The organism is Streptomyces sp. NPDC014676 (assembly GCF_043084105.1).
GTDB lineage: Bacteria > Actinomycetota > Actinomycetes > Streptomycetales > Streptomycetaceae > Streptomyces.
On the sequence record NZ_JBIBZI010000006.1, the window covers coordinates 1 to 115,343 of the forward strand.

The 115,343-nt window shown below is 71.8% G+C and carries 93 protein-coding genes, 1 tRNA gene and 1 riboswitch (1 of these 95 running past the window's edge); of the genes, 35 read left to right on the plus strand and 59 right to left on the minus strand.

The window, feature by feature from the left end; genetic code table 11:
• Positions 1–322 precede the first annotated feature (322 nt).
• Positions 323–1,330 carry a stage II sporulation protein M gene (locus ACF1DX_RS18080; protein WP_391792150.1) on the minus strand — a complete coding sequence of 336 codons (1,008 nt, stop codon included), beginning with the start codon at positions 1,328–1,330 and terminating at the stop codon, positions 323–325.
• 149 nt (positions 1,331–1,479) lie between these two features.
• Here ACF1DX_RS18080 and ACF1DX_RS18085 point away from each other — a divergent pair, with 149 nt between their 5' ends.
• Positions 1,480–2,442 (plus strand): RDD family protein, encoded by a 963-nt coding sequence (locus tag ACF1DX_RS18085; RefSeq protein WP_391792581.1) that lies wholly within the window; start codon positions 1,480–1,482, stop codon positions 2,440–2,442.
• Between the two features lie 20 nt (positions 2,443–2,462).
• Here the strand turns inward: ACF1DX_RS18085 and ACF1DX_RS18090 are convergent, their stop codons facing one another.
• Complete coding sequence (locus ACF1DX_RS18090) at positions 2,463–3,077, minus strand: hypothetical protein (protein ID WP_391792151.1); 615 nt, start codon at positions 3,075–3,077, stop codon at positions 2,463–2,465.
• A gap of 151 nt (positions 3,078–3,228) precedes the next feature.
• Positions 3,229–4,686: an adenosylhomocysteinase gene (gene ahcY / locus ACF1DX_RS18095; protein WP_391792152.1), complete on the minus strand. Its 1,458-nt coding sequence runs from the start codon at positions 4,684–4,686 to the stop codon at positions 3,229–3,231.
• 347 nt (positions 4,687–5,033) lie between these two features.
• Between ahcY and lepB the strand changes: the two genes are divergently transcribed.
• Complete coding sequence (lepB, locus tag ACF1DX_RS18100) at positions 5,034–5,708, plus strand: signal peptidase I (RefSeq protein ID WP_391792153.1); 675 nt, start codon at positions 5,034–5,036, stop codon at positions 5,706–5,708.
• A 94-nt stretch (positions 5,709–5,802) separates the two neighbouring features.
• Here the strand turns inward: lepB and ACF1DX_RS18105 are convergent, their stop codons facing one another.
• From ACF1DX_RS18105 to ACF1DX_RS18135, 7 genes are all read right to left on the minus strand, one after another.
• Positions 5,803–6,783, minus strand: coding sequence for a cation diffusion facilitator family transporter (locus ACF1DX_RS18105; RefSeq protein ID WP_391792154.1), 981 nt, complete (start codon positions 6,781–6,783; stop codon positions 5,803–5,805).
• 145 nt (positions 6,784–6,928) lie between these two features.
• Entirely contained in the window at positions 6,929–8,080 is a 1,152-nt protein-coding gene (gene manA / locus ACF1DX_RS18110) for a mannose-6-phosphate isomerase, class I (protein ID WP_391792155.1), read from the minus strand.
• A 111-nt stretch (positions 8,081–8,191) separates the two neighbouring features.
• Entirely contained in the window at positions 8,192–9,319 is a 1,128-nt protein-coding gene (locus ACF1DX_RS18115; protein ID WP_391792156.1) for an SIS domain-containing protein, read from the minus strand.
• A 117-nt stretch (positions 9,320–9,436) separates the two neighbouring features.
• On the minus strand, positions 9,437–9,607 hold the full coding sequence (locus tag ACF1DX_RS18120; RefSeq protein WP_078914225.1) for a Trm112 family protein: 171 nt from the start codon (positions 9,605–9,607) through the stop codon (positions 9,437–9,439).
• A gap of 315 nt (positions 9,608–9,922) precedes the next feature.
• Positions 9,923–11,290, minus strand: coding sequence for a phosphomannomutase/phosphoglucomutase (locus ACF1DX_RS18125; protein ID WP_391792157.1), 1,368 nt, complete (start codon positions 11,288–11,290; stop codon positions 9,923–9,925).
• Positions 11,291–11,362: 72 nt separating this feature from the next.
• Positions 11,363–12,979 carry an L-lactate permease gene (locus tag ACF1DX_RS18130; protein ID WP_391792158.1) on the minus strand — a complete coding sequence of 539 codons (1,617 nt, stop codon included), beginning with the start codon at positions 12,977–12,979 and terminating at the stop codon, positions 11,363–11,365.
• Positions 12,980–13,119: 140 nt separating this feature from the next.
• Positions 13,120–13,542 carry a DUF3499 domain-containing protein gene (locus ACF1DX_RS18135; RefSeq protein WP_040907000.1) on the minus strand — a complete coding sequence of 141 codons (423 nt, stop codon included), beginning with the start codon at positions 13,540–13,542 and terminating at the stop codon, positions 13,120–13,122.
• A gap of 283 nt (positions 13,543–13,825) precedes the next feature.
• On the opposite strand from ACF1DX_RS18135, the gene ACF1DX_RS18140 reads away from it, so the two are divergent.
• Entirely contained in the window at positions 13,826–14,281 is a 456-nt protein-coding gene (locus ACF1DX_RS18140) for a metallopeptidase family protein (RefSeq protein WP_391792159.1), read from the plus strand.
• 486 nt (positions 14,282–14,767) lie between these two features.
• On the opposite strand, the gene ACF1DX_RS18145 is transcribed toward ACF1DX_RS18140, so the two are convergent.
• The 3 genes from ACF1DX_RS18145 to ACF1DX_RS18155 form a co-directional block, all read right to left on the minus strand.
• Complete coding sequence (locus ACF1DX_RS18145; RefSeq protein WP_391792160.1) at positions 14,768–16,294, minus strand: DUF5719 family protein; 1,527 nt, start codon at positions 16,292–16,294, stop codon at positions 14,768–14,770.
• The gene (locus ACF1DX_RS18150; protein ID WP_391792161.1) at positions 16,291–19,929 is read right to left on the minus strand and encodes a glycosyltransferase; all 3,639 of its coding nucleotides are present in this window, start codon (positions 19,927–19,929) and stop codon (positions 16,291–16,293) included. Before ACF1DX_RS18150 ends, ACF1DX_RS18145 begins: the two co-directional genes overlap by 4 nt.
• Before the next feature lie 312 nt (positions 19,930–20,241).
• The gene (locus tag ACF1DX_RS18155) at positions 20,242–20,505 is read right to left on the minus strand and encodes a WhiB family transcriptional regulator (RefSeq protein WP_003975777.1); all 264 of its coding nucleotides are present in this window, start codon (positions 20,503–20,505) and stop codon (positions 20,242–20,244) included.
• A 716-nt stretch (positions 20,506–21,221) separates the two neighbouring features.
• Here ACF1DX_RS18155 and ACF1DX_RS18160 point away from each other — a divergent pair.
• Genes ACF1DX_RS18160 through ACF1DX_RS18175 form a run of 4 tightly spaced genes read left to right on the plus strand, consistent with a single transcriptional unit; the run spans position 21,222 to position 25,111 of the window.
• Positions 21,222–21,764 carry a cysteine dioxygenase gene (locus ACF1DX_RS18160; protein WP_391792162.1) on the plus strand — a complete coding sequence of 181 codons (543 nt, stop codon included), beginning with the start codon at positions 21,222–21,224 and terminating at the stop codon, positions 21,762–21,764.
• 33 nt (positions 21,765–21,797) lie between these two features.
• The gene (cofD, locus tag ACF1DX_RS18165; protein ID WP_391792163.1) at positions 21,798–22,757 is read left to right on the plus strand and encodes a 2-phospho-L-lactate transferase; all 960 of its coding nucleotides are present in this window, start codon (positions 21,798–21,800) and stop codon (positions 22,755–22,757) included.
• Positions 22,754–24,055, plus strand: coding sequence for a coenzyme F420-0:L-glutamate ligase (locus ACF1DX_RS18170; RefSeq protein WP_391792164.1), 1,302 nt, complete (start codon positions 22,754–22,756; stop codon positions 24,053–24,055). The genes cofD and ACF1DX_RS18170 overlap by 4 nt, the downstream gene beginning before the upstream one ends.
• Positions 24,056–24,109: 54 nt before the next feature.
• Complete coding sequence (locus tag ACF1DX_RS18175) at positions 24,110–25,111, plus strand: DNA-3-methyladenine glycosylase family protein (RefSeq protein ID WP_391792165.1); 1,002 nt, start codon at positions 24,110–24,112, stop codon at positions 25,109–25,111.
• A gap of 715 nt (positions 25,112–25,826) precedes the next feature.
• Here the strand turns inward: ACF1DX_RS18175 and ACF1DX_RS18180 are convergent.
• Together ACF1DX_RS18180 and ACF1DX_RS18185 are read right to left on the minus strand one after the other, a co-directional pair.
• Positions 25,827–26,909, minus strand: a complete 1,083-nt coding sequence (locus tag ACF1DX_RS18180; protein ID WP_391792166.1) for a sugar phosphate nucleotidyltransferase — start codon at positions 26,907–26,909, stop codon at positions 25,827–25,829.
• A gap of 96 nt (positions 26,910–27,005) precedes the next feature.
• On the minus strand, positions 27,006–28,403 hold the full coding sequence (locus tag ACF1DX_RS18185) for a peptidoglycan recognition protein (RefSeq protein WP_391792167.1): 1,398 nt from the start codon (positions 28,401–28,403) through the stop codon (positions 27,006–27,008).
• A gap of 129 nt (positions 28,404–28,532) precedes the next feature.
• Between ACF1DX_RS18185 and ACF1DX_RS18190 the strand changes: the two genes are divergently transcribed.
• The 6 genes from ACF1DX_RS18190 (at position 28,533) to ACF1DX_RS18215 (ending at position 38,143) form a co-directional block, all read left to right on the plus strand.
• Entirely contained in the window at positions 28,533–29,294 is a 762-nt protein-coding gene (locus ACF1DX_RS18190) for a TIGR03089 family protein (RefSeq protein WP_391792168.1), read from the plus strand.
• A gap of 264 nt (positions 29,295–29,558) precedes the next feature.
• Positions 29,559–30,752, plus strand: a complete 1,194-nt coding sequence (locus ACF1DX_RS18195; RefSeq protein ID WP_391792169.1) for an LCP family protein — start codon at positions 29,559–29,561, stop codon at positions 30,750–30,752.
• 260 nt (positions 30,753–31,012) lie between these two features.
• Complete coding sequence (locus tag ACF1DX_RS18200) at positions 31,013–32,746, plus strand: LCP family protein (RefSeq protein ID WP_391792170.1); 1,734 nt, start codon at positions 31,013–31,015, stop codon at positions 32,744–32,746.
• A gap of 165 nt (positions 32,747–32,911) precedes the next feature.
• The gene (locus ACF1DX_RS18205; RefSeq protein ID WP_391792171.1) at positions 32,912–34,543 is read left to right on the plus strand and encodes an LCP family protein; all 1,632 of its coding nucleotides are present in this window, start codon (positions 32,912–32,914) and stop codon (positions 34,541–34,543) included.
• 202 nt (positions 34,544–34,745) lie between these two features.
• Positions 34,746–36,464 (plus strand): LCP family protein, encoded by a 1,719-nt coding sequence (locus ACF1DX_RS18210; protein ID WP_391792172.1) that lies wholly within the window; start codon positions 34,746–34,748, stop codon positions 36,462–36,464.
• 80 nt (positions 36,465–36,544) lie between these two features.
• Positions 36,545–38,143, plus strand: coding sequence for an LCP family protein (locus tag ACF1DX_RS18215; protein ID WP_391792173.1), 1,599 nt, complete (start codon positions 36,545–36,547; stop codon positions 38,141–38,143).
• Positions 38,144–38,198: 55 nt separating this feature from the next.
• Here the strand turns inward: ACF1DX_RS18215 and ACF1DX_RS18220 are convergent, their stop codons facing one another.
• On the minus strand, positions 38,199–39,236 hold the full coding sequence (locus ACF1DX_RS18220) for a glycosyltransferase family 2 protein (RefSeq protein ID WP_391792174.1): 1,038 nt from the start codon (positions 39,234–39,236) through the stop codon (positions 38,199–38,201).
• Between the two features lie 260 nt (positions 39,237–39,496).
• Here ACF1DX_RS18220 and ACF1DX_RS18225 point away from each other — a divergent pair, with 260 nt between their 5' ends.
• A complete protein-coding gene (locus ACF1DX_RS18225) occupies positions 39,497–40,858 on the plus strand; it encodes an LCP family protein (protein ID WP_391792175.1) in 1,362 nt (453 codons plus the stop codon).
• A 205-nt stretch (positions 40,859–41,063) separates the two neighbouring features.
• On the opposite strand, the gene ACF1DX_RS18230 is transcribed toward ACF1DX_RS18225, so the two are convergent.
• Positions 41,064–41,621, minus strand: coding sequence for an acyl-CoA thioesterase (locus tag ACF1DX_RS18230; protein ID WP_391792176.1), 558 nt, complete (start codon positions 41,619–41,621; stop codon positions 41,064–41,066).
• A gap of 119 nt (positions 41,622–41,740) precedes the next feature.
• Here ACF1DX_RS18230 and ACF1DX_RS18235 point away from each other — a divergent pair, with 119 nt between their 5' ends.
• Positions 41,741–43,015 carry an LCP family protein gene (locus ACF1DX_RS18235; protein ID WP_391792177.1) on the plus strand — a complete coding sequence of 425 codons (1,275 nt, stop codon included), beginning with the start codon at positions 41,741–41,743 and terminating at the stop codon, positions 43,013–43,015.
• A 65-nt stretch (positions 43,016–43,080) separates the two neighbouring features.
• On the opposite strand, the gene ACF1DX_RS18240 is transcribed toward ACF1DX_RS18235, so the two are convergent.
• On the minus strand, positions 43,081–43,449 hold the full coding sequence (locus tag ACF1DX_RS18240; RefSeq protein ID WP_391792178.1) for a four-helix bundle copper-binding protein: 369 nt from the start codon (positions 43,447–43,449) through the stop codon (positions 43,081–43,083).
• 170 nt (positions 43,450–43,619) lie between these two features.
• Here ACF1DX_RS18240 and ACF1DX_RS18245 point away from each other — a divergent pair, with 170 nt between their 5' ends.
• Complete coding sequence (locus ACF1DX_RS18245; protein WP_391792179.1) at positions 43,620–44,783, plus strand: phosphatidylserine/phosphatidylglycerophosphate/cardiolipin synthase family protein; 1,164 nt, start codon at positions 43,620–43,622, stop codon at positions 44,781–44,783.
• A 72-nt stretch (positions 44,784–44,855) separates the two neighbouring features.
• On the opposite strand, the gene ACF1DX_RS18250 is transcribed toward ACF1DX_RS18245, so the two are convergent.
• Complete coding sequence (locus tag ACF1DX_RS18250; RefSeq protein ID WP_391792180.1) at positions 44,856–46,013, minus strand: acyl-CoA dehydrogenase; 1,158 nt, start codon at positions 46,011–46,013, stop codon at positions 44,856–44,858.
• Positions 46,014–46,194: 181 nt separating this feature from the next.
• Between ACF1DX_RS18250 and ACF1DX_RS18255 the strand changes: the two genes are divergently transcribed.
• Positions 46,195–47,538: a UDP-glucose dehydrogenase family protein gene (locus ACF1DX_RS18255; RefSeq protein ID WP_391792181.1), complete on the plus strand. Its 1,344-nt coding sequence runs from the start codon at positions 46,195–46,197 to the stop codon at positions 47,536–47,538.
• Positions 47,539–47,848: 310 nt separating this feature from the next.
• On the opposite strand, the gene ACF1DX_RS18260 is transcribed toward ACF1DX_RS18255, so the two are convergent.
• Positions 47,849–48,355 (minus strand): CGNR zinc finger domain-containing protein, encoded by a 507-nt coding sequence (locus ACF1DX_RS18260; protein WP_391792182.1) that lies wholly within the window; start codon positions 48,353–48,355, stop codon positions 47,849–47,851.
• A gap of 114 nt (positions 48,356–48,469) precedes the next feature.
• On the opposite strand from ACF1DX_RS18260, the gene ACF1DX_RS18265 reads away from it, so the two are divergent.
• Both ACF1DX_RS18265 and ACF1DX_RS18270 read left to right on the plus strand, forming a co-directional pair.
• Positions 48,470–48,829, plus strand: a complete 360-nt coding sequence (locus tag ACF1DX_RS18265) for a VOC family protein (protein WP_391792183.1) — start codon at positions 48,470–48,472, stop codon at positions 48,827–48,829.
• 22 nt (positions 48,830–48,851) lie between these two features.
• Positions 48,852–49,244: a VOC family protein gene (locus ACF1DX_RS18270; RefSeq protein ID WP_391792184.1), complete on the plus strand. Its 393-nt coding sequence runs from the start codon at positions 48,852–48,854 to the stop codon at positions 49,242–49,244.
• An 18-nt stretch (positions 49,245–49,262) separates the two neighbouring features.
• On the opposite strand, the gene ACF1DX_RS18275 is transcribed toward ACF1DX_RS18270, so the two are convergent.
• The 3 genes from ACF1DX_RS18275 to ACF1DX_RS18285 are packed head-to-tail and all read right to left on the minus strand — an operon-like array spanning position 49,263 to position 52,107.
• Entirely contained in the window at positions 49,263–50,441 is a 1,179-nt protein-coding gene (locus ACF1DX_RS18275; protein WP_391792185.1) for a dipeptidase, read from the minus strand.
• A gap of 5 nt (positions 50,442–50,446) precedes the next feature.
• A complete protein-coding gene (gene purE, locus ACF1DX_RS18280; protein WP_391792186.1) occupies positions 50,447–50,971 on the minus strand; it encodes a 5-(carboxyamino)imidazole ribonucleotide mutase in 525 nt (174 codons plus the stop codon).
• Positions 50,968–52,107, minus strand: coding sequence for a 5-(carboxyamino)imidazole ribonucleotide synthase (locus tag ACF1DX_RS18285; protein ID WP_391792187.1), 1,140 nt, complete (start codon positions 52,105–52,107; stop codon positions 50,968–50,970). The genes purE and ACF1DX_RS18285 overlap by 4 nt, the downstream gene beginning before the upstream one ends.
• A gap of 186 nt (positions 52,108–52,293) precedes the next feature.
• Here ACF1DX_RS18285 and ACF1DX_RS18290 point away from each other — a divergent pair, with 186 nt between their 5' ends.
• Positions 52,294–52,833 (plus strand): GtrA family protein, encoded by a 540-nt coding sequence (locus ACF1DX_RS18290; protein ID WP_391792188.1) that lies wholly within the window; start codon positions 52,294–52,296, stop codon positions 52,831–52,833.
• Positions 52,834–52,836: 3 nt separating this feature from the next.
• Here ACF1DX_RS18290 and ACF1DX_RS18295 read toward each other — a convergent pair whose 3' ends face one another.
• Positions 52,837–54,111: an ATP-binding protein gene (locus tag ACF1DX_RS18295; RefSeq protein WP_391792189.1), complete on the minus strand. Its 1,275-nt coding sequence runs from the start codon at positions 54,109–54,111 to the stop codon at positions 52,837–52,839.
• A gap of 54 nt (positions 54,112–54,165) precedes the next feature.
• The gene (locus tag ACF1DX_RS18300; RefSeq protein ID WP_030821646.1) at positions 54,166–54,843 is read right to left on the minus strand and encodes a response regulator transcription factor; all 678 of its coding nucleotides are present in this window, start codon (positions 54,841–54,843) and stop codon (positions 54,166–54,168) included.
• 515 nt (positions 54,844–55,358) lie between these two features.
• On the opposite strand from ACF1DX_RS18300, the gene ACF1DX_RS18305 reads away from it, so the two are divergent.
• The gene (locus ACF1DX_RS18305; protein ID WP_391792190.1) at positions 55,359–56,855 is read left to right on the plus strand and encodes an MFS transporter; all 1,497 of its coding nucleotides are present in this window, start codon (positions 55,359–55,361) and stop codon (positions 56,853–56,855) included.
• Positions 56,856–57,209: 354 nt separating this feature from the next.
• Here ACF1DX_RS18305 and ACF1DX_RS18310 read toward each other — a convergent pair whose 3' ends face one another.
• Together ACF1DX_RS18310 and ACF1DX_RS18315 are read right to left on the minus strand one after the other, a co-directional pair.
• Complete coding sequence (locus ACF1DX_RS18310) at positions 57,210–57,773, minus strand: ATP-binding protein (RefSeq protein WP_391792191.1); 564 nt, start codon at positions 57,771–57,773, stop codon at positions 57,210–57,212.
• A gap of 242 nt (positions 57,774–58,015) precedes the next feature.
• On the minus strand, positions 58,016–58,393 hold the full coding sequence (locus ACF1DX_RS18315) for an STAS domain-containing protein (RefSeq protein ID WP_391792192.1): 378 nt from the start codon (positions 58,391–58,393) through the stop codon (positions 58,016–58,018).
• Positions 58,394–58,662: 269 nt separating this feature from the next.
• On the opposite strand from ACF1DX_RS18315, the gene ACF1DX_RS18320 reads away from it, so the two are divergent.
• Positions 58,663–59,577 (plus strand): RNA polymerase sigma factor SigF, encoded by a 915-nt coding sequence (locus tag ACF1DX_RS18320; protein WP_391792193.1) that lies wholly within the window; start codon positions 58,663–58,665, stop codon positions 59,575–59,577.
• An 84-nt stretch (positions 59,578–59,661) separates the two neighbouring features.
• On the opposite strand, the gene hutI is transcribed toward ACF1DX_RS18320, so the two are convergent.
• The 4 genes from hutI to hutU form a co-directional block, all read right to left on the minus strand.
• Positions 59,662–60,834 carry an imidazolonepropionase gene (gene hutI, locus ACF1DX_RS18325; protein WP_391792194.1) on the minus strand — a complete coding sequence of 391 codons (1,173 nt, stop codon included), beginning with the start codon at positions 60,832–60,834 and terminating at the stop codon, positions 59,662–59,664.
• 23 nt (positions 60,835–60,857) lie between these two features.
• Complete coding sequence (locus tag ACF1DX_RS18330) at positions 60,858–62,240, minus strand: formimidoylglutamate deiminase (protein ID WP_391792195.1); 1,383 nt, start codon at positions 62,238–62,240, stop codon at positions 60,858–60,860.
• A complete protein-coding gene (locus tag ACF1DX_RS18335) occupies positions 62,237–63,439 on the minus strand; it encodes an allantoate amidohydrolase (protein WP_391792582.1) in 1,203 nt (400 codons plus the stop codon). Before ACF1DX_RS18335 ends, ACF1DX_RS18330 begins: the two co-directional genes overlap by 4 nt.
• Before the next feature lie 224 nt (positions 63,440–63,663).
• Positions 63,664–65,382 (minus strand): urocanate hydratase, encoded by a 1,719-nt coding sequence (gene hutU / locus ACF1DX_RS18340; RefSeq protein ID WP_391792196.1) that lies wholly within the window; start codon positions 65,380–65,382, stop codon positions 63,664–63,666.
• A gap of 103 nt (positions 65,383–65,485) precedes the next feature.
• Here hutU and ACF1DX_RS18345 point away from each other — a divergent pair, with 103 nt between their 5' ends.
• On the plus strand, positions 65,486–66,913 hold the full coding sequence (locus ACF1DX_RS18345; protein ID WP_391792197.1) for a diaminopimelate decarboxylase: 1,428 nt from the start codon (positions 65,486–65,488) through the stop codon (positions 66,911–66,913).
• 161 nt (positions 66,914–67,074) lie between these two features.
• Here the strand turns inward: ACF1DX_RS18345 and ACF1DX_RS18350 are convergent, their stop codons facing one another.
• Together ACF1DX_RS18350 and ACF1DX_RS18355 are read right to left on the minus strand one after the other, a co-directional pair.
• A complete protein-coding gene (locus ACF1DX_RS18350; RefSeq protein WP_391792198.1) occupies positions 67,075–67,659 on the minus strand; it encodes a hypothetical protein in 585 nt (194 codons plus the stop codon).
• Positions 67,660–67,774: 115 nt separating this feature from the next.
• Entirely contained in the window at positions 67,775–68,620 is an 846-nt protein-coding gene (locus ACF1DX_RS18355) for a MurR/RpiR family transcriptional regulator (protein WP_391792199.1), read from the minus strand.
• Positions 68,621–68,897: 277 nt separating this feature from the next.
• Here ACF1DX_RS18355 and ACF1DX_RS18360 point away from each other — a divergent pair, with 277 nt between their 5' ends.
• Both ACF1DX_RS18360 and ACF1DX_RS18365 read left to right on the plus strand, forming a co-directional pair.
• On the plus strand, positions 68,898–70,601 hold the full coding sequence (locus ACF1DX_RS18360) for an LCP family protein (RefSeq protein ID WP_391792200.1): 1,704 nt from the start codon (positions 68,898–68,900) through the stop codon (positions 70,599–70,601).
• Between the two features lie 85 nt (positions 70,602–70,686).
• On the plus strand, positions 70,687–71,109 hold the full coding sequence (locus ACF1DX_RS18365) for a hypothetical protein (RefSeq protein ID WP_391792583.1): 423 nt from the start codon (positions 70,687–70,689) through the stop codon (positions 71,107–71,109).
• A gap of 443 nt (positions 71,110–71,552) precedes the next feature.
• Here ACF1DX_RS18365 and ACF1DX_RS18370 read toward each other — a convergent pair whose 3' ends face one another.
• Positions 71,553–72,941 carry a cystathionine beta-synthase gene (locus tag ACF1DX_RS18370; RefSeq protein WP_030870016.1) on the minus strand — a complete coding sequence of 463 codons (1,389 nt, stop codon included), beginning with the start codon at positions 72,939–72,941 and terminating at the stop codon, positions 71,553–71,555.
• Between the two features lie 164 nt (positions 72,942–73,105).
• Between ACF1DX_RS18370 and ACF1DX_RS18375 the strand changes: the two genes are divergently transcribed.
• The 3 genes from ACF1DX_RS18375 (at position 73,106) to ACF1DX_RS18385 (ending at position 76,928) form a co-directional block, all read left to right on the plus strand.
• Complete coding sequence (locus ACF1DX_RS18375; protein ID WP_391792201.1) at positions 73,106–74,131, plus strand: SGNH/GDSL hydrolase family protein; 1,026 nt, start codon at positions 73,106–73,108, stop codon at positions 74,129–74,131.
• Positions 74,132–74,628: 497 nt separating this feature from the next.
• The gene (locus ACF1DX_RS18380; RefSeq protein ID WP_391792202.1) at positions 74,629–75,849 is read left to right on the plus strand and encodes an acetyl-CoA C-acetyltransferase; all 1,221 of its coding nucleotides are present in this window, start codon (positions 74,629–74,631) and stop codon (positions 75,847–75,849) included.
• Positions 75,850–76,148: 299 nt separating this feature from the next.
• Positions 76,149–76,928, plus strand: a complete 780-nt coding sequence (locus ACF1DX_RS18385; RefSeq protein WP_391792203.1) for a hypothetical protein — start codon at positions 76,149–76,151, stop codon at positions 76,926–76,928.
• Between the two features lie 34 nt (positions 76,929–76,962).
• Here ACF1DX_RS18385 and ACF1DX_RS18390 read toward each other — a convergent pair whose 3' ends face one another.
• Positions 76,963–77,274: a hypothetical protein gene (locus ACF1DX_RS18390; RefSeq protein ID WP_391792204.1), complete on the minus strand. Its 312-nt coding sequence runs from the start codon at positions 77,272–77,274 to the stop codon at positions 76,963–76,965.
• A 102-nt stretch (positions 77,275–77,376) separates the two neighbouring features.
• Between ACF1DX_RS18390 and ACF1DX_RS18395 the strand changes: the two genes are divergently transcribed.
• Entirely contained in the window at positions 77,377–77,607 is a 231-nt protein-coding gene (locus ACF1DX_RS18395; RefSeq protein WP_030870003.1) for a DUF4287 domain-containing protein, read from the plus strand.
• Positions 77,608–77,675: 68 nt separating this feature from the next.
• Here the strand turns inward: ACF1DX_RS18395 and ACF1DX_RS18400 are convergent, their stop codons facing one another.
• Together ACF1DX_RS18400 and ACF1DX_RS18405 are read right to left on the minus strand one after the other, a co-directional pair.
• Positions 77,676–78,569 (minus strand): Bax inhibitor-1/YccA family protein, encoded by an 894-nt coding sequence (locus ACF1DX_RS18400; RefSeq protein ID WP_391792205.1) that lies wholly within the window; start codon positions 78,567–78,569, stop codon positions 77,676–77,678.
• A gap of 551 nt (positions 78,570–79,120) precedes the next feature.
• A tRNA-Leu gene (locus ACF1DX_RS18405) sits at positions 79,121–79,207 on the minus strand.
• A 389-nt stretch (positions 79,208–79,596) separates the two neighbouring features.
• Between ACF1DX_RS18405 and ACF1DX_RS18410 the strand changes: the two genes are divergently transcribed.
• Both ACF1DX_RS18410 and ACF1DX_RS18415 read left to right on the plus strand, forming a co-directional pair.
• A complete protein-coding gene (locus tag ACF1DX_RS18410; RefSeq protein ID WP_391792206.1) occupies positions 79,597–80,367 on the plus strand; it encodes an ABC transporter ATP-binding protein in 771 nt (256 codons plus the stop codon).
• Positions 80,368–80,422: 55 nt separating this feature from the next.
• Complete coding sequence (locus ACF1DX_RS18415; protein ID WP_391792207.1) at positions 80,423–82,954, plus strand: ABC transporter permease; 2,532 nt, start codon at positions 80,423–80,425, stop codon at positions 82,952–82,954.
• Between the two features lie 79 nt (positions 82,955–83,033).
• Here ACF1DX_RS18415 and ACF1DX_RS18420 read toward each other — a convergent pair whose 3' ends face one another.
• The 16 genes from ACF1DX_RS18420 to ACF1DX_RS18495 form a co-directional block, all read right to left on the minus strand.
• Positions 83,034–84,341, minus strand: coding sequence for a class I SAM-dependent methyltransferase (locus tag ACF1DX_RS18420; RefSeq protein ID WP_391792208.1), 1,308 nt, complete (start codon positions 84,339–84,341; stop codon positions 83,034–83,036).
• Between the two features lie 588 nt (positions 84,342–84,929).
• Positions 84,930–86,315: an NAD(P)/FAD-dependent oxidoreductase gene (locus ACF1DX_RS18425; protein ID WP_391792209.1), complete on the minus strand. Its 1,386-nt coding sequence runs from the start codon at positions 86,313–86,315 to the stop codon at positions 84,930–84,932.
• Between the two features lie 441 nt (positions 86,316–86,756).
• On the minus strand, positions 86,757–87,698 hold the full coding sequence (locus ACF1DX_RS18430) for an exopolyphosphatase (RefSeq protein WP_391792210.1): 942 nt from the start codon (positions 87,696–87,698) through the stop codon (positions 86,757–86,759).
• Positions 87,695–88,228 (minus strand): DUF501 domain-containing protein, encoded by a 534-nt coding sequence (locus tag ACF1DX_RS18435; protein WP_391792211.1) that lies wholly within the window; start codon positions 88,226–88,228, stop codon positions 87,695–87,697. The genes ACF1DX_RS18430 and ACF1DX_RS18435 overlap by 4 nt, the downstream gene beginning before the upstream one ends.
• A gap of 30 nt (positions 88,229–88,258) precedes the next feature.
• Positions 88,259–88,735 carry a septum formation initiator family protein gene (locus tag ACF1DX_RS18440; protein WP_391792212.1) on the minus strand — a complete coding sequence of 159 codons (477 nt, stop codon included), beginning with the start codon at positions 88,733–88,735 and terminating at the stop codon, positions 88,259–88,261.
• Positions 88,736–88,828: 93 nt separating this feature from the next.
• Positions 88,829–90,109 (minus strand): phosphopyruvate hydratase, encoded by a 1,281-nt coding sequence (gene eno, locus ACF1DX_RS18445; RefSeq protein WP_391792213.1) that lies wholly within the window; start codon positions 90,107–90,109, stop codon positions 88,829–88,831.
• A 234-nt stretch (positions 90,110–90,343) separates the two neighbouring features.
• Positions 90,344–91,051 carry a transglycosylase family protein gene (locus tag ACF1DX_RS18450; protein ID WP_391792214.1) on the minus strand — a complete coding sequence of 236 codons (708 nt, stop codon included), beginning with the start codon at positions 91,049–91,051 and terminating at the stop codon, positions 90,344–90,346.
• Between the two features lie 3 nt (positions 91,052–91,054).
• Positions 91,055–91,223, minus strand: a riboswitch (cyclic di-AMP (ydaO/yuaA leader).
• Positions 91,224–91,428: 205 nt separating this feature from the next.
• Positions 91,429–92,448, minus strand: a complete 1,020-nt coding sequence (locus tag ACF1DX_RS18455) for a transglycosylase family protein (RefSeq protein ID WP_391792215.1) — start codon at positions 92,446–92,448, stop codon at positions 91,429–91,431.
• A gap of 197 nt (positions 92,449–92,645) precedes the next feature.
• Positions 92,646–93,932, minus strand: a complete 1,287-nt coding sequence (locus ACF1DX_RS18460) for a cytochrome P450 (protein WP_391792216.1) — start codon at positions 93,930–93,932, stop codon at positions 92,646–92,648.
• A 43-nt stretch (positions 93,933–93,975) separates the two neighbouring features.
• Complete coding sequence (locus ACF1DX_RS18465; protein WP_391792217.1) at positions 93,976–94,380, minus strand: type II toxin-antitoxin system VapC family toxin; 405 nt, start codon at positions 94,378–94,380, stop codon at positions 93,976–93,978.
• The gene (locus ACF1DX_RS18470; RefSeq protein ID WP_391792218.1) at positions 94,377–94,658 is read right to left on the minus strand and encodes a type II toxin-antitoxin system Phd/YefM family antitoxin; all 282 of its coding nucleotides are present in this window, start codon (positions 94,656–94,658) and stop codon (positions 94,377–94,379) included. The genes ACF1DX_RS18465 and ACF1DX_RS18470 overlap by 4 nt, the downstream gene beginning before the upstream one ends.
• A gap of 54 nt (positions 94,659–94,712) precedes the next feature.
• Entirely contained in the window at positions 94,713–95,702 is a 990-nt protein-coding gene (locus tag ACF1DX_RS18475; protein ID WP_391792219.1) for a nucleoside triphosphate pyrophosphohydrolase, read from the minus strand.
• A gap of 55 nt (positions 95,703–95,757) precedes the next feature.
• Positions 95,758–96,405 (minus strand): SurA N-terminal domain-containing protein, encoded by a 648-nt coding sequence (locus ACF1DX_RS18480; RefSeq protein ID WP_391792220.1) that lies wholly within the window; start codon positions 96,403–96,405, stop codon positions 95,758–95,760.
• A 158-nt stretch (positions 96,406–96,563) separates the two neighbouring features.
• A complete protein-coding gene (locus ACF1DX_RS18485) occupies positions 96,564–98,060 on the minus strand; it encodes a protein kinase (protein ID WP_391792584.1) in 1,497 nt (498 codons plus the stop codon).
• Between the two features lie 38 nt (positions 98,061–98,098).
• Entirely contained in the window at positions 98,099–98,734 is a 636-nt protein-coding gene (locus ACF1DX_RS18490; protein WP_391792221.1) for a hypothetical protein, read from the minus strand.
• 173 nt (positions 98,735–98,907) lie between these two features.
• Complete coding sequence (locus tag ACF1DX_RS18495; RefSeq protein WP_391792222.1) at positions 98,908–101,016, minus strand: N-6 DNA methylase; 2,109 nt, start codon at positions 101,014–101,016, stop codon at positions 98,908–98,910.
• Positions 101,017–101,218: 202 nt separating this feature from the next.
• Here ACF1DX_RS18495 and ACF1DX_RS18500 point away from each other — a divergent pair, with 202 nt between their 5' ends.
• Positions 101,219–101,698, plus strand: coding sequence for a hypothetical protein (locus ACF1DX_RS18500; RefSeq protein WP_391792223.1), 480 nt, complete (start codon positions 101,219–101,221; stop codon positions 101,696–101,698).
• 20 nt (positions 101,699–101,718) lie between these two features.
• Positions 101,719–102,519 (plus strand): hypothetical protein, encoded by an 801-nt coding sequence (locus ACF1DX_RS18505; RefSeq protein ID WP_391792224.1) that lies wholly within the window; start codon positions 101,719–101,721, stop codon positions 102,517–102,519.
• Between the two features lie 13 nt (positions 102,520–102,532).
• Here ACF1DX_RS18505 and ACF1DX_RS18510 read toward each other — a convergent pair whose 3' ends face one another.
• The gene (locus ACF1DX_RS18510; RefSeq protein ID WP_391792225.1) at positions 102,533–103,294 is read right to left on the minus strand and encodes an HNH endonuclease family protein; all 762 of its coding nucleotides are present in this window, start codon (positions 103,292–103,294) and stop codon (positions 102,533–102,535) included.
• 163 nt (positions 103,295–103,457) lie between these two features.
• Here ACF1DX_RS18510 and ACF1DX_RS18515 point away from each other — a divergent pair, with 163 nt between their 5' ends.
• Positions 103,458–103,643 carry an antitoxin gene (locus tag ACF1DX_RS18515; RefSeq protein WP_391792226.1) on the plus strand — a complete coding sequence of 62 codons (186 nt, stop codon included), beginning with the start codon at positions 103,458–103,460 and terminating at the stop codon, positions 103,641–103,643.
• A gap of 66 nt (positions 103,644–103,709) precedes the next feature.
• Here ACF1DX_RS18515 and mfd read toward each other — a convergent pair whose 3' ends face one another.
• From mfd to ACF1DX_RS18530, 3 genes are all read right to left on the minus strand, one after another.
• The gene (gene mfd / locus ACF1DX_RS18520; protein WP_391792227.1) at positions 103,710–107,267 is read right to left on the minus strand and encodes a transcription-repair coupling factor; all 3,558 of its coding nucleotides are present in this window, start codon (positions 107,265–107,267) and stop codon (positions 103,710–103,712) included.
• A gap of 300 nt (positions 107,268–107,567) precedes the next feature.
• On the minus strand, positions 107,568–110,147 hold the full coding sequence (locus ACF1DX_RS18525) for an ABC transporter permease (protein ID WP_391792228.1): 2,580 nt from the start codon (positions 110,145–110,147) through the stop codon (positions 107,568–107,570).
• A complete protein-coding gene (locus ACF1DX_RS18530; RefSeq protein WP_391792229.1) occupies positions 110,144–110,932 on the minus strand; it encodes an ABC transporter ATP-binding protein in 789 nt (262 codons plus the stop codon). The genes ACF1DX_RS18525 and ACF1DX_RS18530 overlap by 4 nt, the downstream gene beginning before the upstream one ends.
• A 441-nt stretch (positions 110,933–111,373) precedes the next feature.
• Here ACF1DX_RS18530 and ACF1DX_RS18535 point away from each other — a divergent pair, with 441 nt between their 5' ends.
• A complete protein-coding gene (locus tag ACF1DX_RS18535; RefSeq protein ID WP_391792230.1) occupies positions 111,374–112,867 on the plus strand; it encodes an MFS transporter in 1,494 nt (497 codons plus the stop codon).
• 46 nt (positions 112,868–112,913) lie between these two features.
• Here ACF1DX_RS18535 and ACF1DX_RS18540 read toward each other — a convergent pair whose 3' ends face one another.
• Together ACF1DX_RS18540 and ACF1DX_RS18545 are read right to left on the minus strand one after the other, a co-directional pair.
• A complete protein-coding gene (locus ACF1DX_RS18540; protein WP_391792231.1) occupies positions 112,914–113,798 on the minus strand; it encodes a cellulose-binding protein in 885 nt (294 codons plus the stop codon).
• A gap of 203 nt (positions 113,799–114,001) precedes the next feature.
• A protein-coding gene (locus tag ACF1DX_RS18545) for an SUKH-4 family immunity protein (RefSeq protein ID WP_391792232.1) crosses the window boundary here: on the minus strand, positions 114,002–115,343 show its 3' portion. 1,379 nt of this gene lie beyond the right edge of the window; 1,342 of the gene's 2,721 nt are visible here — the last part of the coding sequence; its start codon lies off the right edge, out of view — the gene reads right to left on this strand; it ends in the stop codon at positions 114,002–114,004.

Genomic DNA, 115,343 nt, shown 5'->3' on the forward strand with positions numbered 1-115,343 from the left:
CTTGCGTTTCCGACTCTATCAGACCTTTCCGATCCGATTTCCTCGGTGCTTTCCGGGGTTCCGCTTCCGCGTTTCCCTTTCCGGCGGTTCCGACTTTATCAGAAGTTTCGGGGCGGACTTACCGGCCCTTGTTTTCCGATTCATCGGGAAGTGCTTCTTCGAAATCAACGTTTCGATGAGAAGCTGATAGATGCTCACTGTCGCCCTCGGGGTCAGACCCCATCTCCAGGCAACTGTTTGAATCTACCTCCCCGCCTGCTCCGTGTCAACGGTTCCTGCGGGGCGAAGAGGAGACTAGCAGCTCAGCGGGGGCTCGCGCACATCAGGCGGCCGTGGGCACGTCGGCGCTGCGTTCGAATGCCTCCAGGTCGCCGGTCTCGCCGGCGCGCGCCGCGCGTCCGCCCAGGACATAGACGTAGGCCAGGAAGGCCAGCTCGGCGATGACCCCGATGGTGATGCGCGCCCAGGTGGGCAGGCCCGATGGGGTGACGAAGCCTTCGATGGCACCGGAGACGAAGAGGACCAGGGCGAGGCCGATCGCCATGGCCAGGGCCGCCCGGCCTTCCGCCGCCAAGGCGGCACGTCGGGTGCGGGGACCCGGATCGATGACGGTCCAGCCGAGGCGGAGGCCGGTTCCGGCCGCGACGAAGACCGCGGTGAGTTCCAGGAGGCCGTGCGGCAGGACCAGGCCGAGGAAGGTGTCGAGACGGCCGGCGGAGGACATCAGACCGAAGCCGACGCCCAGGTTGAGCATGTTCTGGAAGAGGATCCAGAGGACCGGCAGGCCCAGGAAGACACCCAGGATCAGGCAGAGGGCCGCGGCCCACGCGTTGTTCGTCCAGACCTGGGCGGCGAAGGAGGCCGCGGGGTGGCTCGAGTAGTACGTCTCGTACTGGCCACCGGGGCGGGTGAGCTCGCGCAGCTCGTCGGGGGCCGCTATGGACGCCTGTACTTCGGGATGGGTGCCTATCCACCAGCCGAGGAGTGCCGCGACGGCTGTGGAGAGGAGTGCTGTGGGCACCCACCAGTGGCGTGACGTGTAGACGGCCGCCGGGAAGCTGTGGGACAGGAAGCGCGTGACGTCCCGCCAGGAAGCACGGCGGGCGCCGGTCACCGCACTGCGCGCGCGTGCCACCAGTTGGCTGAGCCGGCCGGTCAGCTGCGGGTCGGGGGCGGCCGACTGGATCAGGGAGAGATGAGTGGCCGTGCGCTGGTAGAGGACGACGAGTTCGTCGGCCTCCGCGCCGGTGAGGCGGCGCTGGCGCCGGAGCAGGGCGTCGAGGCGGTCCCACTCCGCGCGGTGGGCGGAGACGAAGACGTCGAGGTCCATCGGTGTGCCTGCTCCTCGGCTGTTCGTCGGCGGTCGGCCGGACCGGTGGAACGGTGATCGGCTCGGTCTGCTGGTCGTACTGCGGTGCGATGTGCCATCAGCTTGGCAGACTGGCGGTGTTCGGGGCAGGCCAGGGAAGGGCGGCGGGCGTGAGTGAGCTGGTGACGGGTGAGGCGGTGGCGTTGGAGCTGCGCCCCGCGAGACTGCCCAGCAGGGCGCTGGCCGTGCTGCTCGATCTGATGGCGGCCGTGGCCGTCTATGTCGTGGTGACGATCGCTCTGGTGGCTGCCACGGCCTCGTTGGACGAGGCGGCGCAGACCGCGATCTCGATCGCCTTGTTCGTCCTCGTGCTGGTCGGCGGGCCGATCCTGGTCGAGACGCTCAGCCACGGGCGGTCGCTCGGGAAGCTGGCCTGCGGACTGCGGGTGGTGCGGGACGACGGGGGACCGATCCGGTTCCGGCACTCGTTGGTGCGGGGTCTGATCGGTGTGATCGAGATTCTGATGACGCTCGGGGTCGTGGCCTGTGTCGCATCCCTGGTTTCGGCGCGGGGGCGGCGGCTCGGGGATGTGTTCGCGGGGACTCTGGTCGTGCGGGAGCGGGTGCCGGTGGGGCGGGCGGGATTCGTGCCGCCGCCTCCGCCGTGGCTGGCCGGGCGTTTCTCGGGGCTCGATCTGTCGGCGGTGCCCGATGGCCTGTGGCTTGCCGTCCGGCAGTACCTGACGCGGATGGGGCAGCTCGATCCACAGGTCGGCTGGTCGATGGCGGAGCGGCTGGCCTCGGACCTGGCCGGGCGCACGGGGGCGCCGGTGCCGCCGGGGGTGCCGCCCGCGGCGTATCTCGCGGCGGTGGTGCAGGAGCGGCAGGCCCGGGAGGCCCGGCGGGCGTTCGGACAGGGACCGGCCGGGGGCGGCGGGCCTGTGGGTACGGCCGGTTCCGCGGGTGCCTATGCCCCGCCGGTGTACCCCGCTGCGGCCGTCGCGCCGGATGTGCGGCCGACTGTGCATCCGTCGGCGGATCCGGGAGCCGCGGTGCGTGGGGAGCGGGTCGCCCCGCCGCGGGAGGGATCGTCGGCCGACCGGCCCTCGACGGGGTTCGCCCCGCCGGCGTAGGTGCCTTCGGGAAGCGCTGGTCAGTCGAGGACCGACGGTGGTGATTCGAGGTCCTCCAGTTCGATGCCGGGGGCCGCGAGGACCACGTCCCCGGCAAGGTGCACGGAGTGCTGCTCCCCTGTGTCCAGGGCTGTGACCTGGTATTCGTCCACGGTCAGGGGGCCGTTGTCAGTGGCGTGTGTTTCTCTTTCCACCAGCGCCCAGGACTGGTCCAGGGTGCGTGGGGCGAGGACCGGGTCCGTGAAGGCGACGAGGCGTACGCGGGTGGCTGATGCCGAGGGGGTGAGGCGCAGGAGGCGGGCGGTGGCGACGAGGAAGGCGGGGGACGAGCCGGTGAAGGCGTGGGCGCGCACATTGCCTTCGGTGGCGTGGGCCCCGGTGGGGTCGGTGCGGACCCAGGTGACGCCGTCGAGGGCGGCGCCGCGGACCTGCCAGCTCGCGGCGTGGAGTTCGAGGCGGATGGGGCGGCCGAGTTCGTCGAGGGCGAGGTCGACCGAGCCCAGGTGACCGCCTGCTGGGGCGGTGAGCTGGGAGACGTAGCGCCAGCCGGAGGGGCCGGGGGCGCAGTGGAAGTGTTCTTCCGCGAGGGGGGTGTGATCGTGCGGATCGTGGAGCGAATAGCGGCCGCGGGGCATGGGGGTCCTGGGTCGTGACGAGCTGGGCCGGTCGCCGGTCCGCCAAAGGGGCAGGCCCCCGGCACGGGGGTGCGGGGGCCTGCCTCGGAGGACCTGCCGCCGGTGAGCGCGTCCGGTGCGCGGACGCGCTCACCGCGGCGGGAGCGTGGGCTCAGTAGCGGTAGTGGTCCGACTTGAACGGGCCCTCGACCTGCACGCCGATGTATTCGGCCTGCTCCGGGCGGAGCGTGGTCAGCTTGACGCCGAGTGCGTCGAGGTGGAGGCGGGCGACCTTCTCGTCGAGGTGCTTGGGCAGCACGTAGACGCCGGTCGGGTACTCGTCGGGCTTGGTGAACAGCTCGATCTGGGCCAGCGTCTGGTCCGCGAAGGAGTTGGACATCACGAACGACGGGTGGCCGGTGGCGTTGCCCAGGTTCAGCAGGCGGCCCTCGGAGAGAACGATGATCTTCTTGCCGTCGGGGAAGGTCCAGGTGTGGACCTGCGGCTTGATCTCGTCCTTGACGATGCCGGGGACCTTGGCGAGGCCGGCCATGTCGATCTCGTTGTCGAAGTGGCCGATGTTGCCGACGATGGCCTGGTGCTTCATCTTGGCCATGTCCGAGGCCATGATGATGTCCTTGTTGCCGGTCGTGGTGACGAAGATGTCGGCCTTGTCGACGACCTCGTCGAGCGTCGTGACCTGGTAACCGTCCATCGCGGCCTGCAGGGCGCAGATCGGGTCGATCTCGGTGACGATCACGCGGGCACCCTGGCCGCGCAGGGACTCCGCGCAGCCCTTGCCCACGTCGCCGTAGCCGAACACGACCGCGGTCTTGCCGCCGATCAGGGTGTCGGTGGCGCGGTTGATGCCGTCGACCAGGGAGTGGCGGCAGCCGTACTTGTTGTCGAACTTCGACTTGGTGACAGCGTCGTTGACGTTGATCGCCGGGAACAGGAGGGTGCCGTCGCGCTGCATCTCGTACAGGCGGTGGACGCCGGTCGTGGTCTCCTCGGTGACACCGCGGATCTCGGAGGCGAGCTGGGTCCACTTCTGCGGGCTCTCGCTCAGGGTGCGGTTGAGCAGTTCGAGGATGACGCGGTGCTCGTCGGACTCGGCGGTGTCGGGCGAGGGGGCCTTGCCGTCCTTCTCGTACTCGACGCCCTTGTGGACGAGGAGGGTGGCGTCACCGCCGTCGTCGAGGATCATGTTGGGGCCGCCGGTGGGGCTGTCCGGCCAGGTCAGCGCCTGCTCCGTGCACCACCAGTACTCCTCCAGGGTCTCGCCCTTCCAGGCGAAGACGGGGACGCCCCGCGGGTTGTCGGGCGTGCCGTCCGGGCCGACGGCGATGGCGGCCGCGGCGTGGTCCTGGGTGGAGAAGATGTTGCAGGACGCCCAGCGGACCCGGGCGCCGAGGGCGACCAGGGTCTCGATGAGGACGGCGGTCTGCACGGTCATGTGCAGGGAGCCGGTGACGCGGGCGCCGGCCAGGGGCTGGGCGTCGGCGTACTCCTTGCGGATCGCCATCAGGCCGGGCATCTCGTGCTCGGCGAGGGTGATCTCCTTGCGGCCGAACTCGGCCAGGGAGAGATCGGCGACCTTGAAGTCCTGTCGGTTGTCGACAGTCGTCATTGCGAGCTGCTCCTCGGGGTGTGGGTCGAGGTGGGTACGGCTGGTCTGCGCGGCGGCGGACACAGGGGTGCCCTGAGGAGGACACAGGCATGCCCGCGTGCGCGCAGCGCAGTCCGTCGGAGGCCCTCTCTCCCTCGGCCGGTCCCCTGTGGGACCGCCCGACCGCCATCAGCAGCGACGTCTGGCTCCGTCCCAAGCTACACCGCCGGGCCCGGCCGACCCCAGTCCGACCGCGTACACATCAGGCCGATCTGGCGGGTGCCCCGTCCCGGTCCCCCGGCGGCCGTCGCCGGGCGGGCCGCTAGCCTCACCCCTCGCGGATGGTCCGCGCGGGGAGGGGTTCGGGCGTGGACACGGGACGGGGAATGCTGGTCACGGGGTGGGTGATGCTCGCGGCGGGACTGCTGTCGGTGGTGGCGTCCCTGGGGGCGTTGCGGCTGAACTACGGGACGGCCGATGTGCGGGGCGGGAGCATGGCGCCGACGTACCGGATCGGTGACGACGTCTTCTACGCGCGCGTGGACGGGGACGAGGTGCGGCGCGGTGACGTGGTGCTGTTCTCGGCGCCCGACCGTTATCCGGGAGGCGGGCTCGTCGTGCAGCGGGTCATCGGGGTGGGCGGTGACCGGATCGCGTGCTGCGAGGGCGAGGGGTCCGCGCGGCGGCTCACGGTGAACGGCAGGGCGTTCGAGGAACCGTACGTCAAGGACGGGAACGCCAACGGCCCCTTTCCGCAACGGTACGACGTCCGGGTGCCGCAGGGGCGGCTGTTCCTGCTGGGCGACCACCGTCTGAACTCGCGGGACTCCCGCTTCTTCGCCGACGACCACGGCGGCACGGTGCCCGTGGAGGCGGTGCGGGGCCGGGTGACGGAGGACCGCCTGGGTGTGGTGCTGCTCGCCGGGGCCACGCTGCTCGGGCTGCTGCTGGCGATCGCGGGCCTGATCTGTGTGCTCGCGGGGCGGACCAGGAGGCACCGGCCGGCGGAGTTCGACACGGAGCTGTGGCCCGCGCACTTCTGAGGCGCGGGGCCGCCCCGGACGACGGAGGGGCCCGCCGTCGTGATGCGGCGGGCCCCTCCGTCATGAGGTCCTGCGGGTTCCGGTGGGGCCGGGCTCAGTGACCGGTGTCGTGGGGGGTGGGGCCGCCGGGGGTCGCCTCGGGGTCGGCGCCCTTGGCGGCTTCGGTCTCGCTGTAGATGTCGGGCTCCAGGTAGATCACGCGGGCGATCGGGACGGCGTCGCGGATGCGGGACTCGGCGGCGTCGATGGCGGAGGCGATCTCGGTGGCCGTGCCGTCGTGCCGGACGCCGATCTTCGCGGCGACCAGCAGCTCCTCGGGACCGATGTGGAGGGTGCGCATGTGGATGATGCGGGTGACGGTGTCGCCGTCGACGACGGCGGCCTCGATCTTCCGGGTCTCCTCGGCGCCCGCGGCCTCACCGAGCAGCAGCGACTTCGTCTCGGCGGCGAGGACCAGGGCGATCAGGATGAGCAGGACGCCGATGCAGAGGGTGCCGATGCCGTCCCAGACGCTGTCGCCGGTGGCCAGGGCCATGCCGACACCGCCGAGGGCGAGGATCAGGCCGACGAGCGCGCCGAGGTCCTCCAGGAGGACGACCGGCAGCTCGGGCGCCTTGGCGTGGCGGACGAACTCCTTCCAGGAGCGCTGGCCGCGCAGGACGTTGGACTCCTTGATGGCGGTGCGGAAGGAGAAGGACTCGGCGATGATCGCGAAGACGAGGACGCCGACCGGCCAGTACCAGTGCGACAGCTCGTGCGGATGCTTGATCTTCTCGTAGCCCTCGTAGAGGGCGAACATGCCACCGACCGAGAACAGCACGATGGAGACGAGGAAGGCGTAGATGTAGCGCTCGCGGCCGTAGCCGAAGGGGTGCTGCGGGGTGGCCTTGCGTTGCGCCTTCTTGCCGCCGACCAGCAGCAGGGCCTGGTTGCCGGAGTCGGCGAGCGAGTGGACGGACTCAGCGAGCATCGATGACGAGCCGCTGAAGAGGAACGCCACGAACTTCGCTACCGCGATCGCGAGATTGGCGGCGAGTGCCGCCACGATCGCCTTGGTGCCGCCTGACGCGCTCATGTGTTCGCGTTGTCCCTTCGTACTCCGTGTGGGGCCCGGGCGGGCGTGGGTGCACGCCTGCCCGGAACTTTGCCCGTCCTTTGACGGTGGGCCATTGTTGCAGCCCGGTTCGGCGACGGCCTGTCAGGTCGCCGTCACGGGGTGATCAGGCGACGACGGTGGCCCTGAACAGGGTTCCGGTACCCGACACTTCGGCCTTTTCACCCGAAGGGACGAACACGGAGGTGCCGGGCGTCAGTTCGTGCTCGCCCGCTCGTACGGAGCCGGCGGTGCAGAGCAGGATCTGCGGGGTGGTCAGCGTGAGGTCGTGGGTGGCGCCGCCCGCGGGGAGGACGTAGCGGGAGAGGCGGAACTCGTCGATGGGGGTCTCGTAGACCTCCTCGCCGTCCGGGCCTGCCTCCGGGCGCAGCACGCCGGGGTCGCCGGCCTCGAAGCGGACGATGCGCAGGAGTTCGGGGACGTCGACGTGCTTGGGGGTCAGGCCGCAGCGCAGGACGTTGTCCGAGTTGGCCATGATCTCGACGCCGAGGCCGTCGAGGTAGGCGTGCGGGACGCCGGCGCCGAGGAAGAGCGCCTCGCCGGGCTGGAGCCGGACGTGGTTGAGGAGCATCGCGGCGATGACGCCGGGGTCGCCCGGGTAGTGGTGGGCGATGTCGGCGTACGGGGCGTAGGCGCCGCCGAGGCGGTCGCAGGCGGCGGCGGTCTCGGCGACCGTGCGGGCCATCGCCTCGGGGTCGGCGGTGAGGATCGCGGTGAGGACCTCGCGCAGGGCCGCTTCTTCGGGGTGGGCGTGCAGCAGGTCGACGTACGGCTTGAGGGAGTCGACGCCGAGGCCGTCGAGGAGCTCGGCGGCGCGCCGCGGGTCGCGGAAGCCGCACAGGCCGTCGAACTCGGTGAGGGCGCAGATCAGTTCGGGCTTGTGGTTGGCGTCCTTGTAGTTGCGGTGCGGGGCGGTCACGGGGACGCCGCGGCGCTCCTCGTCCGCGTGGCCCTCCTTCGCCTGGGTCAGGTCGGGGTGGACCTGGAGGGAGAGCGGGGCCCCGGCGGCGAGGAGTTTGAGCAGGAAGGGCAGGCGGGGGCCGAACTTGGCGACCGATTCCGGGCCGAGTTCCCGCTCCGGGTCGGCGTCGATGACCTCGACGAGCGTGCCCCGGCCGGTGCGCGAGGGTGCGCCGGGGTGGGCGCCCATCCACATCTCCGCCTGCGGCTCGCCGGTCGGTTCGGTGCCGAGCAGTCGCGGGAGGGCGGTGGTGGAACCCCAGGCGTAGGGGCGGATGGTGTTGTCGAGGCGGTCCATGGGGTTCTCTGCGTTCCTTCTGCCGGTTCTCGTGCGGGCGCGCGGTGTCGTGCGGGTCGTACGTGTCGTGCGTCCGCGCGGTGAGAGGGTCTCAGGGGGTCCCGGGCATGATCAGGCTCCCGAGGCGAGCGCCAGGTAAACGGCGGCGAAATCCGTGACGGCGATCAGTTCCGCGAGGGTCTCCAGTTCGCCGCCCGCCTCCGGTTCCAGCTCGCTGATCGGCGTGTCGTGGGTGAGCGCCAGGTCACGGGCGGCGGGGGCGGCGGTGAGGCCGCCGATGGGGCGGTCGCGGAGCAGCACCACGCGCGCGTGCAGGGCGGGTGCTTCCTCCACGCGGTCGCGGAAGAAGTCGTCCGGATCCGCGCCGGCGGCGAGCCGGCCGGCCAGCAGGGCACTGTGCGCGGCGAGCGCCTCGGGCAGTTCGGCTACGACGGCGGGGGTGCCGGACAGTTCGGCGAGCGCGGCGGCGAACCGGCGGCCGGCCGGGCCCGCCGAGACGCCCTCGGTCCATACGACGGGCAGCGCTTCGGCGAGTTCGGCGGCCAGGGTCTTGGCGGGGTTGCTGTACGTCGCGATGGCCGGACCGCAGCGTTCGGCGATGCCGTCGAGGCGGTCGGCGATCTTCTCCAGGGCCTCGGGCGGGGCGGTGAGCAGGCCGGTGCGGTCCAGGAGCGCGAGCAGCGGGGTGAGCAGCGCCCACAGGACGCCGGGGGCGGAGGCGGCGAGGGGCTCGTCCTGGTCGTAGGGCGCGGTGGCCATGGGGACGAACAGGCCGACGGAGCCGTTCACCGTCTCGGCGAGCGGGGTACGGGCGGGAGCCACGGCGACGACGGTGCAGCCTCGGCGGTACGCCTGCTCGGCGAGCAGGGCCAGACCCGGTTCGGTGCCGTCGGGGGTGGCGATGAGGAGCAGGTCCACGGAGCCGGCCCAGCCGGGCAGTTCCCAGCGCAGGGCGCCTGCTGCGGGGGCGACGCCGGTGGGTGCGAGACGGGTGACGGGGCTGCCGGCGCCGGCCAGGGTACCGAGGAGGTCGGCGGTCTGGGTGGCGGCGGCGCCGGGGCCCGCGATGAGGACGGCGCGGGGGCGGCCGTCGGGTTTGAGGCCGTTGATGCCGGCCTCGGCGGCGTGCCGTGCGGCGGTGCGGACGCGGGCGCCGGCTTCGGCGGCACCGCGGAGCAGGCCGCGGCGGTCGGCCTCGGCGAGGCCTTCCGGTGAGTCGAGCAGCGATTCGTCGAGCATGGGCGGCGGGCTCCGATCTCCGATCGGCGGGGCGTCGTCGGTGCGTCGTCGGTGCGGTGCGGTGGGTGTTGTGCCTTGTGGTTGCGCCTTGTGGTTGCGCCTTGTGCCTTGTACCGGTTACGCGGGGCGGCGGGCCTCGTCCACGAGGAGTACGGGGATGCCGTCGCGGACGGGGTAGGCCAGGCCGCAGCTCTGGCCCGTGCAGATCAGTTCCGTGTCCTGCTCTTTGAGGGGGGAGTGGCAGGCGGGGCAGGCGAGGATTTCCAGGAGGCCGGCTTCGAGTGGCATGGGCGTTTCCTTCGGTGGGTGGATGTGCTGGTCAGGGTACCGCTGGTAGGGGTGCGGGGCGTTGGGGCCGGGCGGGCGGGGGTGGGGTTGCGCGGCCCGGCGCTCGCGGGGTGCCTCCCCCACTCTCGGCTGCGCTCGAGCGGGAGGTACCCCCACCGCCCACCCGTGCCGCCCCGGGGGTACCTCCCAGGCCCTTGAGGCACTGGGGGAGGCACGACTGCCCGCGGTAGACGCGGCACGCGACCGCCCGCGGGAGCGGTGGAGGCGGCGGTATAGCCGTCCGCGGGGCTCGGGCAGTTGTTTTTGTGGTGGGGGTTATGACCTGATGATGGCCAGGGCCTCGTCGCGGATTTTGGTCATCGTCGTCTCGTCCCGGGCCTCCGCGTTCAGGCGGAGGAGGGGCTCGGTGTTGGAGGGGCGGACGTTGAACCACCAGTCGGCAGCGGTGACGGTGAGGCCGTCCAGGTCGTCGAGGGTGATGCCGTCGCGGCCCTCGTACGCGGCCCTGATCGCGGCGAGGCGGGCGGTCTGGTCGTCGACCGTGGAGTTGATCTCGCCGGAGCCGGCGTAGCGGTCGTACTGGGCGACCAGGGCCGACAGAGTGCCCTGCTGGCCGCCGAGGGCGGCGAGGACGTGCAGGGCGGCCAGCATGCCCGTGTCGGCGTTCCAGAAGTCGCGGAAGTAGTAGTGCGCGGAGTGCTCGCCGCCGAAGATCGCGCCGGTCCTGGCCATCTCGGCCTTGATGAAGGAGTGGCCCACGCGGGTGCGCTCGGGGGTGCCGCCGTTCTCCCGTACGACCTCGGGGACCGACCAGGACGTGATCAGGTTGTGGATGACCTTGCCCTTGCCGCCGTTGCGGGCCAGCTCGCGGGAGGCGACCAGGGCGGTGATCGCGGACGGGGAGACCGGCTCGCCCCGCTCGTCGACGACGAAGCAACGGTCGGCGTCGCCGTCGAAGGCGAGGCCGAGGTCGGCGCCCTCCTCGCGGACCCGCTTGCGCAGGTCGACGAGGTTGGCCGGATCGAGGGGGTTGGCCTCGTGGTTGGGGAAGGTGCCGTCGAGTTCGAAGTACATCGGGACGAGGGTGAGCGGCAGGCCGGCGAAGACCGTCGGGACGGTGTGCCCGCCCATGCCGTTGCCCGCGTCGACGACGACCTTCAGGGGGCGGACCGAGGTCAGGTCGACGAGTGAGCGCAGGTGTGCCGCGTAGTCGTCCAACGTGTCGCGCCGGGTGATCGTTCCCCGGGGGCCGGCCGTCGGCTGCGGGGTGCCCGAGGCGTTCCACCGCTCGACGAGTTCACGGATGTCGGCCAGACCGGTGTCCTGGCCGACGGGGGCGGCACCCGCGCGGCACAGCTTGATGCCGTTGTACCGCGCGGGGTTGTGGGACGCGGTGAACATCGCGCCGGGGAGGTCCAGGGCGCCCGAGGCGTAGTAGAGCTGGTCCGTGGAGCACAGGCCGATCTCGGTGACGTCGGCACCCTGGTCCGCCGCTCCGCGCGCGAAGGCGCCGGAGAGGCCGGGGGACGACGGCCGCATGTCGTGACCGGTGACGACGGCGGTCGCGCCGGTCACCCGGACGAAGGCGGCGCCGAAGAGCTCGGCGAGGGACTCGTCCCACTGGTCGGGGACGACTCCGCGCACGTCGTACGCCTTCACGATCTGCGACAGATCAGCAGCCACGGCCAGCCCTTCCGGAAGTCCTGTCGGTCACCACAAACTACCCGTAGGGGCCGGCCGGGACGTCGGGGAGGCTCAGGGCAGCATCCAGTCGAGCACCGCTGTGCTCTGGCCCACCACGATCAGGCACATCACGAGCAGCAGGCCGAGGCTCCAGGGCAGCACCTTGCGCAGCAGGTCGCCCTCGCGGCCGGCCAGGCCGACGGCCGCGCAGGCGATGGTGAGGTTCTGCGGCGAGATCATCTTGCCGAGGACACCGCCGGAGCTGTTGGCGGCGGCGAGCAGTTCGGGCGACAGCCCGGACTGCTGGGCGGCGGTGACCTGGAGGGCGCCGAAGAGGGCGTTGGAGGAGGTGTCCGAGCCGGAGACGGCGACGCCGAACCAGCCCAGTACCGGTGAGAGGAAGGCGAGGCCCGCCCCGGCCGCCGCGACGAAGTGGCCGATCGTCGCCGCCTGGCCCGAGAGGTTCATGACGTAGGCGAGGGCCAGGACGGACGTCACCGTGAGGATCGCGAACCGCAGTTCGTGGACCGTCGCCAGCCACTCCTTGACCGCCACGCGCGCGTGCACCCCGATCACCGCCGCCGTGAGTACCCCGGCGAACAGGACGAGGGTGCCGCCGGTGGAGACGACCGGCCAGCTGAACACATTGCCGCCGACGGGCTCGCCGTCCGGGCCCGCGACGTCCAGGAAGGGCCAGTCGAAGGTCCGGGTGGCACCGGCCAGCCAGTCCTTCACCGCCGGGATCTGCGCGACGGAGAAGATCACCACGATGAGCGCGTACGGGGCGTAGGCGCGCACCACCTCTCCGCGGGGGTCCTCCTCGTCCAGTTCCTCGCTGCGTGCGCCCGTCAGCACGGAGGTCCGTACGGCCTCGGTGGCGGGCACGCGCGCGTGCGGTACGGCGACCAGGGCGCCCGCGCCGGCCAGGGCGGCACCGATGTCGGCGAGCTGCGCGGAGACGTGATTGGAGGCGACGAACTGGGCCACGGCGAAGGCGGCTCCGCAGACCAGTGCGGGGATCCAGGTCTCGCGCAGGCCGCGGCGTCCGTCCACCAGCCAGACCAGGACGAGCGGCACCACGAGGGCGAGCAGCGGGGTCTGGCGGCCGACGACGGACGCCACGGAGTCCAGTGGCAGGCCGGTGACCTGGGCGAGCGTGACGACCGGCGTGCCCATGGCGCCGAACGCCACCGGCGCGGTGTTGGCGACCAGCGCGACCACGGCGGCGCGCACGGGGTCGAAGCCGAGGGCCACCAGCATCACGGCGGAGATCGCGACGGGGGCGCCGAACCCGGCGAGGGCCTCCAGCAGGGCGCCGAAGCAGAACGCGATGACGAGTGCCTGGATGCGGGGGTCGTCGGAGAGGCTGCCGAAGGAGCGGCGGAGGATGTCGAAGTGGCGGGTGCGGACGGTCATCCGGTAGACCCACAGGGCGTTGATGACGATCCACATGATGGGGAAGACGCCGAAGACGGCGCCCTGGACGCCGCTGGAGAGCGTCTGGCCCAGTGGCATGCCGTACGCCAGACAGGCCACCAGGACGGCCGCCAGCAGGCCGGTCAGGCCCGCGAGGTGCGCCTTCATGCGGACGCCGCCGAGCAGGACCAGGACGATCACCAGCGGCAGGGATGCCACCAGGGCGGAGAGGCCGAGCGAGCCGGCGACGGGTTCCAGTTCCTGGACGTACACGGGCGCCTCCCGGATTCCGCCATGCGAAAGCGATTTCTCGCCGGGTACCAACGGAATGGTCGTGTTCGCGACAAGGAGGCGTCAATGGGTGTGCGGGGGTTTATGCGGCGCCCGGGGCGCGGGGAGGGGGATCGCCCCGGTCAGTTGTCCGGGGAGCGGAGTACGCGCAGGTGGCCGCGGCGTGCGACCTCCATGGGGTCCGCGGTGCGGGAACCGCCGCCCGCCCCTGCCGCCCGCTCCTGCGGACGGGCCGCCTCGCGCACCGCGTTCGCAAGCGCTTCCAGGTCGTCTCCGCTGGGCTGGGCCGGGGCCGAACCGTCGAGCAGACGGACGACCTCCCAGCCGCGCGGCGCGGTGAGGCGCTCGGAGTGCTCGGCGCACAGGTCGTAGCAGTGGGGTTCGGCGTAGGTGGCGAGCGGGCCGAGGACCGCGGTCGAGTCGGCGTAGACGTACGTCAGCGTCGCGACGGCGGGACGGCCGCAGGCGGTGCGCGAACAGCGACGTACAGGGCTCACGATGTTGGACGGTACCGCACTCTTGAGCGGGCCGCGACGACTCTCCACCAGGTCACTCCACCGTGTCGCGGCACGAAACGCCCCACATGCCCCTTTGTGGGCACCTTGCCGACCTGGTTCGACGCGGAGGGCCGGGGGGTTCGACGGTACTGATTTCGGTCACCAGTTGACACAAACCCCGTCAATTGCCTTGAGATCATCGGTCTCGGAGAGATACGGAATCGAGCCCAACCTTGGCTGGAATGGTCATGTTGTGACATGCCGTGCGGGTCGGCCGGAAGGCGCACGGGGATCGGGCGGGGCGGCGACGTGACGACTACGCTTCGCGGTGATGGACAGTTCTGTGACGCCCCGTGCCGCCGGACCCGGCCCCGGCCCCGGCCCCCGACGCCGTGATCGCCACGGCCGGGGCATGCGTGGCCCGATCGCGCCTCCGCAGGTGCCGCTCGCCGCGAGCCGCGCGGAGACGTTCGCGGATCTCGTGCAGGACTCCGTGGAGCGGCTGGAGCGGCGGTGGCCGCAGCTGGCCGACGTCGATTTCCTGGTGCTGGACGTGCCGCGGCCGGGCGGGGGGACCTGGAGCGATGAGGCGGTGCCGCTGGGCGGGACCGTGGCCGCTCGGGACGGGCGTCCGGCGCGGGTGGTGGTGTACCGGCGGCCGGTGGAGATCCGTACCAAGGGGCGGGACGAGCGGGCGGCTCTTGTGCACGAGGTTGTGGTCGAGCAGGTGGCGGAGGTGCTGGGGCTGACGCCGGAGACGGTGGATCCCCGGTACGGGGAGGACTGACGCCGGGTTCGGGTGCGGTGCCTTATGGGGTGCCTTCGGCGTGGGGGTGGATCGGGGTTGCGGCCCCGGGGCGCGTTGCGGGGTGCCCCGTGCCCGGTGTGGGCCGGGGGTGCGCGGCCCCGGCGCGTGTTACGGGTGCCCCGGCGTGGGGGTGGGCCGGGGGTGGGGTTGCGCGGCCCGGCGCTCGCGGGGTGCCTCCCCCACTCTCGGCTGCGCTCGAGCGGGAGGTACCCCCACCGCCCACCCGTGCCGCCCTGGGGGTACCTCCCAGGCCCTCAAGGCACTGGGGGAGGCACGGCTGCCCGCGGAAACGCGGCATGCGGCTGCCCGCGGCTGACACGGCACGCGACTGCCGCGGGAGCGGCGGCAGGCGGTTGCCCGGGGCGGGCCCGGTTCGGGTCCGCCTCCGGTTCGTGGTCGGGTCCGCCTCCGGTTCGTGGTCGGGTCCGCCTCCGGTTCGTGGTCGGGTCCGCCTCCGGTTCGTGGTCAGTTCTGCAGGATGGACAGGTCCTCGTTCGAGTGGGGGACCGAGACCGTTCCGCGGTCGTCCGGGAGGGGCTGGACCGTGAAGAACGGGACGTCGTTCTTCGTCGTGGTCAGTGTCCGGGACGCGTAGACCGGTGTGTCCGACCGGGGTTCCACCGTGAGGGCGTAGGTGCCCTTCACCCCCGCCGGGACCGGTGCCTCGATGTCCTGCGTCGTGCCCGACTTGACCGTGTACGTCTTCGAGGCCTCCGTACCGCCCTCGGTGCCCGCCGAGGCCGTGACCTCGATCTTCGCCGTGCCCTCGGGAGCCGTCACCGAGAGCGTCGTGCCCTCGGCCGTGTTGTCCACGGACGTCGCGCGCGTGCCGACCGGTCGTGCCGCCGGGATGAAGGCCGACTCCTGGTCGTCGCCCTTGCCGCGCAGCACCCGTACCGCCGCCACGACCGGGACGGAGTCGTCCGCCGCCGTCAGGACCAGGGAGCCCGCCTCACCGCGCGTGATGTCCTCCAGGTCGACGGCCGTCGTCATACCGCCCTTCACATGGAGGGTGTCGTGGCCGGCCGGCGTGATCAGGCCGGACGGGGAGGCGAGGCGCACCTTCAGGTCGACGTCGGCGTCACCGGGGGTGAAGGCGACCAGGTGTACGGCGGTGGCGTCCTTCGGGATGCCCGGCAGGACCAGGCTGCCGGACGGGTCGGCCGATGCGGGCAGCCAGTCGCCGCCCAGCTTGTCGTCCAGGGCCTGGACGGCGGCGCCGACCCGGCCGCTGCGGACCACCACGTGCGCGGTCACATCGGTCTGCTTCTCCTCGGTGAGCGTCGAGAGCAGGACCGGCTCGGTGGAGTGCGGCTGGACCGTGATGCCCTCCCCCACCGTCGTCTCCAGGGCGCCGTCCTTGCCGTAGAGCTCGATGTCCACGACCGCCGCCGAGTCGTCGGGGTTGGTCAGGTGGACGTAGTCGGTGCGGCCGGCGTCGGTGCTCGCGCCCGGGAACCAGAACTCCGTGTCCGGGGCCGTGCAGGTGACGCCGTGCAGGCCCCGGCCCGTGCCCGCGGTGACCGTGGTCGTCTCCTGCACGGTCCAGCCCGGCGCGAAGCGGCCCTCGGCGGTGCCGAGGAGGGCGGGGGACTCGCCGCCGGTCGTCTCCCCGGTGACCGGCTTGTTGGGGTCCTCGGGCTCCAGTACGGGCTTCCCGGACTCGGCGTCCTTGTCGTCCTTCTTGTCGTCCTCGGAGCCGTCCCCGGGTTCCGACTCGTCCCGCTTCTGCTCCGTGGCCGCCTGGAGTTCGGCCCCGCCCCCCTTCTCCGTGCCCTTCGTGACCGGGGTGAAGGACGTGTACGTCGTCTCGGCCAGGTCGGAGGAGCTGGGAGAGGGGCACACCAGGCTCGTGCGCTCCACGGGGAGGTGGGCCGCCGCCTCCGCCGTCCCGCCCGTGGCCGTGGCGTCCGGTGAGGACACCGCGGCGAAGCCGGTGACGGCGGCGAGCGCGGTCACGCCCGCGATCAGGGACAGGGTGGTGCGGTTCACTGCTGGCTCCCGTCGGGACGCTCACTGCCCGTGCCGTGGGGGTCGTACGACGTGTCGTAGCCCTGCGTGTAGGTCTGGTCGTAGCCCTGGGTGTAGCCCTGGTCGTACGGCGCCTGCTGGGTGCCGTACGCGTACGGGTCGTACTCGCCGCCCTGCGGGTAGCCCTCCGTCTGGTAGGGCTGACCGTAGGCGTCCGTGGCGTACTGCTGGTACTGCTCGTCCGGGTAGGCGTCCGGGTACTGTGCCGCCGCGTCCCAGTCGCCGTGGCCGGGCTGTTGCGGGACGGGGACGGGGGGCTGCTCGGGCGGGGCGGGGAAGTCCTCGGCGTCGCCCGGTTCTCCGGTGCCGGACTCCTCCGCGGCCTCCGCCTCCGCCTCGGCCTGGGCGCGCAGGCGGCGGGCGCGGCGGCCCTCGCCGGCCATGGCCTCGGCGGGGACGGCCGGTTCCTCGGGCAGGTCGTCGTCGATGTCGCGGCGGCGGCCGGGCAGGGCCATGATGACGAGGACGACGGCGAGCAGGCCCTGGGCCCACAGCCAGACGGTGTGGCCGATCGGGTCGTCGTAGGTGACGTCCAGCGTGCCGCCGGAGGCGGGGAGTTCGAAGCCCTGGGCCCAGCCGTCGACCGTCGTACGGGTCAGCGGCCTGCCGTCCAGGGTGGCGGTCCAGCCCTCGGCGGCGGTGTCGGCGAGGCGCAGGACGCGGCCCTCGGCACCGTCCGGGATCTTGGTGTGGATCTCGACCGGGCCCGCCGCCACGGGCACGGGCTCGTCGTCGCCGTCCTCGGCGTCCTCGGCGTCCTCGGCGTCCTCGGCGTCCTCGGCGTCCTCGGCGGGGACGATGCTCGCGCGGGCGACCTGCCGGTCCACCCGCCACAGCGCGCCGCCCGCCTGCTGGCTGAGCCGGGACAGGCCGGGGGTGGCGTCCAGGACGCGGGTGACCTCGCGCGGTGCGCCCGGGTGGACGAGGACGTAGCGGACGGCGAAGCCGCCGAGCTGGTCGGCCTGGTCGGCGCCGGAGCCGGCGACCAGGTTGGCGACGACCTTGTCGAGCCCGGTGTTCCCGCCGTCCACCGCGGCGGTCTCCGCGTCGCCCATGCGGGCGCCGGAGCCGCGGACCAGGACGTAGCCGACCCGGTCGGTGGAGTCGCTGTCGAGGACGAGGGTGCGGGCCTGGTCGCGGGTGCCGCTCTCCTCGGCGACGAACGCGGGCACCTGGACGGGGTCGCGCCGCTCGACCGGCCCGTCGGCGCCGCGGATCACCCAGCCGGCGACGGCGACCAGCGGGCCGATCGCGCAGGCGAGGGCGATCAGCGCGGCGACCGGCTGGCGCCAGCCGAAGCTCTGCTCGGCGACACGCGCGCGTGCCCCGTCGGCGCCGAGCGTGGCGGCGGCCAGGACGGCGATGCCGTAGACGAGGGTCGCGGGGCCCGCCCAGGCGGAGCTGTTGGACAGGACCGCGAAGACGAGGCCCACCAGGGCCGCCGCCCACGCGGTGAGGATCGCCGTCCGGCGCTCGGAGCGGAGCAGGGCCGCGAGCGCGGCGAGCACCAGGCCGATGAGCACCAGGCCGCCGACGGTGCCCGGGCCGCCCGGGCTCGCGCCGAGCAGGTCGAGGGCGGAGGCGGCGGAGGGACCGTACTCCAGGCCCGCTTCCCGGAAGAAGCCGAACGGGAGGAGGGAGAGCGACCACGGGGCGAGGACCAGCAGGGGGGTGCCGAGCTGGGCCAGGAAGCGCAGTCCGTAGGCCGGGATGTCGCTTCTGCGCAGGGCCAGTACGCCGACGCCGAGGACGACGGCGACGGGCCACACGATCGGGGTGAACGCCGTGGTGACCGTCAGCAGCAGGGCGTACGCCCAGGTGGCGCGCCAACTGCCGCGGACGCCCTCCGGATTCGTGAGGCCGCTCGCGGCGACGCCCGCGCGGGCGATCAGCGGCAGCAGGACGGCGAGTACGGCGGTGCCGATGCGGCCGCCGGCCAGGGCGCCGGTCGCGGCGGGCAGGAAGGCGTAGGCGACGGCCGCCCACGCGCGCAGCAGCCGGGACTCGACGAGCGGGCGGGAGGCGAAGTACGCGGTGAGGCCGGCCAGCGGTACCGAGCAGACCAGGAGGATCGTGACGGCGAGGCCGGTGGAGCCGAACAGGAGGGAGGCGAAGGCCGCGACGATCGCCAGGTAGGGCGGTGCGGAGCCGGTGCCGCCGGCGCCCACGGTGTGCCAGGCGTCGGTGTAGCGGGCCCACAGGTCGCCGGCGCCGGCGGGCGCGGGGAGCAGGGCGCCGCCCGCGAGCGCGCCGCCGCCGAGGAGCTGACGGCAGGCCGCCAGGGAGACGAGCAGCAGCACCAGGAAGAGCACCGGCCCCGGCTTGCGGGCGATGCGCTTGAGCCGGGCGAACTGCTCGACCTCCAGGAAGTCGGCGTCGTCGCCGCCGGGTCCGGACTCGACGACGCCGCCGTGGCGTCCGGCGCCGGAGGCGGCTTCGGGGTCGGAGCGGCCGACGAGGCTGCTCGCGACCTGTTCCACGGTGACGCGGACGGTCGCGCCGGGCGGCGGGAACAGCGGCCGCATCTCGCCCTTGTCGGTCTGCGGGCTGCCGCGGTGGCGCCGTCCGGCGAGGATCCGTTCGGGCCGCAGCAGGGTGCCCATGAGGCCGCGGATCTCGTCGACGGCCTGTCCGGGGACCTTGCCGACGAGGTAGGCGAGGGTGCGCAGCAGCGTGCCGAGGACGACGCGGAGCAGCACCCAGGGCAGGGCGGCCGTGCGGGCGTTGACGAGCAGGGTGTAGACGGCGCCCGCCTTGTCCACCTTGTGCGGGGAGGCGGAGGTGCGGCCCACGCAGTCGACGGTGCGGCGCTCGCGGGAGGCGGCCTCGGCGTGCCGGACGACCGCGTCGGGGGCGATCAGGACCCGGTACCCGGCGGAGTGGGCGCGCCAGCACAGGTCGACGTCGTCGCGCATCAGGGGCAGGTGCCGGTCGAACCCGCCGAGCCGGTCAAAGACGTCACGGCGGACGAGCATGCCGGCGGTGGACACCGACAGCACGGGCCGTACGTGGTCGTGCTGGCCCTGGTCCTGTTCGCGGCGGTCCAGGCCGGTCCAGCGGCGGCCGGAGTTGGCGATGGAGACGCCGACCTCGAGGAGCTGCCTGCGGTCGTACCAGCCGCGGAGCTTGGGGCCGACGACGGCCACGTCGTCACGGCCGAGCTCGTACTCGTTCTCCACGACGCGCAGCATCTGGGCCAGCGCGTCGGGTTCGGGCGCGCAGTCGTCGTGCAGCAGCCACAGCCACTGCACCGGCTCCCCGTGCGGGAGTTCCGGCAGGTCGTAGGCGTCGTCGCGCCAGCTGCGGGTGACCGGGTCCCAGCCGCTCGGCCGCTTCAGGTACGGCAGGTCGTCCGGCGTGAGGTGCGGGGCGCCGCGGTGGCACTCCTCGACCGCCTGGCCGAAGCCGGTGCGCCGGGCGAGGTGCAGCACGTGGTCGTCGCCGAGGGCCTCGGTGACCAGCCGGGCGGAGTCGTCCGCGCTGCCGGTGTCGGCGCCCATGGCGAACTGGACCGGGCGCTCCTGGCCGAGCAGCCCGGCGAGCGCGTCGGGCAGCCAGCGGGCGCCGTCGTGGGAGACGAGGACCGCGGTCACCACGTGACGCGGGAACTCAGGTGAGGCAGCGAGGTCTTGCCGGGCTGCCGTGTGGCTGTGCACGGACATCGAGGTACGGGCCCCGGTTCGGTGGTCTGGGGGGAACGCCTGTGCCCGATGGGGGCAGCGGGGCGTCTCGGACGAGCGACCACACTATCGGCAGATGGAGCGGGGCGGCGCGGAGCGTCTCGATGAGGGACGACGGGCGGGTGCGGAAGCCCGCCGCCTGTGGACAACCCACCCGCGACGGGCCTTGAGTGACATATGTACGAAGTGGCGCGCGTGCTGTGCGTACGGCGGCGATGTGCCGGCCCGTCAGACGGCGGCCTTCTTCAGCCGGCGGCGCTCCCGCTCGGACAGGCCGCCCCAGATGCCGAAGCGCTCGTCGTTGGCGAGGGCGTATTCGAGGCACTCGGAGCGGACCTCGCACGCGAGGCAGACCTTCTTGGCCTCCCGGGTCGAGCCGCCCTTCTCGGGGAAGAAGGACTCGGGGTCGGTCTGGGCGCACAGTGCGCGCTCCTGCCAGCCGAGCTCCTCGTCCGCGTCGTCGACCAGCAGTTGCTGCACCAGCTCGGTCATGTGCGCCCCTCGTCCGTCTTTCGCGTCCCCGTGATCCAGCCGTTACCGATTCCGGCTGAACGACACGAGTGAAATTACAAGTGTGCTGCTCCGGGCGAGTCAAGCCGAGATCTGCTATTGAGCCCCTTATTCACTCTGCGGAACCAAGGCCGAGCGGAAAGTGTTCAAATCGTCCTAAACCTTGACACGCGTACGGGACCCGTAAGGGCTTCCGGCCCCACGCAGAGCCTCTACGGGGAGGACGCCCCGGGGATCGATCTCGTTCCGACACCCGCACCGAAGCGAACCGGATCACAGTCGGATCACGGGATCGCAACGGCGTGCGGGGCACCCGGCCGTGGGCACCATGTGTCCCGGGAAGCGGCTGAGCAAACCTTTCACCTGCGAGATGAACCGGATGAGGTGAACCATGTCCCACATACCGGGCGCCGAGTTGACAGTGGAGGAGTGAACCGCTGTCCTAGTGGGCATGCTCGCGAATTCGGCACTCACCTCGACCCGCTCCGCCGGGTTCCTCGGTGCTGCCCGCGCTCGCTGTAGCTGTCTCTGTTCCGGCTGTTGAGTCCAACGCGCTCCAGCCGCCGCTGAGTCACCGACTCGGCCGCTGTTTCCTTCGCTCCCACCGGGGCACCTCTCGCCGCCGCCCGCGACCCGGGCGTGACGCGCCGCGACACCCGCACCCCCCACCGCTTCTCCGCCAAGGAACCTCCGCATCCATGAACAGCGACAGCGACCTCCAGATCGCCGGCGACATCCTCGAAGTCCCGCACCTGCTCCAGCCCCCGCGCGAGCACCCGGCCACCGTCGCCGAGTTCGCCGGCCTGGCCCGTTCCCTCGCCGCCGACCGCTCCCAGTGGGAGCACCTCGTCGAGTACGACGCCGGCAGCCGCTGGTACCACCGGCTGCGCACCGGCCCCGGCTACGAGGTGTGGCTGCTCTCCTGGGTGCCCGGCCAGGGCAGCGGACCGCACGACCACGGCCGCTCCTCCGGCGTGCTCACCGTCCTGGACGGCACCCTGACCGAGCGCACGGAGCGCGGCACGCGCACGCTGACGGCCGGCGCGCAGCGCGTGTTCGCGCCGGGCTACGTGCACGAGGTCGTCAACGACACCCTGGAACCCGCGGTCAGCCTGCACATCTACTACCCGGGCCTGACCGAGATGCCCATGCTCCCCCAGTCTCGACTTCGTTCGACCGGAGGGACCCCCATCGCCCCCCACTGCGAGGCGCGCACGGCGCCCGGCCCGGTGACTGCCTGACGCGATGTCGTAGCGGCCTGCAAGGATGGACCCATGCGCATTGTGGTTCTGGCAGGCGGCATCGGCGGTGCCCGTTTCCTGCGCGGTCTGAAGCGGGCCGTGCCGGACGCGGACATCACGGTCATCGGCAACACCGGGGACGACATCCACCTCTTCGGGCTGAAGGTCTGCCCGGACCTCGACACGGTGATGTACACGCTCGGCGGCGGCATCAACGAGGAGCAGGGCTGGGGGCGGACCGACGAGACCTTCCACCTCAAGGAGGAGCTCGCGGCGTACGGCGTCGGCCCGGAGTGGTTCGGGCTCGGCGACCGGGACTTCGCCACGCACATCGTGCGGACGCAGATGCTCGGCGCCGGGTTCCCGCTCAGCGCGGTGACCGAGGCGCTCTGCGACCGCTGGCGGCCCGGCGTACGCCTCATCCCGATGACCGACGACCGCGTGGAGACGCACGTGGCCGTCGAGCTGGAGGGCGAGCGCAAAGCGGTCCACTTCCAGGAGTACTGGGTGCGGCTGCGTGCCTCCGTCCCCGCCGAGGCGGTCGTGCCGGTCGGCGCGGAGCAGGCGAAGCCGGCGCCGGGTGTCCTGGAGGCGATCGCCGAGGCCGACGTGATCCTCTTCCCGCCGTCCAACCCCGTGGTCTCCGTCGGCACCATCCTCGCCGTCCCCGGCATCCGGGAGGCGATCGCCGACGCGGGCGTGCCGGTGGTCGGCCTGTCACCGATCGTCGGGGACGCGCCCGTGCGCGGCATGGCCGACAAGGTGCTCGCGGCGGTCGGCGTGGAGTCCACGGCCCCGGCGGTGGCCGAGCACTACGGCTCGGGCCTGCTGGACGGCTGGCTGGTCGACACGGTCGACGCGGGCTGTGTGGAGCGGGTCGAGGCGGCCGGGATCCGCTGCCGGGCCGTGCCGCTGATGATGACCGACGTCGACGCGGCCGCGCGGATGGCGCGGGAGGCGCTGGCGCTGGCGGAGGAGGTGCGCGCGGCATGAACGGCACGGGTTACCGGGTCCGGCCCGTGGCGGGCCTGCCCGAGATCCGCGAGGGCGACGACCTGGCCAAGCTGATCGCGGCCGCCGCACAGGACCTGTCCGACGGCGACGTCCTCCTCGTCACCTCGAAGATCGTCTCCAAGGCGGAGGGCCGGATCGTCGAGGCGGCGGACCGGGAGGCCGCGATCGACGCGGAGACGGTGCGCGTGGTGGCCCGGCGCGGCTCCCTGCGCATCGTGGAGAACCGGCAGGGCCTGGTCATGGCCGCGGCCGGAGTCGACGCCTCCAACACCCCCGCCGGTACGGTCCTGCTGCTGCCCGAGGACCCGGACGCGTCCGCGCGGGCGATCCGCGCGGGTCTGCGCGAGGCCCTCGGCGTCGAGGTCGGCGTGATCGTCACGGACACCTTCGGCCGCCCCTGGCGCGCGGGACTGACCGATGTCGCGATCGGCGCGGCGGGCGTCCGGGTGCTGGACGACCTGCGCGGCGGCACCGACGCGTACGGCAATCCGCTCAGCGCCACGGTCGTCGCCACGGCCGACGAACTCGCAGCGGCGGGCGACCTGGTCAAGGGCAAGGCGTCCGGCCTGCCGGTGGCCGTGGTCCGCGGACTGCCGCACCTGGTGGCGGCCGACGACGGCGAGGGCGCGCGGGCGTTGGTCCGCGGCGCGCGCGGCGACATGTTCCGCCTGGGCACGTCCGAGGCGGTACGCCAGGCGGTGACCCAGCGCCGTACGGTACGGGCCTTCACGGACGAGCCGGTGGACCCCGGAGCCGTACGCCGCGCGGTGGCCGCGGCGGTCACGGCGCCGGCCCCGCACCACACCACGCCGTGGCGGTTCGTGCTGCTGGAGTCGCCCGGGTCCCGCACCCGTCTCCTGGACGCCATGCGCGAGGCCTGGATCGCGGACCTGCGCCGCGACGGAAAGACGGAGGAGTCGATCGCCAAGCGCGTCCGCCGCGGGGACGTCCTGCGCAACGCGCCGTACCTGGTCGTCCCCTGCCTGGTCATGGACGGTTCGCACACCTACGGGGACGCGCGGCGGGACGGCGCGGAGCGGGAGATGTTCGTGGTCGCCGCGGGCGCCGGCGTGCAGAACTTCCTGGTCGCGCTGGCCGGGGAGCGGCTGGGCTCGGCGTGGGTGTCGTCGACGATGTTCTGCCGCGAAGTGGTCCGCGAGGTCCTGGACCTGCCGGCGGACTGGGACCCGATGGGCGCGGTGGCGGTCGGCCATCCGGCGGAGGAGCCGCGCCCGCGGCCGGAGCGGGACGCGGGCGGTTTCATCGAGGTGCGGTGAGGCTGGGCCTACCCTCATAGAGGCCCGGCTTCACTTCCACCCCTGGGATCTCTCGTGGCAGGACGTTTCGCACCCCGCCCGACTCGTACGACGGTGCGCGGCGGGCATGTCGCCGTGCCCGGGGGAGTCCCCCGGCGGGCGCCGGCTCCGGCCCTCGTACGGACGTGGGTGCCGGAGGGTCCCCTGGACCTCGGGCTGGTCCTCGGGCCGCTGCGGCGCGGGCCCGGTGATCCGACGTTCCGGGCGCTGCCGGACGGTTCCGTGTGGCGGGCCAGCCTGACGCCGGCGGGCCCGGGGACGCTCCGGGTGACGGGGCGTGCCGGGGAGATCCGGGGGGAGGCGTGGGGGCCGGGCGCCGACTGGCTGCTGGACAGGCTGCCGGAGATGCTCGGCGCCGCCGACGACCCGTCCGCCTTCGTGCCCCGGCACAGGCTGCTGGCGCTGACCCGGCACCGGCGTCCGGGACTGCGGCTGACGCGGACCGGGCTGGTGCTGGAGTCGCTGATCCCGTCGATTCTGGAGCAGAAGGTCACGACGGGTGAGGCGTACCGGGCGTGGCGGCTGCTGGTACGGAAGTACGGGGAGCCGGCACCCGGGCCCGCGCCGGAACGGATGTCGGTGATGCCGGCGCCGCGGACGTGGGCGCTGATTCCCTCCTGGGAGTGGCACCGGGCCGGGGTCGACGACAAGCGGGCGTCGACGGTTCTGCGGGCGGTGCGGGTCGCCGCGCGGCTGGAGGAGGCGGTGGGGATGCCCGCCGCTGAGGCGCAGGCGCGGTTGGAGCTGGTGTCGGGGATCGGGCCGTGGACGTCGGCGGAGACCGTGCAGCGCAGTCATGGGGCGGTGGACGCGGTGACCGTGGGGGATCTGCATCTGCCGGGGATCGTGGGGTGGGCGCTCGCGGGGGACCGGTACGCGGATGACGCGGTGATGTTGTCGCTGCTGGAGCCGTATGCGGGGCAGCGGCATCGGGCCGCGCGGTTGATTCTGCTGAGCGGGAGGGTGCCGGGGCGGCGGGCGCCGCGGATGCCGTACGGGGATATCGGGCGGCTTTGAGGGGTGGCCGGGCCGGTGTTTTGAGGCGTGGCCCGGCGCGTTGCGGGGTGCCCCGCGTTGCTGTGAGCCGGGAGCGGGGTCTGCGCGACCCGGCGCGTTGCTGTGGCCCGGGGGTAGGTCTGCGCGACCCGGCGCGTTGCGGGGTGCCCCGCGTTGCTGTGGCCGGGGGGTGTTCGCGCAGCCCGGCGCTTACGGGGTGCCTCCCCCACTCTCGGCTTCTCCCCCACTCTCGACTCCGCTCGAGCGGGGGGACCCCCATGAGCGGGAGGTACCCCCACCGCCCACCCGTGCCGCCCTGGGGGCACCTCCCAGGCCCTTGAGGCACTGGGGGAGGCACGACTTGCCCGCGGGAGCGCGGGGAGCGGCAGCGACTGCCCGCGGAAGGCGGGGGCGGCGGTGGCTGAAGTCGCGTACGGCGGGGAGGGGACGGAGCGGGGGTGGCCGCCCGCAGTGGCTGGCGCGTCCGCACCCCCGACCTCACCAAGAAACCCCATCGCGCCAGTCCGAGGACGGACACCCCCGACGCGGCCCCGACCCACCCACCGGCCATGGGCGCTGCACACGCCCCCACCGAAGCCGCACAGGCGCCGCAGGCATCCCACCCACCGGGCCGAAAGCCGCACCGCGGGCACAAGACACGCACTCCACCGGGCCTAAAGCCGCCCTGCGGGCATAAGACACGCATCCCACCGGACCGAAAGCCGCCCCGCAGGTGTCACTGGTCCGAGGAGAAGCGGACCGCTCCCGCTGGGATCGTCGCGTCGCACCAGACTCGGGCGCCCTCGCGGAGTTCGTTGTGGGGGCCCACCGTCGCGCCGTCGCCTATGACCGTGCCGGTGAGGACCGAGCGTTCACCCACCCGTGCCCGCGTACCGATCAGCGAGTCGGTGATGACCGCGCCCGGCTCGATGACCGCCCCCGGCAGGATCGTGCTGCCGAAGACGCGCGCGCCCTCCGCCACGAACGCGCCCTCGCCCACCACCGTCCCGCCCGCCAGCTTCGCGCCCGGTGCCACGGTCGCCGTGGGCAGCACCAGCCGGTCCCCGCACCGCCCGGGCACCGCCGGCGACGGCGCACGCCCCAGCACCAGATCCGCCGACCCCCGTACGAAGGCCGCCGGGGTCCCCAGGTCCAGCCAGTACGTGGAGTCGACCATCCCCTGCAGATGCGCCCCCGCCGCCAGCAGCCCCGGGAACGTCTCCCGCTCCACCGACACCGCCCGCCCCGCCGGGATCGTGTCGATCACCGACCGGCGGAAGACGTACGCCCCCGCGTTGATCTGGTCGGTGACGATCTCCTCCGGCGTCTGCGGCTTCTCCAGGAAGGCGAGCACCCTCCCCGACGCGTCCGTCGGCACCAGCCCGTACGCCCGTGGATCGGTCACCTTCGTCAGGTGCAGCGAGACGTCCGCGCCGGTCGTCTCGTGGGTGCGCACCAGCGCCCGGATGTCCAGCCCCGTCAGGATGTCCCCGTTGAAGATCAGCACCGGCTCGTCCGGCCCGGAGTGCAGCCGGGACGCGACGTTCCGGATGGCGCCGCCCGTACCGAGCGGCTCCTCCTCCGTCACGTACTCGATGTGCAGCCCCAGGGCCGCCCCGTCACCGAAGTACGGCTCGAAGACCTCGGCCAGATAGGACGTGGCCAGGACGATGTGCTCGACGCCCGCCGCCCTCGCTCTCGCGAGCTGGTGCGTGAGGAAAGGCACCCCGGCCGCCGGGACCATGGGCTTGGGCGTGTGCACCGTGAGCGGACGCAGTCGCGTGCCCTTGCCGCCGACCAGGAGGATCGCTTCTGTCACCTGTCGTCTCTGCTTCCTGCCGGGACCGGCCGAACTGTCTTTCGGCCGGCCAGTGTATGCAGACCGGCTCCGGCAGGAAGGAGCGCCCGGCCCGCCTCAGCGGCCCTGGTAGCGGGCCGCCGTGGAACGCGCGGTGCCGAGCTTCTTGTAGAGCTTCCCCCCTGGGCACGAGGTGTTGAACCCGTCCCGGTGACCGGAGATCACGTTCAGTCGTACCTTCTTACCTTTTCGGTAGAGATTGCCACCGGCGGACTTCAGATATGTCTTGGCGCGCGGATTCATCCCGTGCAGTCCGAGTTTCCACGCGGTGAGCCGGGCGATGGCCTTCACGGTGGAGGAGGACGGCTTCTCGGAGCCGTAGGAACCGATCACCGCGATGCCCGTGGTGTTGGTGTTGAAGCCCATGGTGTGGGCCCCCTTGACCGGCTTCGCCACTCCCCCGGCCCGGCCCTCGTAGATCCTGCCGCACTTGTCGACGAGGAAGTTGTAGCCGATGTCCCGCCAGCCCAGGCTCCGTACGTGGTAGCGGTGGAACCCGCGGATGAGCGAAGGGGCTTGCGCGCAGGTGTAGTCGTTGCCGGAGGCGGTGTGGTGCACGAAGGCCGCCTTGACCTTGCCGGTGTACACGAACCGCTTCCCCCGCAGGCTCTCGTCGGCTCCCCAGCCGCGCCGGGTGACGATGGCGGGGCGCGGCCCGATGTAGGGCTTGGCCCGCTGTTGCTCGGTCAGGTCGGCTCCGCGCAGGGCGAGGTACTCCTGCCGGGTCCGCTCGCCGTCCAGCGCGGGGATCTCCAGGGTGCCGAGCGGTGCGAGTGCGGAGTTGGCCGCGGAGGCGGCGGTCGCCTCGGCGCCCATGACGCCGGTGCGCGGGCCCTCCAGGATCCCGTCCCCCGGGTCGACGAGGTCGAGCCGCAGTCCGGAGGGCAGCAGCGCGTGGTCGTCGGCCCCGGGCTCGTCGACCCCCGTGCCCCCGCGCTCCTCCTCGTCCTCGTCCTCGTCCTCGCCGGGCTCCGGCAGAACCCGGATCTCCACCCCGTCCGACTCCCCCACCCACAGCGGTGCCGTGGCGCCGCGCACCCCGTCCGCGGTGCCCTCCGCGCCGCCCGGGTCGGCCCCGTGGTCGGTGTAGTGCGTCTCGACGTCCCGCCAGTCGGACCAGGCGCCGGTGCCGGCCTCCCGGGTGCGGACCTGGACGCGGCCGTGGAGTTCGGCGGCGGGGTCGTCCCAGACGACCCCGAGGAGGGAGAAGGGCCGTACGGCCCGGGGGGCGAGGCCGAGGACGGCGGCGCCGGAGGCACGGTCACGGGTGAGGGGTCTCAGGGGCAGCGACTGGGTGCTGCCGGGGATGTCGGGCCGGGCCGTCATCGCTGCGCGCGTGGCCGCTTCTGCCGTCGGCGCCGGTCTCGCGTCCGCCGCGGCGGCGGGCGGGGCGAGCGGGAGGGCGAGGGCGGCGGCGCAGGTGACACCGATTGAGGAAGCAAGAATTCCACGCATGCCCCTGAGCTTGGACACAGTCAGACAAATCTGTCCATCCGGGAGTTGACGGTCCGTCGGGGCGCGTTCCCCCGAACCGGTGCCCCGGGCGGGCGGTGCGCGCGGGCGGGTCCGCGTACGCTTGCGCGGGTGAACGCCACCGACCGCACCCCTGCCGACCTGCTGAGTTCCGCGCTGGCCGCGGACCCGGGACGCCCCCTGGTGACCTTCTACGACGACGCCACGGGCGAACGCGTCGAACTGTCCGTGGCCACCTTCGCCAATTGGGTGGCCAAGACCGCCAATCTCCTTCAGGACGAGCTGTCCGTGGAGCCCGGCGACCGGGTGGCCCTGCTGCTGCCCGCGCACTGGCAGACGGCGGTCTGGCTGCTGGCGTGCGCGTCGGTGGGCGTGGTCGCGGACGTGGCCGGGGACCCGGCGGCGGCGGACGTGGCCGTGAGCGGGCCGGACCCTAAGTCGCTGGAGGCCGCGCGGGCCTGCTCGGGGGCCAGGATCGCGCTGGCGCTCAGGCCGCTCGGCGGGCGCTTCCCGCAGCCGCCGGAGGGCTTCGCCGACTACGCCGTCGAGGTACCGGGGCAGGGCGACCGCTTCGTGCCGTACGCGCCGGTCGACCCCGAGGAGCCGGCGCTGATCGTGGCGGGCCGGGAGTTCACCGGGGCGGAGGTGGTCGAGCGGGCCCGCGCCGAGGCGCCGGAGCTCGGTCTGACCGGCCCCGGCTCGCGGATCCTGTCGGGGCGGCCGTACGACACGTGGGAGGGCCTGAACGCGGGCCTGTACGGGCCGTTGGCGACCGGCGGCTCCGTGGTGCTGTGCCGCAACCTGGACCGCCTCGGGGACGACGCCCTGGACAAGCGGGTGGAGAGCGAACGGGCGACGGTCATCGCCCGATAACGGCACCGCCACCCGCCACCGCACCGCGGAGGACACCACCCCGCCCCGGGAAACACGCCACCCGTCATCCCCGGAAACGCCCCACCACCCACCGCACCGCGGAAGACACCACCCCGCCGGAACCCTCCCCCTGCAACACCCCCCGTCCGCCCCACCCCCTCCCCCGTCCGGCGCACCACCACCCGCCCCCGGCCGCCGCCCCGGGTCATCGTCGTACGCAACGGCATCACCGCACGCCGTACGCAGTGAGGGGTGGACCCGGTCATGAGTGACACCGCAGGCGCGTCCCCCGCGCAGCCGGGGGACGGCCGTGCCCTCGGTCCGGGGACGGGGTCCTCGGCGAGCGGGCGGGGGCGGGCCCGGCGCCGACGGCGGCGCTGGGCGCGCGGCACCGGGCTCGCCGTCGTTGTCGTCCTGCTCGCGGCCGCGGGTGCCGGGTGGGCGGTGTACAGGAAACTGGAGGGGAACATCACCCCGGACGAGGCGGCGGCCGCCGAACTCGCGCGGTTCGAGGAGGAACGGCCCACGGCGCTCGCCAAGGACGCCCGGAACATCCTGCTGATCGGCTCGGACTCGCGCTCCGGGGAGGAGAACGCCCGCTACGGGCGGGACGCGGGGACGGAGCGTTCGGACACCGTGATCCTGCTGCACCTGTCGGCGGGCCGGCGCAGCGCCACCGCGGTGTCGGTCCCCCGGGACCTGATGGTGGACGTGCCCGGCTGCCGCCGCCCCGACGGATCGCGTTCCGAGCCGGTGTTCACGATGTTCAACTCGGCTTTCGCGGTGGGCGGTTCCGCCTGCACCATCCGCACCGTCGAGAAACTCACGGACATCCGCGTCGACCACCACGTCGTCGTCGACTTCGACGGTTTCAAGGAGATGGTCGACGCGGTGGGCGGTGTCGAGGTGTGCCTGCGCGAGCCCGTCGACGACGAGGACGCCGGACTGAGACTGCCGGCGGGCCGGGTGACGCTGGACGGGGAGCAGGCGCTCGGTTACGTCCGGGCCCGCAAGACCCTCGGCGACGGCAGCGACACCAGCCGTATGGAACGGCAGCAGCGCTTCCTCGGCGCGCTCGTCAACAAGGTGAGCGGCAATGACGTCCTGCTGAACCCGGTGAAGCTGTATCCCGTCCTGGACGCGGCCACCTCGTCGCTCACCACCGATCCGGAGCTGGCCAGCCTGCGGGGTCTGTACGACCTCGCGCGCGGGCTGCGCGAGATCCCCACCGCGCGGGTGCGGTTCCTGACCGTTCCCCGGGAGCCGTACAGCGGGGACGTCAACCGTGACCAGCTCGCACAGCCCGCGGCGGAGGAACTGTTCGCCCGGCTGCGTGCGGACCGGCCCGTGGCGGTCGCGCCGGCCGCGCGGGATCCCGCACCGGACGGCGGTCCCGGCGGGGTGTCTCCGGCACCCACGTTCTCCGGCAACTCCGCCGCCGAGGACATCTGTGGGTAAAGCGAGACCCAAGACCGGCAAAAGAGCCGCTCGGGACAGTGGGCCCTTGGTTCAGGAAATGCACGCATTGCCCGCTGTAAAGAAGCTGAGAATTCAAGGCCGACGTCGCCCCGCGACGAACCGGGCGGTTAATGTGACGGTCCGGTGCGCCGGTGCCCGTCGGGCCCCGCCGTGAGGAGGAGCGCGCACCGGGAAGACCGAGACCGGGCGTCCGGAGGGGAGGGCGCACCTCATGGCCCCGACGAAGGGTGCGGACAGGCGTGGACGCGCAAGGACGTGAGCGGACGGAGAACGTCGATCCCGCGGATCAGTGGGTACTGAATCCGGACACCGGCGAATACGAACTGCGACTGCCCCCTTCCGCACCGCGGCCGGCCGTCCCGGGACCGCGCAGGTCCGCCCCGCGTGACACCACCGAGGGCGCGAGGGGCCGCCGTACGGCCGCGCCCGGCCGTGAGGTCCCGCCCCAGCGGCGACGCCGTACGGCACCGGAGGAACCGGCACCGGGACGGCGCGGACGCCGGCCGGCGAAGAAGGCGAAGAAGAAGTCGCGGGGCAGGAAGGTCCTGCTGTGGACCGGCGGCACCATGGCGTTCGTCGTCCTCGCCACCGCCGTCGGCGGCTACCTCTACCTGGAGCACCTCAACGACAACATCCAGTCCCTCCCCGACGACGGCGCGGGCACCGGTGGCTTCCAGAAGGACAAGGCCATCAACATCCTGCTGATCGGCACCGACAAGCGCACCGGTGACGGCAACGAGGGTTACGGCGACAAGGGCAGCGAGGGCCACGCGGACACCACGATCCTGCTGCACGTCTCCAAGGACCGCTCCAACGCGACCGCGCTCAGCATCCCGCGCGACCTGATCGTCGACATCCCCGACTGCCCCACCACGCAGGAGGACGGGACGGAGAAGGTCATCCCCGGCTCCACCGGCGCCCGCTTCAACACGAGCCTCGGCCAGGACGGCCGTACGCCCAGCTGCACCATGCGGACCGTCACCGAGCTGACCGGTGTGACCCCCGACAACTTCATGGTGGCCGACTTCAACGCGGTCAAGACGCTGACCACGGCCGTCGACGGGGTCGAGGTGTGTCTGGCGAAGGACATCGACGACCCGGACTCGCATCTGAAGCTGTCGGCGGGCAAGCACACCATCGAGGGCGAGCAGGCGCTGGCCTTCGTGCGCACCCGGCACTCGGTGGGCTTCGGCGGCGACCTGAGCCGTATCGAGATCCAGCAGCAGTTCCTCAGCTCGCTGATGCGCAAGCTGAAGTCCAACGACACGCTCACCAGCCCGTCCAAGATGCTGAAGCTCGCCGAGGCCGGCACCGAGGCGCTGACCGTCGACTCCCAGTTGGACAGCATCGGCAAGCTGAAGGACCTCGGTCTGGAGCTGGGCAAGCTCAACACCAAGAACCTGACCTTCGCCACGGTGCCGGTGGACGACAACCCCGCCGAGAAGGTCAAGGCGACGGTCGTCCTCAGGGAGGCGCCCGCCCGGCAGGTCTTCGACATGATCGCGAACGACGTCTCCTTCACCGAGGTCAAGCAGAAGGAGAAGAAGGAGGCCGCGGCGGTCGCCGCCCGCCTCAAGGGCACCAAGGCCGACCCTTCCGAGGTCCGCGTCCGCGTCCTCAACGGCGGCGCCCCCTCGGGCAGCGCCTCGAAGGAACTCAACTACCTCCAGCTCGAGGCGGGCGTCACCAAGTCCGAGAACGCCGGCAACGCCCCCGCGGAACTGAAGAAGACCACCCTCGAATACGCCCCCGACCAGGCCGACCAGGCCCGCCGCCTCGCCGACATCCTCGGCCTGTCCGGATCCGCCATGAAACCCGGCGAAAGCGTCACCAACTCCCAGGGCCTGCCCACCATGACCCTCACCCTCGGCAAGGACTTCAAGGGCGCCGGAGTCAAGTTCAACGCCACCTCCGGCAAGACCCCCGAGGGGGTCCAGAAGTCCACGGCGGACAAGGTCGAGTGCGCCAAGTGACCTGACGGTCCCGTCACGCGTCCTACAGGGCGGCCCTGTTGCCGCCGGGAGGGCAGCCGATCCTCCGGCGCGGCCGTACAGCCATGGAGGGCCGGCGTGTGTCCGGCTGTGCGGAAGAGCCGCGCGCGGGGGCACGTTCGCGGGAGCGAGGGCGGGGAGAAGGGCGTGACACACAGCGGTGTGCGGGGAGAGGGAACGCGGCCGGAGGCGGTCCGGCCCGCCGGGGACGGCCCCGGCACGGACGGCACCGACGGCGGGGGCGGACGGCGCGACCACGGCAGGCGCCCCGGGCGGCGGCACCGCGTACTCAGGTGGTCCGCGATGACGCTGTCGGTCCTGATACTCGGCACGGCCGGCGCCGGATACCTCTACTACCGGCATCTGAACGGCAACATCGAGAAGGGCGAGCGCAGCAGCGGCGACTCCAAGGCCCGCAGGGCCGAGCCGAACGCCGCCGGGCAGACTCCCCTGAACATCCTGCTGATCGGCTCCGACAGCCGCGCCTCCGACGCCAACGTGGCGCTGGGCGGCGGCAAGGACCACCGCGACAGCGCGCCGCTGGGTGATGTGCAGATGCTGATCCACCTGGCGGCGGACCGCGAGAGCGCCGCGGTGGTGAGCATTCCGCGCGACACCCGGGTCGACATCCCCGAGTGCACCGATCCGGAGACCGGCAGGACCTACCCGGCGGCCGACACGATCATCAACGAGTCGCTGGGCCGCGGCGGGCCCGGCTGCACGCTGGCCACCTGGGAGAACCTCACCGGTGTCTACATCGATCACTGGATGACCATCGACTTCGCGGGCGTGGTGCGGATGGCCGACGCCATCGGCGGTGTCGAGGTCTGCGTGAACCAGAACGTGTGGGACCGCCCGCTGCCCGGGGTGCCCGGCGGATCGGGGCTGAAGATGAGGGCCGGGTCCAAGAAGGTGAAGGGCGAGCAGGCGCTGCAGTGGCTGCGCACCCGGCACGCCTGGGGCAGCGACGTGCTGCGGACCCGGGCGCAGCGCATGTACATGAACTCGGCGATGCGCACCCTGCGGGGCCAGAACGTCTTCACCGACACCGGCAGGCTGACGGGCCTGGCCGAGGCGGCCACGAAGTCGCTGGCGGTGTCCGAGGAGATCGGCACGGTCAAGAAGCTGTTCGACCTCGGTATGCAGCTCAAGACGGTTCCCTCGAACCGCATCACCATGACGACGATGCCCACCGTCGCGGACCCCGAGAACGCGAACCACCTGCTTCCGGCCGGTGACGACGCCGAGCGGATGTGGGCGATGCTCCGCGACGACGTGTCCTTCGACGACAACGGCGGCGCGAAGGCCTCTGCGAAGCCCTCCGCGGAGCCCACCGCGAAGGCCTCCGGCGGCTCGCCCTCCGATGCCGCCGGCATCGACGTCCTGGTACGGAACGCCACCCGGTCCGCCACCCTCGGACCGGTCGGCGGCCGTGCGCACGCTGTCGCCGGGACGCTGGTGGAGCAGGGCTTCGACCGGGCGACGGCGGACACGTCGGCGGCGCTGTCCGAGCAGCGGACCGTCGTCCGTTACCCGGGCGACGAGTCGGCCGAGGACGCCCGCCGGGTCGCCGAGGCGCTGGGAATCCCGGCGAGCGCGACGCGCAAGTCGACGGACGTGTCCGGGATCACGGTCGACATCGGGGCGGACTGGCGTACGGGCACGTCGTATCCGCGGCAGAGAAAACCGGAGGCCGGGGACCTGCCCGACAGCAGCGACGCCCTGAACGGGTCCGAGACGGGCACGTGCATGGACGTGTACAAGCCTTACCGATGGTAGGAATTCCACACATAAAGGGAGTTGCTTCGGGGGTGGGAACGTCGGATACGTCACCTGTACCGTTCGACGCTCAACTTGGCAGATAGTGTGAGCACCCCCGTGCCCCCGCCATGAGGTCCGCTCTGGCGCAGTGCACGTGCCGACCTTTACCGTGCGCCTTCGGAGCAGGCGCCGCGTGGCCCTGACGGAGGATGGGAAAACCGTGGACGCGCAAGGACGTGGACGGGCAGACGACGTCGACCCCGCAGACCAGTGGGTACTGAATCCGCGGACCGGCGAATACGAACTGCGACTGCCCCCTTCCGCGCCGCAGTCGGCCGTCCCGGGACCGCGCAGGTCCGCCCCGCGTGGCACCACCGAGGGCGCGAGGGGCCGCCGTACGGCCGCGCCCGGCCGTGAGGTCCCGCCCCAGCGGCGACGCCGTACGGCACCGGAGGAACCGGCACCGGGACGGCGCGGACGCCGGCCGGAGAAGAAGTCACGGGGCAGGAAGGTCCTGATGTGGACCGGCGGCACCATGGCGTTCACCGTCCTCGCCGCCGGCGTCGGCGGCTACCTCTACCTCAAGCACCTCGAGGGCAACGTCACGACGACGGACGTGGGCAACGCGGGCAGCAGCAGCTTCAAGAAGGACGAGGCCTTCAACATCCTCATCATCGGCACCGACAAGCGCACCGGTGAGGGCAACGAGGGCTACGGCGACAAGGGCAGCACGGGCCACGCCGACACCACGATCCTGCTGCACGTCTCCAAGGACCGCTCCAACGCCACCGCGCTCAGCATCCCCCGCGACATGATCGTCGACATCCCCGACTGCCCCACCACGCAGGAGGACGGGACGGAGAAGGTCGTCCCCGGCTCCACCGGCGTCCGCTTCAACACGAGCCTCGGCCAGGACGGCCGGGACGCCGGCTGCACCATGCGCACGGTGAAGGAGGCGACCGGCATCCAGCCCCACCACTTCATGATGGCCGACTTCAACGCGGTCAAGACGCTGACCACGGCGGTCGGCGGTGTGAAGGTCTGTGTGGAGCACGCCGTCGACGACCCGAAATCCCATCTGAAGCTGCCCGCCGGCGAGTCACAGATCGAGGGCGAGCAGGCCCTGGCCTTCCTGCGCACCCGGCACTCCTTCGGCAACGAGGGCGACCTGGACCGCATCAAGGTCCAGCAGCAGTTCCTGGGCTCCCTCATGCGGCAGATGTCCTCCAGCGACACCCTCACCAGCCCCACCAAGCTGATCAAGCTGGCCGAGGCCGCGACCAAGGCGCTCACCGTGGACAGCGCCATCGGCACGGTGGGCACGCTGAAGGACATCGCCCTGGAGCTGAAGAAGGTGCCGCCGAAGAACATCACGTTCCTGACGGTGCCGGTGGTCGACAACCCCGCCGAGAAGGTCAGGGCGACGGTCGTCCCCAACGAGTCCAAGGCGCCCCAGGTCTTCGACATGATCGCGAACGACGTCTCCTTCACCGAGGTCAAGCAGAAGGAGAAGAAGGAGGCCGCGGCGGTCGCCGCCCGCCTCAAGGGCACCAAGGCCGACCCTTCCGAGGTCCGCGTCCGCGTCCTCAACGGCGGCGCCCCCTCGGGCAGCGCCCAGCTCGAACTCAACTACCTCCAGACCGAAGCGGGCGTCACCAAGTCCGAGAACGCCGGCAACGCCCCCGCGGAACTGAAGAAGACCACCCTCGAATACGCCCCCGACCAGGCCGACCAGGCCCGCCGCCTCGCCGACATCCTCGGCCTGTCCGGATCCGCCATGAAACCCGGCGAAAGCGTCACCAACTCCCAGGGCCTGCCCACCATGACCCTCACCCTCGGCAAGGACTTCAAGGGCGCCGGAGTCAAACTCGACGCCGCGTCGGTCGAGACGCCCGAGGTGGAGAAGTCCACGGCCGACAAAGTTCAGTGCGCGAGTTGAGGCCGTAGCGCAACCTCACGGGCCCGTCGTATGTCTCCAAGACGTACGGCGGGCCCTGAGGGCTGTGGAGGACGCAGAAGTTGACGCAGAACAGTGTGCAGGAGGCCGTACCGGCCGCCGAGGCCGAGGACGAGGACGAGGCCGCCCTCGAGGAAGGGAGCGGCGAGGGTCCGGGTGACGGGCGCAGGGCGCCGCGCAAGCACCGGGTGCTCCGCTGGTCGGCGATGGTGCTGGCCGTGCTGATAGCGGGCACGGCCGGCGCCGGCTACGTCTACTACCGGCACCTCAACGCCAACATCGAGCAGCAGGAACTCAATCTCGGTGACCAGAAGATCCCGGAGCCGACGCCGAACGCCGCGGGACAGACCCCGCTGAACATCCTGCTCATCGGCTCCGACGCGCGGGACAGCAAGGAGAACCAGGAACTCGGCGGCGCCCGGGAGACGTTCGGTTCCACCCCGCTGGCGGACGTCCAGATGCTGGTGCACCTGTCCGCCGACCGCAGCAACATGTCGGTCGTCAGCATGCCGCGGGACACCCTCGTGAGGATCCCGAAGTGCACCGACCCCGACGACGGCACGGTGTACCCGGCGAGCGACGGGCGGGTGATGACCAACCAGAGCCTCGGGCACGGCGGTCCGGGCTGCACCGTCGCCACCTGGCAGGAGCTCACCGGCATCCACATCGACCACTTCCTCATGGTCGACTTCGCGGGCGTCGTGTCGATGGCCGACGCCATCGGCGGTGTCCCGGTGTGCGTCGACGCCAACATCCACTCGCGCGACAGCCAGGGCCACGGCTCCGGCCTGAAGCTGGAGAAGGGCACCCACCCGGTCAAGGGCGAGCAGGCCCTGCAGTGGCTGCGCACCCGTTACGGCTTCGAGGACGGCAGCGACCTGGCACGGGCCAAGGCCCAGCACATGTACATGAACGCGATGGTCAGGGAGCTGCGCGAGAACGCCACCCTGAGCAACCCGAACAAGCTGCGCAGGCTCGCCGAGAAGGCCACCGAGGCGCTCACCGTCGACCCGGGCCTGAACTCGGTCAAGAAGCTCTACGACCTCAGCACCGAGCTGCGGAAGGTCGAGCCGGAGCACATCACCATGACCACCATGCCGAACCGGTACGTGGGCGCGCGGGTGGAGCCCACGGAGGACGCCGAGCAGCTCTTCCGGCTGGTGCGCGAGGACATCACCCTGGACGGCGGGGACACGAAGAAGAAGGCCGTCCCGACGCAGGAGGACCAGGTCCCGGACGATCCGGCGGCCGAGGACGCCGAGATCCCGGTCCTGGTGCGGAACGGCACCCGCACCGACACCCTGGGCGCGGCCCCCGGCCGGGCCAGCACCGTGGCGGAGCTGCTCGTGGACGAGGGGTTCACCAGGGCGGTCGCCGACCGGAGCGCCTCGCTGAGCGAGCGGACGACCGTCGTCCGCTACCCGAGCGCGGACCTGGAGGGCGACGCCGCGGCGGTCGCCGAGGCCCTGGGCCTCGCGCCGGGCGCGGTGCGCAGGTCGACCGACGTCTCCGGGGTCACGCTCGTGGTGGGCGCGGACTGGCGCGAGGGCACGACGTACAAGGCACCGGAGAAGAACGACGAGGTGCCCGAGACCGCCGAGGCGCTCAACGGCGCGGACGAGAAGGCCTGCATGAAGGTGAACCCCGCGTTCACCTGGTGAGAACGGCGTCACGGGCCCCTCTCCGGGCGGGAGAGGGGCCCGTGGCGGTGTCAGGTCAGTGCGAGGCGGCGTCCGCGCGGACCGGAGGGCGCCGGCTCGCGATCACCTTGCGGGCCAGGGACTTCGGGCTGGTCAGGAAGCCCCAGCCCCACGACATGTGCATGGTGGCCAACGCCACCGGGATCTGCAGCCGCGCCTTGAGCGGCAGCCCCTTGCCGGCCGGTACGGACCCCAGCACGATCGCCGCGAGGTAGCCGCCGGGCACCACGAAGCCCCACGGGGTCAGCGCGGCGCCGGCCACGATCCCGGCCGCGATCGCGCACACCGCGGCCGGCGGGGCCAGGTAGCGCAGGTTGATGGAACCGGCGTGGTAGCGGGCCACGACGTGCCGCCAGCGCCCGTAGTCCTTGTACTGCTTGGCCAGCGCCCGCACGCTCGGCCGGGGCCGGTACGACACCTTCAGCTCCGGCGAGAACCAGATCAGCCCGCCGGCCTCACGGATGCGGAAGTTCAGCTCCCAGTCCTGGGCGCGGATGAACTCCACGTTGTACCCGCCCTGCTGCTCCAGCGCCTCGCGCCGGAACACGCCCAGGTACACCGTCTCGGCGGGGGCGGCCTCGCCGCCGGTGTGGAAGGCGGCGTTGCCCACACCTATCTTCGACGTCATCGCGGCCGCGACGGCGTGCTCCCAGTCGTTCTCCCCCTCGGCGTGCATGATGCCGCCGACGTTCTGCGCGCCGGTCTCCTCCAGGAGCCGTACGGCGGTCGCGATGTAGTTCGGGGAGAGCATCCCGTGCCCGTCGACGCGGACCACGACCGGATGGCGCGAGGCCTTGATCGCCGCGTTGAGGGCGGCCGGGGTGCGGCCGGTCGGATTGGGCACGGTGTGCACCCGCGGGTCCTCGGCCACGAGCTCGGCGGCGATCTCGTCCGTGCGGTCCGTGGACGGACCGAGGGCGATCACGACCTCCATCTCGCCGGCGTACTCCTGGGCGAGGATCGCGCGGACGGCGCCGCGCAGATGCCGCTCCTCGTTGAGGACGGGCATGATCACGGAAACGGCGGGGAGCCGCACGTCGGGATTGGCGTTCATAGAGGGCTCACGTTACCGCGAACGGGGGACACCGATGCGCGTGCCGGGGGCGATGTGCCGGGCCGCAGATCGTATCGGCCTACCGTGCTCACGATCCCACGTACGGCCGTCGTCCGGAGGTGTCCCCCTTGCCCACGCCGCCGCGGTCCCCCCGGCCCCGCACCGCACCGCAGCGTCCCCCGCGGCCGGCCCGCACGGGCCCTGGGCCCGCCGCGTCGGCCGCGCCACCCGTGCCGCCGCGCGGGAAGCCGCGCTGGGTCGTGCGCACCGTCACCTCGCTGTCGGTCGTGGTGCTCGCCTCCGCCGGGATCGGACACGCGGTGATGAGCAGCCTCGACGAGGACATCGCCCGGGTCGACCCGTTCCGCGACATGAAGAACCGCCCCGAGGCCGGTCACGGCATGAACATCCTGCTCGTCGGCACCGACGGCCGGGAGAGCATCGGCGAGGAGGAGCGGGAGAAGTACCGGCTCGGCGGGGAGCCCTGCCACTGCACCGACACGATCATGATCGTGCACATCTCGGCGGACCGTGAGCGGGCCGCCGTGGTCAGCCTCCCCCGCGACTCGTACGCCGTGACGCCCCCGCACACCGACCGGGTGAGCGGCGAACGGCACAAGGGGCACCCCGTGAAGCTGAACGCGGCGTACGCCGAGGGCGGGCCCCGGCTGACCGTGCGCACGGTCGAGAAGATGACCCGGGTGAAGATCGACCACTACCTGGAGGTCGACTTCACCAGCTTCATGAAGACCGTGGACGTGGTCGGCGGCGTCGAGATCTGCACCGACAGACGGCTGAAGGACAGCCGCACCGGCCTCGACCTGCCCGCCGGCCGGCACACCCTCGAAGGCGGCCGGGCCCTGCAGTACGTCCGCTCCCGGCACGTCGACGGCGCCTCCGACCTCAGCCGGATGAGGCGCCAGCAGCACTTCCTGGCGGCCCTGGTGGAACGGGTCACCTCCTCCGGGATCCTGCTGAACCCGCTGAAGTTCCGGGACGTGACCCGGGCGGTGCTCGGCTCGGTCCGCGCCGACAAGGGCTTCGGCACCGGCGAGCTCCTGGACCTCGGCCGGGCGATGCGGAACTTCTCGCCCTCCTCCTCCGAGTTCACCACCGTGCCGATCTCCGACATGGGACACACCGTGAAGGGCGTCGGCACGACGCTGAAGTGGGACACCGCGAAGTCCGAGCGCGTCTTCGACGCGCTGCGCCGGGACGAGCCGCTCTCCGTGCGCCGCACCTCCGACGCGGCGCTCCGCGTCCCGGTGGACCCCCGGCACATCCGCGTCCAGGTCGAGAACGGCACCCGCACCGCGGGCCTCGGCCGGCGGGTCGACGCCGCGCTGGCGGCGACCGGCTTCGACACCACCCGCGCCCCGGCCAACGCGGCGCGCCAGGACGTGCGGCGGACGGTCGTCGCCTACGACCCCCGCTGGGACCGCTCCGCGAAATCCCTCGCGGCGGCCCTGCCCGGCAGCGAGCTGCGCGCGGTGGAGGGCCAGGGCGCCACGCTGAAGGTGATCGCGGGCGCCGATTTCGAGAAGGTCCGCAAGGTACGGGCGCAGGCCCCGGGCCAGGGCGAGTTCGGGGTGGTGCGCGGCGACGAGGTGAACTGCTCCTGAGCCCTTCCCCGGTAGGCCGGCGAAGTCCGCTGCGGTCCGGCAGCGCCCTGAAGGGGCACGGGACCCGCACCGACGTGCGGCTCCGCCGCGCGGACGCGACCGGCCAACGGTGCAGCAACACCCAAGGGGCGCGAGGAACTGCGCGACCAGCCACGACGGCGCCGCAGCCGAACAGCGGCACATTCCCGCGCACCCGGCGGAGCGTTCAGTCCTCGAACCCCTCCGCCGCCCGCTTCTCCCGCAGCTCCATGATCGCCCGGCGGCGGGCCAGCCGGTGGGCGCGGCGGATCTGGGCCTCCTGGTAGCGGCGCCTGTCCCGCTCGGTCTCCGGTATCACCTGCGGCACCCGGCGCGGCTTCCCGTCGGCGTCGACGGCCGCGAACACCAGGTACGCCGAGCCGACCTGGGTGGCCGGCGCGGACTCGTTCCAGCGCTCGGCCAGCACCCGCACCCCGACCTCCATCGAGGTCCGTCCGGTCCAGTTGACCTGGGCCTTCACATGGACCAGGTCACCGACGCGGACCGGTTCCAGGAAGGCCATCTCGTCCATGGAGGCGGTGACGGCAGGCCCTCCGGAGTGCCGTCCGGCCACGGCGCCCGCCGCGTCGTCGACCAGCTTCATGATCACCCCGCCGTGCACCGTGCCCAGCAGGTTGGTGTCGTTGTGGGTCATGATGTGGCTGAGGGTCGTACGGGACGCCGAGGTGGGCTTGCCCGGGATGTCCGGACTCTCCGTGGCTGCGGCGGTGGCCTGGTCTGTCATGGCCTCCACCTTATGCCGAGGTCACATCTGCGGAATTTGTGTCAGCTTCGCAACAGCGGGGCCCTGATTTTCCGACGACCCTTGTATGGCACACAGCGGGGACCTGCACACTGTGTCCCATGACTGATTGGCCCGAGGCACGGTCCGACGACAACCGCGGCGGACGTTACGGACGCGGCAGCGCGAGCGCACAGCCCGAGGGCGCCCGTGTCATGCGGCAGGTCCGCCGCGGCCCGGCGGCCCCTCCCGGGCAGGGCGCGTACGGCGGTGTCCCGCAGCAGCCGTCGTACGTGGACGGACACGGCGGCGACGGCGGCTACGACAGCGGCTACAACACCGGCCAGGTCTACGGCACGCCCGGCGGCGGTGGCCCCGGCGGGCCGGGCGGCGACGGCTACGCCCCGCAGCGCCCCGCACCCGACTGGCGCCGCCGCGTCAAGTGGACGGCGATCACCGTCGTCACCGTGCTGGTCGTGACGACCGTCGGCACGTACTTCTGGGCCGACTCCAAGCTCAACCGCGACGTCGACCTGTCGAAGGTGATCGAGCGGCCCGAGAAGGGCGAGGGCACCAACTACCTCATCGTCGGCTCCGACAGCCGCGAGGGCATGACCGCCGAGGACAAGAAGAAGCTGCACACCGGGTCCGCCGACGGCAAGCGCACGGACTCGATGATGATCCTGCACACCGGCGACAACGGCCCCACCCTGATCTCGCTGCCCCGGGACTCCAACGTCGAGATCCCGTCCTTCGTGGGCTCCGAGTCGGGCAAGAGCTACCCCGGGACCGGCCGGCAGGTGAAGCTCAACGCCGCGTACGCCGAGGACGGGCCCGAACTCCTGGTCCGCACGGTCGAGTTCAACACCGGCCTGCACATCGACCACTACGTGGAGATCGGCTTCGGCGGCTTCGCGAGCATCGTGGACGCGGTCGGCGGCGTCGAGATGGACATCCCGCAGGACATCAAGGACACCAAGTCCGGCGCCGACCTCAAGAAGGGCAAGCAGACCCTGAACGGCGAGGAGGCCCTCGCCTTCGTCCGCACCCGGTACGCGCTGGCGGGCTCCGACCTGGACCGTACGAAGAACCAGCAGAAGTTCCTCTCCGCCCTGGCCAACCAGGTGGCCACGCCGGGCACGGTCCTCAACCCCTTCAAGCTCTACCCGACCATGGGCGCGGGCCTGGACTCCCTGATCGTCGACAAGGAGATGGGCCTGTTCGACCTGGCCGACATGTTCTGGTCGATGAAGGGCGTCAGCGGCGGCGAGGGCACGTCCATGAACATGCCGATCGCGGGCTCCACCGGCGGCAACCTGCTCTGGGACAAGGCGAAGGTGAAGCAGTTGGTGAGCCAGTTGAACAACGACGAGAAGGTCACCGTCAAGGGCAACTGAAACCGGCTGTGAGCAGGTTGTGGGCACCCCGCGCGGGGTGCCCACAACCGTGTCCGGCGACGGCGTCACATCGTGGCGCCCGCCATGGCACGGCACATCTCGGAGCAGCGGCGACAGGACTCGGCGCAGCGCGCCATCCTCTCGTCGTCCGGCATGGACATGCACGCCTCGGCACACATGTCGCAGGCCTGCGCGCACATCATGCACATCTCGTTCGCCAGCGGCGAGCGGCGCATCATCATGTCCGCGCACATGCGGGTCATCTCCGAGCAGTCCATGAGCGCCCGCATGATCGGCATCCGGGCCTCGCCGCCCGCCTGCAGACAGGAGCTCATGGTCTCCTCACACATACCGTGGCAGGCCATGCACGCCTGGACGCAGTCCTGCGCCTCCTGGCTCATCGGTTCCGTGGTGATCGGCTGCTGCTGGGTCATGGTTCCTCCCAGGGGAACGGAGAGGGCCGGGTCTCGGCCCCCGCCCTCTCCGTCCTACGCCCCCGTCCCCATGACCACCACAGGACGGCCCGGACCACGTCTTTGCTTGGAGACACCGGCAGCGGAAAAAAGAGACGGGGCGGGAACGAACGACCCAGGGGAGGGCGCACATGACACCGCAGGCGGAGAGACAGCGGCTGCGCAGACGGCTGGAACGACTCATCGGCATCGCCGCGACCGAGGGCAACGAACTCGTGCCGCTGCGCAACGGCGACCAGATCTTCCCCGCGATGCTGGAGGCCGTCCGCGCCGCGGAACACACCGTCGACATGATGACGTTCGTGTACTGGCGCGGTGACATCGCGCGGGAGTTCGCCGACGCCCTGGCCGAGCGGGCCCGCGCGGGGGTCCGGGTACGGCTGCTGCTGGACGGTTTCGGCGCCAAGGAGATCGAGCCGGAGCTGCTGGACGCCATGGACGACGCCGGCGTCCAGGTGGCCTGGTTCCGCAAGCCCCTCCGTCTGTCACCGATGCGGCAGAACCACCGCTGCCACCGCAAGGTCCTGGTGACCGACGAGCACACCGCCTTCACCGGGGGTGTCGGCATCGCCGAGGAGTGGTGCGGTGACGCCCGCGACCCGGGTGAGTGGCGCGACACCCACGTGAAGGTCAGGGGACCGGCCGTGGACGGCATCGCCGCGGCCTTCGCCCAGAACTGGGCCGAGTGCCACGACGAGCTGTACGACGAGCACGACCGCTTCACCCCTCAGGAACAGCCGGGGAACGCCACGGTGCAGGTGGTGCGGGGTTCGGCCAGCTTCGGCTGGCAGGACATGCAGACACTGCTTCGTGTCATGATCACCTCGGCGCGGGAGCGCTTCCGGCTGTCCACGGCCTACTTCGCACCCGACACCTACTTCATCGACCTCCTGGCCGCCGCCGCCCGCCGGGGCGTGCGGGTGGAGATCCTGCTGCCGGGGCCGCACACCGACCAGCGGGCCTGCCAACTGGCCGGCCGGCAGCACTACCAGACCCTGGTCGACGCGGGCGTGGAGGTGCGGGAGTACCAGCCGACCATGCTGCACACGAAGGTCATCACCGTGGACGGCGTCTGCTCCCTCATCGGCTCCACCAACTTCAACCGCCGCTCCCTGGAGCACGACGAGGAGGTCATGCTGGCCGTCCTCGACGAGGACTTCACGGCCGCGCTGGACGCCGACTTCGACGCCGACCGCAAGCTGAGCGAGCCCATCGACCCGGCCCGCTGGCGCCGCCGCCCCCTGACCGAACGCCTCGCCGAGGTCGCGGTCACCCCGATCCGCCGCTTCCTGTGACGGCGCACGGCGGCCAAAAAAGCGAAGGGCGCCCGTCCCGCGAACGCCCTTCACCCGTCGGCCCGCCGGCCGTTACGGCAGGTTGCGGGCCATGACGATCCGCTGGACCTGGTTGGTGCCCTCGTAAATCTGGGTGATCTTCGCGTCGCGCATCATGCGCTCGACCGGGTAGTCGCGGGTGTAGCCGTAGCCGCCGAGGAGCTGGACGGCGTCGGTGGTGACCTCCATGGCGACGTCGGAGGCGAAGCACTTGGCAGCGGCGCCCTGGAAGGTGAGGTCGCTGTCGCCGCGCTCGGACTTCGCGGCGGCCGCGTACGTGAGCTGGCGGGCGGCCTCGATCTTCATGGCCATGTCGGCGAGCATGAACTGGACGCCCTGGAAGTCGGCGATCGGCTTGCCGAACTGCTTGCGCTCCTTCACGTAGCCCTTGGCGTAGTCGAGGGCGCCCTGGGCGATGCCGAGGGCCTGGGCGGCGATGGTGATGCGGGTGTGGTCCAGCGTCCTCATCGCGGTGGCGAAGCCGGTGCCCTCCTCGCCGATCATGCGGTCGGCGGGGATGCGGACGTTGTCGAGGTAGACCTCGCGGGTCGGGGAGCCCTTGATGCCGAGCTTCTTCTCCGGTGCGCCGAAGGAGACGCCCTCGTCGGACTTCTCCACGACGAAGGCGGAGATGCCCTTGGAGCGCTTGGTGGGGTCGGTGACGGCCATCACCGTGTAGTACTCGGACTCGCCGGCGTTGGTGATCCAGCGCTTCACGCCGTTGAGGACCCAGGAGTCGCCGTCGCGGACCGCCCGGGTCTTCATGCCGGCCGCGTCGGAGCCGGCGTCGGGCTCGGACAGGCAGTACGAGAACATGCCGTCGCCCTTGGCGAGCGGGGTCATGTACTTCTTCTTCAGCGCCTCGGAGCCGGAGAGGATCACCGGCAGCGAGCCCAGCTTGTTCACGGCCGGGATGAGGGAGGAGGAGGCGCAGACGCGGGCCACCTCCTCGATCACGATGACCGTGGCGAGCGCGTCGGCGCCTGCGCCGCCGTACTCCTCGGGCACGTGCACGGCGTGCAGGTCGTTCGCGGTCAGCGCGTCCAGGGCCTCCCGGGGGAAGCGGGCCTCCTCGTCGACCGCGGCGGCGTACGGCGCGATCTTCGCCTCGGCCAGCGCGCGGACGGCGTCGCGGAGCATGTCGTGCTCCTCGGACGGGCGGTACAGGTCGAAGTCAGCCGATCCGGCCAAGGTCTCTCACGCTCCAAAACACTGCGATGCTGATCACGCTAACTACCGTTAAGTAACTCAAATTTTAGAGCGTCGGCCACGGTTGTGGATAGGTGAGCTGGGCGACAGGCCGTCGCCGGTGTTCCCGGGCCCCCGGTTATGCTCGGGCCCGCACCGCACGTCGTAGACCCCTGGAGCACTCATGGCCCTCAAGATCACCGTGATCGGCACCGGTTATCTCGGTGCGACCCACGCGGCGGCCATGGCGGAGCTGGGGTTCGAGGTGCTGGGCCTCGACGTCGTACCGGAGAAGATCGACAAGCTCCGGCGCGGTGAGGTCCCGATGTACGAGCCGGGACTGGAGGAGCTGCTGCGCAGGCACGTGGCCGGGATCGAGGGGTCCAGCGGGCGGCTGCGGTTCACGATGGACTGGGCCGAGCTCGGGGAGTTCGGTGACGTCCACTTCGTGTGTGTGAACACCCCGCAGCGGCACGGCGAGTACGCCTGCGACATGTCGTACGTCGACTCCGCGATCGCCTCGCTCGCGCCGCATCTGAAGGGTCCGGCGCTGGTCGTGGGCAAGTCGACGGTGCCCGTCGGCTCGGCCGACCGGCTGGCCGCCTACCTGGCCGAGCACGCCCCCGCGGGGGAGGACGCGGAGCTGGCGTGGAACCCGGAGTTCCTGCGCGAGGGCTTCGCCGTGCAGGACACGCTGCACCCGGACCGGATCGTGGTGGGCGTGCGCGGCGAGCGGGCGGAGAAGGTGCTGCGGGAGGTGTACGCCACGCCGGTCGAGGAGGGCTCGCCGTTCGTGGTGACCGACTTCGCGACCGCGGAGCTGGTGAAGACCTCGGCGAACTCCTTCCTGGCCACGAAGATCTCGTTCATCAACGCGATGGCCGAGGTGTGCGAGGCCGCGGACGGTGACGTCGCCAAGCTGGCGGAGGCCATCGGCTACGACGACCGGATCGGCGCGAAGTTCCTGCGGGCCGGGATCGGTTTCGGCGGCGGCTGCCTGCCGAAGGACATCCGGGCGTTCATGGCGCGCGCCGGTGAGCTGGGCGCGGACCAGGCGCTGACGTTCCTGCGGGAGATCGACTCGATCAACATGCGCCAGCGCGGCCGGATGGTGGAGCTGACCCGGCAGGCGCTGGGCGGGGGTTCCTTCCTCGGCAAGCGGGTGGCGGTGCTGGGCGCGACCTTCAAGCCGGACTCGGACGACGTCCGGGACTCGCCGGCGCTGAACGTGGCCGGGCAGATCCACCTCCAGGGCGGCCAGGTCACGGTGTACGACCCGAAGGGCATGGACAACGCCCGCAGCCTCTTCCCGACCCTGGGGTACGCCGACTCGGCGCTGGAGGCGGTGCGCGGCGCGGACGTCGTGCTGCACCTGACGGAGTGGCGGGAGTTCCGCGAGCTGGACGCGGCGGCGCTGGGCGAGGTGGCGGCCCAGCGGCTGATCCTCGACGGGCGCAACGCGCTCGACCCGGAGGCCTGGCGCCGGGCCGGCTGGCGCTACCGCGCGATGGGGCGCCCCACCGCGTAGCCGGAAAGCGGAGGACGCCGGTTCGGCCGAGGCTCAGTCGGCCGAACCGGCGTCCTGCCGCATTCTGCCAAACCGGACGCGGGCGCGGTGCGGCCGCACGCCCTTCGCGCGGACCCGGCAGCACCCTGAAGGGGCGCGGGACCGTACCGGCATGCGGCTGCCGCCGTGCCTCCAGCGGGCCCCGCGAAGCCCACTGCGGCACGGCAGCGCCCCAATGGGGCGCGGGGCCGTGCCGATGTGCGGCTCCGCCGCGCGGGCGCGACCAGCCACAACGGCGCGGCACACGATCGACCACACCCCGGCGGAGCGTTCACGCCCCCTTCGCCCGGTAGCGCCGCATCTTCGCGCGGGCCCCGCACACCTGCATGGAGCACCAGCGGCCGCGTCCGGCGGGGCTGCGGTCGTAGTACGCCCAGAGGCAGTCGTCGGCCTCGCAGGCCTTCAGCCGGTTCCAGGTGCCCGCCGTGACCGCCTCGGCGACGGCGGCGGCGATACGGGAGAGCAGGGGCCCGTCGTCGACGGGGGCGAGTGCGGCGGAGCCGTCCGCCGGGTCGACGGTGACCACCAGGGGCGCCCGGGCGAGCAGCTCGCCGAGCGGGGTGACCGCGCGGTGGGGCGGGTGTCCGGCGTGGGCGAGCAGCGTGACGCGCAGGGACTCGCGCAGTTCGCGGGCGAAAGCGGTGGTGTCCTCGGTGAGCCCGAACGGCGCGCGGCCGTCCGCCGTGTCCAGCGCGTCGGCGCCCGATTCGACGTCCAGCGTGTTGACCAGGGCCTGGACCAGGGCCAGCCTCCCGGGCGGAGCCGCTCTCTCACTCATTCCTGGACGCCGCCTCTCCCTTTGTTTATCCCTTGCGACGTTACCTCCGATGCGGGAGCATGCGGTAACGGTTACTGGTTGACTGTCTTTGACGGTAACGACGAGGAGGAAGTCATGTCCGTTGCCAAGGTGGGCGCCGTCGTCCTGGACTGTCCGGACCCCCGCGCGCTGGCCGGTTTCTACGCCGGGCTGGTGGGCGGCACGGTGGTGGACGAGGGCGAGTGGGTGGACCTGAAGGTGGACGGCGGCCCGACGCTGGCCTTCCAGGCGGCCCCGGGGTACGTGGCGCCGAAGTGGCCGTCGGCCGAGCGCTCGCAGCAGTTCCACCTGGACCTGACGGTCGAGGACCTGGACGCGGCCGAGAAGGAGGTGCTGGCGCTGGGCGCGAGGCCGCTGGACGCCGACGACCGCTCGCGGACCTTCCGGGTTTACGCGGATCCGGCCGGGCACCCGTTCTGCCTGTGTGCCTGCTGACCCGCTGAACCCTGGAGGACCCATGGCCCCCGTGGCCCGTCTGCGCTCCGTCGTTCTCGACTGTCCCGACCCGCGTGAACTGGCCGTCTTCTACGCGGCCGTCGGCGGCGGCACGCCCGTGGAGGAGAGCCCGGACTGGGTGGTGCTGCAGATCCCCTCGGGGCCCCGGCTCGCCTTCCAGCGGGCGCCGGGGCACACCCCGCCGGACTGGCCGAGCGCCGACCACGACTCCCAGCAGGTCCACCTCGACTTCGACGCCGGCGGGACCTGGGAGGAGATCGACGCGGCGGAGGAGAAGGTGCTGGCGCTGGGGGCGCGGGTGCTGGACCGGGAGGACGACGAGAGCAAGGGCTTCCGGGTGTACGCCGATCCGGCGGGGCATCCGTTCTGCCTCTGCCGGATCGAACAGCCCTGACCTGACGGCCCTGGCCGCTCAGCCGTCCAGGGAGGCCAGGGTGGCGTTGGACGGGGCGCGGGTTTCCCGGAGGTTCCTGGCCACGTCCTCCGCGGCGCCCAGGACCCGTACCGCGTTCTTCCACGTGAGCTTGGCCAGGTCGGCCTTCGACCAGCCGCGGTCGAGGAGTTCGGCGATCAGGTTCGGGTAGGCGGAGACGTCGTTCAGGCCGTCGGGGGTGAAGGCCGTGCCGTCGTAGTCGCCGCCGATGCCGAGGTGGTCGACGCCGGCGACCTCGCGCATGTGGTCGAGGTGGTCCGCCACCGTGGAGACGGTGGCGACCGGACGCGGGTGGGACTCCTCGAAGGCGCGGTGGATCCGCATCCCCTCGGCGGTGGTGTCGAGGGGGTGGAAGCCGTGGGCGCGCATGTTCTCGTCGGCCGCGGCCGTCCAGTCGACGGCCGCCTGGAGCACGAACTTCGGCACGAACGTCACCATCGCGACACCGTCGTTGGCGGGCAGCCGCTCCAGCACGTCGTCGGGGATGTTGCGCGGGTGGTCGCAGACCGCGCGGGCGGAGGAGTGGGAGAAGATCACCGGCGCCGAGGTGGTGTCCAGCGCGTCCCGCATGGTCGTCGCGGCGACGTGGGAGAGGTCGACCAGCATGCCGAGCCGGTTCATCTCCCGCACCACCTCGCGGCCGAAGGCCGACAGGCCGCCCACACCGGGCTCGTCGGTCGCCGAGTCCGCCCACGCCACGTTGTCGTTGTGGGTGAGGGTCAGATAGCGGACGCCGAGGTCGTACAACCCCCGCAGTGTGCCGAGGGAGTCGGCTATGGAGTGGCCGCCCTCCGCCCCCATGAGGGAGGCGATACGGCCCTGGCTCCGCGCGGTCTCCATGTCGGCGGCGGTCAGCGCGGGCGCCAGCTCCCGCGGATGACGGGCCAGCAACTGCCGTACGCAGTCGATCTGTTCCAGCGTGGCCGGTACCGGGTCGGGCAGGTCCGCGCGGACGTACACCGACCAGAACTGCGCGCCGACCCCGCCCGCGCGCAGCCGGGGGAGGTCGGTGTGCAGGTGGGCGGACTGGTCGTCGGCGATGTCGCGGGCGCCGAGGTCGTAGCGGACCTGTTCACGCAGCGCCCACGGCAGGTCGTTGTGCCCGTCGACGACGGGGAACTCGCGCAGCAGCTCCCGGGCCCGGTCCAGCGAGGTCATCCGCGTCACTTCCCGAAGCCGAAGCCGGCGGCGGAGCCCTCGGCCCTGGCGCGCAGCCGCTTGCCCTTCTCGGTGGCCTGGTCGTTGAGCTCCTGCTGGAACTCCCGCATGCGGCCGAGGAGTTCCTCGTCGTGGGCGGCGAGGATGCGGGCCGCGAGCAGGCCCGCGTTGCGCGCGCCGGCGACGGAGACGGTGGCGACCGGGACGCCGGCCGGCATCTGCACGATGGACAGCAGGGAGTCCATGCCGTCGAGGTACTTCAGCGGCACGGGCACGCCGATGACGGGCAGCGGGGTGACCGAGGCGAGCATGCCGGGCAGGTGGGCGGCGCCGCCCGCGCCCGCGATGATCACCTTGAGTCCCCGGTCCGCGGCCTGCTCGCCGTACGCGATCATCTCGCGGGGCATGCGGTGCGCGGAGACCACGTCGACCTCGTAGGCGACCTCGAACTCGTCGAGGGCCTTGGCCGCCGCTTCCATGACGGGCCAGTCGGAGTCCGACCCCATGACGATGCCGACAACAGGGCTCATTCGGTGATCGTGCCTCTCAGGTAACCGGCTGCGTGACGGGCGCGCTCCAGCACGTCGTCCAGGTCGTCGCCGTAGGTGTTGACGTGGCCCACCTTGCGGCCGGGCTTCACGTCCTTGCCGTACATGTGGATCTTGAGCTGGGGGTCGCGGGCCATGCAGTGCAGGTACGCGGAGTACATGTCCGGGTAGTCGCCGCCGAGGACGTTGACCATGACCGTCCACTTGGCACGCGGGCGGGGGTCGCCGAGCGGGAGGTCGAGGACGGCGCGGACGTGGTTGGCGAACTGCGAGGTGATCGCGCCGTCCATGGACCAGTGGCCGGAGTTGTGCGGGCGCATCGCGAGCTCGTTGACGAGGATCCGGCCGTCGCGGGTCTGGAACAGCTCCACCGCGAGGTGGCCGACGACGCCGAGTTCCTTGGCGATGTTCAGCGCCATCTCCTCGGCCTTCAGCGCGAGGGTCTCGTCGAGGCCGGGGGCGGGCGCGATGACCGTGTCGCAGACGCCGTCCACCTGCCGCGACTCGACGACGGGGTAGGCGACGGCCTGCCCGTGCGGGGAGCGGACCACGTTGGCGGCCAGCTCGCGCACGAAGTCGACCTTCTCCTCGGCGAGGACGGCGACACCCGCCTTGAACGGCTCGGCGGCCTCCTCGACGGAGCCGACGACCCACACGCCCTTGCCGTCGTAACCGCCGCGGACGGTCTTGAGGACGACCGGGAAGCCCTCCCCCTCGGCGGCGAAGGCCGCCACGTCCTGCGGGTCCGCGACGATGCGGTGCCGCGGACAGGGCACGCCGATCGCGTCGAGCTTCGCGCGCATCACGCCCTTGTCCTGGGCGTGCACCAGCGCGTCGGGGCCCGGGCGGACGGGGATGCCGTCCGCCTCCAGGGCCCTGAGGTGCTCGGTGGGCACGTGCTCGTGGTCGAAGGTGATCACGTCGCAGCCGCGCGCGAACGCGCGCAGCGTCTCCAGGTCACGGTAGTCACCGACGACGACATCGCCGACGACCTGCGCCGCGGAATCCTGCGGAGTGTCACTGAGGAGCTTGAACTTGATGCCGAGCGGGATGCCCGCCTCGTGTGTCATACGAGCGAGCTGGCCGCCGCCGACCATACCGACTACCGGGAACGTCACGCCCCCAGGGTATCGGCCGAGCCACCGTGGCCGGTTTACCGGCCTCTTTCCGGACGATCCACGGGCGATCCGCGAGTGGTCCGCGGCCGATCCGCGGTCGCGGTCCTCGTCCGCAGGAAGATCGCGGATACGGGTGGTTAGCATGGTCTGATCGACGCCAACCGACGGACGGGGGCCAGCACCACCATGGGACACGGTTCCTCCGGGCCTCCGACCACGGCCCCGGCTCCGGCCCCGCGCGGCACCGTACGGGAGCGGATCGACCGGCTGGTCCGCGAGATCGTGAAGTTCGGTGCGGTCGGCGGAGTGGGTCTGCTGGTCAATCTCCTCGTGTTCAACCTGGTCCGGCAGGTGACGGACCTCCAGGTGGTGCGGGCGAGCGTCATCGCGACCGTCGTCGCGATCGTCTTCAACTACATCGGCTTCCGCTACTTCGCCTACCGGGACCGCGACAAGTCCGGGCGCACCCGGGAGATGACGCTGTTCCTGCTGTTCAGCGCGGTCGGCCTGGTGATCGAGAACGGTGTGCTGTACACGGCGACGTACGGTTTCGGCTGGGACAGCCCGCTGCAGAGCAACATCTTCAAGTTCCTGGGCATCGGCGTGGCGACCCTGTTCCGCTTCTGGTCGTACCGCACCTGGGTGTTCCGCGCGCTGCCGGTGCGGGAGCCGGTGACGCGGGGCGCCTCCTCCGACGGCTCCCGCGCGACGCAGCGCGTGCCGTGACCGTCAGCGCACCGTCCGGTGGGACTCGTCGTCCGGGGACTTCTGCGGCGGTGTGCGGGAGAGGAACAGGCCGAAGACGGCCGGGCTGGCCTGGAGCATCTCCAGGCGGCCGCCGTCCGCCTCCGCGAGGTCGCGGGCGACGGCGAGGCCGATGCCGGTGGAGTTGCGGCCGCTGATCGCCCGTTCGAAGATCCGCGCGCCCAGGTCGGCGGGGACACCCGGTCCCTCGTCGGTGACCTCGACGACGACCTGGTTGCCGGTGACGCGGGTGCGCAGGGCGACCGTGCCGCCCCCGTGCATCAGCGAGTTCTCGATCAGTGCCGCCAGCACCTGGGCGACCGCGCCCGGTGTGCCCACCGCCCGTAGCCGGCGCTTGCCGGAGGTGACGATCGCGCGGCCCGCGCTGCGGTAGGCGGGGCGCCACTCCGCGAGCTGCTGCTGGATCACCTCGTCGAGGTCGAAGGTGACCGCGGAGCCGGTGCGCGGGTCGCGGGAGTTGGTCAGCAGCCGCTCCACCACGTCCGTCAGCCGCTCCACCTGCGTCAGCGCGATCGTGGCCTCCTCCTTCACCGTGTCCAGGTCATCGGTGAGGGTGATCTCCTCCAGGCGCATGGACAGGGCGGTGAGGGGGGTGCGCAGCTGGTGGGAGGCGTCGGCGGCGAGGCGCCGCTCGGCGGTCAGCATGCGGGCGATGCGCTCGGCGGAACGGTCCAGCACGTCCGCGACCCGGTCCAGCTCGGGAACGCCGTAGCGGCGGTGGCGGGGGCGGGGGTCACCGGAGCCGAGGCGCTCGGCGGTCTCCGCGAGGTCGGTCAGCGGGGAGGCGAGCCTGCTGGCCTGGCGGATCGCCAGCAGTACCGCCGCGACCACCGCGAGCAGCGCCACCAGGACGATGATCAGCAGCGTACGGCCGACCTCCCGGGTCACCGAGGAGCGCGGCTCCTGGACGGTGACCGTCTCGCCCTCCTCACCGGGTTTCGTGGCGCTGATGACGTCGCCGTCCGGTTCGGTGCCGACCTCGATGGGCGGCTTGCCGGGGATCCTGATGACGGCGTACCGGTCCTCGGTGACCTGGTCGTCGATGATCTCGGCGGTGACCTTGTCCTCGACGAGCAGCCGGCTGTCGACGATGCTGGCCAGCCGGACGGCCTCGGACTCCACCCGCTCCCGGGCGCTCTCGCTGATGGTGCGGGTCTCGACGATCACCAGGGAGACGCCGAAGACGGCGATCACGACGAGAACCACGGCGAGCGTGGACTGGATCAGGCGGCGGCGCATGTCCTCTTACTCACTGGCGAACCCCGGTTGCCCACGGGCGGGCCCCGGCGGGGTTCAGCTCTTCTCGAAACGGAAGCCCACACCGCGCACGGTCGCGATGTAGCGGGGGTTGGCCGCGTCGTCGCCCAGCTTCTTGCGCAGCCAGGAGATGTGCATGTCGAGGGTCTTGGTGGAGGACCACCAGGTGGTGTCCCAGACCTCGCGCATCAGCTGGTCGCGGGTGACGACCCGGCCCGCGTCCCGCACCAGGACCCGCAGCAGGTCGAACTCCTTCGCGGTGAGCTGGAGCTCCTCGTCGCCCATCCAGGCCCGGTGCGACTCGACGTCGATGCGCACGCCGTGGGTGGCGGGCGGCTGCTGGGGTTCGGCGGAACCGCGCCGCAGCAGGGCCCGGACCCGGGCCAGCAGCTCGGCGAGCCGGAACGGCTTGGTGACGTAGTCGTCGGCGCCCGCGTCCAGGCCGACGACCGTGTCCACCTCGTCGGCGCGCGCGGTCAGGATCAGCAGGGGAACCGTGTGCCCCTCGGAGCGGAGCCGGCGGGCGACCTCCAGACCGTCCATGCCGGGCAGTCCGAGGTCCAGCACCACCAGGTCGACGCCGCCCTGCATGCCGGCTTCGAGCGCGGTGGGTCCGTCCTCACGCACCTCGACTTCGTATCCCTCCCGGCGCAGGGCGCGGGCCAGCGGCTCCGAGATGGACGCGTCGTCCTCGGCGAGCAGTACACGGGTCATGCCAGTGATGGTAGTCCCGCCGTCACGGGGCCCGGGGTGTGATCGCGAGCGTTGACTCTTACCTCCGGCATACCCGTTTCTCACCTGAGGCGGCTCCGGTTCGCACCTGCGGCTGTGGGGTGCGAACCTAGGGAGGACCTTCGAATGAGTGATCGCGGTTCCGGTGAAACCTGTGATCCTTGTCTCAAGTCCTTCCATATCCGGCGCTGTCCTGCCGTATGGTGAATCAACGCCTGTTGCACCACGGGGACCTTTGGCGCAGTTGACGCCGAGGGTCTCTTTTGTGTGCGGGCCGGCCTGTGCGCCGGCCCCGGAAGGAATGACCTGTGGCCGGGCCCCGTCGCGCGCAGACGCACGGCGGGGCGTGGATCCCGGTGGTCGCCGTCCGCCGTTCCGCGACCCGGAGCGGCCCTCCCCCGGGCGTGGGGTGGACGGTCGGACCCCGCCGGTGCCGGCCGCCCCCCACCGGGCGCGTACGCGTTCGCGCGACGCGTCCCGACCAGCAAGGATCGACCATGGCGTCCAGCCTGACGAAGGACTCGGTCTCTCCGGGCACCCCCGGATCCGAGAAGACCTTCTTCGGCCACCCCCGCGGACTGGCCACTCTTTTCATGACCGAGATGTGGGAGCGTTTCTCCTACTACGGCATGAGGGCTCTGCTCCCGCTGTACCTGGTCGCACCGGGCGGCCTCGGCCTCAGTGCCGGCACCGCGACCGCGATCTACTCGGTGTACCTCTCGCTGGTGTACCTGCTCACGATGCCGGGCGGCTGGTTCGGCGACCGTGTCTGGGGACCCCGCAAGACCGTCGCCGTCGCCGGCGGAGTCATCATGCTGGGCCACCTGACACTGGCCCTGCCGTCCTCCGGCACCTTCTACGCGGGGCTCGGCCTGGTCGCCATCGGTTCCGGTCTGCTGAAGGCCAACATCTCCACGATGGTCGGCCAGCTCTACGAGGGCCCGGACGACCCGCGCCGGGACGGTGGCTTCACCGTCTTCTACATGGGCATCAACCTGGGTGCCTTCGCCGCGCCGCTGATCATCGGCACCATCGGTGAGAGCGTCAACTGGCACCTGGGCTTCGCGCTCGCCGCGGTCGGCATGGGCCTGGGCGTGGTCCAGTTCCTGCTCGGCAGCCGCCACCTGGCCCCCCACTCCAGCGTGGTCCCGAAGCCGCTGTCGGCTCAGGAGAAGACCTCCACGCTGCGCAAGGCCGCGTTCTGGGCCGCGCTCGCCGTCGTCTTCTACGCGATCGTCGGCTTCTCCGGCGCCTACACCCTGAACTGGATCCTGGTCCCGCTGACCCTGCTCGGCGTGATCATCCCGGTGCTGGTGCTGACCCGCATCAAGCGCGACAAGTCCCTGGACCGCGCCGAGCAGTCCAAGATGTCGGCGTACATCTGGTTCTTCGTCGCCGCTGCCGTCTTCTGGATGATCTACGACCAGGGCGGTTCGACGCTGTCGCTCTTCGCCGACTCCTCGGCCGAGAACAGCGTCCTCGGCTGGGACTTCCCGGTCTCCTGGTACCAGTCGGTCAACCCGGTCATCATCATGGCCCTGGCCCCGGTCTTCGCCACGCTGTGGCTGGCGCTCGCCCGCCGCGGCAAGGAGCCGAGCACGATCGTCAAGTTCTCCTTCGGTCTGGTCCTAGTCGGCGCGTCCTTCTTCCTCTTCCTGGCCCCGCTGGGCATCGCGGAGGGCGGCCACAAGGCGGCGGCCATGTGGCTGGTGGCGATCTACTTCGTTCAGACCTGCGGTGAGCTGCTGCTCTCCCCGGTCGGCCTGTCGGTGACGACGAAGATGGCTCCGGTGAAGTACGCCTCGCAGATGATGGGCGTCTGGTTCCTGGCCGTCACCGCCGGTGACGCCACGACCGGTCTGCTCTCCATCGCCGGTGTCGACCTGAACAAGACGGGCATCGTCGCGATGGAGGCGAGCCTCGCGGTGGTCGCCGGTATCGCGGTGTGGATGTACCGCAACAAGGTCAAGGCCCTCATGGGCGACGTGCGCTGAGCCTTTCCCACGGCTCGCCGAAGGAAGGGCCCCGCATCCGGTGGATGCGGGGCCCTTCGGGTGTTCGTGGGGAGGGGCGGGACGTGTACGACCACTTGCTTTGCTTCGCCCCCGCCGCCCCTTCCCGTCCCGACCCGGGGCTCTGCCCCAGACCCCGCTCCTCGAACGCCGGAGGGGCCGAATTTTTGCCGGACGGGCTGAAAAGACAGCCTCTCCGGCGTTTGAGGAGCGGGGGTCCGGGGGCAGCGCCCCCGGGGGACGGGAAGGGGAAGGGGCGGCGGGGGCGAGGAAACCCCCAGGTCGGAACCAGCGCGGACCGGTGCAGGAATCCGGGCACGGCGGGGCGGGCCGGAACTACGCGGGTGCTCCGAGTTCCGCCCAGACCGTCTTGCCCGCGACGTCCGGGGCCCGTACGACCCCCCAGTCCAGACAGAGCCGCTGCACGATGAACATGCCGTGGCCACCCGGCCGCCCCGCCCGGTGCGGGGTGCGCGGGGCCGGCTGCCCCGTACCCCGGTCGGTGACCTCGATCCGGATCACCTTCTTGTCGCAGGTGATGGCCAGGTGGTCCGGCCCCTCGGCGTGCAGGCAGGCGTTGGTGACCAGCTCGGAGACGACGAGCAGGACGTCCTCGGCGGCGGCCCGCCGGTCGGCGGTGGCCGCGGGCAGCCAGCCCCACGCGTACAACGCCTGGCGGGTGAAGTCACGGGCGAGCGGTACGACGCCGCTCTGGTCGTCGAAGCTCAGCCGGCGGACCTGGCCGCCGTCCGACGGCTCGGAGGACTCCGGCGGCACGGTGGGCACGGCGACGCCCCCGTCGGGCGCGCTCCTCGTCGGCGCGCCGCCCACGGGCGTCCCGGAAGCGCCGTTGGGCTCCGGACCGCGGTCGCCCGGCGAGCAGGGCCGGGTGGTGCTCATCAGCGCTTCACCTCACCGTGTCACCAGTTCACGATTCAAAAGTTTCCGTACTCGGTCGGTCACGCGCGTACGGCCCATCCGGTTCCCGGCGCCCTCGCGACCACCGTGCCCGGCGCGTTCAGGGTGTCTCCTGCCCGGGCGGACCGAGGGGACACCCCCGTATTCGCACGAAAAGGCGCGACGGAAGGGACTCTCCGACGACGGGAGTGACGGGAGCGCCCCGCCGGGCGTGCCCGCGCGGGTCACGCCGAATCGTCGGCCAGGGCCGCCTCGAGAGTGTCGTGGACGGCGAACACCGCGTCCGCCCCCGTGATCTCGAACACCCGCGCGACGACGGGCTGCATCCCCACGAGATGGACCCCGCCCCCGGCCGCCTCGGCCTTCAACCGGGCACCGAGCAGCACGTTCAGTCCCGTGGAGTCACAGAACTCCAGCCGGGAGCAGTCGATGACAAGCCGCTTGAATCCCTTGGTGAGGCATTCCTCCAGTGGCTCGCGCAACAGATCGGCGGTGTGGTGATCCAACTCACCCGCCGGGGTCACGACGGCACTGGGGCCCTCTTCTCGCACCTCGACCAGAAGCCGGCCAGACTGTGCGCTGCCGACCGTCCCGCGGTCCATGCCGTCTCTCTCTCCCGACCTGGTGACTGCCTGCTGACGTCCTCGAACATTACGCCCTATGGCCACGCTTCGACAGCCGAACAATCGCACACAAACGGACATATACGAACGTAACGCACTTGCGGTTGGCTCGGGAAAGCGGGTAGGGCTAGTAGGAACACGCACCCAGGCAAGAACACGTAACCGACACGGCCGGCTTTGGAGGCGCCGCACACCGCAGTGCACGTATCGGCTTCGGCAGCCATATGCCGAGAACGATGGAGGACATCATGTCACCCCGGCTCGACGCATCGCGTACCCCCGAAGCGACGTCGACACTCCCTCCGGAACATCTGAATCCCATCGGACAGGACGACCCGGTCGTCGTCCCGGACGACCTGCTCGCCGGGCTCCCGGAGATCCCCCCGTACGACGAGGTGGGACCGGTCGACGCCCGAGCCCTCTCCAAGACCCTCTTCGAGCGCCTCGAGTCGCTGGAGGAAGGCACCCACGAGTATTCGTACGTACGCAACACGCTCGTGGAGCTGAACCTCGCCCTGGTCAAGTTCGCCGCCTCCCGTTTCCGCTCGCGCAGCGAGCCGATGGAGGACATCATCCAGGTCGGCACCATCGGCCTGATCAAGGCGATCGACCGCTTCGAGATGTCGCGCGGCGTGGAGTTCCCCACCTTCGCGATGCCCACCATCATCGGCGAGATCAAGCGCTTCTTCCGCGACACCTCGTGGTCCGTGCGCGTGCCGCGCCGGCTGCAGGAGCTCCGGCTCGACCTGGCCAAGGCCGGTGACGAGCTGGCCCAGCAGCTCGACCGGGCACCGACGGTGGCCGAACTGGCGGAGCGTCTGGGCATCAGCAACGACGAGGTCATCGAGGGCATGGCGGCGTCGAACGCCTACACCGCCTCCTCGCTGGACGCCCAGCCGGAGGAGGACGACGCCGAGGGCGCCCTGGCGGACCGGATCGGGTACGAGGACCACGGACTCGAAGGCATCGAGTACGTCGAGTCGTTGAAGCCCCTGATCGCCGAACTGCCGCAGCGGGACCGGAGGATCCTCTCGCTGCGCTTCGTCGCGGGCATGACCCAGTCGGAGATCGGCGAGGAACTGGGCATCTCCCAGATGCACGTCTCCCGCCTGCTGTCGCGGACCCTGGTGAAACTGCGCAAGGGGCTCACGGTCGAGGAGTGATCCTCACCGGGTGACGCCTGTCCTCAAGGGGGCGGTCCGGGGCCGGGCCGCCCCTTCGGGATGTCCCGGGGCGCCTCGCGCCGCTCACACCTCGCGCACGCCCCGCCGCCACACGCCCGCGACCAGCGGCACACCGGGCCGGTAGGCGAGGTGGACGTGGCTCGGGGCGTCGAGGAGGGTGAGGTCGGCGTACGCGCCCGGGGTCAGCCGGCCGATGTCGGTGCGGCGCAGGGCCGCCGCGCCGCCCGCCGTGGCCGACCAGACGGCCTCGTCCGGCGTCATCCCCATGTCCCGCACCGCGAGCGCGACGCAGAAGGGGACGGAAGACGTGAAGGACGAGCCGGGGTTGCAGTCGGTGGACAGCGCGACCGTGGCCCCGGCGTCGAGGAGCCGCCGGGCGTCCGGCCACGCGGCGCGGGTGGAGAACTCGGCGCCGGGCAGCAGGGTGGCGACGGTGCGGCTGTTCGCGAGGGCGTCCACGTCGGCGTCGGTGAGGTGGGTGCAGTGGTCGGCGCTGGCCGCGTCCAGCTCGACGGCGAGCCGGACGCCGGGGCCGTACGACAACTGGTTGGCGTGGACGCGCGGGTGCAGGCCCTTCGCCTTTCCGGCGGTGAGGATCGCGCGGGCCTGGTCGCCGTCGAAGGCGCCCTTCTCGCAGAAGACGTCGATCCAGCGGGCGTACGGCGCGCAGGCGTCCAGCATCTCGCCGGTGACCAGGGCGACGTATCCGGCCGGGTCCTCGGCGTACTCGGGCGCGACGACGTGGGCGCCGAGGTAGGTGACCTCGTCGGTGTGGCGGGCGGCCAGGCGCAGGGCGCGGGCCTCGTCCTCGACGGTCAGGCCGTAGCCGGACTTGGTCTCGAAGGTCGTGGTGCCCTGGCGGAGCGCCTCGCCGAGGAAACGGGTGAGGTTCGCCTCCAGTTCCGCGTCGCCGGCGGCCCGGGTGGCGGCGACGGTCGTGCGGATGCCGCCGGCGCTGTAGGCGCGGCCCGACATGCGGGCGTTGAACTCCTCGGTGCGGTCACCGGCGAAGACCAGGTGGGAGTGGGAGTCGACGAAGCCCGGCAGGACCGCCCGGCCCCCGGCGTCGACCCGGTTGTCAGTGGCGGGTGCTTTGCTTGATTCACCGGTCCACACGACGCGGTCGCCCTCGATGACGACGGCCGCGTCCCGGACCAGGCCGAGGGGAGAGCCGTCACCGAGGGAGGGGTCGTTGGTGACCAGCGTGGCGATGTCGCTGATGACGGTGCTGCTCATGATGGCGTCCTCATGGGTGGTCGTCAGGCGCGCAGTGCTTCGACGGCCCGCGCAAGGGCTCCGGGCACATCGGGTACGAGCGTGTGCGCCCCGTCGCGCACGACGTGCCGGCCCGCGACGACCGTGTGCCGTACGTCCGCGGCCGTCGCGGCGAATACGGCCGTCTCGGCGCCGAGTCCGGGCGGTGGCCCCGCTGTTCTGACCGAGTCGAGGGCGATCGTGACGAGGTCGGCGCGCGCACCGGCCTCGATGCGGCCGGTGTCGTCCCAGCCGAGGGCCGCGTGTCCGTCGACGGTGGCGGCCCGCAGCAGCGCGGCGGCCGTCCAGCGGCCCCGGGTGCGGGTGCGCAGCCGCTCGTTCAGCTCCATCGCGCGGGCCTCTTCGAGCAGGTCGATCACGGCGTGGCTGTCGGAGCCGAGACAGAGCGGGGAGCCCTCGTTCTGCAGGGCGGCGGCGGGTCCGATGCCGTCGGCGAGGTCGCGTTCGGTGGTCGGGCACATGCAGGTGCCGGTGCCGCTGCCGCCGATGAGGGCGATGTCCTCGGCGGTGAGGTGGGTGTTGTGGACACCGGTGGTGCGCGGTCCGAGGACGCCGTGCAGGGCCAGGAGCTGCGTCGGGGTGCAGCCGTGGGTCTCCCGGCAGGCGTCGTTCTCGGCGGTCTGCTCGGACAGGTGCACATGGAGCGGGGCCCGCCGCTCCTCGGCCCACCGCGCCACGGTCGCCAACTGCTCCGCCGGTACGGCCCGTACGGAGTGGACGGCCGCCCCGATCCGTGCGTGATCCCGTTCCTTGAGAACTGAACAGCGTGTGGCCCAGGCGTCCGCGTCGCCGTCGGAGAAGCGGAGCTGGTGGGTGGTGGGCGGCTGTCCGAAGCCGGAGGAGAGATAGGCGGTGTCGAGGAGGGTGATGCGGATCCCGGCTTCGGCGGCGGCCTCGATGAGCGCCTCGCCCATGGCGTTGGGGTCGGCGTAGGGCGTGCCGCCGGGGGCGTGGTGGACGTAGTGGAACTCGCCGACGGTGGTGATGCCGGCCAGCGCCATCTCGGCGTACACGGCGCGGGCGAGGGCGTGATACGTGTCCGGGGTGAGCCGGCCGGCCGTGGCGTACATGACCTCGCGCCAGGTCCAGAAGGTCCCGGACCCCACCTGGACGGTGGAGCGCAGGGCGCGGTGGAAGGCGTGACTGTGGGCGTTGGCCAGTCCGGGGAGGGTCAGTCCGCGCAGGATCTCGGCGCCGGGCGGCGGGGCGGGGGTGTCCGGGCGGACGGCGGTGATGCGGCCGTCCCGGACCTCGACGGCCACGCCCGGCTCGATGGGGGTCCCCCCTGCCCGAGCGGAGCCGAGGGCTTGGGGGAGGGTGTCGAGCCAGGCGTGCTCCAGCCAGTACGTCCGCGGGGTGGCAGTCACGTGCGGGCCAGTCCTTCCAGTACGTCGGCGAGGGCGAGCACCCCGGCCACGCAGTCGTCCTCGGTGGCGGACTCGGCCGGGGAGTGCGAGACGCCGGTGGGGTTGCGCACGAACAGCATGGCGGTCGGGACGCGTCCGGAGAGGATTCCGGCGTCATGTCCGGCGCCGGTGCCGAGGACGGGCACCTTGAGGTCGGTGTCGCTGCCGAGGATGCGGGCGAGTTCCTCGCGCAGGGCGTGGTCGAACTCGACGACGGGGGTGAAGGACTCGCGCTCGACGTCGAGGGTGACGCCGTGCTCCCGCGCGTGGGCGCGGGCGGCCTCCCGTACGGCCTCGACCACGGTGTCCAGGCTCTCCTGGTCGGCGGCCCGGGAGTCCAGCCAGCCGCGCACCAGGGAGGGGATGGCGTTGACGCCGTTCGGCTCGACGGCGATCTTGCCGAAGGTGGCGACGGCACCGGCGAGTCCGGCCTCGCGGCGGGCGGCGAGGACGGTCTCGGCGTACGACAGCATGGGGTCGCGCCGGTCGGCGAGGCGGGTGGTGCCGGCGTGGTTGGCCTCGCCCCGGAAGTCGAACCGCCAGCGGCCGTGCGGCCAGATGGCGGACGCGATGCCGACGCGGTCGCCGGACAGGTCCAGGGCGCGGCCCTGTTCGACGTGGAGTTCGACGAAGGCGCCGATGCGGTCGAGCCGTTCGGGGTCGGGGCCGATGGCGCCGGGGTCGTATCCGGCGGCCTCCATGGCCTGCGGGAGGGTGATGCCGTCCGCGTCGGTGAGCCGGTGGGCCTGTTCGACGGTGAGCGCGCCCGCGGTGAGCCGGGAACCGACACAGGCGAGCCCGAAGCGGGCGCCCTCCTCGTCCCCGAAGTTGACGATGCCGAGCGGCTTGCCGAACCGCACGCCCCGCCGCCGCAGCTCATCCAGCGCGGCGAAGGCGGACACGACCCCGAGGGGCCCGTCGAAGGCCCCGCCGTCCGGCACCGAGTCCAGGTGCGACCCGGTGACGACGGCGTCCCCGTCGGCCGGATCCCCGAGCCAGGCCCACTGATTCCCGTTCCGGTCGGCCTCGTAGGCCAGCCCGCGGCTGCGCGCCTGCGCCTCGAACCAGTCCCGGCAATCGGCGTCGGCCCCGCTCCAGGCGAACCGCCGGTAGCCCCCGGACGCGGAACTACGCCCGATGGGCAACAACTGCCGCCACATCTCGTTGAAGGAGGGCACGTCACAACCCGAGGCCGACACAGCCCGCCCAGGCTGCGCACCACCACCCAGGACAGGCTGCGCACCGTCGGCCGGTACAGGCTGTGGGCAGTCGTTCCGCAGGGCGATGGGGGTACCTCCCATGTCTTTCGGGCTAGGGGGGAGGCTGGGCACAGCCGGACCCGCAGGCGGCGACGCACCCGCCCCCACCGAGGAGTTGCCGCCACTCACGCCGGGTCACCCTCACGCATCGGCACCCGCACGCCCCGCTCCCCCGCCACCGACTCCGCGATGTCGTACCCGGCGTCGACATGCCGGATCACCCCCATCCCGGGGTCGTTCGTGAGCACCCGCCGGATCTTCTCCCCCGCCAGCGCGGTCCCGTCGGCGACCGTCACCTGCCCCGCGTGGATCGACCGCCCCATACCCACACCCCCACCGTGGTGGAGGGACACCCACGACGCCCCCGAAGCCACGTTCACCATCGCGTTCAGCAACGGCCAGTCGGCGATCGCGTCGGACCCGTCCAGCATCGCCTCGGTCTCCCGGTAGGGAGAGGCCACCGAACCGCAGTCGAGATGGTCCCGCCCGATGACGACCGGCGCGGCGAGCTCCCCGCTCGCGACCATGTCGTTGAACCGCTCACCGGCCCTGTCCCGCTCCCCGTACCCCAGCCAGCAGATACGCGCGGGCAGTCCCTGGAAGCGCACCCGCTCCCCCGCCATCCTGATCCACCGGGCCAGGGACTCGTTCTCCGGGAACAGCTCCAGGACCGCCTTGTCGGTCCTGGCGATGTCGGCGGGGTCACCCGACAGCGCGGCCCACCGGAAGGGCCCCTTGCCCTCGCAGAACAGCGGCCGGATGTACGCCGGCACGAACCCCGGGAAGGCGAACGCGCGCTCGTACCCGGCGAGCTGCGCCTCACCGCGGATGGAGTTGCCGTAGTCGAACACCTCGGCGCCGGCGTCCTGGAAGCCGACCATCGCCTCGACGTGCCGGGCCATGGACTCGCGGGCCCGGGTGGTGAAACCGGCCGGGTCCTTCGCGGCGGCGTCCGCCATGTCCTCGAAGGCGACGCCCACCGGCAGGTACGCCAGCGGGTCGTGGGCGGAGGTCTGGTCGGTGACGATGTCGATGGGCGCGCCCATGGCGAGCAGGTGCGGCACCAGCTCGGCGGCGTTGCCCAGGACGCCGATGGACAACGGCTCGCGCCGGTCCCGGGCCTCGACGGCCAGTCGGAGGGCGTGGTCGAGGGAGTCGGCCTTCACGTCGAGGTACCGGTGCTCGATGCGGCGGTCGATGGCGCGCGGGTCGCAGTCGACGCAGATCACGACGCCGTCGTTCATGGTGACGGCCAGCGGCTGGGCGCCGCCCATCCCGCCGAGTCCGGCGGTGAGGGTGATGGTCCCGGCGAGGGTGCCGCCGAACTTCTTCGCGGCGACGGCGGCGAAGGTCTCGTAGGTGCCCTGGAGGATGCCCTGGGTGCCGATGTAGATCCAGGAGCCGGCGGTCATCTGCCCGTACATGGTCAGGCCGAGGGCCTCCAGGCGGCGGAACTCCTCCCAGGTGGCCCAGTCGCCGACGAGGTTGGAGTTGGCGATGAGGACGCGCGGCGCCCACTCGTGGGTCTGCATGACGCCGACGGGGCGGCCGGACTGGACGAGCATCGTCTCGTCCTGCTTGAGGGTGCGCAGCGTCCGCACCATCGCGTCGAAGGAGCGCCAGTCGCGGGCCGCCTTCCCCGTGCCGCCGTAGACGACGAGCTTGTCGGGGTGCTCGGCGACCTCCGGGTCGAGGTTGTTCTGCAGCATCCGCAGGGCGGCCTCCTGCTGCCATCCCAGGGCGCTCGGTTCGGTGCCGCGCGGCGCTCGGACAGGATCAGGGGGCGGCCCGTAGGGCCTCGGTTGAGGGTGGTGGCGGGAGACGGGCGGGCGGGGTGCGGACATGGTCTGCCTCCTGTGCTGCGGACGATTACTGCGGATATTCACATCCTCATCTTCTGAATAGAACTAGTCAAGACGGGGACGCGTCGGCGCGGCCGTGCGAGGGATGTTTGGCTGGTCGTGTGCGGGCGAACATGGAGAGCACCGACGGGAGGGGGACACGGTGGCCTACGACGACGGCCGGCCGGACGAGGTGGACGTGCATGCCGACGGACGGGCGGCCCGGCGGCACGCCGCGGTGCGGGCCGCCGTGGAGCAGGGGCTGCTCGGCACCGGCACCCCCCTGGTGGCCCTGCTCGACGTGACCGGCATCCGGGAGTCGGCGGCCGGGCTGCGGGCGGCGTTCGAGGCGGTGACGGCGCCCGGCACGCCCGTGCTGCACGCCTTCGCGGTGAAGGCGAGCCCGCTGGTGCCGGTGCTGCGGCTGCTGCGCGCGGAGGGCATCGGCGCGGAGGTGGCCAGCCCGGGTGAGCTGGCGCTGGCGCGGGCGGCGGGGGTGGAGCCGGAGCGTACGGTCCTCGACTCGCCCGCCAAGACACCCGCCGAACTGCGGGAGGCGCTCGCGCTGGGCATCGCCGTCAACGCGGACAATCCGCAGGAGCTGGCCCGTCTCGACGCCCTGATGGCGGGATCCGGCTCCCGCTCCCCCGTCGGCATCCGGGTGAACCCGCAGGTCGGAGGCGGTTCCATCGAGGCGCTGTCCACGGCGACGGCGACGTCGAAGTTCGGGGTGGCGCTGCGCGACGAGGGCGCGCGGGAGTGGGTCGTACGGGCGTACCTGGACCGGCCGTGGCTGACCCGGCTGCACGCGCACACCGGCTCCCAGGGCATCGCGCTGACGATGATGGCGCGGGGGGTCGCCCAGACGTACGAACTGGCGGAGGAGATCAACCGGCGCGCGGGACGGCGGCAGGTCGACACGATCGACATCGGCGGCGGGCTGCCGGTGAACTTCGCCTCCGAGGCGAGCACACCGACGTACGGACGGTACGCGCGACTGCTGAGCGAGACGGTGCCGGGGCTGTTCGACGGACGGTACGGGCTGGTCACCGAGTTCGGCCGGTCGCTGCTGGCCAAGCACGGCACGGTGGTCGCGCGCGTGGAGTACGCCAAGAGCGCGGGCGGGCGTCCGGTCGCGGTGACGCACGCGGGCGTGCAGGTGGCGACGCGGACGGTGTACGCGCCGGCGTCGTGGCCGCTGAGGATCGCCGCGTACGACGCGAAGGGGCGGCCCAAGGAGGGCCCGGCGGTGGTGCAGGACGTGGCGGGACCGGCCTGCTTCGCGGGCGACCTGCTCGCCCAGGGGCAGTCGCTGCCCCTGCTGGAACAGGGCGACTACGCGGCGGCGCTGGACACGGGCGCGTACTACTTCGCCCACCACTACGCCTACAACTCGCTCCCCCGCCCCGGCGTCCACGGCTTCACCCCGGACGGCGCGGGAGGCGTCACCTTCGCGACGGTACGCACCGCCCAGACGATCGAGGAGATCGTGACCGAATCAGGCGCCGCCCACACCGACGCCCTGATCCCCTAGACGCACACCCCCGCCGCGCGGGCGCGGGCGCGCCCGGCCCCGGCGCGCCCACAGAACGACACGGCGGGACTCCCCGCCCCCGAGGGGCGTGGGGCCGTGTCCCCGTGCGGCTCCGCCGTGCGGGCGCCCGGCCCCGGCGCGCCCGCACGGAACCACGACGCTCAGGCCGGCACGGCAACCCTGCGGCGGGAGCCGCCCGGTGCCGCGTCACCCGCCGCGACACCGGTCGTCCGGTACCCCTTGACCGCCTTGCCCGCGGGCCGCCCCGCCCCCGCGCGGAGCCAGTCGACGCGCACCCACAGCAGCACCTCGTCCGCCCGCTCCAGGCGCCCGATCCAGGCCGCCTTCAGCCGCAGCCCCGCCCCGCACCCGGCGAGCAGCAGGCCACCGGCGGCGGGTACCGCGAACGACGTGCCCAGCGCGGCGACGAAGGCGAGCAGCAGCCACCAGCGGTGCCCGCGACGCCAGTTGCGGGCGGTCACCGCCCGGTCCTGGAGCACGTCGTGCCTGCCCGCCCGGGCCGCCGACCGGGCCAGTGCGCGGTACCGTCCCCGCCGCCCGTACGCCACGACGGCCGCCGCCACGAGGAACAGCGCGGCGCCCGCCAGTACACCGATCCGGCGCCCGGTCAGTCCGGGCACCAGCACCCCGGTGCCCGCCGCGACCACTCCCGGCCACCACAGTGGTGCGGCCCCGGCCCGTACGACGACGGCCACCCGGGCCAGTCCCTGTCCTCCACGCGTCACGTCCGGCCTCCCGTCCTCCGATGCCTGTGCATGTCCTGGGGGAGGAACGCTAGCGACGCAAGGTGAGACGAGTCTGAGAACACGGACGGACCACCCCGCCGTCACTCCCGTACCGTCAGTCCACGAACAGCCCGCGCGCCGCCGCCTTCGTGTCGAACTCCTCCAGCCGTGCCTGCGCGTCGGGCAGGTCGTCGCACATCGCCTCCAGCAGCACCCGGCCCAGCAGCATCGGCGCGCACGCCGTGTCGAAGGCGAGCCCGGTGCCGACGGCGGCGGGCAGCAACAGGTCGGACACCTTGGCGACCGGCGCGAAGGGGGAGTCGGCGACGGTGACCACGGTCAGTCCCGTCTCCTTGGCGTGGGCGAGGGCGTCGACGACCTCGCGGGGGTGCCGGGGCAGCGCGAAGCACAGCAGGGCGCTCGCCCCGGCCCGCGCGGCGGCGTCGATCCGGTCGTGGAGCATCGTGCCGCCCTCGTTGAGCAGCCGTACGTCCGTGTGGACCTTGGCGGCGAAGTAGGCGAACCCGTGCGCCTGGGCCGCCGCGGCCCGCAGCCCCAGCACGGGCAGCGGCCGGCTCCCCGCCAGGACCCGCCCGGCCTGCCGCACCGGCCCGGGGTCGGCCAGCACCTCCGCCAGATGCCGCAGGTTCTCGATCTCGGCCTCGACGGCCTGCTGGTACTCGTTGTACGAGCCGGTCTCCGGCGCCGGTTCGGCGGGCGCGACCTCGCGCAGGTGCCGGCGCAGGGCGGGGTAGCCGTCGAAGCCGAGGGCGACGGCGAACCGGGTCACGGACGGCTGGCTGACCCCGGCCAGTTCGGCCAGTTCCACGCTGGACAGGAACGGCACGTCGGCGGCGCGCCGCACCATGCTGTGCGCGATGCGCCGCTGGGTCGGCGTCAGCCGGTGCCCCTCGAAGAGCGCCTGGAGACGCGCGGCAGGACTCTCGGTGCCGCCACTCATGACCTGACTCCCCCTATGACGCCTCTACGCCTCGGTCTATTCATCCATCGAAATTCCTGCATACCGTTATACAGGCGCCCACGGGGCCGCGCCGACCGCACGCCGCGATGGGGGGAGAACGCACGTTGTGCCCGTTTCGGCGACAGATCCGGAACTTGACGATTCTGCTACGACGTCACCACATACCGAACCGGCCGGATAGCGTAACTCGTCGAACAACAGAGCGCCTTGGGGCGCAGGCGACCCATGTGGCACCCGACGGAGGACTGGTACAGGCGTGGACGCGCGAAGTCGTGGGCAGGCGGACGGAACCGACCCTGCCGACCAGTGGGTACTCAACCCCGAGACCGGCGAATACGAACTGCGGATGAACGATTCAGCGGAGCAGCCGAAGACGCCCCGCAGCGCCCCGCGCCCCGGTTCCCCCGCGCCCGCCCGCGTCCCCGGCCAGCGCGGCCGCCGCACCGCACCGGCACCCGCACCCGAGGACGCACCGGAGGACGCACCCGGCCACGGCCGCCGCAAGCGCAAGCCGAAGCGGAGCGGCAAGAAGAAGGCGCTGATGTGGACGGGAGGCGCCCTCGGCCTGGTCCTCGTGGGCGGTTCGGCGTTCGCGTACTACTGGTACGACCGCCTCTACGGCAACATCAACACCGTCGACATCGGTGGCGTGGGCAGTGACGAGGCCGTGGCGGACGGGCCGGTCAACCTCCTGGTCATCGGCAACGACGTCCGCACCGGCGAGGGCAACGAGGCCTACGGCAACCGGACCAACGTCACCGGCCATGCCGACACCACGCTCCTCTTCCACATGTCCGAGGACCGCACCAACGCGACCGTGGTGAGCATCCCCCGCGACCTGATGATCAAGATCCCGGACTGCGAGTCCAAGCAGTCCGACGGTTCCGTCAAGAAGATCCCCGGCTCGACGGTCCCCACCAAGTTCAACGAGTCCTACGGTGTGAACGGCCGCGATCCGGGCTGCACCATGCTCACCGTCGAGGAGATCACCGGCCTCGAGCTCGACCACTTCATGATGTTCGACTTCAACGCGGTCAAGACGCTGTCCACCGCGGTCGGCGGCGTCCAGGTGTGCCTGGAGAAGCCCATCAAGGACCTGGACGGCGGCTCCGGACTCGACCTGCCGAAAGGGGAGAGCACCATCCAGGGCGAGGACGCGCTCTCCTTCCTCCGCAACCGGCACGGTCTGAAGAACGAGAGCGACCTGGACCGGATCGAGATGCAGCAGAAGTTCGTCGCGTCGATGCTCCGCCAGCTCAAGGAGGACACGCTGGACAGCCCGTCGAAGATGCTCGACGTCGCCGACGCGGCCACCAAGTCCCTCACCGTGGACAAGGGCATAGGCAGCCCCGGCAAGCTGCTCGCCCTCGCCAGGGAACTCGGCAAGATCGACCTGAAGAACATCACCCTGATGACCCTGCCGGTGATCGACAACCCGGACGAGCCCACGCCCGTCACCGTCGTACCGAACCCGACCGAGGCTCCGAAGCTCTTCAGCATGCTGCAGAACGACATCTCCCTCACCGAGGTGAAGAAGAAGGAGAAGGACGCCAAGGACAAGCAGGCCGAGCTGCTGGAGGGCGCACGGGCCGAGGCGTCCGAGATCCGCGTCGACGTCCTCAACGGCGGCGGCCCGGGCGGCGCCGCGCAGGACACCCTGAACTGGCTGCAGACCGGCCAGGGCGTGGCCAGGTCCACCAACAAGGGCAACGCCCCGGCCGACGTCGACAAGACCCGGCTGGAGTACGCCCCGAACCAGGCCGACCAGGCCCGCAAGCTCGCCGACCTGATGGGCCTGCCCGCCTCGGCCATGAAGCCCGGCACCGGGGACGCCGACGCGACGACCCCGATGACGCTCACCCTCGGCCCCGACTTCAAGAAGGCCGGTGTCCCCATCACCCTGCCGAAGAAGGTCGATGCGAAGCAGTCCCGGGCCGACGAGAAGATGTGCGGGAAATAGCGGCGCGGCGAACCCGAGGCCGAGAGGGGGGTTACCCCCAGTGTCATCGGTCTCCCGCCTGCCTACCGTGGACCGCATGACGGGAATGGACGCGCGGGACACCGAGCTGAAGAAGGAACTCGACGCCTCCCTGCAGGCCCGCAGGGAGCTGGGCGAGGAGTACGAGTCCGCGCTGGTCGACTCGTTCCTGGAGAAGGTCGATCAGCGCATCGACGGCGTGGTGGAGCGCCGGGTGCGCCGGCAGTTCGCCGAGCAGCAGATGACGGTGGCCCGGGACTCGCGGTCGCCGCAGGCCACGGACTCCTGGGGTGAGCGCTTCGGCTTCGGCATCGTCTCGCTGGTCCTGGCGGTGCCGCTGTCCGCGATCGGCGGGGGCGTGGCCGACCTGCCCGGACTGCTGGCCGCCTGGCTGGGCATCGTCGGCGTCAACGTCGTCCAGGCCGCGCGGACCCGTCCGGAGCTGTTCGGACACCGTAAGTCCGCACGGGGCAGCGACTGGGAGGACTGAGGCCGGGGCACGGCAGCGCACAGCGACGACGGCCGCACCCATCGGCGGAGCAGCCCGACAGCGGGCAACCACCTCCGCGAGAGCGGCGCCGGCTCAGGCGCGAAGGGGACTTACGCGGGGACCGCCGCACCCCCGTCGCCGGGGGGCGGGACGACGGCGGTCCCCGCGGGGGACGCGCGCCCGTTGAGGCAGGCTGCGCGTCCGAGGCGTCCGTGGAGGTCCGGGAGCCGCTCCGGAGGTCCTTCGACGCCGTTCGCCGCCGGCCGGAACGGGGAGCCGCTCCCGTCCCTGCCGACACCCACCAATGTGCCGGACCCGTGTTAAGCGAGTGCTGCGCGGACGTGACACGCTCGTACCACTTCCGCGAAGTCCACGAAGATCACGAACGCGCCGACACCCGGCCGTTCACCGCGGGTTCACCGACGGCTTCGCCCGACGCCCCGTCACTTCCCGGTCTTGGCGAGGAAGGACAGCAGGTCCTGGCGGCTGACCACACCGGTCGGCTTGCCCTCGACGAGGACGATCGCCGCGTCCGCCTTGCCGAGCACGGCCATCAGGTCCGCGACGGGCTCACCGGAGCCGACCTGCGGCAGCGGCGCGGACATGTGCTTCTCCAGCGGGTCGTCCAACGAGGCGCTCTTGCTGAACAGCGCGTCCAGCAGCTCCCGCTCCACCACCGAGCCGACGACCTCGGCGGCCATCACGTCCGGGTGGCCGGCGCCCGGCTTGACCACCGGCATCTGCGAGACGCCGTACTCGCGCAGCACCTCGATGGCCTGGCCGATCGTCTCCTCGGGGTGCATGTGGACGAGGGAGGGGATGTGGCCGCCCTCCTTGTCGTTCAGGACGTCGGCGACGCGGGCGCTGGGACCGGCGTCCTCCAGGAAGCCGTAGTCGGCCATCCACTCGTCGTTGAAGATCTTGCTGAGGTAGCCGCGGCCGCTGTCCGGCAGCAGGACGACGACCACGTCGTCCTCACCGAGCCGCGAGGCCACCTCGAGGGCCGCCACGACCGCCATGCCGCAGGAGCCGCCGACCAGCAGGCCCTCCTCCTTGGCGAGCCGCCGGGTCATCTGGAAGGAGTCCTTGTCGGAGACGGCGACGATCTCGTCCGCGACGTCACGGTCGTACGCGGTCGGCCAGAAGTCCTCGCCGACACCCTCCACCAGGTACGGCCGCCCGGAGCCGCCGGAGTACACGGAGCCCTCGGGGTCGGCGCCGATCACCTTCACCCGGCCGTCGCTGGCCTCCTTCAGGTAGCGCCCGGTCCCGGAGATGGTGCCGCCGGTGCCGACGCCGGCCACGAAGTGGGTGATCTTCCCTTCCGTCTGCTCCCACAGCTCCGGGCCGGTGGAGTGGTAGTGGGAGAGCGGGTTGTGGGGGTTGGAGTACTGGTCCGGCTTCCAGGCCCCCGGCGTCTCACGGACCAGCCGGTCGGAGACGTTGTAGTAGGAGTCGGGGTGCTCGGGGTCCACGGCGGTCGGGCAGACGACGACCTCGGCGCCGTAGGCCCGCAGGACGTTGATCTTGTCCGTGGAGACCTTGTCCGGGCAGACGAAGACGCACTTGTAGCCCTTCTGCTGGGCCACGATGGCGAGTCCGACCCCGGTGTTGCCGCTGGTCGGCTCGACGATGGTGCCGCCGGGCTTCAGCTCCCCGCTCTGCTCCGCCGCCTCGATCATGCGCAGGGCGATGCGGTCCTTCACGGAGCCGCCCGGGTTGAAGTACTCCACCTTGGCCAGGACGGTCGCCCTGATGCCCTTGGTCACGCTGTTGAGCCGCACCAGCGGGGTGTTGCCGACGAGGCTGATCATCGAGTCGTGGAATTGCACCGTTGTCTCCGGATGCTGCAAAAGGGGTGGTCGTAGTGGTGCTGCCAGCCTAGGCCCTCACCGGCCCGAACCCGGCCGGGTCGTTCACTCGCCGTGGGGATTGGAGCACGGTCCGTACGGGGCAAGCACTGGGTGTACGGGGTTCGAGGAGGTGGCGGCGAGGGATGACGGGCTTGTCGAGGGCGAGGGTGGCCCGGCGGATCGCGGCCGGCGCGGCGTACGGCGGCGGGGGCATCGGACTGGCCGGGGCGGCCGCCGTGGGACTCCTGGTGGCCGAGGCCCAGCTGGCGCGGCGCCGGGTGGGCAACGGGACGGCTCCTCACGTACCGAACGCGGACGGGCTGTACGGCGCGGCGTACACGGTGCCGGGCGAACCGGCGCTGCGGCTGACGATGCTGGGCGACTCCACGGCGGCCGGGCAGGGCGTGCACCGGGCCGGGCAGACGCCGGGCGCACTGCTGGCGTCGGGGGTCGCGGCGATCGCGGAACGCCCGGTGGGGCTGAGCACGGTCGCGGTGCCCGGGGCCTGTTCCGACGATCTGGACCGGCAGGTGACGCGGGCACTGGCGGATCCCTCCCGGGTGCCGGACATCTGCGTGATCATGGTCGGGGCCAACGACGTCACCCATCGGATGCCGCCCACCCGTTCCGTACGCCATCTGTCCTCGGCGGTACGGCGGCTGCGGACGGCCGGTGCGGAGGTGGTCGTCGGCACCTGCCCCGACCTCGGCTCGGTCGAGCCGGTGCGGCAGCCGCTGCGCTGGCTGGCCCGGCGGGCCTCGCGACAGCTGGCGGCGGCGCAGACGATCGGGGCGGTCGAGCAGGGCGGGCGGACGGTGTCGCTGGGGGACCTGCTGGGGCCGGAGTTCGCGGCGAACCCGCGGGAGCTGTTCGGGCCGGACAGCTATCACCCCTCGGCGGAGGGGTACGCCACGGCCGCGATGGCGGTGCTGCCGACGGTGTGCGCGGCGCTGGGGCTGTGGCCGGCGGAGGAGGAGCGGCCGGACGCCGCGCGCCGCGAGGGGTTCCTGCCGGTGGCGCGGGCGGCGGCGGAGGCGGCCTCGGAGGCGGGTACGGAGGTCACCGCGGCGATGCCGGCGGGCGCGCGGGGGCCGTGGGCCCTCTTGAAGCGCCGTCGGCGCCGCAGGGTCACGGAGGCGGAGCCGGAGCCTTCGATCCAGCCGTCGTGACACCGGGCGCCTGCGGCGGGCATTCGTGCCGCAACCCCCGCAGCCGCGGGCAGCCGCCGTAGCTGCGGGCAGTCGTGCCTCCCCCAGTGCCTTAAAGGCCTGAGAGGTACCCCCAGGGCGGCACGGGCGGGCGCTGGGGGTCCCCCCTCTGGGGGAGACACCCGGCAAGCGCCGGTGAGCGGTGTTGGTGCGGGCCGGGGGGAGTAGCGCAGCCCGGCGCTCACGGGGTGCCGTCGCGCCCACCCTCCCCCACTCTCGGCTTCGCTCGAGCGGGGGGACCCCCATCGCCCTGCAGCACGACTGCCCGCGGATCGGCGGAGTGCGCGCGAACGCAGCATCTCCGAGAAGGCGCAGCAGAAAAGCAAGCGCTTAGACAGTTGCGGCCCATGTCACATCGCGTCAGTCGTGACCCCGCCCATACGTCCGGGTAACTTCCCATGAAGGCCCGCACCAACCAACCGGTATGCCCTCCGCCGCCCCTCATCCCTGGAGCCGTGATGCCCGAAGCCGTGATCGTCTCTGCCGCCCGCTCCCCCATCGGCCGCGCCTTCAAGGGCTCCTTGAAGGACCTGCGCCCGGACGACCTGACCGCCACGATCATCCAGGCCGCGCTCGCCAAGGTCCCCGAGCTGGACCCGAGGGACATCGACGACCTGATGCTCGGCTGCGGCCTCCCCGGCGGCGAGCAGGGCAACAACCTCGGCCGTGTGGTCGCCGTGCAGATGGGCATGGACCACCTCCCCGGCTGCACCGTCACCCGCTACTGCTCCTCCTCGCTGCAGACCTCCCGCATGGCCCTGCACGCCATCAAGGCCGGCGAGGGCGACGTGTTCATCTCGGCCGGCGTCGAGACCGTCTCCCGCTTCACCAAGGGCAACTCCGACAGCCTCCCGGACACCCGCAACCCGCTGTTCGCCGAGGCCGAGGCCCGTACCGCCGCCGTCGCCGAGTCGGAGGGGGCGACCTGGCACGACCCGCGCGAGGACGGCCTGGTCCCCGACCCGTACATCGCGATGGGCCAGACCGCCGAGAACCTGGCCCGCCTCAAGGGCGTCACCCGCCAGGACATGGACGAGTTCGGCGTCCGCTCGCAGAACCTCGCCGAGGAGGCCATCAAGAACGGCTTCTGGGAGCGCGAGATCACCCCGGTGACGCTCCCCGACGGCACGGTGGTCGGCAAGGACGACGGCCCCCGCGCCGGCGTCACCATGGAGGGCGTCGCGGGCCTCAAGCCGGTCTTCCGTCCGGACGGGCTGGTCACCGCCGGCAACTGCTGCCCGCTCAACGACGGCGCCGCCGCGCTCGTCATCATGAGCGACACCAAGGCCCGCGAGCTGGGCCTCACCCCACTCGCCCGGATCGTCTCCACCGGCGTCTCCGGCCTCTCCCCCGAGATCATGGGCCTCGGCCCGGTCGAGGCGAGCAAGCAGGCGCTGGGCCGCGCCGGCCTCACCATCGACGACATCGACCTGGTCGAGATCAACGAGGCGTTCGCCGCCCAGGTGATCCCCTCCTACCGCGACCTCGGCATCCCGCTGGAGAAGCTGAACGTCAACGGCGGCGCCATCGCCGTCGGCCACCCCTTCGGCATGACCGGCGCCCGCATCACCGGCACGCTGATCAACTCCCTCCAGTTCCACGACAAGCAGTTCGGCCTGGAGACGATGTGCGTCGGCGGCGGCCAGGGCATGGCGATGGTCATCGAGCGCCTCAGCTGAACCCCGTACCGCCGAACCCCCGCACCACGGGCGCACGGTAGCCGTCCCGGCACGTTCGGTGAAACCATGGCCCGGACCTCGGGAACCTCCGGGGCCCGGGCCTGTTCGTGATCCAATCTCCCCCAGGATGTGACCTATCTCCCTCACTGCGGGGATTCACGCAGGTCAGGGCCGACCCCTTCTCGGGTGCACCCCCAAAGACCTGTCCGTTTCGTGACGTTACGCACTGACAGATGGTTAGTCCACCCTTCAAGCTGATGTAGGAAGTCGGGGGTCGACTTTGAACCGGGAGTACGTCAGTGAGCGCCATGCCGATCGCCCTGCTGATCACCACGGCCGCCACCGGCGCCGTGGGCGTCGCTGTCCTGCGCAGCATCATGGTGCTGCGCCGACAGGTCGCGGCCCTGCACACCGCGCTGGCCGAGAACGGTGCCGCGCCCGCGCGCGCGCACGTTCCCCCCGCCCGCACGGCCGGCACCGACGAGATACGCGCCGCCGTGGCGGAGGCGCTCGCCGATGAGCGGGAGCGCGAGCTCGCCGAGGCGCGGGCCTTCTGGGCCGCCCAGGAGGCGCGTGACGCCTCCGACGCGCCGTCCCTGCTGGGCCTGGCGGACAGCGAGCTGTTCCTGCCCCGGCAGGCCGACTTCGTGGGTCTGGAGCCGGTGGGCGAGCCGGGCGCGGACGTCGAGGAGCACGCCGGGGACTCCCCGGAGCTGGCCGCGGCCCGCCGCCGCCACCCCTCGCACCCGGACTTCGTACCGAACCCCTCACCGGTCGTGAACGACCACGAGCGCACGGTGACCGTCCTGGAGGAGCTGGCCGCCGCCCGGACCGAGCTGACCGACGTCCGTCCGGGCCCGCTGGGCACCCTCGACGTCTACGTCTTCGCCGACGGGACGACGCTGTGCATGACGCCGGGCCACCGCGAGACCGCCGAGCGGCTGGCGGCGGCCCTCGGCGCGGGCGAGACCCCGTTCCTGCTGGGCGGTTCCGGCGTCTCGGGGGCGTACACGCTGACGTTCTCCTGCGGTGAGGAGAGCGTCTACATCCTGGCGGACCGCGTCATCGCGTCCCTCTAGCCCCGAGCCGGCTCCCGGCCGGTTTCCGGACCACCTACACCCCGGCGCGCTCGCGCGCCTCCTCCACCAGCCGTACGGCCTCCCCGACCTCGTCCTCGTTCTTCAGTACGAGCGCCAGGTCGTGGCCGGCGACGGTGATCTGGTCGGCGGCGGCGAACATGCCCGCGTCGGGCATGTCGCGGGGCTCGGTGCCCGGTTCCTCGACGAGCTGGGTGCGCCGCGCCAACTCCCTGGCCAGGGCGAGCGCCTCGGCCGCCCCTCCACGCTGCAGCCTGCTCTGCGGCGCGGCCCGCAGACGGTCGGCGAAATGATCCACGGCACGGGTGAAGGGCGTCGTATCAACCACGCGGCGAGCGTACGCGGCGCGGCGGGACTGTTGCCAACGGGCCGACGCTCGGGCACGGTGACCTGAAGGACCGGCTTACATCCCATACGTCCGGAGGCGCCGATGTCCCACGTCCTCTCCGAGGAGACCCACCGCAACATGCTCGCCCGCATCCCCCACTGCACCGGTCGTGAGATCTCCGACTGGCTGCGCACCGTCGAAGAAGGCCCGGCGCTCTTCCGCTTCGAGGAGAAGGTCAGCTGGCTCCGGCACGAGTACGACCTGGCGTACGGCCACGCCAAGGCGATCGTCCACGAGTACGACCTGAGGAGGGCCGCACGCAAACTGCTGTAGCGCGTGCGGACACGACGAAGGGCCCCGGGTGAACCCGGGGCCCTTGTCCGTACGACCGGTGACTGCCGTCAGTCGCTGCTGTTGAGGATCGAGATGAGCCGCAGGAACTCCATGTAGATCCACACCAGCGTCAGCGTGAGGCCGAAGGCGGCGAGCCAGGCCTCCTCGCGCGGGGCACCGTAGGCGATGCCGTCCTCGACCTGCTTGAAGTCCAGGGCGAGGAAGCAGGCACCGAGGATGATGCCGACGACGCCGAAGACGACGCCGAGCGCGCCGCTGCGGAAGCCGAGGCCGTCACCGCCGCCGAACACCGCGAACAGCAGGTTCACGGCCATCAGCAGGATGAAGCCGAGCGCGGCCGCCATCACGAAGCCGTAGAAGCGGCGGTTGACGCGGATCCAGCCGGCCTTGTAGGCCACCAGCACACCGGCGAAGACCGCCATGGTGCCGATCACGGCCTGCATGGCCGCGCCGTCGGCGATGCGGTTGTCGACGATGTTGGAGATGACGCCGAGGAAGACACCCTCGAAGGCGGCGTACGTCAGGATCAGCGCGGGCGTGGGCTTGCGCTTGAAGGACTGCACGAGCGCCAGGACCATGCCGATCAGCGCGGCACCGATGCCGATGCCGTAGGACCGGTTGATGTTGGCGTCGTCGACCGGCAGCAGCGCCCAGGAGAGCGCCGCGGTGACGATGAGCACGCCGAGCGTGGTGCCCGTGCGCATGACGACGTCGTCGATGGTCATCCGGCCGGTGGTGGCCGGCGCCTGCGGCGGCGCGCCGTACTGCAGGTCCTGCTGCGCGTAGGGGTTCTGGGCGTACGGGTTGCCTGTCGGCTGCGCGTACGGGTTGGCCTGCGTGGCGACAGCGGGGCCCCCGGCCTGCGGCGCGGTGTTGAAGCCCGCGTAGCCGTTGTCGCGGCCGAACCCCCGTCGCGAGAAGACCGGGTTACTGCTCCTCATTTCACTCCTCCATGGCCACACGACGTGGCCTTGGCTCAAGAGTAATAGGTAGGCAAAGGAATGACCCTAATGCTTGGGGAGGATCTTTCCCTCGTTGTGCTGCGCAACACGCTACGCGGCCGGGTGATTCCCTTCACCGTGAGGCACCGAACCATGACCGACCCGGTACCTCCCCGGAACCGGCCGGAGATCATCCGTTCACCTCTCCGACGGCCGCGTGGAGACCCCTCCGGGCACGGCGGCGCCTTGAGGACCGCCGTGCCCCCTCGCCGCACCCGGCCGGCGACACCGCGGGCCCCGGTGGCCACCGCCCGCGACCGGAACCCGGCGGCCGTACGGCTCCCCCGTCGACGAAACGGACACCTCGCCCCAGCGGTGCCGATCACGCGCCCCGGCCGACATCCGTACTTCTATTCGACCTCTCCCACGGCACCTGAGGACGCGCACCCACGCTCACGCGCGGGCGTCCGGTCGCCGAGGGGGTCGCGCGGGTGGTGCGCGGATGTCGGGAGCGCCGGTCCGCGGCCGGCGCGTGGGAACGGCATACGTGGTGGTGCCCGGAGCCGGACTCGAACCGGCACGCCCGCTCAGGGGCAGCGAGGTTTAAGCTCGCCGTGTCTGCATTCCACCATCCGGGCAGGCCATGGGCTCCGCTTCGCGGTTCCGACCCTATCGGTGGCCCTCCCGTCGGCAGCGGCGGGAGGGACCGATCTTGTCTTATTTTATTGGCGCCTGAGGGTTCATCAGCACCGCGAACTCGCCGCCAGCACGTGCCAACAGCCTTGCGTGTGACGATCCGTCACGCATGCGGAATGACGGAATTTCACCGCCCGAACAAGGGCGCTCCACCCGTTCCGCGCGCCCGGCTCAGGGTCCGCCGTCATCCCCAGGTATGACACCGCGCCCGGCGGTCCCTCCCGAGTCGCCCCCCGGAACCGGAGCAGCGGGTGACTACACGGCGGTGAGGGGGCGGAACGATGGACGGCGTCCCCCGAGAACACGTCGTCCCGACAGGAGCGTCCATCCCGTGACCACCGCATCCCTCGCCGACCGGACCACCGCCGTGGCCGCGCGCGCCACGGAGCTTTCGAAGATCTACGGCCAGGGCGAGACCCAGGTGGTCGCCCTGGACCGGGTCTCCGTCGCCTTCCGGCAGGCCGAGTTCACCGCGATCATGGGCCCGTCCGGGTCCGGCAAGTCCACGCTGATGCACTGCGTGGCCGGCCTCGACACCTTCTCCTCCGGTTCCGTGCGCATCGGTGAGACCGAGCTGGGCTCGCTGAAGGACAAGCAGCTCACCAAGTTGCGCCGGGACAAGATCGGCTTCATCTTCCAGGCGTTCAACCTGCTCCCGACGCTGTCCGCGCTGGAGAACATCACCCTCCCGATGGACATCGCGGGCCGCAAGGCGGACAAGGAGTGGCTGGACACCGTGATCCGGATGGTCGGCCTCGCGGACCGGCTGAGCCACCGGCCCGCGCAGCTCTCCGGCGGTCAGCAGCAGCGGGTCGCGGTGGCGCGGGCGCTGGCGTCCAAGCCGGACATCATCTTCGGCGACGAGCCCACCGGGAACCTCGACTCCCGCTCCGGCGCCGAGGTGCTGGGCTTCCTGCGCAACTCCGTGCGCGAGCTGGGGCAGACGGTGGTCATGGTGACCCACGACCCGGTCGCCGCCGCCTACGCGGACCGCGTCGTCTTCCTCGCGGACGGCCGGATCGTGGACGAGATGCACGGGCCGACGGCCGACTCGGTGCTCGACCGCATGAAGCGGTTCGACGCCAAGGGCCGCACCAGCTGACCCGTCCCCGCCGCCCGCTCGCCCCTCCCCCGTACCGTCTGGACAGAGAAGACCCATGTTCCGTACCGCCTTGCGCAACGTCTTCGCGCACAAGGCCAGGCTGTTGATGACCGTGCTCGCCGTGATGCTCGGCGTGGCGTTCGTGTCGGGCACCCTGGTCTTCGCGGACACCCTCTCCAGCGCCTTCCGCAACCAGTCGGCGAAGAGCTACGACGACGTCGCCGTCGCCGTCACCTCCTACGCCGACCCGGACAACCCCGAGGAGGCGCCCGGCCTCTCCGGCAAGGACCTCGACCGGATCGCCTCCGTGGACGGCGTCGCCGGGGTGTACGGCCGCGTCGGGGGCTTCGCCGGCGTCGCCGACCCCGACGGGAAGCTGATCGGCGTCGGCTGGTCCAACAAGGGCTCCAACTTCGCGCCCGGCAAGGACGGCAAGGACCCCGCGTACACGTTCGCCGACGGCTCCGGCCCGGTGAAGGACGACCAGATCGCCCTGGACGAGGAGTCCGCGGCCAAGGGCGAGTACAAGGTCGGCGACCGGGTGCGCGTCGCGACCAACGGCCCGGTGAAGGAGTACACCCTCAGCGGTGTCTTCACCACCGAGGACGGCGCCGTCAACGCCGGCGGCAGCCTCGTCCTCTTCGACACCGCCGTCGCCCAGAAGCAGTACCTCGAGCAGGGCTACTTCGAGGACGTCACCGTCGTCGCGGCCCCCGGCGCGGACGACGCGAAGATCCTCGCCGCGGTCGAGCCGCTGCTGCCGGACACCGCGGAGGCGCAGACCGGCAAGGCGCTCGCGGACGAGCAGGCCGACCAGATCGAACAGGGCATGGGCAACCTCAAGCAGATCCTGCTCGGCTTCGCGGGCATCGCGCTCTTCGTGGGCGTCTTCCTGATCTCCAACACGTTCACGATGCTGGTCGCCCAGCGCACCAAGGAGATCGCCCTGATGCGCGCCGTCGGCGCGTCCCGCAGGCAGATCACCCGCTCGGTGCTCGCCGAGGCCGCGCTGGTGGGTCTGGTGGCCTCGGCCGTCGGCTTCGCCCTCGGCGTCGGTCTGGCCGTCGGACTGCGCTCCGGCATGGCCGCGTTCGACATGAAGATGCCCGACGGCCCGCTGGTCCTGTCCGCCACTCCCGTGGTCGCGGCGTTCGCGGTGGGCGTGCTGATCACGGTGTTCGCCGCCTGGCTGCCCGGCCGCCGGGCCGCGAAGATCCCGCCGGTGGCGGCGATGAACAGCATCCACGCGGTGGCCACCACCAAGTCGCTGGTGCTGCGCAACTCCATCGGTGCGGCCATCACCGCCCTCGGCGCGGCGGGGATCGTGGCGGGCGCCTCGACCGGCGGCGACGACGGCCGGATGTACATCGGCGCGGGCGCGTTCCTCGCTCTGGTCGGCGTGATCATCCTGATCCCGCTGCTGTCCCGGCCCACGATCGCACTCGTCCGTCCGCTGCTCGTCGGCCCCTTCGGCGTGGCCGGCAAGCTGGCCGGCCAGAACGCGGTCCGCAACCCGCGCCGCACCGGCGCCACCGCCTCGGCGCTGGCGATCGGACTGACGCTGGTGACCGGCCTGTCGGTGCTCGGCGTCACGGTCGGCACCGCCATCGACAAGATGACCACGGACAACATCAAGGCCGACTACATGGTCTCGATGGCCAACGGAGGCGACCTCGACCGGTCCGCGCTGACCGCGCTGGAGAAGGCCGAGGGCGTCTCGGCGGTCTCGCCGCAGCAGGACGCCTACCTCCAGGCCGGTGACGACTACGTCTCCGCCTCCGCGGTCACCCCGGGCGACATCCAGCAGGTCCTGACCGTCGACGTCGTCAGCGGCGACGTCGGCTCACTCGCCGAGGGGCGGATCGCGGTCGCCGAGAAGACGGCCGAGAGCAGGGGCTGGAAGCCCGGCGACAGCATCCCCTTCACCTTCGCCGACGAGAAGAAGGAGACACTGACGGTCGGCGCCGTCTACAAGGACAGCGAGTTCCTCTCCCCCATCCTCATCGACACCGCCGTGGTGAACGAGCACGAGGCGAAGCCGCACATCCCGCAGATCTTCGTGAAGGTCGACGGCGGCCAGTCCGCGGCGAACGAGAAGGTCCTCATCGACGCGCTCGGCGACAACCCCGCGATCACCGTGATGGACCGGCAGGACATCCGCGACGAGTTCGGCGGCGCCATCAACACCCTGCTGAACGTCATGTACGGCCTGCTGGCGATGGCTCTGATCATCGCGGTCCTCGGCGTCGTCAACACCCTCGCGATGTCCGTCTTCGAACGGCAGCAGGAGATCGGCATGCTGCGTGCGATCGGTCTGGACCGGCGCCGGGTGAAGCGGATGGTCCGGCTGGAGGCCGTCGTCATCTCGGTGTTCGGCGCGGTGGTCGGCATCGGTCTCGGCACGTTCCTCGGCTGGGCGATCGGCGAGACCATCGCCGAGGAGATCCCGGGGTACGCGCTGGTCCTGCCCTGGGACCGGATCGGGATCTTCGTGGTGCTGGCCGGTCTGGTGGGCGTCCTGGCCGCCCTGTGGCCGGCCCGCAACGCCGCCCGGCTGAACATGCTGAACGCGATCAAGGCGGAGTGACCTCGTCGCGACGCGGCACGCCGAGGGCCGGGCTCCCCGTACGGGGAGCCCGGCCCTTCGCGTCGGGTGCGGACCGGGCTCAGCCGGGCGCGCCCCACACGCGGGCCCGCAGCGGCATCCCGGAGGCGCCCGAGCCGGGCGTCCTGACGGCGAGGACCTGGTTGACGCCGATGCGGTTGCGTTCGAAGGCGAGGGCGGAGGCGGCCATGTACAGCAGCCAGACGCGGGCCCGTCCCGGGCCGGCGAGGGACACCGCGCGGGCCCAGTCGGCCTCCAGGTTCGCCACCCAGCGGCGCAGGGTGAGCGCGTAGTGCTCGCGGATCGACTCGACGTCGCGCACCTCGAAACCGGAACGTTCCAGCAGGGACACCGTGGTGCCCAGCGGGGCGAGTTCGCCGTCGGGGAAGACGTAGGCGTCGATGAAGGGGTCCACCCGGTACGACGTCTCGTCCCGCTGCGGGCGGCGCGCGATCTGGTGGTTCAGCAGCCGTCCGCCCGGCTTGAGGAGGCGGTGCAGGGCGGTGGCGTACTCCAGGTAGCGCTCGGAGCCGACGTGTTCGGCCATGCCGATGGAGGAGACGGCGTCGTACGGGCCGTCCGTGACGTCGCGGTAGTCCTGGACGCGGATCTCGACGCGGTCGGCCAGGCCCTCGTCGGCGACGCGCTTGCGGGCGTAGGCGGCCTGTTCGTGGGAGAGGGTGACGCCGACGACGTTCACGCCGTGGTCGCGGGCGGCGTGGACGGCCAGGGAGCCCCAGCCGCAGCCGACGTCCAGCAGGCGCTGACCGGGCTTCAGGGCGAGCTTGCGGGCGACGAGTTCGAGTTTGTCGTGCTGGGCCTGTTCGAGGGTGCCCCGCGGGGGCGGGGCGGGCCAGTAGGCACAGGAGTACACCATGGACGGGCCGAGGACGATCTCGTAGAAGTCGTTGCCGACGTCGTAGTGGTGGCTGACGGCGCGCCGGTCGCTGTGCCTGGTGTGCAGGCCGCGGCGGGGGCGGCGGGCCTCCTCGCGGGGCGGGGCGGGCGGCAGCGGGGGACCCGCGAGGGCGATCAGTCCGCGGGCGGCGGAGCGGAAGGCGGGGTCGCGCAGGGCCTGGACGAGGGTACGGGCGTCCTCGCCGCGCTCCCAGACGAGGCCGGCGATCCGGTCGAGGACGGTGTAGAGGTCGCCCTCGACGGCGAGGTCGCCGGCCACCCAGGCGCGGGCGAGACCGAGTTCGCCCGGCTTGCGGAGCAGGTGGCGCAGGGCCCGGCGATTGCGTACGACCAGGACGGGGGCATCGGAGGGGCCGGCCTGTGATCCGTCCCAGGCGCGGACGCGGACGGGGAGGGGGGCGTTGATCAGTTGTTCGACGTGACCTTTCAGCCGCGAGGCGGCGTCTGGCATGGTGTACACCTCCGTGACGGGGAATCCCGGAAAGTCGTCACCACGTAAACACTTGAGGGCGGATCGGAAGTCCCCGACGCGCGTCATCTCTGGGCAAAACGCCGAGGCGCACGCGTGGGAGCGAGCCCCGGGGGCTTCGCCCTTCCGGCTCCCGGTCCGGCCCGTCCGCCGGCCCTGCTCGGCGGGTCGGGAGTACCGCCGGGGCTCCGTCCGCCAGGGACTCCGCCCCCTGGACCCCCGGCCCTTCGCCCGCCCCTCGGCTCGGAAGCCGGGAACGCATCCCGTCGAGGCTGCTCCCCGGAACTCGGGCGGGGCCCGTGGGGCCGGGGCGGAGCCCCGAGCGGGGCCGGGGGCAGGGCCCCGGGGCCAGGCTTTCGCCCACCGGATCGGGCGAGCCGGAACCGGGACCCGGGGCGAGCCTCAGGGGGCACTTCTCACCCCACCGAGCCGGAACCGGGACCTGAGGCGAAGTCCCAGGGGTGGCCTTTCGGATCGGCGAGCCGGGCGGGCCCGTCGGCCCCTCGGGAACGCCGAAGGGGCCGCCCGCACCACGGATGGCGGGTGGCCCCTTCGGAGGGTGACCGGAGGTCAGGAAGCCTTGGCCTCGGTCTTCTTCGGTTCCTGCTGGGCGGCGGCCGGCGCCGGCTTCGCGGCCTCGTAGAACTCCTCGCGCGGCGACTCGATCGCGCCCAGGGACACGACCTCGCGCTTGAGGAACATGCCGAGGGTCCAGTCGGCGAAGACGCGGATCTTGCGGTTCCAGGTGGGCATGGCCATGCCGTGGTAGCCACGGTGCATGTACCAGGCGAGCCGGCCCTTGAGCTTGATCTTCATCTTGCCCATGACGATCATCGCCACGCCCTTGTGCAGGCCGAGGCCCGCCACCGCGCCCTTGTTGGCGTGGCTGTACTCCTTCTGCGGGAAGCCCCGCATGCCGGAGATCACGTTGTCGCCGAGGACCTTGGCCTGGCGCAGCGCGTGCTGGGCGTTCGGCGGGCACCAGGCGTTCTCGTTGCCGGCCTTGCGGCCCACGAGGTCCGGGACCTGGGCGTTGTCGCCCGCGGCCCAGATGTAGTCGGTGCCCTTGACCTGGAGCGTCGGCTCGGTGTCGACGTGGCCGCGCGGGCCCAGCGGCAGGCCGAAGCGGGACAGCGCCGGGTTCGGCTTGACGCCCGCGGTCCACACGATCGTGTTGGAGTCGACCTCGAGGCCGTTCTTCAGCACCACGTGGCCGTCGACGCAGGAGTCCATCGACGTGGACAGGTAGACCTCGACGCCGCGGCCCTCGAGGTGCTCCTTGCCGTACGTGCCGAGCTTGGGACCCACCTCGGGGAGGATCTTGTCGGCGGCGTCGACGAGGATGAAGCGCATGTCCTCACGGGACACGTTCTTGTAGTACTTGGCCGCGTCCCGGGCCATGTCCTCGACCTCACCGATGGTCTCCGCGCCGGCGAAGCCGCCGCCCACGAAGACGAAGGTGAGTGCCTTGCGCCGGATCTCCTCGTCCGTGGTGGAGTCGGCCTTGTCGAGCTGCTCGAGGACGTGGTTGCGCAGGCCGATGGCCTCCTCGATGCCCTTCATGCCGATGCCCTGCTCGGCGAGGCCGGGGATCGGGAAGGTGCGGGAGACCGCGCCCATCGCGATGACCAGGTAGTCGAAGGGCAGCTCGTACGCCTCGCCGACCAGCGGGGCGATCGTGGCGACCTTGCGGTCCTGGTCGATGGTGGTGACCCGACCGGTGAGGACCTCCGCCTTGGGAAGCACGCGTCGCAGGGGTACGACGACGTGCCGGGGGGAGATGCTGCCGGCGGCGGCTTCGGGGAGGAAGGGCTGGTAGGTCATGTACGACCGCGGGTCGACGACGGTGACGGTCGCCTCGCCGTAACGCATCTTCTTCTGGATGCGCCGAGCTGCGTACAGGCCTACGTACCCACCGCCTACTACGAGGATCCTGGGACGCTCCGTGGTGCTCATGCCATCGAGTATCCACCCGCTTCAGGGGGGTACCTCGTGCGCCCCTTCACAAGCTTCGACAGGGCCTGTGTTACCATCCCGCACTTCTTGATCCAGATCACAGTGCGAAACGGGAACCGGCACCCCGCACGGGACGTTGTCAATGCCGCGTGAGCTGCCTCTCTGCCGGTCGAGCGGTGCCGTGAGGCCGGCCGTCGAAGCCCTACGATGCCCCCTGACGGGACACCTGCTCCCACCTTCTGAACGTGTTCAAAGGGGTGTTGAGGGCCCGAATGGGTCAACCGGGATCAGTTCTTCGTTCTCCCGGGGCCAATTCCTTGTGAAGAACTTCACGAACTTTCCCGGCGGGGCCCCGCCGAGGGGCCCCGAAGGGCCCCCGGGCGCCGCTCAAACGCTGCCCCGACTGCTCAGTGGAGTGCTGCTGACCAGTGACGAAGAGGGCTAGGCCACGGACCAGGCGATGCCGTCGAGGATGTCGTGCTCCGACACCACGACCTCCTCCGCGCCGATCCGCTCCATGATCGCCAGGAGGACCAGGGCCCCGGCGCCGATCACGTCGACCCGGCCCGGGTGCATGGAGGGCACCGCCGCGCGCTCGGCGTGGGTGGAGCGCAGCAGCCACTCGGTGATCTCGCGGACGCGGTCGCGGGAGATACGGGAGTGGTGGATGGCCGTCGAGTCGTACTCGGGCAGGTCCTGGGCGATCGCCGACACGGTCGTGACCGAGCCGGCCAGGCCGACCAGGGTGTGCGCCTCGCGCAGCGGGACCGTCTCCTCGGCGTGGTCGAGGGCGGCCTCGATGTCGGCCCGTACGGCCGCGATCTGCTCCTCGGCCGGCGGGTCCGTCACGGCCCCGTCCCGCACCAGGTGCCGCTCGGTCATCCGTACGCAGCCGACGTCCACGGAGCGGGCGGCGCGCACGTGGTCGTCGCCCACGACGAACTCGGTCGAGCCGCCGCCGATGTCCACGACCAGGAACGGGCGGCGCAGATCGGTCCGGCCGGTCAGCTCCTTGGTGGCCCCGGTGAAGGAGAACTCGGCCTCCTGGTCACCGGTGATGACCTCGGGCTCCACGCCCAGGATGTCCACCACCCCGCGCACGAACGCGTCGCGGTTCTCGGCGTCGCGGGAGGCGGAGGTGGCGACGAAGCGCAGGCGCTCCGCCCCGTGCTCCTTGATGATCTCCGCGTACTCGCGGCAGGCGGCGAACGTCCGCTCCAGCGCCTCGGGCGCCAGCCGGCCCGTACGGTCGACGCCCTGGCCGAGCCGTACGATCGTCATACGGCGGTCCAGATCGGTGAGTTCACCGGTCTCCGGGTCGGCGTCGGCCACCAGGAGCCGGATGGAATTCGTACCGCAGTCGATGGCGGCGACCCGGGTCACCGGCCGTCCTCCTTCTCGGGCAGCGTCACGCAGGCACCCTTGCGCCACCACTCGGGCAGCATCGCCAGCGCCTCGTCGCCCAGCGGGTTGACGCCGGGGCCCGCGGCCAGCGAGTGGGCGACCAGCACGTGCAGACACTTCACCCGGTCGGGCATGCCGCCCGCGCTGGGGAAGTTCTTCAGCTCCTCGATCTCGTCGCGGCGCCGGATGTAGTCCTCGTGCGCCGCGCGGTACGCGGCCGCCAGCTCCGGGTCGGTGGCCAGCCGCTCCGTCATCTCCTTCATCACGCCGTTCGCCTCCAGCGTCCCGATCGCGGAGTTCGCCTTCGGGCAGGTGAGGTAGTAGAGCGTCGGGAAGGGGGTGCCGTCGGGCAGCCTCGGCGCGGTCTCCACGACGTCCGGCTGTCCGCAGGGGCAGCGGTGCGCGATGGCGCGCAGCCCGCGCGGGGGCCGCCCGAGCTGCTGCTTGAAGGCCTCGACGTCCGCGTCGGTGGGCTCGGTGCGCGGGGTCGTGGGTGGGGGCGTTTCCATACGTGTCTTTCTACGGCTTTCTGCAAAGGGTCACTGGCCGGCGGCGTCGGCCTTGTCGACGCCGTCCCAGACGTTCGCGTACCAGGGGCGGTCGGCGGCTCCGAGATCCGTACGGGACTGCTTCGCCGTACCCGGGTCGATGACGATGTAGCCGGTCTCGCCGGGCAGGACGTAATGCAGCCGCCTGCGGATCTCCTGCTCGGCGTACGCGTCGTCCTGCCAGCGGGCCTTCATGTCGCGCAGCCGTTCGACCCGCCGGCGGGCCTCGTCCTGCTCCTGCTGGAGGTCGGCGATGTCCGCGCGCTGGGAGACGTACTGCCGCATGGGGTAGGCGAGGGCGACGATCAGGGAGCAGACCACCAGGGCGAGCAGCGCCGCCCGGCCGGTCAGCCGGGAGCGGCGGGCCTGGCGTTTGGTCTGCGAGCGGTAGACCCGGGCCGCGGTCTGCTCACCGATCAGCCGGATCCTGGTCGCGGTGGAGAAACGGTCCCGGTCCTTGACCGCCATGGTTCCGCCTCTCGTTCACCGTCATACGCGTGTACGTCCCCGCACACGGTACGGGACCGGGTACGGGGACGTACGTACGACGCTGCCTACGACTCAGCCCTTGAAGCGGGGGAAGGCCGAGCGGCCGGCGTACACCGCCGCGTCGTCGAGGATCTCCTCGATGCGCAGGAGCTGGTTGTACTTGGCGACGCGCTCGGAGCGGGCCGGGGCGCCGGTCTTGATCTGGCCGCAGTTGGTGGCGACGGCCAGGTCGGCGATGGTGACGTCCTCGGTCTCGCCGGAGCGGTGGGACATCATGCACTTGAAGCCGTTGCGCTGGGCCAGCTCGACGGCGTCCAGGGTCTCGGTCAGCGAGCCGATCTGGTTGACCTTGACCAGCAGGGCGTTGGCGGCGCCCTCCTCGATGCCGCGGGCGAGGCGCTCGGGGTTGGTGACGAACAGGTCGTCGCCGACGAGCTGGACCTTGTCACCGAGCTTGGCGGTGATGGTCTTCCAGCCCTCCCAGTCGTCCTCGAACAGCGGGTCCTCGATGGAGACGAGCGGGTACGCGTCGACGAGCTCCGCGTAGTACTCGGTCATCTCGGCCGCCGAGCGCTCCTTGCCCTCGAAGGTGTAGACGCCGTCCTTGTAGAACTCGGACGCGGCGACGTCGAGCGCGAGGGCGATCTGCTCGCCGGGGGTGTAGCCGGCCTCCTTGATGGCCTCGAGGATGAGGTCGAGGGCCTCGCGGTTGGAGCCGAGGTTCGGGGCGAAGCCGCCCTCGTCGCCGAGGCCGGTGGCCAGGCCCTTGCCCTTCAGGACCTTCTTCAGCGTGTGGTAGACCTCGGCGCCCCAGCGCAGGGCCTCGGAGAAGGACTCCGCGCCGATCGGAGCGATCATGAACTCCTGGATGTCCACGTTGGAGTCGGCGTGCGAGCCGCCGTTCAGGATGTTCATCATCGGCACCGGCAGCAGGTGCGCGTTGGGGCCGCCCAGGTAGCGGAAGAGCGGGAGGTCGCTGGCCTCGGAGGCGGCGTGGGCGACGGCGAGCGAGACGCCCAGGATGGCGTTGGCGCCGAGCGAGCCCTTGTTGTCGGTGGCGTCCAGGTCGAACATCGCCTGGTCGATCAGGCGCTGCTCGGTGGCGTCGTAGCCGACGAGCTCCGGGCCGATCTGCTCGATGACGGCCAGGACGGCCTTCTCGACACCCTTGCCCAGGTAACGGCCTGCATCGCCGTCACGGAGTTCGATGGCCTCGAAGGCGCCGGTGGAGGCGCCGGACGGGACGGCGGCACGACCCGTGCTGCCGTCGTCGAGGCCGACCTCGACCTCGACCGTGGGGTTGCCTCGGGAGTCCAGGATTTCCCGGGCTACGACGACGTCGATGGACGGCACGAGCATCTCCTTCTTGGATGTGACGCGGGTGGGCAGGACCCCGGAGGGTCTTGCGAGACCGAGCCTAACCGGCCCGGGGCGATCGGGCCGCCGGTCGCCCGCCCCGTGGACAGAACCGAGAGTAAATTGTTTCCGAACGGAACAAAGCCGTTTCGGGAAAACCGGCCGTGAAAAACCCCGCCCCGGCGCGTACGGGGGAAAACGCACCGGGGCGGGGGGCAGGGAGGCAGCCGCTTACTTGAGGTGCAGCTGCTGGCCCGGGTAGATGAGGTCGGCGTCGTCGACGATGTCGTCGTTCAGCTCGAACAGCTCGGCCCAGCCGCCCTCGACGTCGTGCTCGGCGGCGATGGAGCTGAGGGTGTCGCCCTTGACGACCTTGTACTCGCCGTCGCCCTTCTCGACCTTCTCGCCGGTCGGGGTGGTGACGGTCTTCTGCTCGGTCTTCCGCTCGGCCTTCTGCTCGGTCTTCCGCTCGGCGGAGCGGGAGGCCTTCTGCCCGGTCTCACGGGTCTCCGTGGAACCGGTGCTCTGCGAGGAGCCCGAGCCGTTCGCGGAGGAGCCGCCGTAGGCGGCGTTGGACAGGCCCGTGCCGCAGACCGGCCAGGCGCCCTTGCCCTGGCCCGCGAGGACCTTCTCGGCGATCTCGATCTGCTGCGCCTTGCTGGCCCGGTCGGCGGTGGAGGCGTACTGCGTGCCGCCGTACGCGGCCCAGGTGGAGGCGGAGAACTGCAGACCGCCGTAGTAACCGTTGCCGGTGTTGATGGACCAGTTGCCGCCGGACTCGCACTGGGCGACGGTGTCCCACTCGGAGGCGGTGGCGGCGGAGGCGCTGCCGGCCGCCATCAGCGGGGCGGCGACGGCGGCGGAGGCGACACCGGCGACGGCGATCGCGCGGGTGGCCTTGGACGGACGACGGTGCTTGCCCTTGCCGGAAAACAGCATGGTGGATCCCCTCACCGACGCCTGCGAGGTGAGCTGTCGGGTTCGGGCCGGTTGAGTTGCCCGGCCACGTCCCTCACGGGACGCGGCTTCACCCCAAGCCCGATCCGGTGTCAATCACCGGAAGGGGCGCTTACCTTGGGTCCCCCGCTCCTGCCTACGGCGCATGACGCGACGACTGTTCCCGTGCTGCCACTGGCAGGATTCGGCGTGGCGGCAGCCGGGGCCCGCGGTGGCGAGCGGTCACGACCGTAGGCACGCGATCCACGGAATTTCAAAGACGATCAGGGCCTCTGAGACCTATCTCTCACAATCTTTAAACCGGACATTAGCCGCGAAACATGACGTCAACTGCCGCCGCGCCCAAGCATTTTCGGGTGTCACTTTCCACCCGATTCGCTCCCCGCCCCAAGCGCCTGACCCGGCAGGACGAGAGCCGCGTCGCCGCCGATGAGCTGCTCGTTCACCCCGTAGAGCGCGCCCCATCCGCCGCCGACCGCAAGGGAGTCGGCACGGGACGGGGAACCGCCCTCGTTGCTCACGGTGGAAGAGTCACCGGCCGTGCCGCCCCAGGCGTTGAGGCCGCGCGAGGCGTGCCGGCCGGACGAATCGGATGCGCGGGCCTCGTCCTTGCTCTCCTCCGCGCTGGCGCCGCGATGGCGGCCGCCGCCCTCGGCATCGGCGTCCGCCGAAGCGTCGCCGACCTGCCCGGACTTGTCCGACTCGCTGTTCTTGGGGCTTGCCGAGGCAGAGGAGGAGGTGTCGGAGTCCGTGCCCGTCCCACCGTCCGTGGCCCTGTCCGAATCGGTACTCGAGTCGGCGGACTTGCCAGGATTGGCCGATTCGCCCACCGAAGCGTCCGAGTTCTTCCCGCCGTTCGCACTCGACGACGGAGAGGAGGAAGGGGAAGGGGAGGACGAAGGAGAGGAAGCGGGCGAATCACCGGAGTCCGACGAGTCGGACGAATCCGAATCGCCCGATGTCGAGTCGTCGGCCACCCCCGTGTCGACACTGGCCGGCGGAGCGTCCTGATCCAGGCCCGCGAGCAGTCCGCAGGTGCGCCACGCGCCGACCCCCTGGTCGGCGAGGATCTTCTCGGCCACGGCTATCTGCTGGCCGCGGCTTGCCTGGTCGGCGCTCGACGCGTAGTCCAGGCCGCCGTACTTCTCCCAGTCCTCCTGGGTCAACTGCAAGCCGCCGTAGTAGCCGTTGCCGGAGTTCTGGCTCCAGGAGCCACCACTCTCGCACTCGGCCACCCGGTCCCAGTTCAGGCCGTCGGCCGCGCTGGCGGCGCCGGCGCCGAAGAGGGGGATCGCAATGGCGGAGCCGGTCACTCCGGCCGCGACGAGGAGAGCCGGAGCCTGGCGGGGGCGACGGTGCCGACCGTTCCCGGAGAGCATACGGAAGACCTTTCGCGAGACAGCGATGACCAGTGCGGTGAGTGGAGCCCGAGCCACCGCACTTGATGGGTGAACGTATCGGCAGACGATCACTTGTCACAAGTTAATGCCGCACAGATCACGTGAAGATCACAGAGTTGAGAGCGTGTCATGTTTGCGTTGGCCGCCCCGGGGGCACGGAAAGGATGCGCGGTCCGTCACTTTTGTGGCGGCGTGAATTCCACCGGGAGCGTGCGCAGTCCGCGCATGATGAGCCCGCCCCGCCAGCGGAGTTCGGCCGGTTCCGCCGCGAGCCGCAGGTCCGGCAGCCGGGTCAGCAGGGTGGCGAGCGCGGTCCGGCCCTCCAGGCGGGCCAGCGGTGCGCCCAGGCAGTAGTGGATGCCGTGGCCGTATCCCAGATGCTGGTTGTCGCGCCGGCCGAGGTCGAGCACGTCCGGGTCGGCGAACCGCTCCGGGTCCCGGTCCGCGGCGGCGAGCACGACGAGGACGGGGTCGCCGGCCGCGATGCGCTGCCCGCCGATGGTGACCGGCTCGGTGGCGAACCGCCAGGTGGCGAGTTCCACGGGACCGTCGTACCGCAGGAGCTCCTCGACACCGGTCTCCAGCAGCCCGCGCTCCCCGGCGACGAGGGACCGCTGCAGGCGGTCGCGCTGTCCGGGGTGGGTGAGCAGGGCGTAGGTGCCGTTGCCGATCAGGTTGACGGTGGTCTCGAAACCGGCGAACAGCAGGATGAACGCCATGGCGGCGGCCTCGTTCTCGGTGAGGTGCTCACCGTGGTCGGAGGCGCGGATGAGGCCGGAGATGAGGTCCTCGCCGGGGGCGGGTTCGGCGGGGAGCGCCTCGCGCTTGCGGTGGATCAGCTCGGCGAGGTAGCCGCGCATCTTCTTCACCGACCGGGCGACCCCGCCGCGCGGGCCCCCGCCGTGCCGGATCATCATGCCCGCCCAGTCCCGGAAGTCGTCCTGGTCCTCGCGCGGGACGCCGAGCAGGTCGCAGATGGCGTAGATGGGGAGGGGGAAGGCGAACTCGTGGATGAGGTCGGCGGAGCCGCGGTCCGCGAACCGGTCGATGAGCCCGTCGGTGAGCTCCTGCACGCGGGGCGCGAACTCGGCGACCCGGCGCGGGGTGAACGCCTTGCTGACCAGCCGCCGCAACCGGGTGTGGTCCGGCGGGTCGATGTTCAGCAGATGCGTCATCAGCTCCGCCTGGCGCTCCCCGGGGATACCGGTCCTGCCCTTGGCGTGCGCGGGCTCGTCGTGGTGCGCGGGGTTCTTGGACAGCCGGTTGTCGGCGAGCGTCTGCTTGGCATCGGCGTACCGCGTGACCAGCCACGCCTCCACCCCGCTGGGCAGCCGGGTGCGGTGCACGGGGGCGTGCTCGCGCAGCCAGGCGTAGGCGGGGTAGGGATCGGCGGCGAACTCCCAGGTGAAGAGGTCGGGGGCCGGGGCCTGGGCGGAAGACGGAGCGAGCGGCTGGTCGTGCATGCTCACGACCGTAGCCGTCCGCCGGAGGTGCCGCGTGACGCTGTCAGATCGGGACGCTCACGGGAAACCCGAGTTCCTCGGCGGCTCGACCCAGTTCCTGGTCATAGGTGACGAACTCTGTGATGTCCTGCCGGAACGGGTCGGCACTGGCCAGGTGGATCGAGTCGAGCGTCCCCAGCCGCTGGGTGCGATAAGCGGCCGCCCGGGCCATGACCGTGGTGGTGACGTCCGCAAGGTACACGCCACGCACCGCCTGCCCGACGAAGTACGGAACCCGCTGGTGATCCACACCAGCCCGATACAAGGTCCTCGTGATTTCGAGCCGCGCCAGGTCGCTGCTGAGAAGTTCCGTCCCTTCGGGAAGCTCCGCGCGCCATGCGCGCAGCGCATCGGTTTCCTTCTCGGACTTGATGAACTTCAGCAGTGCACAGCTGTCGAGATAGATCACCGCCCGCGCTCCCTGTCGCGCTCGGCAAGCAGCACGTCCGACAGGCTCTCGAGATCAGGCGCGAGGTCAGGGACCACGTCCGGCATGCCCGTCTCCGCGGGCGCGGTCACGTCACCCGAGTCGAGCAGGCGCTGGAGCGTGCCGGGGGCTTCCGCCTCCGGCACCATACGGAGCACCGGCTTGCCCCTGTCGGTGACCAGTATTGACGCTCCTGCCCGGACCCGGGCCACTGCCTTCGAAGGGTTCTGATTCAGCTCACGGAGGCCGATGGTTTCCATGAAGCCAATGTACCTACATAAAGTAGGTACATCAATCCCACCGCCCCCGCGGTACTAAGAGGACACTCCCTCAGCAGCCCGTACGGCATCCCGATAAGCCCGCGCGGCCGCCCGCAACGCCGCCTCCGGATCGACCCCCGCCGCCTCCGCCCGCACCGCAAGCCCCAGCAGCTCGTACCCCACCCCCTCCCCCACCGGCAACGGCACATCCAGCCCCGCGGTCCGCGCCCGCGACCCCAGCTTCGCCGCCAGCGCCAGTCCGGGCTGCCCGAGCGGCACCCCCTCCGTCACCGAGCTGCGCCGCTTCTCCTCCGCCTTGGTCCGCAGCCAGTGTTCCTTGACGTCCTCGGGGGTCTCGGCCGTCTCGTCGCCGAAGACGTGCGGGTGGCGGTGGATGAGCTTGGCGACGATGCCGCCGGCCACGTCGTCGATCGAGAAGGGGGCGTCCGGGTGCTCCTCGGCGATCCGCGCGTGGAAGACGACCTGGAGGAGCACGTCCCCCAGTTCCTCGCGCAGCTCGTCCCGGTCGCCCTCCTCGATGGCCTCGACGAGTTCGTACGCCTCCTCGATGCCGTACTTCGCCAGCCCCTTGTGGGTCTGCCGCGACGACCACGGGCACTCCGCGCGGATGCGGTCCATGACCTGCACGAGGTCGAGCAGCCGGGCGCCCGGCAGGTCGTAGGAGGCGGGCAGCAGTTCCAGCTCGGGCATCCGCACCCTGCCGGTCCCGGCCAGCCGGGCCAGCCCGTCGGTCAGGGCGGGTTCGCCCTCGCCGGTGGCGACGACCACCACCGTCCGCCCGCCGGCGCAGGCGTCGACGATCTCCTCGGCGGTCGGTGCCGCCTCCTCGACCGGTATTCCCGCCTCCCGCAGATAGGGAAGCTGCGGGTGGGCGCCGTCCGCGCACAGCACCCTGTCGGCCGCGTGCAGGGCCTGCCAGGCCGGCCAGGACAGCAGGCCGGGCGCGACACGGTGGCTGGTGGTGAGCAGGACGACTCGGCCGGGGGCGGTCCCGGGGTCCGGGGCGGGGCTGATTGCGTTCACAACCCGAAACTAGCCCACCCCGCCGACAGCCCCCGAGTTGTCCACAGGCGGCGGGTCAGAGCGTCTGCGGCATCCCGGTCGCCGTGACGTCCCGTACCCACGGCGTCTTCGCGTCGACCCGGCTGCTCTTCTCGACGTCCCAGTCGCCGTAGCGCGGGTTGAGGTCGACGTCGAGCTTCTCGCCCGCCTTCGACAGCGCCTGCCAGAACTCGGGCCGGCTGGTGTCGGTGCCGAGCCGCTGGGCGAGCTTCTGGGCCTGGATCTGGAGGCGGAAGTTGGCGTCGAGGCGCTGCGGCGGGATGCCGTACTGCTGCAGCCAGGCCGCCTCCAGCGCCTTCGCGCCACCGGCCTGCTGCTCCAGACCGGCCCGCATCCGCTGGACCTCGCGGTCCGTGACCGTCACGCCGGCGTCCCGCGCGGCGCGCTCCAGCACCCGGTCCAGGACCATGCCGTGCAGGGTGTCGCGGGTGAGGCTGCCGGTGCGGGCGATGGCCTGCTGGTACTGGGCGTCGTCCGGTACGGCCGCCCGCTGGGCCGCGCGGACCTCGTCGACCCTGTTCTCCAGCTGCGACACGGTGATCCGCTCGCCGCCGACGACGGCTGCCGCACCGGGGTGCGCGTCGTTCCCGCAGGCGGTGAGCAGGGGCGCCGCTGCGGCGATCGCGGCGGTGAGGAGGAGCGCGGTGCGACGGCGGCGGTGCAAGGAGACCTCCTGAGGAGAGCTTGTGCGGCGGTGCACAAAGTCTTGCGGTGATCGATGGTAGGCATCGGCCAAGCTCTGGCCAACCCATTCGACCAACGATTCACGAGGACTTCCGGCACCGGCGTCCGCCCCGTACGGCGCAGCGGCCCGCCGTCCCGCTAGCCGCGCACCTGTCCCAGCCACTGCAGCGTCCGCCGGACGTCGGCGGCCAGCGGGTGCCCCGGTCCCTGCACGCGCTCCACGTCGTGCAGCAGCCGCACCAGCGTGTCGTGCGCGGCGGCCCGGTCGCCCAGGGCGAGCAGCAGATGGCCGATGCGGCGGCGCACGTCGTGGGCGAGCTGCGGGTCGCCGGCGGCCACGTACTGGTTCTCGTAGTACGCCAGCAGCGCCCGGTACTCGGCGAGGGCCGCCGCGGGTTCGCCGAGCTGCTCCAGGCACTGGGCGGCCTCGTAGCGGTGGCGCAGGGACTGCGGGTCGGCCTGGCCGGCCTCGGCGGCGCGTTCGTCGGCGAGGCGGCGCAGTTCGGGCAGGGCGCGCCGGTACTGGCCGTCGTCCAGGAGCGTGGCCGCGTACTGCTTGCGCAGGGTGCGTACGACCGGGGAGTGCTCGCCGTGCTGCTCGGCGGCGATGGGCAGGATCGAGCCGAGGATGTCGACGGCCTGGGTGATGCGGCCCTCGCCGAGCAGCCGTTTCACCTCGTCCACGGCGGCGGCGACGTCGGCCTTCTCCGCCGCGGGCGCGGGCGGCGCGGCGGGGGCCGGCTGGGGCGCGGGGGTGCGGGCGCGGTCCGGCCAGGGGGCGTGCGGGCGCAGGAAGGGGCGGGTGGGGTCCAGGGGCGCGCCGGTGGGCGTTCCCCGCGCGGGGAGCAGCCGCGCCAGGTGTTCGTAGACCTCCTGCGCGGAGTCCGGGCGGTGCTGCGGGTCCTTGGCGAGCAGCCGCAGCACCAGGGTCTCCAGGGCCTCGGGGACCTCCGGGCGGATCCGGCGCACGGGCGCCGGCGGCTCGTACAGGTGCCGGTGCAGCACCCCGAGCGCCGTGGAACCCGCGAACGGCACGTCGCCGCTGAGCAGCTCGTGCATCAGCACCCCGAGCGCGTACAGGTCCGTGTACGGGCCGACCGCGCCGCCCATCGCCTGCTCGGGTGCCATGTAGGCGGGCGAGCCGATGGGCGAACCGGTGTGCGTCAGGCGCGTGGTGTCGCTGTCCATGACGGAGGCGACACCGAGGTCGAGCACGGTGACGGTGCCGTCCTGCTTCACCATCACGTTGCGCGGCTTGAGGTCGCGGTGGACGATCGGCACGGCGTGCACGGCACTCAGCACGGCGCACAGCTGTGCGGCCACCGCCACGGTCCACTGCCACGGGTACGGATCGTGTTCGGCGAGGTGGTCGCCGAGGTCGGCGCCGTCGACGTACTGCATGACGAGGAACAGCTCCTCGCCCTCGCTGCCCGCGTCGTGCACGGTGACCAGGCCGGGGTGGTCGACCTGTGCGGTCACCCGGCACTCGCGCACGAAGCGGCGGCGCAGTTCGTCGGCCTCCTGGCCGGCCACCTTGTCCGGGCGCAGCAGCTTCACCGCCACGCGCCGGTCCAGCCGTTTGTCGTAGGCCGTCCAGACCTGTCCCATGCCGCCCTGTCCGATGAGCGTGGACAGTTCGTAGCGGCCGGCGACGACACGTCCCGTCGTCACGCTCACCTTCCGCCCTCGTGGTTGCCGTGCTGTCCGGGATTGCCGTCCTGGCGGCGCAGGTAGTCGCTGAGTTCGTCCAGCTCGGCGCGGACCTGGTCGATCCGGGCCGGCGGTACGGGGTGCTGCGGCGGCGGTACGGGGGTGGGGGGCACCGGGGTGTGCGGTATCGGGGTGTGGGGGGCCTGGGGCTGCGGCACCGGCGTGGGCGCGTACGGCGAGCCCTGCTGCGGGTAGCCGTAGGGGGCGTGGACGCCTGCCGGGCCGTGCCCCGTCGTGGCGTGGGGCGACGGCGGCATCTGGCCCGCGTACGGGTGCGGCCGCCGGTGCAGGCGGATGTCCACGGTCAGGTAGTACGCGGCCGAGACCGCGCCGAGGATCAGGACGGCGGCCAGGGCCACGTCGGTCCGGTAGTCCGTCTCCGGCAGCGAACCGACCACCGCCAGGCAGGCTATCGACAGCGGGATGCTCACCCAGGCCGCCGCCCAGTCGAGCGGCCGTCCCCGCAGGAACGCGACCCGGAACAGCGGCACGCACGCCAGCAGTCCGCAGCACAGGATGCCGGCGGCGGCGTACAGCACACGCTGCGTGATGACCATTGCCGCGCTGGGAGGGGGCGGCGCCGCGCCGTGGCCGTACATGACTGCTCCTGGACAGGTGTAGCCGATGGAAACTCGGAGTCCGAGCGTATAGGCCGACGGCGACAACCGGTCCCCGGATGTACCGAACCGTTGTCGTACCGGGGCGTTCCGGAAGCGCGTCGAGGGCCCGGTCGGGGCCCGGCCGGGGGTTCAGCCGGGGTTCGGTCGGGGGTTCAGCCGGGGGCGATCGTTCCGTCGGTCAGGCCGTCGTACATCCCGCGGACGAGCTGCTCGCCGAGCCGGCCCGCCCGGCCGAGCGCCCGCTCGAACTCGTCCAGGGCCCGGAATCGGGCACCGTAGCGCCGCTGTTCGGCCGGTGCGAGCCGGGGCAGTCGCAGCCGGCGCACGTCGAGCCGGGTGACGGTGGACGCGTAGCTGCCGGCCCGGCGGTGGTTGGCGGTGCCGCGCAGGAACCCGGCGAGGAACCACGCGTCGAGCACCTCCGGGTCGGGGCGCAGCAGCACGAGGTTGCGGCCCAGGACGGCCCCGGCGGTCGCGTCGTCGACCACCCGCGCGACGGCGCCCCCGCCGAGCACGGGCACGACGACGTCGCCGGGTTCGGTGAGCACCGCTTCCTCGTCGCTCTCCGGAAGTGTGCCGGAGGGGCCGGTTCCGGAGAGTACGTCGTGGTCCGTGAGGACGGGCACGCGCGCGTGGCCGCCGTTTCCGCCGGTACGCATCACCAGGGCGCCCGCGCGGGCGAGTTCACCGACGGTGGTGAGCGGGAGTCGTCCGACGAGGGGTGGCGCGGGGTCGACGGGCGGCGGGGTGAGGCCGGCGGCCAGGCGCAGCGTCTCGCCGAGCCGTTCGCGTACGTCGGTGAGCCGGCCGGCGCCGTCCGTGGCGGGCGGGGGCGGGAGGTGGCGGGCCGGGGCGAGGTCGACGTCGTCGTCGAGGAGTTCGACGACGGGCACGGAGCGGGCCAGTCCGGGCCGTTCGTCGAGCCGGCCGGTCCGGTCGAAGGCGTGCCAGGCGTCGAGGACCGTCTCCCGCACTCCCGGCCAGTCGGGCCCGCCGCGCCCCTCGCCGGCGAACCGCCCGGCGTCGGCGAGCAGCACCTCCGGCCGCGTCGGCGCCTGTTCGGGCCGGCGCAGCACCCACAGGTGCAGCGGGATGTTGTACGGGGGCGCGGCGCCGGCCGGCAGTGCGACGACGGCGCGCAGCGCGCCCCGGCGCAGCAGGTCGGCCCTGATCCGGCGCCCGGAGCGGCGGGACGCGGCGGCGGGCGGCATCAACAGCACCGCGATGCCGCCGTCCCGCAGCCGGGCGAGCGCGTGCTGCACCCAGGCCAGCTCGGACTCGGTGCGGGCCGGGAAGCCGTACTCCCAGCGCGGGTCGTAGGCGAGTTCGTCGTGTCCCCAGTTGCGCTCGTTGAACGGCGGGTGGCACAGGACGGCGTCGGCCCGCAGCTCGGGGTGGGCGTCGGCGCGCAGGGTGTCACCGGCGGCGGCGTGCGCGGGGGCGCGGGTGTGCAGGGCGAGGCGGAGCGCGGTGAGGGCGGCGAGTTCGGGTGCGCTGTCCTGGCCGTACAGCCGTCGGCCGGGGGCGTTGCCGGCGGAGCGCAGCAGGGCGCCGGTGCCGCAGGCCGGGTCGAGGACGGTGCGGGCGGTGCCGGCCAGGTCGGCCATGAGAGCGGCGAGGTCGGCGGGGGTGGGCGTGTACTGGCGCGGGTTGGCGTCGAGGTGCCGGCCGAGCAGGAACTCGAAGGTGTGCCGGGCGCCGAGTCCGGCGGCGAGTTCGGCGACGGCGCGGAGGAGGGGGACGGAGCGGAGCAGGTGGGGGGCGGTGGGGGGTTCGAGGGCTTTTCGGGTGACCGAGGCGACCGAAGCGGCGGGGGCGGCGGGGTTGTGAACAGTGCCCGCGGTGTTCACACGTGAGCTGTTCGCGGTGCCGAGCCGTGGTGTGAGCACCTGCTCCAGCGCTCCGGGCAGCAGCGCGGCGAGTCGCTCGTCGGAGCCGGAGCTCACCTCGAGCCAGACCGGGGAACGGTCGTGGATCAGCAGCAGGACACAGCCGGCGTGGGTGAGGGCGGTGACCGGTCCCGCGGGGTGGCCGACGAGCTGCTGCCAGACACGTTCCCGCAGCGGGACCTCGGCGAGCTTGCTGTGCCTGCGCAGCCAGCCCTCGACCTCGGCCAGCGCGAACGAGGGGCTGGTCTCGGTGCCGCCGACGGGCCGGGGGAAGTCGGTGTGCCGCCGGCGCCAGTTGCTGACGGCGGCGCGGCCGACACCGGCCAGCCGTGCGATCCCGGCGGCGGTCACTTCTGTCGCGTTGTCCTGCATGCCCGGCACCCCGCCCTGTTTTCCCTCTGCTTCCACATGTGGCGGCGAGCATACAGACGAATGCAAAACTTATGCTTCACAAGCGTATACATGCTCACCATCGTGAACCTTGTTGACTCAGTTCACAGTATCTGTTCTTATTGACCCCGCGAACGAGCGACCGTCGGCAGGCGGCGGTGGCCGCGTCGGGAGGGACACAGTCATGGGCATGAAGAGCAAGATCGCGCTGGGTGCCGTCGTGGGGATCGTCGTCATCGGTGCCGCCTCGGCGAACTCCGGGGACTCGGACGGCGGTTCCGGCGACAAGGGCACCTCGGCGTCCGCGGAGCAGCAGTCCGGTGGCACGAAGCCGGACGGCGCGTCGGACGCGAAGCCCGCCGAGGACAAGGGCACCGAGAAGGCGTCCCAGGCCGAGCAGTTCAAGGCGTTCGTGCAGAAGAACGGGACACCGCAGGAGAAGGACGCCGCCTCGCACATCACCAAGGTCCAGGGCGCGGACGAGCAGAACGACATCCTCGACGCCGCCGACGTCTACACCGACTTCACCGGCGGGATCATGGGCGAGGGCACGGGCCCCGCCAAGCTCATCGCCTCCGCGTTCGCCGACTGGAAGCAGAGCGACAACGGTCTCGTCACCGTGTACGACGCCGACGGCGAGATCATCGGCAACGGCAGCTTCTAGGACTTCCGGGGGAATCCACCATGCGTCGCACCACACTCGCTGCCCTCTGCCTGGCCGCCGTGGCCACCGTCGGCCTCACCGGCTGCGGCGAGGACAAGGCGAACACCGGCACATCACACGATTCGGCCGGACAGAAGACCGCGGAGAAGGGGAAGAGTTCCCAGGAACCGAAAGAGGAGCCCTTCGCCGGACTGACCGGCGGCGAGATCGCCGAGAAGGCCTTCGAGGCCACCACCGGGGCCTCGTCCCTGCGGATGACGGGCGAGGTCCCCGACGACAGCACCGGCGGCACCATCCACGTCGACCTGGCCCTGAACAAGCGGGGCGAGTGCGCCGGCACGATGGGACTGGACGGCCAGGGCGAGGCCGAACTGATCAAGACCGGCGACACCGTCTACATGAAGTACGACGAGAAGTTCCTGCGGGCCCAGAGCAAGGACGAACCCGAGGGGGACGTGGACGCGGCCGTGGCGCTGCTGGCCGGCAAGTGGATGAAGACGTCCGCCGAGGGCCCCGACGCCGGGGACCTCACGGGCTTCTGCGACCTCGACGAGGTCCTCGGCGGCGCAAAGGACGGCGACGCGGAGGCGACGCGCGGCAAGGCGACGACGATCGACGGCACGCCCGCGATCACGCTGGAGGCGCAGGACGGCGACGACCGCTTCACGCTGTACGTCGCCACCGAGGGCGAGCCCTACCTGCTGCGGCTCGACAGCACGTCCCCCACCGATCCGGGCTCCCTCTCCTTCAGCGACTACGACGAGCCGGTCCCCGTGGAGAAGCCCGCCGGTGAGGTCCTGGACATCGACTCCCTGAGCTGACCCGCCCGGCGGATCAGCCGCCGCACTGCTGGAGCATCATGCGCTTGTCGGCCGGCGTCACCGGCATCTCGTACTCGACGGCGACCTGGGCGAAGCGGACCGCGTACGCGCAGCGGACCCGCTTGTCGGGCGGCAGCCAGGTCGCGGGCCCTGAATCGCCCTTGGCCGAGTTGGCGCGGCCCTCGACCGGGATCAGGTTGAGCGGGTCGTTGGCGAGCTGCTCGCGCTTGCTCTCCGACCAGCGCGACGAACCCATCTGCCAGCTGTAGGACAGCGGCACCACGTGGTCGATCTGGACCTCGGCGGCCTCCTGCTTGCGCCACTCGATGGTCGTGCCGGTGTACGGGTCGGCCAGGGTCATGGCGACCACCACACAGTCGGACCCGGAGCGGAAACGCAGGTCCTGGCCGTCACGTCGCAGCAGGTCGTTGCGGGTGTCGCAGCCGTTCCTCGCGAGCGGCACTCCGTCCGCCGTGTCCATCCAGGCGTAGCCGAACTCGTCCCGGTCGTAGCCCGTCTTCGGTCCGCGGCCCTTGGTCGTCACCTTCGTGATGAGGTCGACGGCCTCGGCCCGGTCCGGCTCGCCGGTCACGGGCGCGAGGCCCGGTCCGGTGCCCTCGGGGTTGTCCAGCGGGCTGACGGCGCGCCCGCTCTCGTCGCCGGCCGGGGGTCCCGCGTCCTGGACTCCCTCGCAGCCGGCGAGGAGGGCCACCGCGGCGATCACCGCCGGGCCCGCGCTCCGGGCCCGTATGCCCCGTCCCTTGTTCCGCGTCACTGCGCCCCTCCTTCGCTCATCGGACTTCTGCCCTGACAGGGGCGGATCGTGCCGGGTCTCACCGTAACGAGTGAGAGGTCCAGACCAATCCGACCTCACGCGGGCATTCGCCGCAAAGCGCGCGTATCGTCGGTCCTGAGTCCCCTCCGGAAGGAGCTCCCGCATGGGCATCCTCGACAAGTTCAAGAGCAACAAGGCGGCACGCGACAAGGCCAAGCACGCCTCGGACGCCGCGGAACGGAAGATGAACGAGAGGACCGGCGGCAAGTACGAGCAGCAGATCGACACCGGGCAGCAGCAGGCCGAACGCCGGCTCGGCATGGACCGCGACCGTCCCGACCAGCCGTAAGGCCGCGCGCACCCGTCGGGGCCGTCCACGGCGACCTCACGCCGTGGACGGCTTCCCGTGTGCGGGTCAGGAGCCCAGGACCGACGTCAGGAACTCCCCGACCCAGCCCAGCAGGTCCCGCCCGACCAGCGGCTTGCCGCCCACCTTCGCGGTCTTCGGGCGCGGGACCAGCACCTGGTGCGCGGTCGCCTTGATGACCGTGCCGGGGTACAGGCGCTTCAGGCGCAGCTCCTGGGACTCGCGCAACTCCACCGGCGCGAAGCGGACGTTGTTGCCCTGGAGCACGATCTCGCCGACACCGCACGCGCGGGCCAGCATCCGCAGGCCCGCCACCAGCAGCAGATTCTCCACCGGCTCCGGCAGCTTGCCGTAGCGGTCGACGAGTTCCTCGCGCACGGCCTTGATGTCGTCCTCGCTGTTGGCGGAGGCGATCGCCCGGTACGCCTGGAGGCGCAGCCGCTCGCCGGGCGCGTAGTCGTGCGGGACGTGCGCGTCGACGGGCAGCTCGATCTTCACCTCGAGCGGCGGCTCCTCCTCGATCCCGCCGGCCTCCAGCTGACGCCGGTAGTCCGCGACCGCCTCACCGACCATCCGCACGTACAGGTCGAAGCCGACGCCCGCGATGTGCCCGGACTGCTCGCCGCCGAGCAGGTTTCCGGCGCCGCGGATCTCCAGGTCCTTCATCGCCACGTACATGCCCGCGCCCATCTCGGTGTGCTGGGCGATCGTCGCGAGCCGCTCGTGCGCGGTCTCCGTGAGCGGCTTCTCCGGCGGGTACAGGAAGTAGGCGTACCCGCGCTCCCGTCCCCGCCCCACCCGGCCGCGCAGCTGGTGGAGCTGGCTGAGACCGAAGTTGTCGCCGCGCTCGACGATCAGGGTGTTGGCGTTGGAGATGTCGATGCCGGACTCGACGATCGTCGTCGACACCAGCACGTCGAACTTCTTCTCCCAGAAGTCGACGACGACCTGCTCCAGCGCCGTCTCCGACATCTGGCCGTGGGCGGTGGCGATGCGCGCCTCGGGCACGATCTCGCGCAGCCGGGCCGCCGCGCGGTCGATGGACTCGACCCGGTTGTGGATGTAGAAGACCTGGCCCTCGCGCAGCAGTTCGCGGCGGATCGCGGCGCCGATCTGCTTCTGCTCGTACGGGCCGACGAAGGTGAGCACCGGGTGCCGCTCCTCCGGCGGGGTGGTGATCGTCGACATCTCGCGGATGCCGGTGACCGCCATCTCCAGGGTGCGCGGGATCGGCGTGGCGGACATGGTCAGCACGTCGACGTTGGCGCGCAGCTTCTTCAGCTGCTCCTTGTGCTCGACGCCGAAGCGTTGCTCCTCGTCGACGATGACCAGGCCCAGGTCCTTGAACTTGGTCTCGGACGAGAACAGGCGGTGGGTGCCGATGACGACGTCCACCGATCCCTCGCGCAGGCCCTCCAGCGTCGCCTTCGCCTCCGTGTCGGTCTGGAAGCGGGACAGCGCCTTCACGACCACCGGGAACTGCGCGTACCGCTCGCTGAACGTCCCGAAGTGCTGCTGCACCAGCAGCGTGGTCGGCACGAGCACGGCGACCTGCTTGCCGTCCTGCACGGCCTTGAACGCGGCCCGCACCGCGATCTCCGTCTTGCCGTAGCCGACGTCGCCGCAGATCAGGCGGTCCATGGGGACCGACTTCTCCATGTCCTCCTTGACCTCGGCGATGGTGGTGAGCTGGTCGGGCGTCTCCGCGTAGGGGAAGGCGTCCTCCAGCTCGCGCTGCCACGGCGTGTCGGGCCCGAAGGTGTGCCCGGGGGCCGCCATGCGCGCGCTGTACAGCTTGATGAGGTCGGCGGCGATCTCCTTGACCGCCTTCTTGGCGCGCGCCTTGGTCTTGGTCCAGTCGGCGCCGCCCAGGCGGTGCAGGGTGGGGGCCTCGCCGCCGACGTACTTGGTGATCTGCTCCAGCTGGTCGGTGGGGATGTACAGCCGGTCGCCGGGCTGGCCGCGCTTGGCGGGGGCGTACTCCACGACCAGGTACTCGCGGGTGGCGCCCTGCACGGTGCGCTGCACCATCTCGATGTAGCGGCCCACGCCGTGCTGCTCGTGGACGATGTGGTCGCCCGCCTCCAGGGTGAGCGGGTCGATGGTCTTGCGGCGCCGGGCCGGCATCCGGGCGCCCTCGCGGCCGGAGGCCTTCTGGCCGGTCAGGTCGGTCTCGGTGAGCACGGCGAGCCTGAGCGCCGGGTCGACGAAGCCGTGGTCGATGCAGCCGCAGGCGACGTGCACGACGGACGGGGTGATCTCGCCGAGGTCCGCGTCGAGGCGGGCGGCGATGCCCTCGCCGCCGAGCACCTCGACCGTGCGGGCGGCCGGGCCGTGGCCCTCGGTGACGAACACCGTGCGCCAGCCGTCGGCGAGCCAGCCCTTGGTGTCGGCGAGGGCTCTGGCGGTGTCGCCGCGGTAGGTCTCCGGGGCGTGCATGCCGAGCTTGAGGGTGTCCGAGGCGCCCGCCGCGTCAGCGGCAGACGTCAGCGCCTCGTCGGCGGCGAACGGCGACACCGACCACCACATCATGTCCAGCTCACGCGCCCGGTCACGGACGTCCGCGATGGACCACAGGGAGGCCGCGCCGACGTCGATGGGCGCCTCACCGCCGCCGGCGGTGGCCGCCCAGGACGCCTGGAGGAACTCCTGGCTCGTGGCCACCAGGTCGGCGGCCCGGGTCCGCACCCGCTCCGGGTCGCAGACGACGGCCATGGCGCCCTTGGGCAGCACGTCCAGCAGCAGTTCCATGTCGTCGACGAGGACGGGCGCCAGGGACTCCATGCCCTCCACCGCGATCCCCTCGGCGATCTTCCCGAGCAGCTCGCCCAGCTCCGGGTGCTGTTCGGCGAGCACCCGCGCCCGCTCGCGTACGTCGTCCGTGAGCAGCAGCTCGCGGCAGGGCGGGGCCCACAGGCCGTGCTCGGCGACCTCCAGGGAGCGCTGGTCGGCGACCTTGAAGTAGCGGATCTCCTCGACGTCGTCGCCCCAGAACTCCACCCGCAGGGGGTGTTCCTCGGTGGGCGGGAACACGTCGAGGATGCCGCCCCGTACGGCGAACTCGCCGCGCTTCTCCACCAGTTCCACGCGCGCGTACGCGGCGGCGGCCAGGGCTTCGACGGCCTCGTTCAGGTCGGCGCTCTCACCGGTCCGCAGGGAGACCGGCTCCAGGTCGCCCAGGCCCTTGACCTGTGGCTGGAGCACGGAACGCACGGGCGCGACGACGACGGAGACCGGGCCGGTCTCGGGGTCGTCGGGGCGGGGGTGGGCCAGGCGGCGCAGTACGGCGAGGCGGCGGCCGACGGTGTCGCTGCGGGGGCTGAGCCGCTCGTGCGGCAGCGTCTCCCAGGACGGGTACTCCACGACCCCCTCGGGCGGGAGCAGGGAGCGCAGGGCCGCGGCCAGGTCCTCCGCCTCGCGTCCGGTGGCCGTCACCGCCAGTACGGGGCGGCCGGTGTCGCGGGCCAGGGCGGCGACGGTGAAGGGGCGGGCCGCGGGCGGGCCGACCAGGTCGACGTGCATGCGGTTGCCGTCCGTGGCGGCCGCGATCGCTTCCGCGAGAGCGGTGTCCTTGACTACGGCGTCGAGCAGACCGTGCAGGCTCATTCGGGGCGCTTTCCGTCCGGGGGTGTGCAACACGTCGGGCCCGACACGCGTTGCGGGCCGGGGTTGTCCAGCGTACGTCGCTGGACGGCCCCGGCGCCCGGGCTGTGGACAACGTCCACCCACCGGAGGGCGGTGCCGGTGCCCGGCTCCCGGAGGGCTCCCGTCCCTGGAGCCCCGTTCGGCCCTGGACGGGTTTCGCCCCTGAACGCCGGCCGGGCCGAACGGAACAACCCGGCGCCGGGAAGTCCCCGAGGACTTCCCGGCGCCGGGTGTTTCCCCCGCAACCCCCGTATGCGGTGGCTAATCGGTGGCGATGGCGTTCAGGACGTTCATGCGGCCCGCCCGGAAGGCCGGGACCAGGGCGGCGAACAGGCCCACGAAGGCCGAGCCGATGAACACGCCGATGATCGTCGGCCACGGGATGTCGAGGACCTTCAGGCCCTCCAGGGCGAGCAGCTGCTGCGCGGTCGCGCCCCAGCCCATGCCCAGTCCGAGGCCCAGCAGGGCACCGAAGAGGGCGATCACGACCGACTCCATGCGGATCATGCGGCGCAACTGCCGGCGCGAGAGGCCGATGGCCCGCATCAGGCCGATCTCCCGGGTCCGCTCGACGACCGACAGGGCGAGGGTGTTCACCACACCGAGGATCGCCACGACGATCGCCAGGGCCAGCAGACCGTAGATCATGTTCAGCAGCTGGCCGATCTGGTCCTTCAGCGCCTCCTTGTAGTCGGTCTGGTCGCGCACCGTGTACTGCGGGTAGTCGTGCAGCGCGTCCTTCAGCGACGTGTACGCGGCGTCGGTCCGCCCGTCCTTCGCCGAGGCGAAGAGCAGCGTGTCCAGCGGCATCTTCTCGGCCGGCACGTACGTGGCGAGGGTGTCGATGGACGTGTACATCGCGCCCGCGTCGATGACACCCTCACTGCTGGTGATGGCCCGGACCGTCAGCGTGCCCGTCTCGCCGTCCTTGAACGCGATCTCGATCTTCGAGCCGATCTTGATGCCGTGGTCCTTCGCGAAGTCCTCGTGGACGGACATCGAGTCGGGCCGGTAGGCGTCGCCGAGCTTGCCGGCGACCGTCTCGACCCGCAGGTCGGTCGCGTACGTCGGGTCGGCCGCCGTGATCGCCGTGTCCTTCAGCGTCTTGCCGTCGGGCGTGGTGAAGTCGGCCTCGGTCCACTTGTACTCGGTGACCCGGTCCACCCCGGGTGACTTCTTCACGGCCTCGACGGCCTGCGGGGTGATCAACTGGCCGGTGTCGGACTGGATGATGAAGTCCGTGCCGACGGCCTTGTCGAGCTCCTCGGTGGCCGAGGCGACCATGGAGGAGCCGACCACGGACAGGCACGCCACCAGCGCCAGACCGATCATCAGCGCGGCGCCCGTCGCGCCGGTGCGGCGCGGGTTGCGCAGGGCGTTGCGCTCGGCCATGCGGCCCACCGGGCCGAAGGCCCGCAGCAGGACCGCGCCGAGGACCCGCACCACACCGCTCGCCAGCACCGGTCCGACGACGACGAAGCCGATCAGGGACAGCACCACGCCCAGGCCCAGCCACATCGAGCCGTCCGTCGCCTTGTCCGCGCTGCCCGCCAGGTACAGGGCGAAGCCGCCGGCGCCGGTGAGGACCAGGCCGATCCCGCCGCGTATCCAGCCGGCCCTGGCGTCCGCCGGGGTGCCGGCGTCGCGCAGCGCGGCCATCGGGGATATCTTCCCGGCCCGCCGGGCGGGCAGGTAGGCGGCGAGCACGGTGACGACGACGCCGAGGAGCAGTCCGAGCGCCGGGGTCGTCCAGGCCACCGTGAGGTCGTCCGTGGACAGCTCCATGCCCATCATGCCCATGAGCTTCATCAGCCCGACGGCGAGTCCGACGCCCGCGCCGACCCCGAGGACCGAACCGAGGACGCCGAGCAGCAGCGCCTCGACCAGCACCGAACGGTTGACCTGCCTGCGGGACGAGCCGATCGCCCGCATCAGGCCGATCTCCCGGGTGCGCTGGGCGACCAGCATGGAGAAGGTGTTGATGATCAGGAAGATGCCGACGAGGAAGGCGATCCCGGCGAAGCCGAGCATCGCGTACTTCATGACGTTCATGAACTCGCCGACGCTCTCCTGGTTGGCCTCGGCGGTCTCCTCTGCGGTCTGCACCTTGTAGTCGCCGCCGAGTTCGGCCGCGACGTTCTTCTTCAGCCGCGCGTCGCTGACGCCGGACGCGGCGGTCACGTTGACGTTGGTGTAGACGCCGCTCTCGCCGACCAGGGCCTGCTGCGCGGTCTTCGTGTCCAGGTAGAAGATCGCCGCGCCGGGGTTGGTGACCGTGAAGTCGGCGATGCCCGAGACCTTCGCGGTGAGCGTGCCGACCACGCTGATCACGCCGATCTCGTCGCCGAGCCTCAGGTCGTGCTTGTCGGCGGTGTCGGCGTCGACCATGATCTGGTCCGCGCCCTCGGGCGCCGCACCCTCGGTGATCTCCATGGTGCGGGCGTCGTTGCCGTTCCAGCTGCCGACGATGGTCGGACCGCCGCTGGTCGGCGAGAGGCTGTCCTTGTCGGCGTCGACGACGGTCACCGAGGTGGAGAACACCGTGCCCTCGGCCGACTTCACGCCGTCCGCGCCCTTGACCTCGTCGAGCACGGAGGCCGGTATCACCGGCGGCCTGCCGTTGTCCGCGGTCGTCTCACCGCTGTCGGAGGCACCCTTGGCGCTCACCGTGACGTCCGAGGAGGTGGCCGCGAACAGCTTGTCGAACGTCGTGTTCATGGTGTCCGTGAACACCAGCGTGCCGCACACGAACGCCACCGACAGCAGCACCGCCACCGCGGACAGCGCCATCCGCCCCTTGTGCGCGAAGAAGTTGCGCATGGAGGTCTTCAGGACGGTCATGACGTACGCCCCCGGGCGTCGAAGTCCTTCATGCGGTCCAGGACCTGATCGGCCGTCGGCTGGTGCATCTCGTCGACGATGCGGCCGTCGGCGAGGTACAGCACCCGGTCCGCGTAGGAGGCGGCCACCGGGTCGTGGGTGACCATCACGATGGTCTGCCCCAGCTCGTCCACCGAGCGGCGCAGGAAGCCGAGCACCTCGGCGCCGGCGCGGGAGTCGAGGTTCCCGGTCGGCTCGTCACCGAAGATGATCTCCGGCCGGGCCGCCAGCGCCCGCGCCACCGCGACCCGCTGCTGCTGACCGCCGGAGAGCTGCGTCGGCCGGTGCTTGAGCCGCTCCGCGAGCCCGACGGTCTCCACCACCCGGTCCAGCCATCCCTGGTCGGGCTTGCGGCCGGCGATGTCCATGGGCAGCGTGATGTTCTCGATCGCGTTCAGCGTCGGCAGCAGGTTGAACGCCTGGAAGATGAACCCGATCCGGTCCCGGCGCAGCCGCGTGAGCTTCTTGTCCTTCAGGCCGGTGATCTCTGTCTCGTCCAGGTAGATCTGCCCGGACGTCACGGTGTCGAGCCCGGCGAGGCAGTGCATCAGCGTGGACTTGCCGGACCCCGAAGGGCCCATGATCGCGGTGAACCGACCGCGGGCGATGTCCACGTCGACGTGGTCGAGGGCGACGACCCGGGTCTCACCCGACCCGTACGCCTTCACGACCTGCCGCGCCCGCGCGGCAACGGCCGTACGCCCTCCAGTACCCCCGTGCCTGGGAATGGTCACAGCCGATGTCACGGTAAGTCTCCTATATCGGTCAGCAGATGAAAGCGGTGCTCCGGCGCCCGCCCGTCGTACCCCGGCGGCCGCTTCGTGCGTGTTCGTGCGACGTGATTCAGTCTGGCGGCCGGCAGGGGCCTCGCGCCCTGGTGTTCAGCGCAGTCTTGTCCTGGGGAAAACCCCACCCCCGCCGGTGTGGTGCGCCGCCCCCCAGCGGCGTAAAGCCAGGTTAAGGACGGCCCCCGCCCCGTCTCGTCCTCCGGCGGTACGAACCCTCCCCGACCCGTAGTACGGAGGTACCCCTAAGGGCTCTCCTCCGGCGGGCGGACACCGCCTCAGGGTCGGCTCCACCCTCAGGCCCATACAGGCTCCGCCCTCCCGCGACGTGAGCGTCGAGTGCGAAGCTGTGCGACAGCGGACAGGTGCAAGGGACAATCAACCGCGAGGGAGGCACTCCGGGTGGACGGCACCAGACCGGTGACACACGACAGCGGGCGAACCGCCGCGACCGGCCGGCGCGGAGCCGTCGTCGCCGCGCTGATGCTCGCGATGGCCCTGGCGGCACTCGACTCCACCATCGTGTCCACCGCCGTCCCCCAGATCGTCGGCGACCTGGGCGGCTTCTCCTACTTCTCCTGGCTCTTCTCCGGCTACCTGCTGGCCGTCACGGTCACCCTCCCCGTCTACGGCAAGCTCTCCGACACCTTCGGCCGCAAACCGGTCCTCGTCGCGGGCGCCGCACTGTTCCTGCTGGGCTCACTGCTGTGCGCCGCCGCCTGGAACATGGCCGCGCTCGTCGCGTTCCGCGTCGTACAGGGCCTGGGCGGCGGCGCACTCCAGGGCACGGTGCAGACCCTCGCCGCCGACCTGTACCCACTGGAGGAACGCCCGAAGATCCAGGCCCGCCTCTCCACCGTGTGGGCCCTCTCCGCGGTGGCCGGCCCCGGCATCGGCGGACTGCTCGCCTCCTACGCCGACTGGCGCTGGATCTTCCTCGTCAACCTGCCCGTCGGGGCGGTGGCGTTGTGGCTGATCGTCCGTCACCTCCACGAACCGCGACGGGAGAACGGCCGCCACGCGCGCGTGGACCGGGCGGGCGCGGTCGCGATCTTCGCCTGCGGGGGCGTCCTGCTCACCGCGCTCGTGCAGGGCGGGGTCGCCTGGCCGTGGCTGTCCGCCCCGTCGCTCGCCCTGTTCGCGGCGGGAGCCGCCCTCCTGGCGGTCGTGGTCGTGGTGGAACACCGCGCGGCGGAGCCGATCATCCCCGGCTGGGTGTGGCGCCGCCGTACGATCGCCGCCGTCAACCTGGCCCTCGGTGCCCTGGGCCTGCTGATGGTGGCCCCCACCGTCTTCCTGCCCACCTACGCCCAGTCCGTCCTCGGCCTCACCCCCGTGGCCGCCGGATTCGTCCTCTCCGTATGGACGCTGACCTGGCCGGCGTCGGCCGCCCTCAGCCAGCACGTGTACCGCCGCATCGGCTTCCGCGACACCGCGATGCTCGGCATCGGCACGGCCGCGCTCGTCCTCTTCGCGTTCCCCTTCCTGCCCTACCCCGGCCGGGCATGGCAGCCGACCCTGCTGATGCTGCTGCTGGGCGCGGCCCTCGGCCTGTTCCAGCTCCCCCTGATCATCGGGGTGCAGTCGTCGGTGAAGTGGGAGGAACGCGGTACGGCGACCGGATCGGTCCTCTTCTGCCGGCAGACCGGCCAGACCGTCGGCGCGGCCCTCTTCGGCGCGGTCGCCAACAGCGTCCTGGCCGCACGCCTGGGCGGCGCGAGCGACCTGGACTCCGTCACCCGCGCCCTGGACGCCGGCACCGTCCCCGAGGCGACCCGCCGGGCCGTCGCGGACGCCGTGCACGCGGTCTACCTCGGCGCGGCGTGCGCGGCGGCACTGGCGTTCCTGGTCCTGCTGCTCCTCGCACCCCGCACGTTCCCGGCGCTCAAGGACTGAGAACGCCCCCTCCCGCACCCACCACGCGGAAGGCCCCGGAGCCGGTTCACTCCACCGCCCGGCCCGTCAGCGCGCTGAGGCCGGCGCACACCTGGTCCAGCTGCGCCTGTACCTCCTCCCGCCTCCCGGCGTGCTCGCGCAGCACCCGCTCGGTCTCCCGCGCGACGCCCTCCGCGCGGACACGCGCCCCGGCGAGCAGCTCCGCCGCCCGCTCCCGGGCCTCCTCCGCGCGGTGCCGCGCCGACTCCTCCGCGTCGGCGAAGACCTGCCGCGCCTCGGCCAGCACACGCTCGGCGCGCTCCTCCGCCTCGGCGTGCCGGGCCTCCAGAGCGGCCACCCGCGCCCCCTCCTCACGCTCCACCGCGGCCAGCCGTTCCGCCTGCTCCCCGGCCGCCTCGGCGAGCATCGCCGAGGTGCGCTCCCGCATCTCCCGCAGCACCACCAGCGTCTGCGCACGCCGCTCCTTCACCTCCAGCCGGGCCTCGGTCCGGATCCGGTCGGCCTCCGCGCGGGCCGCCAGCAGCACCTCCCCGGCCTGCTCGTCGGCCCCGGCGCGTACGGTCTCGGCGTGCGCCCGCGCGGCCTCCCGCACGCCGGCCGCGTCGTCCTCCGCCAGGTCCGTCACATCCCGCGCGTACTGCCGCGCCGACTCCCGCACGGCCTCCGCCTCCTCCCCGGCCAGCCCGAACAACCGCCGCGCGCTCTCCCCCAGCGACTCGTACGTCTGCGGCGCCAGCCCCGCCACCCGCACCCGCAGCAGCTCCAGCTCCTCCTCCATCTCCCGGGCGAGGACGGTGAGCCGCGCGGCCCGCTCCCAGGCCGCGTCACGATCGTCCGAGAGGGCCTCGACGTACGCGATCACCTGCAAAGGACGGTAACCGCGCCCCCGTACGACCTCGAAGCCCTGCGACGACACCGATGCGCTGCTCACCCTGGAACCCCTCTCCACCGACGGACACGAAGCCCAGCACGAAAGACCGAGCACGAAATGGGATGAATCGCGCACATCTTGGTGGATGACACGGAAGTGTTCATAACGCGACACTCCGCGAGGAGGGCACGCAAAAGCCGGGCCCGGTCGTCCTGACGACCGGGCCCGGCTCCTCGCCTCACACGGGGTTCACCCGTGACAGGTCACAACAACCCGTCCCACATCTGCTCCAGCAGCACCGACCACCAGCTCTCCGGCGAACCCAGCGCCGCCGGGTCCAGCGCCGCCAACTGCGCCTGGAAGTCCACCGTCCAGCGGCCCGCCTGCTCCTGGTTCAGCCCGAACCGCAGCCGCCACATCCGGCCCAGCAGCGCCAGACAGCGCGCGAACTCCGGCAGACCGGTGTTCACGAACTGCGGCGGCACCGGCGCACCGCCCGGCCCGGACTCCACCGGCACCGCGACGATGTTCGCCGTGCCGTACTGCACACAGACCGCCTTGCCGAAATCGCTGCCCATCACCAGGTACGAACCCGCGTCCGAAGCCGGCTGCACACCCCGCTCCGCCGCCAGCTCCGCCAGCGTCGGCACCGGACGGCCCGGCTGCGCCTGCGCCCAGAAGAACGGCCCCATGTCCAGCGGCAGCCCCGCCACCACCAGGGTGTGCGCCACGACCGGCGGCACACCCTGCCGGGACACCGCCGCCTGTTCGAACCGGAACACACCCGGCCCGAACGCCCCCGCCAGCTCCTGCGCGATCGCCTCCGGCGGAACCGGCGGAACCGGCTGCACCGGCTGCACCGGCGCACGCACCGGCGCGGGACGCGCCGGACCGTCCGCCACCTGATGCAACTCACCCTGATGGGCCAGCAGTTGCCCCATACCCTGCTGCCGGCTCGCATGATCCGTGCCGTACGGGGCGATGGACGTGATCCGCGCCTGCGGCCACTGCTCACGGATCATCCGCGCGCAGTACGCGCCCGGCAGCTCGCACGACTCCAGCTCGGTGTGCAGCTCCAGCACCCGGTCCGGCGGCACGTTCATGGCGCGCAGCTCGTGGAAGATCTGCCACTCCGGGTGCGGCGTACCCGGCGCCGAACGCCGGATCAACTGCTGCTCGGAACCGTCCTGCGCGCGGTAGCGCAGCACGGCCTGGTAGCCGGGGCCGACGGTCGGTTGACCGGCGGACGGCTGCGGATAGCCGTACGCCGGCGGCTGCCCCGGCACGGGAACCCCGGGCGCGGGCGTACCGGGGGGCATCCCACCGGGCGGCATCGGCGGAGCACCACCGGGCATCCCCGGCGGCGCCGGAGGCGGCGGAGGCGGCGGCACACCGGGCCCCGCCACCGGCGGCGCGGCCAGCACGGTCTCCGCGTGGTGCACGGCCCCGCGCCCGCCCCCGGCGGTACCGGGCGAACCCGGAGGCTGCGGCGCACCGGGAGCACCCGGGGCGACGGGAGGACCGGGAGGCTGAGGCGCACCGGGAGCACCGGGCGGGCCCGGAGGCCGGGGCGCACCAGGCGCACCCGGACCGGCGAGCATCGTC

Bases quoted from the DNA above. Each gene is read 5' to 3' on its own strand.
- ACF1DX_RS18140 (WP_391792159.1), top strand. From the start codon at position 13,826: ATGGACAGTTCTGTGACGCCCCGTGCCGCCGGACCCGGCCCCGGCCCC.
- ACF1DX_RS18380 (WP_391792202.1), top strand. From the start codon at position 74,629: ATGCCCGAAGCCGTGATCGTCTCTGCCGCCCGCTCCCCCATCGGCCGC.
- purE (WP_391792186.1), bottom strand. From the start codon at position 50,971: ATGAGCCCTGTTGTCGGCATCGTCATGGGGTCGGACTCCGACTGGCCC.
- ACF1DX_RS18440 (WP_391792212.1), bottom strand. From the start codon at position 88,735: ATGGCGGTCAAGGACCGGGACCGTTTCTCCACCGCGACCAGGATCCGG.
- ACF1DX_RS18470 (WP_391792218.1), bottom strand. From the start codon at position 94,658: ATGGAAACCATCGGCCTCCGTGAGCTGAATCAGAACCCTTCGAAGGCA.
- ACF1DX_RS18320 (WP_391792193.1), top strand. From the start codon at position 58,663: ATGTCACCCCGGCTCGACGCATCGCGTACCCCCGAAGCGACGTCGACA.
- manA (WP_391792155.1), bottom strand. From the start codon at position 8,080: ATGGACCGCCTCGACAACACCATCCGCCCCTACGCCTGGGGTTCCACC.
- ACF1DX_RS18375 (WP_391792201.1), top strand. From the start codon at position 73,106: ATGACGGGCTTGTCGAGGGCGAGGGTGGCCCGGCGGATCGCGGCCGGC.
- ACF1DX_RS18395 (WP_030870003.1), top strand. From the start codon at position 77,377: ATGTCCCACGTCCTCTCCGAGGAGACCCACCGCAACATGCTCGCCCGC.
- ACF1DX_RS18230 (WP_391792176.1), bottom strand. From the start codon at position 41,621: ATGACAGACCAGGCCACCGCCGCAGCCACGGAGAGTCCGGACATCCCG.
- ACF1DX_RS18335 (WP_391792582.1), bottom strand. From the start codon at position 63,439: ATGTGGCGGCAGTTGTTGCCCATCGGGCGTAGTTCCGCGTCCGGGGGC.
- ACF1DX_RS18315 (WP_391792192.1), bottom strand. From the start codon at position 58,393: ATGGACCGCGGGACGGTCGGCAGCGCACAGTCTGGCCGGCTTCTGGTC.
- ACF1DX_RS18105 (WP_391792154.1), bottom strand. From the start codon at position 6,783: ATGAGCGCGTCAGGCGGCACCAAGGCGATCGTGGCGGCACTCGCCGCC.
- ACF1DX_RS18355 (WP_391792199.1), bottom strand. From the start codon at position 68,620: ATGAGTGGCGGCACCGAGAGTCCTGCCGCGCGTCTCCAGGCGCTCTTC.
- ACF1DX_RS18240 (WP_391792178.1), bottom strand. From the start codon at position 43,449: ATGACCCAGCAGCAGCCGATCACCACGGAACCGATGAGCCAGGAGGCG.
- ACF1DX_RS18115 (WP_391792156.1), bottom strand. From the start codon at position 9,319: ATGCTCGACGAATCGCTGCTCGACTCACCGGAAGGCCTCGCCGAGGCC.
- ACF1DX_RS18255 (WP_391792181.1), top strand. From the start codon at position 46,195: ATGGCCCTCAAGATCACCGTGATCGGCACCGGTTATCTCGGTGCGACC.
- ACF1DX_RS18450 (WP_391792214.1), bottom strand. From the start codon at position 91,051: ATGCTGTTTTCCGGCAAGGGCAAGCACCGTCGTCCGTCCAAGGCCACC.
- ACF1DX_RS18220 (WP_391792174.1), bottom strand. From the start codon at position 39,236: ATGAACGCCAATCCCGACGTGCGGCTCCCCGCCGTTTCCGTGATCATG.
- cofD (WP_391792163.1), top strand. From the start codon at position 21,798: ATGCGCATTGTGGTTCTGGCAGGCGGCATCGGCGGTGCCCGTTTCCTG.
- ACF1DX_RS18290 (WP_391792188.1), top strand. From the start codon at position 52,294: ATGGGACACGGTTCCTCCGGGCCTCCGACCACGGCCCCGGCTCCGGCC.
- ACF1DX_RS18275 (WP_391792185.1), bottom strand. From the start codon at position 50,441: ATGACCTCGCTGGACCGGGCCCGGGAGCTGCTGCGCGAGTTCCCCGTC.
- ACF1DX_RS18245 (WP_391792179.1), top strand. From the start codon at position 43,620: ATGACACCGCAGGCGGAGAGACAGCGGCTGCGCAGACGGCTGGAACGA.
- ACF1DX_RS18435 (WP_391792211.1), bottom strand. From the start codon at position 88,228: ATGGAAACGCCCCCACCCACGACCCCGCGCACCGAGCCCACCGACGCG.
- mfd (WP_391792227.1), bottom strand. From the start codon at position 107,267: ATGAGCCTGCACGGTCTGCTCGACGCCGTAGTCAAGGACACCGCTCTC.
- ACF1DX_RS18170 (WP_391792164.1), top strand. From the start codon at position 22,754: ATGAACGGCACGGGTTACCGGGTCCGGCCCGTGGCGGGCCTGCCCGAG.
- ACF1DX_RS18345 (WP_391792197.1), top strand. From the start codon at position 65,486: ATGTTTGGCTGGTCGTGTGCGGGCGAACATGGAGAGCACCGACGGGAG.
- ahcY (WP_391792152.1), bottom strand. From the start codon at position 4,686: ATGACGACTGTCGACAACCGACAGGACTTCAAGGTCGCCGATCTCTCC.
- ACF1DX_RS18460 (WP_391792216.1), bottom strand. From the start codon at position 93,932: ATGCACGACCAGCCGCTCGCTCCGTCTTCCGCCCAGGCCCCGGCCCCC.
- ACF1DX_RS18515 (WP_391792226.1), top strand. From the start codon at position 103,458: ATGGGCATCCTCGACAAGTTCAAGAGCAACAAGGCGGCACGCGACAAG.
- ACF1DX_RS18160 (WP_391792162.1), top strand. From the start codon at position 21,222: ATGAACAGCGACAGCGACCTCCAGATCGCCGGCGACATCCTCGAAGTC.
- ACF1DX_RS18155 (WP_003975777.1), bottom strand. From the start codon at position 20,505: ATGACCGAGCTGGTGCAGCAACTGCTGGTCGACGACGCGGACGAGGAG.
- ACF1DX_RS18455 (WP_391792215.1), bottom strand. From the start codon at position 92,448: ATGCTCTCCGGGAACGGTCGGCACCGTCGCCCCCGCCAGGCTCCGGCT.
- ACF1DX_RS18505 (WP_391792224.1), top strand. From the start codon at position 101,719: ATGCGTCGCACCACACTCGCTGCCCTCTGCCTGGCCGCCGTGGCCACC.
- ACF1DX_RS18490 (WP_391792221.1), bottom strand. From the start codon at position 98,734: ATGTACGGCCACGGCGCGGCGCCGCCCCCTCCCAGCGCGGCAATGGTC.
- ACF1DX_RS18080 (WP_391792150.1), bottom strand. From the start codon at position 1,330: ATGGACCTCGACGTCTTCGTCTCCGCCCACCGCGCGGAGTGGGACCGC.
- ACF1DX_RS18415 (WP_391792207.1), top strand. From the start codon at position 80,423: ATGTTCCGTACCGCCTTGCGCAACGTCTTCGCGCACAAGGCCAGGCTG.
- ACF1DX_RS18195 (WP_391792169.1), top strand. From the start codon at position 29,559: ATGAGTGACACCGCAGGCGCGTCCCCCGCGCAGCCGGGGGACGGCCGT.
- ACF1DX_RS18525 (WP_391792228.1), bottom strand. From the start codon at position 110,147: ATGACCGTCCTGAAGACCTCCATGCGCAACTTCTTCGCGCACAAGGGG.
- hutU (WP_391792196.1), bottom strand. From the start codon at position 65,382: ATGTCCGCACCCCGCCCGCCCGTCTCCCGCCACCACCCTCAACCGAGG.
- ACF1DX_RS18120 (WP_078914225.1), bottom strand. From the start codon at position 9,607: ATGCCACTCGAAGCCGGCCTCCTGGAAATCCTCGCCTGCCCCGCCTGC.
- ACF1DX_RS18260 (WP_391792182.1), bottom strand. From the start codon at position 48,355: ATGAGTGAGAGAGCGGCTCCGCCCGGGAGGCTGGCCCTGGTCCAGGCC.
- ACF1DX_RS18270 (WP_391792184.1), top strand. From the start codon at position 48,852: ATGGCCCCCGTGGCCCGTCTGCGCTCCGTCGTTCTCGACTGTCCCGAC.
- ACF1DX_RS18295 (WP_391792189.1), bottom strand. From the start codon at position 54,111: ATGCGCCGCCGCCTGATCCAGTCCACGCTCGCCGTGGTTCTCGTCGTG.
- ACF1DX_RS18400 (WP_391792205.1), bottom strand. From the start codon at position 78,569: ATGAGGAGCAGTAACCCGGTCTTCTCGCGACGGGGGTTCGGCCGCGAC.
- ACF1DX_RS18235 (WP_391792177.1), top strand. From the start codon at position 41,741: ATGACTGATTGGCCCGAGGCACGGTCCGACGACAACCGCGGCGGACGT.
- ACF1DX_RS18185 (WP_391792167.1), bottom strand. From the start codon at position 28,403: ATGCGTGGAATTCTTGCTTCCTCAATCGGTGTCACCTGCGCCGCCGCC.
- ACF1DX_RS18365 (WP_391792583.1), top strand. From the start codon at position 70,687: ATGGACGCGCGGGACACCGAGCTGAAGAAGGAACTCGACGCCTCCCTG.
- ACF1DX_RS18500 (WP_391792223.1), top strand. From the start codon at position 101,219: ATGGGCATGAAGAGCAAGATCGCGCTGGGTGCCGTCGTGGGGATCGTC.
- ACF1DX_RS18305 (WP_391792190.1), top strand. From the start codon at position 55,359: ATGGCGTCCAGCCTGACGAAGGACTCGGTCTCTCCGGGCACCCCCGGA.
- ACF1DX_RS18090 (WP_391792151.1), bottom strand. From the start codon at position 3,077: ATGCCCCGCGGCCGCTATTCGCTCCACGATCCGCACGATCACACCCCC.
- ACF1DX_RS18310 (WP_391792191.1), bottom strand. From the start codon at position 57,773: ATGAGCACCACCCGGCCCTGCTCGCCGGGCGACCGCGGTCCGGAGCCC.
- ACF1DX_RS18300 (WP_030821646.1), bottom strand. From the start codon at position 54,843: ATGACCCGTGTACTGCTCGCCGAGGACGACGCGTCCATCTCGGAGCCG.
- ACF1DX_RS18495 (WP_391792222.1), bottom strand. From the start codon at position 101,016: ATGCAGGACAACGCGACAGAAGTGACCGCCGCCGGGATCGCACGGCTG.
- ACF1DX_RS18425 (WP_391792209.1), bottom strand. From the start codon at position 86,315: ATGAGCACCACGGAGCGTCCCAGGATCCTCGTAGTAGGCGGTGGGTAC.
- ACF1DX_RS18265 (WP_391792183.1), top strand. From the start codon at position 48,470: ATGTCCGTTGCCAAGGTGGGCGCCGTCGTCCTGGACTGTCCGGACCCC.
- ACF1DX_RS18420 (WP_391792208.1), bottom strand. From the start codon at position 84,341: ATGCCAGACGCCGCCTCGCGGCTGAAAGGTCACGTCGAACAACTGATC.
- hutI (WP_391792194.1), bottom strand. From the start codon at position 60,834: ATGAGCAGCACCGTCATCAGCGACATCGCCACGCTGGTCACCAACGAC.